Source organism: Peribacillus sp. NPDC097264 (assembly GCF_050277925.1).
GTDB lineage: Bacteria > Bacillota > Bacilli > Bacillales > DSM-1321 > Peribacillus.
The window spans coordinates 57,672-173,014 of sequence record NZ_JBNNSR010000005.1; the positions used below are offsets into that span (position 1 = coordinate 57,672).

Sequence of the window (115,343 nt, forward strand, 5' to 3'; positions counted from 1 at the left end):
CACGAGTGTGGCAATAATGGAACAATTCAGGAAGTTGAATGAAGAGGGAGTCACAATTGTTGTGGTAACACATGAAGCCGAAATTGCCGAATACTCTTCTAGGACCATATTTGTACGCGACGGTGAAATTCTTCCTGCTACCCTCATAGAAAGAGGGGAGGATTAATGAGTGTATTCGAAAATGTCACGATGGCTTTGAGTTCTCTAAAAGCTCATAAATTGCGTTCTATGTTAACGATGTTGGGCATCATAATTGGAGTAGCCGCTGTCATTATCGTAGTTGCAATAGGGCAAGGTGGGGAAGCGATGCTGAAATCGGAAATTGTAGGTCCGGGTAATACGGTTGAATTATTTTATCAGCCCTCAGAGGAAGAAATGCAGTCGAATCCGAATATTATCTATGAAGCTGCTTTTAATCAGGAAGATATCCGAATACTTGAAAATCTTAACGGTGTTAAACGGGTGGCTGCTTCAAGTTCAGAGTTTACAAAAGTTAGCCACAAACAAGAATCCATCGATAGTTCTGTGGTAGGCATAAATGATGCCTTTCTGGATTTAAATAGACTTAATGTGGCCAGTGGAAGAAATTTCACTTCTGCTGACTTTTTGGGTGGAGCGCGAGTTGCCATTGCAAGCCATACGATGCAAGAGGATTTATTTGATGGAAAATCACCAATTGGACAAGTCATTCGGATTGGAACGCAACCCGTTGAAATTATTGGAGTAATGGAAAAATCAACAGGGCTCCTTGCTTTTGATACAGTGCAATTGTATATGCCATCTAATGCATGGAAAACGGTCTTCAGTAAAAATGATGTGACCTCTATTCTGTTGCAGGCAGAAAATACTGATCAATTGAACACTATCGGTAAAAAAGCCTCTGCCAAACTTAATTCTATTCACAATGCAGGGGAATCATATCAAGTTATAAATATGGAAGAAATCGCTTCGGCAATTGGTCAAATTACCAGGATCATGACTTTGATAATCGGTTCTGTTGCAGGCATTTCGCTTGTCGTGGGGGGGATTGGTGTAATGAATATCATGCTTGTATCCGTTACGGAACGGACTAAAGAGATTGGCATTCGTTTGGCGCTAGGAGCCACAAGGAGACAGATACTAACTCAATTTTTAATTGAATCGATCATCTTAACACTGATTGGTGGATTGTTGGGCATCGTTTTAGGGTGGATCGTTGTCACACTAATTTCTCTTTTTGCGGGGCTTCCCTCTCTTATTTCTTGGCAGGTTGTCCTTGGCGGTGTAGCCTTTTCCATGACAATAGGCATTGTTTTCGGAATTTTACCGGCGAATAAGGCTTCCAAAATGAATCCGATTGAATCCTTGCGATATGAATAAGCATCTCGAAACTTGTACGTACTTGAGTACAGGTTTTTTTTCTTCTTTTCTCCTATCATGCTATTATTATGGTATACAATTATACCGGTAGGCTAACCTCCGTGTTGCACATGAATTGAAAAAACAACAAAACGTTTGTAATTGAAGGTAGTAACATAGTTTTTAGTTCTATTTTCTTTGCAGTAGATAAAACGTAATAAATCGAAAAAATATTTTTAAGATTTTGGGGGCGATTGTGTGATGAAGACTATACGACAACTAGATAACCTTAATGAAATAGATAGTATTCTTAAGCAAATGGTTCGAAATTCTTATGAAGAGGCAAGGGAAGAAGGAGAATTGTTATGTATGGAATGTGGAGACGTAGATTTATATATTGCAGCTTCGAACCATGCACGGCTACAGGATGCGATTAATATGAATTTTCGAATTGATGAGTCCGGTGAAATCATCGAACACGAAGAATATCAGCAACTTATGGATGAGCTTTCTGAGTACTTTCTGGAATTACATAAGGATAGTGAATTATTTGATTTCTTTCCTGCGGGTTCTTATGAAGTCAAAGGTGATGAGCGAGAGTCTGAAACAGATATGCTAGGTCCAAAGGGTTTATTTTCAGCACCATTTGAGGATTCTATTATAAAGGAATAAATGGTGAGAACAAGGAATCTGAAGGGGTATAAAAAGGAGAGGCAGAAACGATTTATTATTTCTGCCTCTTCTTTTTCCATTACTTTACTAGAAAAAGATCTATTTAGAGCAGCACTCCTTCATTTAGTCTAAAAACGTGTTGTTCTGTACGAAATATGATAAAATTCGACTTTATTAAAAATGAATAAGGTAGAAAAAATAACAAATATAAGTTTTTATGGAAATTATATGAAGAATTGGATATAATAAAAAGTGTTATAGTAAATGAATTTTTTTAGAATTAATAGTTTGATATAACTTTCAGAAGAGTTCTCTCTTAAGAAAATTATACATAGGTATAGAATGAAGTAAACTAAGATGGCCGGTATCAAAATTATTGCATTTTTCGCATTTTAATTCAGATTATTTGGACTATTTTTGTTTTTTGAAAAATGTTGCAGGCTAGGGAGGATTAGTTATGATAGTTTTTGATCAGGTTAATAAGTATTTTGGTGATTTTCATGTATTGAAAGATATTAATCTAACAATTAATAAGGGAGAAGTGGTCGTAGTAATCGGTCCATCTGGATCAGGAAAAAGTACGCTTCTTCGTTGTATTAATCGCTTAGAAACGATATCGGAAGGTTCACTGTCCATCAATGAGATGAATGTTGCGGATAAAAAAACAGACATTAATAAGTTGCGCCAAAACATCGGTATGGTTTTCCAACATTTTCATCTTTACCCTCATAAAACCGTATTGGAAAATATTATGTTGGCACCTAAGAAGGTTTTAGGACAAACGAATGCGCAAGCGGAAAAAATTGCCCAAAAGTATTTGGAAAAAGTCGGGATCTCGGATAAGGCGAATTCTTATCCTTCACAGCTTTCCGGTGGACAGCAGCAACGTGTTGCCATTGCCAGAGGACTGGCAATGGGACCGGAAATCATGTTGTTTGATGAACCTACCTCAGCCTTGGATCCAGAAATGATTGGCGAGGTACTTGATGTGATGAAAAAGCTTGCTCTAGAAGGAATGACGATGGTCGTGGTCACACACGAAATGGGATTTGCCCGTGAAGTGGCGGACCGAATCGTATTCATGGATGAGGGCAGGATTTTGGAGGAGGCAATACCGGCTGATTTTTACGAAAACCCTCACGAAGAGAGGGCGCGTCTATTTCTCAGCCGTATATTAAATCATTAAATAAAAAATAGGGGGGATTTACATGTTGAAGAAAAAGAGATGGTTACAATTATCATTGCTTTCAGTACTAGCTGTCATACTATTAGCAGGTTGTGGCGGGGAAAAGGATTCTGATGAAGGTAAAGATGGTGGAAGCGGGAACAAAGATAAAGATATTCTAACTCAAATTAAGGATAACGATAAAATCGTATTCGGGGTAAAGAATGATACGCGTCTGTTTGGATTGAAAAACCCAAATACAAAAGAGGTAGAAGGATTTGACATCGACATTGCGAAAGCACTTGCAGCGGAGATCCTTGGTGATGAAGAAAAAGTATTATTCAAAGAAGTAACGTCTAAAACAAGAATGCCTTTATTGAACAATGGGGATATCGATGCGATTGTTGCGACTATGACCATTACGGAAGAACGTAAAAAAGAAGTTGACTTCACTGATGTCTATTTCGATGCTGGACAATCATTACTTGTTAAAAAAGGAAGTGACATCAAAGGTATTGATAATTTAAAAGGTAAAAAGGTATTGGCTGTAAAAGGCTCTACCTCAGCCATAAATATCCGCGAAAAAGCTCCCGAAGCAAATGTTTTGGAATTCGAAAATTATTCGGAAGCATTCGCAGCACTTAAATCAGGTCAAGGTGATGCATTGACGACAGATGATTCCATACTTTATGGTATGGCTGATGAAGATCCAAATTACGAACTTGTTGGCGGCACATTTACGGATGAGCCATATGGAATTGCAGTTAAAAAAGGAAATGAAAAATTTGTAGATGAATTGAACAAAGCTCTTAAATCAATTAAAGACTCCGGGAAATATGATGAAATTCATGATAAGTGGATTAAGCAATAACGTATTCATTTACATGTGGTAAGAAGAAATAGGATTTTTACTTACCTACTAAAAGAATAATATTTGGATCTGTCAGGATGAGCAATTTGCTCATCCTGATTAGTTAGAGGAGAGTGGATGTCTTGCTTGATTTCTCCATTTTGACAGAGAATTTAGATATGTATTTAATGGGTTTTAAAAATACAATCATATCTAGTTTAATTGCTTTAGTATCAAGCTTAATCCTTGGTGTGCTTATTGCTATCATGAGAATTGCTCCGATTAAGCCTCTGAATTGGTTTGGGACCGCATATGTGGAGTTCATACGGAATATACCCTTATTGATCATCACATTTTTCTTTTTCCTCGGCCTGAAATTAAGTGGGTTATATGCAGGTACGTTAGCCTTGACTATATACACATCATCATTTATTGCGGAAGCCATTAGAGCCGGCATTCTTTCGGTATCGAAAGGACAAATGGAAGCAGCCCGTTCTTCAGGACTGACATATGGACAGGCGATGAGATTCATCATCTTGCCACAAGCCGTGAAAATTGTCATTCCCCCTCTTGGGAACCAATTCATCAATCTCGTTAAAAATTCTTCCATTTTAGCAGTCGTTGCTGGATTAGATCTTATGTATCACGGTGATTTAATATCCTCAAGAACCTTTGTAGTGTTCGATGTTTACATTTTCGTAGCAGCGTTTTATTTAATTCTTACCATTCCTTTAAGCCTTGGCGTTGGTTATTTAGAAAAACGTCTGGCTAAGAGTAATTGAGGGAGGTATAAGACATGGATTTTTTAGGAGCATACACACCAGATCATTTAAAGTTTTTATTAGAAGGTTTTTGGGTAACGATTCAGGTGGCTTTTGTATCTATCATTTTAAGTTTTATCATCGGGGGACTAGTCGGCATTTTACGTTATGCAAAGATACCAGTTGTATCACAAATTTTAGCTGTCGGCGTTGAAACCATTCGTAATTTACCATTGTTGTTAATCATTCTTTTTACATATTTAGCGTTGCCTGAAGTAGGAATTAAGTTGGAAATTATTCCAGCTGCGATTGTTGCTTTGACCGTTTTTGAATCAGCCATGATATCCGAAGTAATACGAAGTGGGTTGAAATCAGTTGATAAAGGACAAATGGAGGCAGCTCGTTCATCTGGTTTAAGTTATGTGCAAGCCTTGATACATATCATACTTCCGCAGGCACTACGCCGAATGGTCCCACCTCTAGTGAGCCAATTCATCTCTCTATTGAAAGACACCTCATTAGCGGTAGTGATTTCATTGCCAGAATTGACCCATCAAGGGCAAATCATCTATGGGCAAGGTCAAAATTTCTTGATTCCAATTTTAATTTTAGTAGCCCTAATGTATTTTGCCGTTAATTTTAGCTTATCTTTAGTGGCCAGGAGACTAGAATTAAAACGTACTTAAATCCCCCGACTCATATTTGAGTCGGAGTTTTTATCATATCTCAGCTATTTTTTCTTTCTATTCCATAGGAGGGGACTCGTAATGAGCGATAATGTGAATCATATGCATTTCAAAATCGTATACATATGAAGAGGAAAGAAGGTGAAAAAGCTGTCTGAAATTAAGCGTACCAATAGCAAAGCACTAGCCTCTTTAATCCTAGGAATTCTATCCCTTCTCATTCCCTTTATCGGAGTTATATTAGGGATATTAGGTCTGATTTTTGCTTCAAATGGTACAAAAGAAATTGTACATTCGGGAGAGACTGGTATCAATTTGGCGACAGCAGGAAAAGTATGCAGTATTATTGGGATCATTTTTAATATGATCATAGTCCTTATTATCCTCTTATTTTCTATTCCGTCATAAAATAGCGATAATTCTACTTATCTAATTTGAAAATATGAAGATAAAGGAAATACTTCATTAGGATTATTTTGGGAAAATATGTTATGATTGACATGAACTAAATATTAAGGGGGGGATGTTGTTTTTGTCCAATCAGATATTTAAGTATCCTGCTGTTTTTTATTATGAAAAGCACCCTTTAATCATGGATTCATTTTCAATTCAAGTGTGTTTTCCTGATTTTAAGAGAAAGGGTTTCACATCTTCCGTTAGCGGAAGAGATAGGGGCGACGCTCTAGCTTGTGCTCAAGAACTATTGTGTTCGATGGTCGAACATTTTATCCATTCAAAGAAACTAATCCCTGATGCAACTAAAATGGAAAAAGTGAATGTAGATCGAGGAATTAATATTTGCGAGGCTGACCCATTTCGCATTGAAATTGAACATATTACTTATGAAAAAGAAAGACAAAGTCTTACCCTACGGAGAGGATAAGGCTTTTTTTCTGTGTGAAAAAGGGATTTCTGTATTTAATCTACGGTTATGGAAAGTATAATGACAATTCATTTTGAATGGCAGAGGTTCTTTTTGAACGTACCTCCGAAAGGATAGTAGAGCTTCGCACTTTAACGGTTTCAAATGGCGAGCATTTAGGAATAAGATGTATGAGGGGTTATTTAAATAGGCTATCATGCCTGTCTTTCTTCGAATTTATTGAAAAATGGTAATTACTTCGTTTAATCATTCTTAGGTAGAAAAGTATTCATATCCACTGGGAGACCAAGAAATTATAGCTTAGTTTTGTCATATTAACTTGATGCATCAATGGTGTTATTGATACTAGCCGATTTATATAGAGAATAGAAACAATTATTTTTATTTTTGAAAGGATATTGAGTTCTTTATAACGAATATGTATAGTGTAGATAATATAGGTAAAAAGTATCAATAATATGGAGGTGTATTAGTGAAGTATTATATAGCATCGGATGAAAAAAATATAAAGCAAGTTAAATCATTAATAAAGAAATTGAATGCAAAGGGGTTCTCATGTGTAAATGAGTGGAATCTTTTTGACAAGAATGGTAATAAAGAAACCACTAATAGTTTAGGGGATTATGAAAAGGAAGGAATAGATGAAGCGGATTTTATGTTAATCTTTCTTACTGCGGGAAAGGGAAACCTTTATGAACTAGGACATGCCCTTTCTTCAAATAAAAAAATAGTTGTGTATTCGCCTGAAAAAGAGAATTATCATATTAACAAAAAATCAATATTCCATAATATCCCTGGTGCCATCATCTGCAGCGGGACTTTATATAAGTTGGTGAAATTAATTCAATCACTTGCCCCAGCAGAACAAGATGATCCAAGTCCTATGAATTCTTAATAATGTCTTTTGTATAAACAGTTGAATATACCCCCAAAAAAATAAAAATCAAAACGTAATGTTTAGTATATAAAAATATCGGGTATAGGTTACTAAAAAAGGGAGGAAGTTTATTTGGCTACTATAGACATTGATAAGTTATTACTAGCTACTGAAGAAATGGCCGAAGAATCAATTCCAGTTCATCTCTATACATTTGACATTGATAAGTTATTAGATAAGACGGATAATTGGTAAAGAAAAGCATGCCGCAATGGATATGCTTTTTTCTTTTGTAAATAAGTTTAACCTGATTACCAATATTACAAGAGTAAGTAATCAGGCATGTGAGAATAGAATGAATAGTAGTGGAAATTAAAAAACGCGGCCCTTTACAAATCCTAAAATAACAAACATGGAAATAGTTCCGACAACAAAAACTGATTCAATAATCGTTAAGAGAAGTCCATCATACATCTGTATTTCCTCCTTATATGTAGTGTGTGATCATGCTTAAATCAACATCTGTTTATTTGTAAATTATAACATGAAATTCATAAATTTAGTTGGGGAAAAATGTCTAAATGTATAAAATTGTATCATTCTACTTGTCATTGGATTTTTAGTTTATCACTGCTAAGAGTTTTTATCCCTCACAGTTTTTTGTTCTTAAAGTTCTACATAGTACTAACGCCTCTTTAAGAATGGAGGTTAAATTTCATGTTTTTTATACATACTTATTTAGAAGCATACAGGAAATTGGGCACCATAAGAGGGAAAATGACATATAATGAAGAAGGAATGTAGGAGGTGAAAAATACTTGTCTCGCAAAGTGGAGGATTACCTTGAACAAGGAATTTATGGAACAAAAGAAATCAAGCCGGGTGAACGTAGGGAGTTTCTTGGGACGTTACGGGAAAGAGTCATTATCGTATTAACAAAATCACAAGTCTTTGAAAACAATCTATATCCAGAAATAGAAAATAGGATGAAACAATATCCACGGGCTAATTTACTTCTGAATGGTCAAATGGATTATCAGTACTTAGGGAAATACATTAAATTATCTAATCAATATAAGATTCCGTACAAGGTTGTTTTAAATCAGGAATACAATTCCGATTTAGGTCTGGTATTGGCCGAAAAAAATGCTATTGATAAAGGGAATATTTATATTGAGAAAGAGAAAGAAAAGAGTAAACCTAAAACTGTTAAGAAGAATAGTTTAAAAGCAAGGATTAAGAGATATGTAAAAAAAGTACTAAAGAAACCACGATAAGAGCAATCTAGCGAAGGTATGGGAATAGTCTATGGAAAAAAACCTCAGAAAGAGGGACCAATAATGGGCCCTCACTTCTTAGAACATATATATTTATGTTCGTTTCTTTCTCAATCTATAAAACTTCCTAAAGTTACCGATGGTGGTTTTTAGGACTGAGTAAACAGGAATTGCAATTAACATACCGATGAATCCATATATTGAACTGGCAACGAGGAGCAGCAAGATAATCGTTAATGGGTGAATGTTAAGTCTCTTTCCCATAATGTTTGGAGTAATCAGGTGACCTTCGATTTGCTGAACCACTATAAAGACAACGGTGACTTTTATCGCCAAACCAACATCTGTTTGCAAAGCGATGAAAATAGCTGGAAGTACACTTATCAGTGGGCCTAGGAAGGGTACAATCGTAAATACCATAGCTATAAGGGCAAATACTAATGCATAATCGAGTCCAATGATGAGGTATCCGATACATAATAAGACCCCAATTACGATTGATACGATGAATTGGCCGATAATATAGGTCGATAGAGTCTTATCGACGTCTTTTAATATAGTGTTTCCCTCTGCCTCCACTTCTTTTGGAATAAACTTTAATAAGAACGGCCTTAATTTTTCGCCATCTTTCAGAAAATAAAATAAAATGAACGGGGTTATGACTATAACAGTTAGAACACTTGTTACTGTAGTGAAAATGGTGTTGATATTTACCATGATCTTATCTGAAAAATTCTTAAAATAGGTTACGGAGTTCTCTTTAAGGGTTTTTATATTTACCATGCCAAAATCATTTTTCTCTATCACATGTTCGACATCTTCGGATTGTTCAGAAAGTTCCTTGACTTTACCTGGGAATTGATCCGATAATTTTTGGAATTGATCAACGAGAACTGGGCTTCCAAAGTAACTGCCATAACCAATTGCACTAAATATTATCAGAAAAACTAAGGAAATACTCAAAGTTTTAGGAATGAACTTGCTTAGAAATTGAACAACCGGCCTTAATATGTAATATAACAATCCAGCTAATAGGATGGGGAAAAATACGGCCGCAATGATATTTTGAATGGGTCTAAAAACATATTCTATCTTACCAAGTAATACAATGATAAGTATGGTTAAAATAATCCCTGTTGCATATTTAAAAAAAGGTTTGTTTATCCACACAATTGAATTCCCCCTTCTACATCTACTTTTACTATCACTATTTCCCTTGAATGACGCTATACTAAACTTTTATGCCATTTTCAGTGGTTTTCGATAGAGTAGAAATGAATGGACAAATTCTTGAATATTTTATATAAAGGTTCTGTTAAAGGTCTGATATTCACTTTAAAGGAACGAATGTTCTATGATGGAATTATCAAATATGAATGGGAGACAACTATGAGAGCAACTGAAATCCTTAAATTCATCCAAAAACGTAATCCAGCAGAAAAGCATCGGTTGTGCCTACCACCGCAGCCTTAAAGGATGGATACAGCGATTTAACGGTGTAGCAACCAAATGTCTAAATAATTACCTCGCTTGGTTACACCTATTAGAAAGTATCCATCCTCAAAGAAGAAGTCACAATGAAAGATATACTAGTTAAGGGGAATTTAATTCCAAATAAAGAAATATATATAGTGCAATTGGGTTATCTGAGTTCGAGATATAAACTATATATTTAACCAAATGGAGTTATATCTGGAATAAGTAAAATATTTTTTGCTCGGGGGAAAACACTTGAGAAAAATCACCTTATCTAATGGAGGAACGGTAGAAGTTGAGTGTCTTAGTTGTGCATTAACAAGTGGAGTAGTTGAACCAGATGGCGGCGTGATCATTGAAACAGAGCTCTTTCACGCCCATCAAGATGTCGCATATCCAATTAGAGGGCTAATAATTTTAGCTTCTAAAAGACACATCAAATGTCTAGATGATTTAACCGAGTCTGAAAGATTAGACTATATAAAAATTTTAGCAAGGATAAGAAAAGCACAAAGAGACGTTTTAGGAATTGAATATGTCTATTATTTTTACAATGAGGACACCACCCATCATTTTCATACTTGGATGGTTCCAAGATATGAATGGATGTATATTCGGGCGTTCAGTTGAGTCAGTTCGACCAGTATTACTTCACGCTAGAAATGAAATGAATGACAAGGAAAATGTTGAAGAAGTTATGGAAGCCATCAACATTCTTACCGAAGAACTAAATAAATAATTTAATAGAACTTCCGTTTTTAAGAAGTTCTACTTTTTTAAAATCAAAATTTAACTTAAACTATAACAAAGCCTATATAAAAAAAAGACCTCCATGTAAAATGGAGATCTAATCCGAACCTTATGATGACTTTTTCAAACTTTGTACTTCTTTTGCGGGTTGTTTTTCAGAACGTCCAAAAGCACCGTAGTAAAGACATCCTACCAATATTCCCCCACCGACAGCGTTACCTAGAAATACGGGAATGAAATTCATGATATAATCTCCCCAAGTAAGTGCACCTGCGAAAATACCAGCTGGAATGATGAACATATTGGCTACAACGTGTTGGAATCCAATAGCGATGAAGGCTGTAATTGGTAAGAACAAACCAACAATTTTACCAGTAGTGTCTTCTGCGCTATAGCTCATCCAAATAGCCAATGCTACAAGCCAGTTACATCCTATTGCAGAGATGAAAGATTCAATAAAACTTGCATCAACCTTTGAGCTAGCAGCTGCAATGGTTTTATCCAGGAAAACCCCTGTTTCGGTCAAACCAAGAAGGTGTCCGAATACGTATGCTACAAAGACGGAGCCTATTAGGTTTGTAACGGCAATTAAAATCCAGTTAATCGTCAATTGTTTAACAGTGACCTTTTTAGCTAGTGCTGCCATTGAGACTGCCATCATGTTTCCTGTTAGCAATTCTGCGCCTGCAACGACCGTAAGGATTAATCCTAGCGGGAAAACTAATCCGCCTATAAGATTATTCAGTGTACCCCATTCTGGCGGTAATCCGGCCGTAACGCGGATGTAAAATAGAAAACCTAAGGCAATAAACGCGCCTCCAAGGAATCCTAAAATTAAAATGCTTCTTAGTGGCAACGTGGCTTTCTTTTTCCCTGCATTGATTGCAATTTGCGCCATTTGTTGCGGGTTGTTATAACTCATTTTGCTCCCCCTTGAAAAATACTTTCTCTATTTTTTATTTTTTAGTAGTTAAGAGGCAAGGACTTACTTACCATATAAACAATACCATCAGTTATTATACACTTCTATTTAGATTTTTCTATAACAAAATAACATTTTTTTATTTTTTTTTAAAAAAAAATAGATTTTAATGGGGTTTTTGGGGTTTTGAGAAAAATTAATAAATATATTGAAAAAATAAAATAATGAAAAAATAACCAGATGCATAGTGTGCCTTGGTAAAGGATGTAATCCTCAGGCAGCTAAAAAGGCATTATCAAAAGCATGTTGCCCAAAGGGCCTGCTTCGATAATGCCTTTTTTAGCTTATTCAGTTGATGAATCAAGGCTCATGTCAGGAGATTTTTTCCACTGGAGCCTTGAATCCTTGTTGTTCCTGTGCGTTTCTCATTTTCTTGATATCTAAACGAAGCCATATGGAGATGACGAATGCAATCGTGATCAAGACTGCGAAAACGTAAAACACAGGAATGTAGCTATTTGTACTTTCTCTGATATAAGTTACCAACATAGGTCCACAAACTCCACCAAGAGACCAAGTTGTTAATAGGTAACCATGGATTGCACCGATTTCTTTCGTTCCGAATAAATCACCGGCAAATGCAGGGAGGTTAGAGAACCCTCCTCCATAACAACTAACAACGAGTAAAATCAGACCTTGGAATAATAAGGAGTTGGTAGTGGTCGGAAGTAATAGGAATGCCGCAATTTGGATGATGAAGAAAATGACGAAAACATTAGGACGACCGATATAATCGGAAGCGGCTGCCCAGCCAAGTCTTCCACCACCATTGAAAATCCCCATGATACCAACTAGGGTAGCCGCCCCAGCAACTGAAAGCCCGACTACATCCTGAGCCATGGGAGAAGCTACTGATATCATCATGATTCCTGCACTAGTGTTGATCAATTTCATGAACCATAACATCCAAAAGTGTTTTGTTCTAACCGCTTCCTTCGCGGTAGATTGTCTTAAATCTTTTTTCAATTCCTTTTTTCCTGATTCGATGTCTTGTTTCATGCCTTCTGGAATCCAACCTGCTTTGGGCGGTGCAATATAAGAAGCACCTAAAAACATTAGGATGAAGTATCCAGCGCCTAAAATATAATAGGTAGTAGATATTCCTACAGACTGCATAAGGCTAGCTGCAACAGGCGCCGTAATAAGTGCACCTGCACCGAAACCGAGCACTGCCATCCCAGTTGCAAGTCCTCTTCTGTCAGGGAACCATTTAACAAGGGTCGAAACTGGTGATATGTAACCGATACCCATTCCTAGTCCGCTTAAAAACCCATAGGTAAGGAGGTAAAGTGGAAGCGAATCAATCATAATCGCCACGCCAGATCCGGCTTGACCTAAACCAAATAGTACCGCGGCAACCATGGCTGACTTCCTTGGCCCATTTTTTTCTACGAACTTTCCAAAGAAAGCTGCAGAGGTCCCTGCAAGTGCCATCATTATAGTAAACGCTAAAGTAACTTCAGTCTCTGACCAGCCCATTGCTTCTACTATGGGCTTTTTGTAAACACTATAAGCATATGCCCCTCCTATAGAAAGGTGGATAGCGATAGCTGATAAAGCGATTAACCATCTGTTTTTTGTCATGTTGGTACCCCTTTTCACAGTTATGAGAAAGATTCATGCGTTTTATCTATGGTTCGTTAAGTTATATGCATTTTATCTATCTCGTTGCCTTAGTATATAAGATTATTATTTACTAGTAAACTACTAAATTAAATTTTTTTAATAAAAATGAGATTAAATGACAGTAAGCCTTAATTAAGGGAGTGTTTTTGTAAAAGAGTTTATAGAAGAAACATACACACCATTAAATTTTGAGAGAAAAGAATTTTTTTAATTAATATGTAGGGATAGGAGATAATAATCAATTAAACTGGATAATTTGCTAGCTGAAAACATATAAATATTCAATAAACGATAGCATGGGAGGGAATGATATGACCAAATAACTTACATAATAGAATGGATTTTCCTCTAAATGACGAAAAAATTAGATGAAAACGAAATTTTATTTAAAAAATTCGGAAAATTTAGTTATAAGGGCTTGAACTATGAAACCTTATAGGAGTAAACTAATTAAGATAGGTTTTATGGAAGTGAAATCTTGTAAAAATATTCAACAAGGGGTTTTGGTAATGAAGGAACAAGACATGCAAATCACGCTTAGTACAACGAAGAAAGAAAAGCCAAAGGCTGAACAGCTGGAGTTCGGTAAAACATTTACCGATCATATGTTTATTATGGACTATACACAAGGGCAAGGGTGGCATGATCCAAGAATTGTTCCTTATCAACCGCTCGAATTAGAGCCTTCATCAATGATATTTCATTATGGACAATCTGTATTCGAAGGATTAAAAGCATATGTAACAGATGAAGACGAAGTTATCTTATTCCGTCCGGAAAAGAATTTCCAACGCTTAAATAATTCAAATGATCGTTTATGTATCCCTCATGTAGATGTCGACTATGCATTGAAGGCGTTAAAAACGTTAATTAGTATTGATAACGACTGGATTCCTAGAGCAGAGGGTACATCATTATATATACGTCCTTTCATTATTGCGACGGAACCTTATTTAGGAGTTTCTCCATCAGACCGTTACAAATTCATCATCATTATGTCGCCGGTAGGTTCTTATTATAAAGAAGGTATTCACCCAGTGAAAATAGCGGTTGAGTCATCCTTTACGCGTGCAGTGAATGGAGGTACTGGAGAAGCTAAAACCGGAGGAAACTATGCTTCGAGCCTTAAAGCTCAGGAGGTTTCCGAAAAGCTTGGTTATTCGCAAGTTCTATGGCTTGATGGAGTGGAGAAGAAATATATCGAAGAAGTGGGAAGCATGAATGTTTTCTTTAAAATCAATGGAGAAATTATTACTCCAGCTTTAAATGGTAGCATTCTTCCGGGCATCACTCGCGATTCCATCATTGAATTGTTAAAACATTGGAACCTTCCAGTGAGTGAAAAGCGAATTTCCATGCAGGATGTCTATGATGCCTATAAATCAGGTCAATTAGAAGAAGCATTCGGTACTGGAACTGCAGCCGTCATTTCTCCTATAGGTGAATTCCTATGGAATGGTGAAGAAATGGTCGTTCAAAATGGTGAAACGGGTGAACTATCCAAAAAACTATATGAAACGCTAACTGGAATTCAAACAGGTAAAATTCAAGATGAATTGGGTTGGACTACGAAAGTTGAAGAAAAAGTTACTCTCTAAGATTTTGAAGTTATACAGAAATGAGTCGGAATGTTAGGAAAAAACATTTTGCCTTCATCAAAAGGGGTCTGGAATGATTTATTTCCAGACCCCTTTTTAAAATTTTGGAATAACAGGATACCATGTTCAATATAGTTTAGTTAAGAATGGGGAAGATATGTTTATTCTGGAATGAGGAGCCACACTTTATATAACATTACTTTTGGACTTTTAGGTTTTCTTTGGCCATTTCAACAAGTGACTTAACCATATTACCTCCCAAATGACCGCCAATTTTACCAGCTTGCTTTGCTGTCATTTGGCCATTATACCCTTTTTTTAAAGGAATGCCGACTTCATTGGCAGCTTCAAATTTCGCCTCCTCATGGGTTCTTGATCCAGCAACTTTGGCTTTTAGTTGATTAAGGTCTGCTCGGGCTTCTTCTACTAGGATTTTATTTCTTCTTGACACCGATTATCACCCCTTTATTTTAGGCTGTCCAAAAGGTAAAAAAACATCATATGCTCATGCTAGTGATCGATTGAAAAATTTTCATATGAACTCTTCTATTTGTCATTTCAAATAACGAACAAAAGGAAAGGTAAAGGGAAATTTTAACGTGGAATGTCAATAATTGCAGTCACCTCGGACGTTTTACTTTTTAGGCAACGGGTACATAAATATAAATAATATTTGTGAGGAGTAGTGAAATGCTGACTGCGAATTCTTGTTTATTAACGAAAGAAGACATGACGAACCCAAAAAGAGTACCACAATGGGTGATTAAAGAATATCAAACTTTCCATGATACGGTAACAGACAAGACTTTTCCTTGTTATTTTGGCATGAAGGCAGAAAATAAAGGTGAACTGCGTTATGCATATATCACTCAGGAAGATTGGTCCAATCTCCCAAAGGCTGTAGAAAAATTTCTGCAATTATTTCAGGAGCCTCCATATATTAGGCATGGTCTTTTTGTTTTTATGGAGCCGGAAAAAGAAGAACGTGACTTGGAATTATATCGCAAGCGATTCTGGGATATCCTTCAATATTTACATGCCCATGATCATACACCTTGGCCGATAGAGAAGCCAAAGGATCCTGAACATTATCTGTGGGACTTTCATTTTGCAGGGGAGCCCATCTTTATTTTTGGAAATGCACCGGCATATAAACAGCGTAAAACGCGTGATTTAGGTAATAGCCTCGTCCTAGGATTTCAACCTCGAATGATATTTGAAGGGTTAGAAGGAACGGAAAAGGGAGGAATCATGTCACGTGAAAAGGTAAGGGAACGAGTCGAAAAGTGGGATAACCTGCCCACGCATCCAGACATCAGTCATTATGGAGATGTCAACCACAATGAATGGAAACAATTCTTCATAGGTGATGATAGCGAACCAATCCTTGGGAAATGTCCGTTTCATCATAAAGATTCCAAGTAAACGAGGGCAAGATGCTCTCGTTTTTTCATTATCTGCTTCTTGAAATGGATAGTAAGATTTAATCCAATTAACAATAAAAAAATAAAAATCCTCAACCATGCATTTCTGTGCAGGTTTTCCGGAAAGTCGCTTATAATAAGAGGATAAGGGATATGAAAGGGAGTGTTATCATGAAAACATTCAAGACACGTGAAGAAGTAAAACAGGAAGAAACGTGGAATCTTACTGATATTTATAAAAACCAAGATGATTGGGAGAAGGATTTTCAAGAAGTCCTTACTGTAACTGATACATTAAAGGCTTTTGACGGTCATATTCATACAGCTCAAGAGTTGTTTGATTACTTACATTTAAGTGAAGAAATCGGATATACCTATAATAAACTCTATGTGTTTGCCATGCTCCAAGCGGATTTGGATACCCGTGTCACCTCATCTCAGGCACTACTTGACCGAGCAGGTCAGTTAGGCAGAAAGATTAGCAGTGCATCTGCCTTCTTTATGCCATTCTTACTAGGCTTAGATGAAAAAACACTTAAAAGATACATAGCAGAAGTAGAGGGGTTAAAATACTTTGAGGAAGATTTACTTGATTCATACCGTTATAAAGCCCATGTGTTATCGAAGGAACAGGAAGAAGTACTTTCCCAAATAGGTGATGCATTTTCAGCTCCGCAAAAAACTTTCGGGATGATTAACAATGCGGATATTAAATTCGGTGAAGTGACAGATGAAAAAGGTCAAAAAGTAGAGTTGACCCGCGGAATGTATTCAAAATTAATAGAAGATGATGACAGGGAAAAGCGGAAAGAGGCCTATTTGGCTTATTACCAACCTTATCTACAATTAAAAAATACAATAGCTTCCACTCTTTCAACGGCAATAAGAAATAATGTCAACTTATCGAAGCTTCGGAACTATCCATCCGCTTTAGAGAAATCCCTATTCGGGGACAAAGTGCCAAAAGAAGTGTACGATAATCTCATCACGTCCACAAAAGAAAATATCGAACCTATGCATAAATATATCGCTTTGCGCAAAAAGGTATTGGGTGTGGATGAATTGCGTGCATATGACTTAAGCGTGCCACTTGTTGAAGGCGCTAAAGAAGACATTACCTATGATGATGGATTTGCATTAATGATCGATGCGTTGAAGCCATTAGGTGAGGAATATGTAGAAATCCTAAAAAGCTTTAAGGAAAACCGCTATTATGATGTAAGGGAAACACCGGGAAAACGGTCTGGAGCCTATAACTTGGGACTTTACGGTGTGCATCCATTCATATTGCTGAATCACCGTGACGATCTTGACAGTGTGTTTACACTAGCTCATGAGTCCGGTCATGGCATGCATTCGTACTTCAGCTCAAAATATCAACCAAAAATCACAGCTGGTTATTCCATTTTTGTTGCGGAGGTAGCTTCAACCGTAAATGAGATTTTACTGATACGTCATTTACTTAAAACGACCGAGGACCTTCAAAAGAAGAAGCATTTGCTCAATCATTTTATTGATAGCTTTAAAGGAACCTTCTTCACGCAAGTCATGTTTGCTGAATTTGAAAAGATTGTCCATGAAAAGGCGGAAAATGATGAACCTCTTAATGTAGAGGTTTTGAATACAGCTTATGAAGAGATTTTTCGCACGTATAATGGTCCGGAGATCATCTTCAATGAGGAAGTGAAATATGGTTGGTCACGCATCCCTCATTTCTATCGTCCATTTTACGTCTACAAGTATGCTACGGGCTATGTATCTGCCATCACCATTGCGGATAAAATCCTTTCTGGAGACAAAGAGACCCTTGAAAGCTATTTAACGTTCTTGAAAAGCGGCAGCTCGGATTTTCCTTTAGAATTGCTTAAGAAAACCGGAGTGGATTTAACCAAACCGGAACCGATTGAAAATGCGATGAAAATTTTCAGTGATTTGGTTGAACAATTTGCCGAGCTGAACGAGGGCTAATGTACCCATTTCTTCCAAAACAGCCCATGGTACGATGAATGAAAAGATGCTATAGTAAGATTATTGGCAAAAGAGAGGCCCAATCTTCATTGATTGGGTCTTATTCCGTATGTTGAGAGAGTATACACTTTTTTGTGGCCGAATTTTACAAACAAAAGTATTTTAGTATAGCTTTCTTTTTCATTCATTAGCATAAATTGTGAGGGAACGTGAACAATGAATTCAACGGTAAATTATATAAAAGAATGGCAACAGGCCCTTCAACTTGAAATTCTGCATCTAAAGAAATACGGAAGTACAAAATATTTAGTTTCAAATGGCCATCTCCTTTCAAGTGATGGCTCATTCACCTATTTCTTCGAAACGGGCTCTTCAGTGAAAATTCCGGTCGGGTCGATTGTACGGCTGGAATGGGGAGGAATCAAACAGGATGGGAGAGTTTTATCGTCAGAAGGAAAAAGCATCATCCTTTCCTTTGAACGGTCATTGGGTGATTTAATAGGGGAAGCATTTCTATACCACGATCCTTGGGAACTTTTAGAGCAACTAATCACAAGGTTAGATGAAGTTAAGAGAAGTAAGAAAAAGAGGCTGAGGATTAAGCGTCTTATGGATCCTTCCATGCCACAAAAACATCCTTCCAGCGAGAAACAAAGTAGTGTGAGGGAATTGTATGCACGCTCAAAGTTCAATCCAGTCACATTTGTCTGGGGCCCACCCGGGACTGGAAAGACCTATACATTGGCTCGTACGGCTGCCAACCATTATTTTCAAGGTAAAAAGATACTCGTCCTGTCTCATAGTAATCAAGCTGTTGATGTTTTGATGGCCGAAATTTCTTCATTCATAAAAAGGAAAGAACGTTTTCACGAAGGGGACGTCCTTCGATATGGGTCACAAATCGGTGAATCCTTAGCAATTCATGAAGATATTGTAACGGGGCAATTACTAGGGAAGCATGAACCGGACTTATTAGCGGATAAAGAGAAACTTGTAGGAGAAAAACGTTTATTGAAACAGGATTTAGCAGGTTCATTCAGTAAAAGGGACACCGACGAATTGCTTGAATTAGAAAAGAAATTGGCGCGGGTTTTGGAGAAAATCCGTCAAAAAGAGATAGAATTCCTAAAAGAAGCTAAAATAATCGGGACGACCCTGGCAAAAGCCGCTAAAGATGAAACGTTATACACTAGGGAGTATGACTTGATCATTTTGGATGAAGCCAGCATGGCATACGTACCGCAAGTAGCATTTGCTGCGGCTTTATCTAAACACATTTTAGTTTCAGGTGATTTCAAACAGCTTCCACCGATCGCAGCAGCCCGTGATTCCTTAGTGAAACTTTGGTTGAAAGAGGATATATTCCATAGGGCTGGAGTGGCGCAATCAGTTGAAGAAGGGACGCTTCATCCACATTTATTCCTTTTAAAAGAACAGCGCCGTATGCATCCAGAGATTTCGGCCTTTACAAACCGTGTTGTCTACAACAATTTTGTGGGAGATCATGAAAGTGTTTCGATGAGCAGAGAAAGTATCAGGGCTGCGGAACCGTTTGCCAACAAGGCTTCTGTTCTTCTTGATACGAGCTGTTCTGGTGAATATTGCATGGCGGAGCGTACTTCCCACTCAAGGATGAATCTTTGGCAATTATTATTATCATTTCAGCTGATTCATGAAGCATATGTTGATGGTGCTAAATCGATTGGTTATGTGGCACCATATCGGGCACAGGCTGAATGGATGGAAAAGCTATTGGATGATCTGTACCGGAACGAACGGCAAACCACTGATATTATTGCCGCAACTGTCCATCGTTTTCAGGGCAGTGAACGTGATGTAATGGTTTTTGATACGGTAGATAGCTATCCACAGGATCGAGCTGGGATGTTATTGACAGGAAGAGAAAGTGAACGGCTCATTAATGTGGCAATAACGCGGACAAAAGGTAAATTTCTGCATGTGTGCGATACTTCTTTTATAAATAAACATGTATATCGTAGTAAAACGCTTCGACAACTTGTGGACCATCAAACGCATAACGGTCAGGTGATTCCAAGGAAAGACATTGGGAAATGGGTGAAACACCAACATTCCAGATTGCAGTGGATGCATGCACGAAAACTGGAAAAAGTCTTGGAGGATCTGGGTAATACCAACCATGAGATGATTATGGCAATCCCTGATGCAAACTTGCTGTCAGATGATTGGAAGCAGATTTTGTTGAAAAGAAACCCCAAGGTGAAGTTGACAATCATATCCGGAAAGAGAAATTCGGATATCCCTTTACATTCCTTTATAAGTTTGCCGGTTTCCTTCTCGTTTATCATCTTCGATAAACGCTTTGTCTGGCTGGGAGTCCCTATTGAGACAAATAATCGAATTCAGCCACCGTTTATATCCGCTCGACTGGATTCGTCAATCATCGCCATGGAACTTTCCTCTCAATTTAAAAGAAATGAATAATTTGACGAAAAGACCCTGATTGGGTCTTTTTTTGTGAATATTTTATAGTTCAACTCGTTAAAATATATGAATAAGTAATTATTTTTGACCAAAAATCATTCATTATCCAATAGATAACCTCGCTAGAATATCGTTATCACACTTTCATCCTGAAATTTGTTCCAATCCTTATCGTCTTAGTTAAGGAATTCAACGTATAAGCCAATTAGGCGACAATTTTCTACCAATGATTTACGATGAAGTATAAAGAGAACATGAAAGGAAGGAAGAAATGAAGCTTAGTATTTTAGATCAATCGCCCATTTCATCTGGCCAAACGGCACAACAAGCTTTACATGATTCACTACTTCTAGCGCAGGAAGGTGATAGACTGGGATACAACAGAATTTGGTTGACGGAACATCACGATTTACCAGGTTTGGCCTGTGCTACACCCGAGGTGATGCTTAGTTACATTGGTACTCAAACGAAGAACATTAGAATTGGGGCAGGTGCTGTTTTACTGCCACATTATAAGCCATATCGAGTGGCTGAAACATTCAACATGCTGGCCACACTTTTTCCAGGTCGGGTCGATCTTGGGATTGGACGTGCCCCAGGTGGTTCTGCAGAAGCAACGATGGCACTGTCAGATAATTATTTGCAAAATGTCTACAAAATGCCAGAGCTAGTACAGGAATTGCTACATTTTCTGAGAGGGGATTTTCCGGAGAATCACCAGTTTTCTAATGTTGCGGCTGCACCTGTCCCAGAGACTTTACCGGAACCATGGATTCTTGGCACAAGTGAAAAAAGTGCGAAGCTTGCTGCGGAGAATGGTGTTGCGTACGCATTCGGCGAGTTCATGAGCCAAAATGATGGTGTGAAAAGTTTACAGCATTATCGCAGCCACTTTCAACCAAAAGGGAACCTTTTGTCCCCGAAAACAATCTTAACGGTATCTGTAATTTGTGCAGAAGATGAACAAAAAGCAAAAGAAATTGCATTGAGCAATACTTTATGGAGAATTCAAAGCGATAAAGGGGAAAGAAGTATGGTTCCTAGTATAGAAGAGGCTAGCGAATATGTATGGACGGATAGGGAAAAAGAATGGAAGAGGAAAATAGATGAAAAGATGATTGTTGGTTCTCCATCACAAGTCAAGCGTCGCCTTTTGGACCTAAAGGAGCAATATCAAGCGGATGAAATCATGATTATCACGATCACACATCTATTGGAAGACCGCTTGAACTCGTTCCGTTTGATTGCCAAGGAGCTTTTTGGAAAGTAAGTATAAGCAATTCATGTGCAATTTCCCTGCATTTTCTATATGATGGCTTTGCGACCATTCATTTTAAAAAGAGAAAGAAGTTGAATATATGAATTATGACACATCAACAAAAAAACTGAGTGATATTTCTTTTTCCGTATTGGACTTAGCCTCCATTATTGAAGGCGGTACAGTATCTGCAGCATTTCATAATACCGTAAACTTAGCCCAGCACGCAGAAGAATGGGGATATCGCCGCTTCTGGGTGGCTGAGCATCATAGCATGCCCGGCATCGCAAGCTCTGCGACTTCCGTGCTAATCGGCCATGTCGCTGGCAAGACGGAGAGAATCCGGGTCGGTTCAGGGGGGATCATGCTTCCGAACCATGCTCCTCTTGTTATTGCGGAACAGTTTGGTACACTTGAGGCGATGTATCCGGGCAGAATAGATTTGGGTCTAGGAAGAGCTCCAGGAAGCGATCAGTATACTGCTATGGCTCTTCGCGGTGATGTCCGTAATAATGGACAGGATTTTCCGGAACAGTTGGAACAGCTTCGCAGCTATCTAAGTGCCGATTCCAAACATAATCGGGTCCGGGCTATACCTGGGGAAGGACAGGATATCCCTATTTGGTTACTCGGTTCAAGCGGATTCAGTGCAGCGCTATCGGCAAAACTTGGTCTGCCTTTCTCATTTGCCAGTCACTTTTCACCCGAAAACACTAAACCGGCATTAGCGCGATATCGGAATAATTTCCAACCTTCCGATGTACTTGATAAACCACATGCGATGGTAGGCATCAATGTATTTGCGGCAGACACTACTGAAGAAGCACACAAAATTGCGACCTCTTATCAACAACAATTCTTAAATTTAATTCGGAATACCCCTGGCCAAATGGCGCCGCCGGTCGATTCGATGGAGGGGCTCTGGACCGAATACGAAAAAGCGATCGTCATGAAGCAATTGAACGCATCGATCATCGGGAATCCGGAACAAGTCAAGGAACAATTACAGGCTTTCCTTGATGAAACACAGGCGGATGAAATGATTATAAACTCGGCGATTTATGATCACGGAGCTCGACTTCGTTCTTATGAAATCGTTGCCGAGGTCACTGGAATGAAATGAGGGTTAAAAGAGCTTGCAGAAACACTGCAAGCTCTTTTTTAAAACTGGAAACGAGATATCTTTATTCACTAAAACTGAAGGAGCAAAACATGACCCAGGAAGTTCCAATATCATTATTGTTTCATTTTACAGATAAATATGGACATAAAAAGCCCATGTATTTTAATAAGCCGAAAAAGATTCTGATTGCCCATTCGATTGAAGAAGTGTTAATCAAATTCGATGAAGTACAGAAAGCGATTGATGAAGGATATTATGTAGCAGGTTATGTTTCTTATGAAGCCGCCCCAGCCTTTAATAACTGTTTGAAAGTAAAAGAGGGTGGAAACATGCCTTTATTATGGTTTGGGATTTTTGAAAGTCCGGGAGAATTCATAGAAGAAACGTTGGGTGCCTTTCATATGGCCGATTGGGATTCCGAAACCGATTCTAAATCCTATCATGCTGGATTTCAAAGGATTAAAGAAGAGATAGAGAGAGGTAACAGCTATCAGGTGAATTACACAATGCGGTTACGATCGAAGTTTGAAGGGGATGACTATGCATTTTATAATCGCCTTGTAAGAGCTCAACGTTCCAACTATAGTGCTTATTTAAATCTGGGAACATATCGGATTCTTTCCGCTTCTCCAGAGTTATTCTTTCGATGGGAAGATGGACAATTAATCACCCGTCCCATGAAGGGGACAGTAAAGCGGGCTGGAAATAGAGAGAGAGATTTGGAGAATGCCAAATGGTTAGCCAATTCCGAAAAAAATCAAGCCGAAAATTTAATGATTGTCGATTTGCTTAGAAATGACATGGGGATGGTATCGGAAAAAGGGACTGTTAAGGTATCTAAGCTTAAGGAAATCGAAAAATATCCGACAGTTTGGCAAATGACATCGACAATCACTGCAAGTACGAAGCCGGAAACGACTATTATTGATTTATTCAAGGCACTTTTCCCATGTGGATCGATAACGGGTGCACCGAAAATTAAAACAATGGAAATCATCGCTGAACTTGAGAATTCACCGCGTGAAATATATTGTGGCGCCATTGGCTACATCAATCCTAATCGGGAAGCAGTTTTCAATGTACCGATACGGACAGTAGTAATTGATAAGGAAACTGGTCAGGCTGCATATGGAGTCGGAGGGGGAATCACTTGGGACTCGGCTTCTTTGGAAGAATACGAGGAAGCCTTCTTGAAAGCAAAACTATTGACGGAAGAGCACCCTGCTTACCAGCTTTTAGAGTCAATCAGGCTTGAGAATGGCGAATATTCTTTATTGGAGGAACATATTGAAAGAGTGATGCAATCTGCAGATTATTTTGGCTTCAGGCTCCCTGAAAAGACGCTTAGAAATCAACTGATAGAATACGCCTCCATACATACCGACACGTTAGAAAAGATTCGTGTGCTAGTTTCGGAAAATGGGGAAATTAGTGTCTCTGGGCAAATAATTGATGGGGTAAATCCGGAAATATCAGTTATCGTAGCCGAAAGTCCGATTCATAGTGAAAATCCTTTTCTTCATCATAAAACTACGAATCGAGGCGTTTATGATGAATTTAAAAGAAGGTATCCTGACTTTCATGACGTATTGCTCTGGAATGAAAAAGGGGATGTCACGGAGTTCACGAACGGAAACATTGTCGTGAAAATCAATGGGGAACTCATCACTCCCCCTTTGGAATCAGGCTTGCTTGCAGGAACTTTTCGTCGAGAACTATTAAAGAGGAAAGAAATCCAGGAAAGGGTCATAAAAAAGGAAGAATTGGTTACTGCTGAGGAAATTTGGTTTATTAATAGTGTAAGAGGAAGGATTAAGGTTCAGCTTACCAATCAATAAAAACTCTATAACATTCATTATTTGGAGGGGTGTCATGAAAGAACATACAGTTGCGGGACTGATAAAAAAAGAATGGAAGGAAAATCCATTACTTAAACAACTAATGGACACTGAAGAAACTTTCTGGTTAAATCCGAACTACACAAGCATGTTTGATCATCCAATTGTTCAAGCAGCAAAGGTGAAAGAGGCAGAAGAAAGATTGAATAGGTTTGCTCCGTATATTGCCATAGCCTTTCCGGAAACAAAACCCATGAATGGAATCATTGAATCTCCATTAGTCGAAATAGCTTCCATGAAGAGTCGAATGGAAAAAATCTATGAAATTGCCATCCCAGGTAAACTACTGCTTAAGTGTGACAGTCATTTACCGATCTCCGGTTCCATCAAGGCTCGAGGTGGCATATATGAGGTATTAAAACGGGCGGAAGAAATAGCGATGAAAGATGGGGGGTTTAAAGAAACCGATAACTATGAATTATTGGCCAGTGATGAATATAAAGAGTTATTTTCACACTATTCCATTGCTGTCGGGTCGACAGGGAATCTAGGTTTAAGCATTGGGATAATAAGTGCCCACCTTGGGTTTAAGGTAACCGTTCATATGTCAGCTGATGCCAAGCGGTGGAAAAAGGATAAACTCAGGTCGCTCGGTGTCATCGTAAAGGAATATGAAGAGGACTACAGTAAAGCCGTTGAGGAGGGGCGCAGACAGGCCTCTCTCGATCCCAGTTGTCATTTTATTGATGATGAAAATTCAGTCGATTTACTTTTTGGTTATGCAACGGCCGCAACACGGCTAAAAGAGCAATTGAATGAAAAGTCGATTATAGTTGACGAAGAACATCCTCTGTTCGTGTACTTACCTTGTGGTGTGGGTGGAGGCCCAGGAGGGATAACGTATGGGCTTAAACTGGCCTTTCAAAAAAATGTTCATTGCTTTTTCGCAGAGCCAACCCATTCACCATGTATGACGCTCGGGTTGGCAACAGGACTTCATGAAAAAGTTTCCGTGCAGGATTTTGGGGTGGATAATAAAACGGAAGCAGATGGCCTGGCAGTCGGTAGACCCTCCAAGTTGGTTTCGAATATGATGGACTCTATGTTGAGTGGAAGTTTCACGATTGGGGACGAAAGATTATTTGACTTCCTTCGAATGATGGCTAAAACGGAAGCTTATTATTTAGAGCCATCAGCCCTGGCAGGAGCATATGGACCGGTTCAAATATTCAGTAGGGAAGAAGGAGAAAAGTATATCATTAAGGAAGGATTGACAGGAAGGTTAAATCAGTCCACGCACATCATATGGGCTACAGGGGGAAGTATGGTCCCGAAAGAAATGATGGAAAGATACTTAACAAGAATGTAACAAAAAAAGAAGTTCAGTAACCATTCTGAACTTCTTTTTTTGTGTCGAATCCCCATGAAACCAGCAATAGTTGAATGGCTTTTTCCAGTTCCTTCTCAGGAATTCCTGCAAAACCAAGAATGATTTTGGGTGGACTTTCTTTCTTATGTTGAATGCTATAGGAAGATAGTCCGTAAATCTTAATATTAGCATTTGAAGCTCTTAGGATAAGATCCTCTTCATTCATACCATTTTTAACGATGAGGACGATGTGAAGTCCTGATCGCTCGCCAATTATCGTTATCTGCTGATGATGGGGTTTAAATAGTTCCAAAACCTTTTCCAACTTTCTACGATAAACTTTTCTCATTCGGTTTAAATGTTTCTCGAAATCTCCTTCTCTCATAAACTGTGTCAAAATATGTTGATCGATTCGGGAGACAGTTGAATGGTAAAAAGATAATTCCTCTTTATGTTTTTCTAGTAAAGCGAGAGGCAAAACCATATAGCTGACCCTAATAGAAGGAATCAATGATTTAGAAAATGATCCTAAATAAATCACTTTATCACCAGCATCCAAACTTTGTAGAGAGGGAATCGTTTTTCCACTATAACGAAATTCACTATCATAATCGTCTTCAATGATATAGCGGTTTTCCGTCTCTTGAGCCCAGTTCAACAAGCGACTACGTCGGTTAACGGACAAAACCGTTCCATAGGGAAAGTGATGAGAAGGGGTTATATAAAGGACGTCAATATTGGATTGATCGATTCTATCCACCTTCACGCCTTCTTCATCCACTTCTAGTGGATACACATCATTTGGATAGCCTTTCAGAAGCCGCAAAATTAAATGGTATCCGGGGTCTTCGACACCATATACTGTTTTTTTATCAAACAGTAGTATCAGCTGTTGCAGTATAATCTCCAGCCCTGCACCGATAATGATTTGCTCGGGCACACACCGGACTCCGCGAGAATGGTACAGGTAATGGGCAATTTCACAACGTAACTCATATTCGCCTTGAGGGTCTCCTAGTAAAAGGAGTTCTTGATTTGATATGTCTATAGTGTTTTTTGTATATTTACGCCATTTTTCAAAAGGAAAGTTTTCTGTATCTATCTGGCTGGGGTGAAAATGAAACAGGAAATCATTCTTGTTATTGACCGTCTTTTCGACTGGGGCATTCACAGGTTGTGTGTATTCCAAATCCTCGGAAGTTTGAATGTAATACCCTTTTCGTGGGATGACTTCAACATAGCCTTCAGCACATAATTGCTCATATGCTGTCTCGACAGTATTTTGACTGATGTGGAGAAATTCGGCTAGTTTCCGTTTTGAAGGCAACTTTGTACCAAAAGGGAGCCGCCCATTTACAATTTCCGTTTTTATGTGTGAATATAACTGTTCATATAATGGCACTTCATCCATACGGTTTAAATTACATGCTAGCATATCCATTTTTTTACCGCCCTTTTCGTGGTTTCTATCTGACCCTATCATTTTCATTAAAACTGACACTTTCAATGTGGTCAACTATTTCTTATACTAATGAACAAATCTTAATTATGCAAATATTAGGGGGAAGAAGAATGGAAAAGCTTGTAGGAACCGATACAGTTAAAAGAGGAATGGCGCAGATGCAAAAGGGTGGCGTAATCATGGATGTCATAAATGCAGAGCAAGCAAGAATTGCTGAAGCGGCGGGGGCGGTGGCTGTCATGGCTCTTGAGAGGGTACCATCAGATATTCGTGCTGCAGGCGGTGTGGCAAGGATGGCCGACCCAAGGATCGTGGAGGAAGTGATGAAAGCTGTTTCGATCCCAGTGATGGCTAAAGCAAGGATCGGTCATATTGTGGAAGCGAGAATCTTGGAATCCATGGGAGTGGATTACATTGATGAAAGTGAAGTACTGACTCCGGCCGATGAAGAATATCATATTTTGAAAAGCGATTATATAGTACCTTTTGTATGTGGTTGCCGGGATTTAGGGGAAGCCTCCCGACGTATCGGCGAAGGGGCCTCGATGCTTCGGACGAAGGGAGAACCTGGGACAGGGAACATTGTGGAAGCTGTACGGCATATGAGAAAAGTTCAATCTCAAATTCGTAAAGTATGCATGCTGAGCGAGGATGAATTAATGACTGAAGCAAAAAGTATTGGTGCTTCTTATGAAGTTCTGAAGGAAATCCGGCGCACAGGGAAATTACCTGTAGTAAACTTTGCAGCAGGTGGAATTGCGACTCCTGCAGATGCCGCCCTGATGATGGAACTTGGGGCAGACGGTGTATTTGTGGGCTCAGGAATCTTCAAATCGGAAAATCCCGATAAATTCGCTGCTGCCATCGTACAAGCAACTACATACTTCACCGATTATGATTTAATAGGCAAGTTGTCTAAAGAATTGGGAAGCGCGATGAAAGGAATTGATATTTCTAAGTTGGCCCCAGCTGAGAGAATGCAGGAGCGTGGATGGTAAACATGGTAACCATAGGTGTTTTAGGTTTGCAGGGTGCTGTAGATGAACATATGAACCAAATCAAGGAAGCCGGTGAGCATGCGATATTAGTTAAGAACCCAGAACAGTTAAAGGATATCGATGGCCTAATCATTCCGGGTGGAGAAAGCACCACTATGAGAAAACTAATGGACCATTATGGTTTCATGGAGCCGATTACGGCATTTTTCGAACAAAAAAAACCGATTTTCGGTACTTGCGCAGGGATGGTATTAGTGGCAAAGGAAATGGTTAGTTTGGAACATCCCCATCTTGGTTTTATCAATATTACAGTGAATAGAAATGGTTTTGGTCGTCAGAGGGAAAGTTTTCAAGCACCCCTTATAGTTAAAGGAATGGAAGAACCTTTCATGGGTGTCTTTATCAGAGCACCTTTTGCCGTTGGCGTAGGTGAAGATGTGGAGATATTAGCAAATTATGACGGGAAAGTAGTGGCGGCTAGACAAGAACAGGTTCTTGTCAGTTCGTTTCATCCAGAACTGACCGGTGATCAACGATTTATACAACTTTTTTTAAAAATGGTGAAAGACTCAATCAATAGAGTTGAAAAGCTCTAAAAATCCTGCCCTAACGGGGCAGGATTTTTAGTCAATGGCATAATACGATTCTTATTAGTGTTTCAAAAATATAAATTCCAATTAAGTTACTTGACTTTTATTTTTCTGATAATTAAGATAATTAATTGAAGTTGCTTAACTGGAAAGGACCCAGATCCTTTGCAGATTTTACATACAGGAGGAATAGATATGAGCGAAATTATAATTTTATCAGGCAGCCCTGCTATACCATCAAGAACAGATATTTCATTAAAATATATCCAAACGTTGGTGGAAAAAGAAGGATTTACAACGAACTATCATTCTATTACCGAGTTTTCTGCAAACGACTTATTCCAAGGTCGTTATGATAGCGAGGATATTCTAAGACTTTCAGAAAAGATTAAGCAAGCTAATGGTATCATTATTGGTTCACCTGTCTATAAGGCATCTTATACAGGAGTGTTGAAAGCTCTAATTGATTTATTACCCGAGGGCGCGTTTAAGGATAAGCCAGTTTTGCCCATAATGGTTGGGGGAAGCAACAGGCATTTATTGGCTATAGATTATGCGCTGAAACCTCTTATATCAATATTAAAAGGGGAACCGATGCAGGGGTTATACTTTGTGGATAAAGAAATCGATAAGCAGAATCCAAAACATCCGATTAAGGAAGTGGAATTACTTGATCGTACAAAGAGTCAAGTAAAGGAATTTGTAGAAGCCATACAAAAAAGAAGAAATTGATGATTTCTTCTTTTTATCTTGACCCTTCCCATCAACGAGTTAAGTTATAGGCTACTTTAAAGGTTTATTCAAGCTTGTTCAGGATGAATGAACCTTTTTTACTGGCTTAACAAATCACTGTAACAAACTTGAACTATTTGTGTATAATAATTGAAGTTAAACCAAAATATTAAACCAAGTTAATTTATATGAAAACTCCATTGACAATGATTTGATATGTGTTAATATTTAAAATAATAAAACTTATCAAGAGCGACGGAGGGATTTGGCCCTTTGAAGTCCAGCAACCTGCATCATGAATGCAAGGTGCTACATCCAACAAAATGTCATCATTTTGGAAGATAAGGTAAATAAGATTACCTTATCAATCTTTCCATCTTGGCATGGAAGGATTTTTCTGATTGATTTTATTAATTTGGGGGAATTCATTTACAAGCTGATCATCTTACGACAAGCTAGTCGACGAGTTTTCTTAAAGGAGGAATAGCCTTGGAAAAGGAAAATCAGCTGGGGGAAATATTTGAAAGGCTGCAAGAAATGCTAAAAACTATGAAATATGGATCCATAACCCTTATCGTTCAGGACGGTAAGGTTATACAAATGGAAAGAAACGAAAAATTGAGAATTAAATAAATGGACTGCTGACTAGAAAACTAGAGGTGGATTTAGCTGATATAAATAGGAAACTATTGGTTAAAGCCGCCTTTTTCATTATAAGAAATGGTGTTTCAAAGGCTTTCAAAGATATCTGCTGTACCATAGGGTGATTCTTAAAAGGGGGTATAGAGTTGGCAGAGCTAGTGGACTATGAAAATATTGATACAGCGACATTACCTTCGTTCCCGGAAGATAGCGATACAAAAGGCGCGTTAGAAGTATTGGAATGGGCAAATTCAGAGTACGGAGATAAACTCATTTATGCCTGTAGTTTTGGGATTGAAGGAATTGTACTGACAGATTTGCTGGCAAAGGTTAATCCTTCCGCCAAAATCGTATTCTTGGATACGGATGTTCATTTCGCTGAGACTTACCAATTAATCGAACAAGTGAAAAATCGTTACCCACGGCTTTCCATTGTAATGAAGAAACCGGAAATGACATTGGAAGAACAAGCCGCTGAATTTGGTGATGAATTATGGCTTCATGACTCAAATCAATGCTGTAACATCCGCAAAATTACGCCGCTCACTGAAGTATTATCAACAGCGACGGCTTGGCTCTCGGGACTGCGCAGGGAGCAATCGGAAACCCGTGCATTGACTGAATATATAAACAAGGACAACAAATTCAAATCTATCAAAATTTGTCCGCTCATTCATTGGACATGGAAAGATGTATGGCGTTATGCGCATAAAAATGGCTTACCATATAATGTGCTTCATGATAATGGATATCCAAGTATTGGCTGTAAAACATGTACAGCACCTGCCATTAATGCTGATGATCTTCGTTCAGGACGATGGCAAGGTGCCCAAAAAACAGAATGCGGATTACATTTATCATAATTATAAAAAATTCAGGGGGAAATCAGCATGACCATTAGCTTGCCGCACGGAGGAACATTAATCAATCGCTTTGAACCAGACTATGATTTAACTAAAATAGAACAATCCGTTGAAATTGATGAAATCTCATTAAGCGACTTGGAACTTATAGGGACTGGAGCATACAGCCCCATTGAGGGATTCTTTTCAAAAGAAGACTATCAAACAGTAGTAAAGGATATGAGGCTTAGCAGCGGGCATGTCTGGAGTATTCCTATTACATTACCACTTTCCGCTGATGTGGCAAACGCTCTTACAATCGGAGAAGAAGTAAAGTTAACTCATGAGGGCCAAACTTATGGAGTCCTTGCCGTTTCCGATATATTTACACCTGATAAGCAAGTGGAGGCAACTTTAGTTTATCAAACGGATGATGAGAATCACCCAGGTGTAAAAAATCTATATAATCGTGGCGATGTATATGTAGGTGGTAAAATCAAGCTTATTAAACGGATCGAGCGTCCATTATTCGAGGATCATTATTTAGACCCAGTTGATACCCGAAAAACATTTGAAGAAAAAGGGTGGAAAACGGTTGTCGGTTTCCAAACAAGAAACCCCGTTCACCGTGCCCATGAATATATTCAAAAAACAGCATTGGAGATAGTGGATGGATTATTCTTAAACCCATTAGTTGGTGCCACGAAGTCCGATGACATTCCTGCTGACGTTCGGATGGAAAGCTATAAAGTATTACTTGAAAAGTATTATCCAAAGGACCGTGTCTCACTTGCGGTATTCCCAGCAGCCATGCGATATGCAGGACCTAGAGAAGCGATTTTTCATGCAATGGTTCGTAAAAACTACGGATGTACTCACTTCATTGTCGGACGCGACCATGCAGGTGTGGGCGATTATTACGGTACGTATGACGCACAAAAGATCTTCGGGAACTTCACTTCTGATGAGTTAGGGATAACATTATTATTCTTTGAACATAGCTTCTATTGTAAAACATGTGGGAATATGGCTTCTGCAAAAACATGTCCGCATGGTAAAGAAGATCACGTCATCCTTTCTGGGACGAAGGTTAGGGAAATGTTACGGAATGGGGAAATTCCACCAGCCACTTTCAGCCGCAAAGAAGTAATCGAAGTATTGATAGAAGGGCTTAAGAAGAACGAGGTATATAACTAATTATTGTAAGTTTTAGAAGGAGGATCCTCATGAGTAAAAGTACTAATGTAACTTGGCATGATGCATCGGTAACGAAGGAACTTAGACGGAAGCAAAACGGTCATGAGAGCACGGTGATATGGTTTACCGGGCTTTCAGGTTCTGGGAAATCAACGATCGCCAATGCTGTTGCAAAAGAGTTGTATAATCGGAATATCCGAAATTATGTTTTGGATGGGGATAATATCCGTCATGGACTTAACAAGGATTTAGGCTTCTCAGAAAAAGATCGCACAGAAAATATTAGACGGATTGGAGAGGTATCCAAGCTCTTCGTGGACAGTGGTCAATTCGTATTAACGGCATTTATATCACCTTTTCGTGCAGATCGTCAAATTGTTCGGGACCTGCTTGGAGAAGGCGAGTTTATTGAAGTGTACATAAAATGTCCACTTGAAGAATGTGAAGTCCGTGATCCAAAAGGTCTTTACGACAAGGCGCGTAAAGGTATCATTAAAAATTTCACTGGAATCGATTCTCCATATGAAGAACCGGAACATCCGGAAATCGTATTGGAATCCAGTCAGTTTAGTGTAGAAGAGTGCGTCGAACAGGTTATAGACTATTTGACAACAAAGAGAGCGATTTAACCTAGGGGGAAAAGAAATGGTGTACGAGAAGATTTGGGCGGACAATCCAGCGCTTGCCAAAAACAAAATGGAAATTCGGAAACTGGAAAAAGATGCTTTGAAGATTTTTGACGATATTCCTCATTACGCGGCAAATGGATTCGACTCCATCCCTAAAGAAGAATGGGATGTGTTCAAATGGGCAGGTCTTTACTTACAACGTCCTAAAGAAGCTGGTTATTGGATGATGCGTGTTGTGATTCCAGGAGGGATTCTCACATACGACCAACAGATCACCCTTGCAAATATTGCTAAGGATTATGGCCACGATGTCTATGACATCACTACACGGCAAGCTATACAATTTCATTGGTTGACGATAGAGCAAGTCCCTGATATATTAAATCGTCTAGATCAGGTAGGATTGACAACAGCGGGTGCTTGCGGAGACATAACACGGAATATTATCGGCAACGCTCTAGCTGGAATCGATCCAGATGAGTTATTCGATACGCGGGAAGTCCTTACGGATGTATTTGAATACTTCAGAATGAATGAAGACTTTTCGAACCTTCCACGTAAATATAAAATGTCAGTCAGTGCTAATATACATAATGCTTCAAACTCCGAAATCAATTGCGTTTCCTTTAATCCGGCAACAAAGGTCATAGATGGGAAAGAAGAAGTCGGCTTTCATGTGAAAGTTGGTGGGGGTCTATCCTCAGTCCCTATGCTGGCACAAGAACTGGATTTATTCGTTTTACCTGAGAAAACGGTAGAAGTGGCTGTAGCGATCACAACGATTTTTCGTGATTTCGGATACCGGGAAAAACGCCACCGTTCACGTTTGAAGTTTCTTGTTGCTGATTGGGGCCCTGAACAATTCACGGAAAAAGTACTGGAATACACTGGGCCGCTACCTGACAAGGGAGAAAGTGCGTTGAAGGAATGGAATGCTGGTTATTTTTACGGCATACATAAACAAAAACAGGAAGGCCTCAACTATGTGGGTGTCAATATTCCAGTTGGTCGACTAACGCCCGAAGAGGTTATCGAGTTCGCCGAAATAGCTAAAAGATATGGAAATGGGGAAATCAGGAATTGTAATTCACAAAACCTGATTATTCCGAATGTATCGGATGGAAATCTGGAAGCCTTAAAACAGGAAACAATCTTTGAAAGATTTCCATACGAGCCCAAGAAATTTCTCGGTTACTCCGTTTCCTGCACAGGTATAGAATATTGTAACCTAGCACTTGTTGAAACGAAAAACAGGATGAAAACCATTGCCGAAACATTGGATAAGGAAATTGATTTAGATGTTCCGGTAAGGCTGCATATGGTTGGCTGCCCTAATAACTGTGGCCAGCGAGCGATTGCTGATATAGGATTACAAGGGATAAAAATGAAAAACCAAGATAAAAAGATGGTTGAGGCTTTCGAAATATACGTGGGCGGAACATTAAATGCTGGCGGAAAATTCAATGAAAAACTAAAAGGAAAAGTGGAAGCGGAACAACTTTATCATGTCTTGAAAGAGCTAATTCTTTATTTTAAAGACAAAAAACTTCCCTCGGAAAGTTTTCTTGAATTTGTTGAACGGGTTGGAACGTCGGAATTACAGAATAAACTGGATAATGTCTTAGCGAGCATGATTGCTGTTTAAAAAGAGGTAAAAAAATGATGAATCTTTATCGCTTTGAAGTTACAATTAAGAATGAATTATGTCATGTCGTCATTGCCGCAGATTCAGATGAAATGGCTTTCCAGCTTGTCGATATCGAGCTGGAAAAACGGTTTTTGAAAATGCCGATGGTTAATGACGTATCATTATATGAAAAGAAACAAATTAAAAATGGAGCAGGTTTCGTTTTAACGAATTTCGAAACAGTACTCTGAGGAAAGGCGGATTGCAAAATGGGGAAAGTATATCTAGTAGGAGCCGGTCCCGGAGATCCAGATTTAATTACAGTAAAAGGGTTAAGATGTATTCAGGAAGCTGATGTTATTTTATATGACCGCCTTGTAAACAAAGAGTTGTTGACTCATGCCAAAGATGGCGTAGAATTGATTAATTGTGGAAAACTGCCGGATTACCATCTCTTGCAACAAGAAACAATCAATCGTTTTCTCGTCAAATATGCAAAAAAGGGTAAGGTGGTCACCCGATTAAAGGGCGGAGATCCCTTTGTGTTCGGTAGAGGCGGAGAGGAAGCGGAGGCTCTTGTCGAAAATGGAATACGCTTTGAAATAGTACCGGGCATTACAGCTGGCATAGCCGCATCGGCCTATGCAGGTATTCCGGTTACCCATAGAGACCATGCATCATCATTTGCCATTGTAACCGGTCATCGTAAAAAGGGTGAAGACGATAACATCAAATGGGAATCGCTTGCTAAAGGCATCGATACATTGGCGATATACATGGGTATTAAGAACCTTCCGTATATTCAAGGAAAACTCTTGGAACATGGGAAAAGCCCAGAGACACCTGTAGCATTAATCCATTGGGGGACATTGGATACACAAAAGACGGCTATCGGTACATTAGGCACTATACTAAAAACTGTCCAAAACGAAGGAATCTCAAATCCCTGTATGATCGTCGTTGGAGAAGTAGTTAACTTAAGTGGGAAAATTAATTGGTTCGAACCAAGGGAAGTCGAAAAGTTATTGGCTAACGAGGCCTTTTAATGGAAGCGATTCTTTACATATGTCATGGTAGTCGCGTTAAAGAGGCTTCCGCGCAAGCTATCGATTTTATTCGAATTTGTATGAAACGACACCCCAATGTTATTCAAGAGTATTGCTTTCTGGAATTGGAAAGCCCGACCATAGAAGAAGCATATGCAGCTTGTGTATACAGGGGAGCAACAAAAATTAAAGCGATCCCGATTCTCTTATTAACTGCTGCGCACGCTAAACATGATATTCCACAGGTTTTACGTAAAATGAAAAACCAATTTCCTGATGTGGAAATGAAATATGGTAGGCCAATAGGGGTCAGTGACAGAATGGTGGATATCTTAGAGGAACGTTTGGTAGAAACAAAAGAAAAGATAACGGAAAATTCACTTGTTTTATTGGTTGGGCGGGGAAGCAGTGATCCTGATGTAAAAAGAGACTTAGGCCATATAGCCAATTCACTTCAAAACAGGATACCAAACACTAGAGTGAAGGACTGTTATTTGACAGCGGCGTCACCAAGCTTTGGAGAAGCACTGTTAAAAGCGAATTCGACTCCTGTAAACCAAATTTTCGTAATCCCTTATCTATTGTTTACTGGTCTTTTAATGCAATCGATGGAAAGGGCAATATCGGAAGTCCAGAGAAACAGCGACAAGAAATTTGTCCTTTGTCCTTATCTTGGCTATCATCCTAAGATTGAACAAGCAATATCAGATAGAATTCAGGAATTATCTGGGGAGAGTGCTTATGTATCCGATTACGCTTAATCTCGAAAATAAAAAGTGCGTCATTATCGGCGGCGGTAAAATAGCCTTTTTTAAGGCTAACCCTTTAATAAAAGCAGGAGCTATTGTCACTGTGATAAGTCCTGAGATTTGTGAAGGGTTCCAGCAACTTCAAGAACAAGGGGCCGTTCATGTTGTTCGTAAAGAGGTGGAAGCATCGGATTATCAAGAAGCCTTTTTAATCATTGCCGCAACCAACTCATCCAAGGTTAATGAAGAAATCTACAAAAATGCTCATGAAAATCAACTCGTCAATGTCATCAGTAATCACGAGATGGCAAACTTCCACATTCCGGCAACTTTACATAGAGGAAAGCTTTCAATCAGTGTTTCCACAAATGGGGCAAGCCCTCAGCTAGCTAAACAGATCCGTAATGATTTACAGGAAGTATATGATGAATCGTATGAGGATTATCTCGAATTCCTATTCGAAGCAAGACAGCATATAAAAAGCAGTTCATTTTCAAAAACAGAAAAATCCATGTTGTTAAAAAATTCAATCGACGTGTTGTATAAGCATTCCGTTAAGGAAAGATATCGATTTTTAGTGAGTCTTATGCCGGTTGAAATTGATTAATAGATTGCGCTCATCAGAGAAAAGGAAGGCACCTTGCAATGATAATTTATCATTGCAAGGTGCCTCTTTTGACTATACATGAATGGTGTATATAAGGTCAGTGTATTAATGGGGAGGAAGTCATGGGAAAGTTCATCGTGTTAGCTTTCATCAGTTTTTCAAGAATGAATAGATGGTTCACTTGGAACAGTCATGGGAAAGTTCATCTTCACTCCAATTGATGTTTTGAACTACTCCAGCAGTTGCTTCAGTTTAGCATGTTATCCGTCCCTTATCAGAATTGGAACCACCGCTGTTTCAGTGGCCTCGTCTATCAACCTTGGTATTGTAGACAAGAATATAGTCTATCGCATGGTTTCCAGGGGAAATGGAATACATGTCTTTTTAGGCTGTCTCGGAATCTACCATAGAGTCACAAAACTGTCTTTAGCAAAAAAGCTAGGAACATATTCAGCCTAAGCGAATTGACTCTTAAACAACCCTTGTGGTTGTTTTTTGCATTCCATGGAAACCTCATTCTAAAATTTAATCAGTTCATTTATACGAGGAATTTAGTTTCTTCCCTTTTAAGAAGTTTTCTTACTATAATAAGTCCAATCGAATGAGACAAGGTATCCATATACTATTGTTGAGGCTAAATAAGAAAGGGGTACATCAATGTCCATTTTTTCAAAAGACTCAACAGGCTCAAGGCTAGGCAAAGTTCTAGCACGGTTTCGGGCTGGCGATTCATTTTCATTAGAGATCGTTCCCGGGTATATCTTCACAGTCAATAACAAGTTCAACGCTACACTCAAGAAAAAAAAGGAGAAAGAGTGTAAGCAAGATGAGACGTGTCAGGAACGAAAAAACAAACACGACAATAAAGAAAATGATTAAACCATTCCATGATTTATGTGTCAAGATTGACCAGTAATCTTCTTAAAGAATCAGTCATCTGAATGGATGGCTGTTTTTTTATAGGTCGATCTATAAAGAGTTTTGCCTTTTTAAGTCATCATGGATTTATTATCGAGATAAAAACATCTGAAAAGGTAGTTAAATATTTTACAGTTTTGTACAATAATATAAAAGAGATAACTTAACGTTATAAAAGGAGTTTTAAAATGTACAGCATACCCGATCACCTAGCGAAAAATTTGGATATCCTGTTTGTTGGCTTCAATCCTAGTATCCGTTCAGGACAGACAGGACATCATTATGCCAATCCAAATAATCGCTTCTGGAAGATTCTCTTCGAAGCTGGATTAACCGAAAGAAAATACGATCCTTCTGAAGACTTCGCTTTATTAGGGTTGGGTTTTGGATTTACTAATATTGTTTCTAGACCGACAAAAGGGGCTGCCGATATCACTAAAGAAGAATACAAAGAGGGAAGAAAACAACTACTTGCAAAGATAAAGCTTTTCAAGCCTAGGATTGTTTGTTTCGTCGGTAAGGGAGTATATCAAGAGTATCGGCAGAAACGAGACGTTCCATGGGGCTTACAGAAAGATCCTTTGTCGAAGGAAACGATGGAATTTGTAGCCCCATCTTCAAGCGGTTTGGTTAGGATGAGGATAGAGGATATTATTGAAATCTATCGAGAATTGCCGGAGCTTTTGAAGAAGTGAAAATACATAATAAGGGCGGAGACTTATGAGGCAGGATAGTTTGGGAGAAGAGCGTATCTATACAGATGTCAATGAAGGGCAAAGTTTCTGGGAAGGGGTGAAGGACTGTATCCCAACTTTACTGGGATATCTAAGTATCGGCTTTGCGGCTGGGGTAGTCGAAAAAACATCGGGCTTAAGCATGGTGGAAATTGCCCTTATTTCCCTCTTATTATATGCAGGATCCGGTCAATTTATAGCGTCAGGCATGATTGCGGCAAGTCACCCGATCTCTGCCATTGTTTTTACGATCTTTTTCATCAACAGCCGCCATCTTTTACTAAGTGCGGCATTGGCACCATATTTCCGTCATCAAACAACGAAGCAAAATATACTAACAGGTGCCTTGTTAACAGATGAGACTTTTGGCGTTGCCATTAATCATGCACAGCTAAATAGAGCCATCAATTTTAAATGGATGTTAGGTCTGAATGTTGCCGCCTACTTTAATTGGTTCGTGGCAAACATGGCAGGGGGCTTTTTAGGGCAATGGATTCCCAATCCCGAGAAATATGGCATGGACTTTGCATTGCCTGCAATGTTTATTGGGCTTCTTGTTTTGCAGATTTTAAGACATAAAAAGTATTTTCTTGACTGTTTGGTAGCTCTCGGTGCCATCATAATTGTAGTGGCTTCAAGCTTTGTTTTTTCTGGAAGCACAGGTGTCATCGTGGCAACAATAATAGCATCAACCATAGGGGTGGTGATTGAAAGGTGGAAATAAACGCATATATTTTCTATGTGATTTTAGGGGCCGCCATCGTTACTGTCATCCCTAGAGTCTTACCATTAGTGTTACTTAGCAAAATGCATATTCCTGAGTGGGGCATCAATTGGCTGAAACATGTTCCTGTTGCTGTCATGGCTGCCCTACTTGCTCAGGAACTTCTTTTAGTGGATCAATCGTTTTCTTTAAGGGAAAATTTATTGAGCCTAGCTGCTGCACTGCCTACATTTGCAATAGCCATTTTCACACGAAGCTTACTAATTACCGTACTTGGAGGAGTTCTTTCATTAATGGCATTAAGAATATTCTTTTAAAAAAGTTTAAAAAGTACTAACTTTTTATTGAATGAGTCGATATAACTAGTGAGGTTCGCCTCACTGGTTTTTTTGGTGCGTGATAATTGGGTGGGGATTTATCTTAACTTAAAAGGTTTAGGAAGCTTGATTATCAAAAACGCGCGGGCTTACATATTCTATAATAAAAGAATTCGTATTGTAAGCGCTTTAAAGATTGGATGAATGTTTAATAATTGAATGGCTGTTAATAATGGAAATAAGCAAATTGCTACGGAGGTGTTTAAGTAATGAATATAAATGGAGCCTTAGAAGTCCTTGATCGTATGCGTCTTTCTAATGGGGCATATACAGCAAGTCTTTCTGAAGATTATAATTATGTATGGGTTAGGGATGTAGTTTACACAGTGTTACCTTTTTTAACTGATTCATCCGATCGATATATGAATGCCTATCATGCATTATTTGATATATTTCGTATGTATGAATGGAAAATAGACATTCATACCGAAAAAAAACCTCAATATCTTTTTGAATATATTCATGCTCGGTACTCCACTGATTTAAAAGAACTTCCAGTTGTATGGGGCCATGCCCAGAATGATTCAATTGGTGCTTTTTTATGGGGGGTTGGCGAAGGTTACCGGAATGGGCAAAAGGTCATACGAGATGAACATGACTTGGAAATTGTGCAAAAGTTAGTCGATTATCTTGAGTGTCTTCAATATTGGCAGGCCGGAGATAATGGGATGTGGGAAGAGAATATTGAAATACATGCATCAAGTATTGGAGCTTGTGTAGCCGGTTTAACTTCCGTAAAAATGCTTGTGACCGTTAAGGAAGAATTAATCAAGAAGGGAGAGGAAGCTCTTCGTTTCCTGCTTCCACGAGAAAGCTATACGAAGGAAACCGATCTTGCCCTTTTATCATTAATTTATCCATACCGTCTAGTTGATCGAAATACTGCCCTGAAAATTTTAGAGAATGTTACGAATCGTCTTGAAAGGACTTACGGTTGTATACGTTACGAGAAGGATCTTTATTATAATGAAGGGCAAGAAGCCGAATGGTGCTTCGGGCTCCCTTGGATTGGACTTTGCTACCTTGAACTAGGTATGGTGAACAAGGCGATGGATTATATTGATAAAACAAAAAAAATCATTCCTTTAAATTGGGAGGTGCCCGAATTATATATTGGAGGAAGAGACGTCCCTAACGGAAATACCCCGTTAGCTTGGTCAGTTTCTTTATCATATTTATTTTTGGAGAAAACAAATATGATGCAGAATGAAAAAATTAAATAAGTCATTTAGAGCATGAAAATAAGCTCTTCCCATCAAGGGAAGGGCTTACATTTATTTTGGGGGAAATATTTTATTACATTTATTGGGTATTCTTCCATTAAAATGTTTAAAGGTAGTGCAAAAAGGGCATTTATTACAATATATCGCCTCTGTTTGAAGGATAAATGCCATGTTTAACGAATATATATATTAACTGGTACTTATTGATACGAATATGCTATCGAGTTTATATTGTTCATGTTGATGGAGGCGGATAAATGAAGACAATGATTGGCCAACTAGAAGATAGTTATCCAAGTGACTTTGATTTATATTTATTTCATGAAGGTACGCTTTATGAAAGTTATAAAATGCTTGGGGCGCATATTCTAACATCATCAGGTATAGAAGGTGTAAGATTTGCGGTTTGGGCACCTCATGCCAAGAAAGTTTCAGTAGTGGGAAACTTTAATAATTGGGACGGTACAGATCATTTTATGAAACGTATCGATAATTCCGGTATCTGGGTATTATTTATACCTGGATTAAAAGAAGGTGATTTGTATAAATACGAAATACATTCACCGGGAAATAAGCAATTTCTAAAGGCAGATCCTTATGCTTTTTATTCTGAAAAGAGACCAGATACAGCCTCCATTGTCCATGGTTTGAATAGCTTCGATTGGGCTGACTCGAAATGGCTGAGTGATAGGAAAAAGGGAAATGTTTATCAAAAACCCATGTCCATTTATGAAGTGCACCCTGGTACATGGAGACAGACAGCGATGTCCGAGTTTTATACCTATCGAGAGTTGGCTGATAGCTTAGTAGAGTATGTGGTTGATAATGGATTTACCCATATTGAACTGATGGCCATAATGGAACACCCTTTCGATAAATCATGGGGATATCAGGTGACCGGTTATTATTCAGTAAATAGCCGCTTTGGATCTCCAAATGATTTTAAATACTTGGTGAACCTTTGCCACCAAAAAGGGATAGGTGTCATATTAGACTGGGTTCCCGCACACTTTTGTAAGGATTCCCATGGTCTTAGCTGTTTTGATGGTACTCCACTCTATGAACCAATTGAATTTGATCGAGCTAATCGACCAATATGGGGAACATTTAATTTTGATTTTACGAAACCAGAGGTTATTAGTTTTCTCATATCAAATGTGATGTTCTGGATGGATGTATACCATATTGATGGTGTACGTGTGGATGCCGTTTCTTCCATGATTTATTTGAATCATGATAATCCCTTGCCAGTAAAACTTAAAAACCAATATGGCGGGGAAGAGAACCTAGAAGCGATTCGGTTTTTACAAAAATTGAATGAAGTGATTTTTGATAAGTATCCTAATGCCTTAATGATGGCTGAAGAAGCAACAGATAGACCCCTTATTACTTCTCCAACTGATATAGGAGGTCTAGGCTTTAATTATAAATGGAATATGGGATGGTCAAATGATATCCTCCGATATATGCAATTGGAAACAAGTGATAGACCCAGTCATCATAACCTCTTAACCTTCTCATTTCATTATGCATTTTCAGAAAATTTCGTCTTGCCTTTCTCTCATGATGATGTGGTTCATGGAAAGAAGTCTTTATTGAATAAGATGCCGGGAGACTATTGGCAGAAGTTTGCTAATTTGCGCTTGCTCCTCGGGTATTTCATGACGCACCCAGGAAAAAAGCTTCTCTTTATGGGCGGGGAATTTGGACAGTTTATTGAATGGAAAGATGATGAACAGTTGGATTGGTTTCTTTTGGAGTATGAGTCCCATACAAAGTTAGCTCTTTATTTTCGAACCCTGCAACAATTTTATCGAGAACATTCATCTTTATGGCGACAGGACCACGTACAGGATGGTTTCGAATGGATAGATCCCAATAATCGTTCCCAGAGCATTCTTACATTTATGAGAAAAGGTAAGCGAAAAGGAGATTATTGTATCGTGGTTTGTAATTTTTCAGAGCAGACACACTATCAGCATAAAATTGGTGTCCCATCTCTAGGGAAGTATATGGAGGTATTTAACAGTGATGACCTTACCTTTGGAGGGTCTGGACAAATCAATCAAGAACCTCTTCATGTAAAAAAAGAACCTTATCATAACCAAAGATACAGTATGAATATTACAGTTCCTCCATTAGGGGTTTCAATTTTTATGAAGCAAACAAAAAAAAGGGCTGGGAGAGTGAACGAATAATGGGAGCAAAAAAGTGGATTGCGATGTTATTGGCAGGAGGTCAAGGCTCAAGGTTAGGTGAATTAACTATTGGATTGGCAAAACCTGCAGTTCCTTTCGGTGGTAAATATAGAATCATAGATTTTCCATTAAGTAACTGCACTCATTCCGGTATCGATACGGTTGGGGTCCTGACTCAATATCAGCCATTGATACTTAATGATTATGTCGGAAACGGAAAAGCATGGGACTTGGATTTAGATGTGGGTGGCGTTTCTGTCCTTCCCCCTTATCAAGGAAAAGAGGGTGGGGAATGGTATAAGGGTACAGCTAATGCTGTTTATCAAAATATTCAGTATATCGATAACTATGATCCTGAGCATGTGTTAATCCTCTCAGGCGACCATATTTATAAAATGGACTATAGCAAAATGCTGGACTATCATATCGAAAAATCTGCTGAGGCAACTATAGCAGTGATTCAAGTACCTTGGCAGGAAGCAAGCCGCTTCGGCATTATGAATACGAATGAAGGTGATAGGGTCACTCAATTTGATGAAAAGCCAAAATACCCGAAGAGTAATCTGGCGTCAATGGGTGTATACCTTTTCAACTGGAAAACATTAAGAAAATATCTTATAAATGATGAAAAAGATGTGAATTCTTCCAATGATTTTGGCAGCAATATCATTCCAAAGATGCTGGAAGATAGAAAGAAATTGTATGCTTATCGATTTAATGAATATTGGAAGGATGTTGGAACGGTTGAGAGCCTATGGCAAGCCCATATGGACTTATTGGAAGAAAACCCTAATTTCCAGTTAGATGACCCGCAATGGAAAATTTTCGCCCGAAATGCTAATCATCCGCCACAATATATTTCGAGAGAAGCGGAAGTCACACAATCGCTCGTGAATGAAGGCTGCATGATTTATGGGAACATTGACCATTCCGTCTTATCCTATAATGTCAAGGTTGGATTTGGCTCAACCATAAAAGACTCGGTCATAATGCCGAATGTCACCATTGGCAATAATGTCCACATTGAAAGAAGTATCATAGCAAGTAATTGCGTGATTGAAGACGGAGCAGTGGTAGGTAATTCAACCGTGACTTCTGACATTACCTTAATTGGAGAAAATCAGACCATTACTGATTCAAATAAAAAAAAGATAACTCTTAATTGATCAAGGGGGAGCTGCAATGGAAAATGTGTTAGGAATCATCAATTTAATTAATGAAAAACAACATTTAAAAGAATTGACTGCTCACCGTAATGTGGCATCTGTGCCATTTGGCGGACGATACCGTCTAATCGACTTCACAATGTCGAACTTTATTCATGCGGATGTTTCAAAGGTCGCTGTCTTTCCAAAGGAAAAATACCTCTCTGTTATGGACCACTTAGGATCAGGGAAAGAATGGAACTTAGACCGGCGTTCAGGTGGATTATTCATTTTGCCACCTATACATCCTGATGAAACGGTCACTGGAGACATGAAACAATTTTATGACCATCTCAGCTTTTTTGAGCGGGCAGATGCCGACACCGTCATCATATCTCCTGGATGCCATGTTTGTAAATTGGACTTTAACGAAGTGCTTTCTTACCATAAAAAAGAGAAAGCGGATATCACTGTCGTCTATAAAGATTATGTGGGAGAGTCCATTGAAAAACCCATCTACCACAAATGTTCAGTGAATTCGGATGGCGCCATCACCGACATTAGCTTTTTTACCATACCTCAACCGGGAGACCATGTTTGTCTAGAAACCTTCATTATCAGTAAAAGCCTTTTGGTCAATTTGATTAAGAGCTGTGTTGCCAATGGGGAATACGATTTCTTGAAAGATGCGGTTAAAGCCAATCTTCATCGTTTTACGGTTAAAGGCTATCATTTCACTGGAGAAATGCCGTTCATACATTCTATTGAAAGTTTTCATTCGAGTAATATGGATTTCTTGAATCCTGCCGTCATTCGGACTTTCTTTGGGGATACATGGGATGTCTATACCAAAATTAAAAACGAGGCTCCGGCTAAATACACACAATCCTCCAAGGTTACTAATTCATTGATTGCCAATGGGTGTAATATTGAAGGTACAGTTGAAAACAGTATTCTATTCAGAGGAGTCAAGGTGAAAAAAGGGGCAGTCGTAAAGAACAGCATCATCATGCAAAAAGGTGAGATAGAAGAAGGGGCAGTCGTAGAAAATATTATAACGGATAAAGAAGTTAGAATTACACGGGATAAAGAAGTAATTGGCCTACAACAACCAACTGTAATAAAGAAAGCAGAAGTTATTTAATGGAGGTACAGCTATGAATGTTCTATTTGCCGCTTCAGAATGCGCTCCTTTCATAAAAACCGGAGGACTTGGAGACGTGATAGGCGCACTTCCAAAAGCACTTAAAAAACAGGGGGTCAATGTAAGTGTAATTCTTCCAAAGTTTAAAGACCTTCCTTTTCATATCAAACAGGAAATGACGCACGTGACCAGTATCGAGGTCCCTGTAGGCTGGCGCCAACAATTTTGTGGAATTGAAAAGTTGGTTGCCAATGGGATTACATATTATTTTCTTGATAATGAATATTATTTTAAAAGACACGGAAGTTATGGATATTTTGATGACGGTGAAAGGTTTGCATTTTTTTCCCGTGCCATATTAGAATCCATACCTTTTTTAGACGATCACCCAGAAATCATCCACTGTCATGATTGGCAAACAGGTCTTGTGAGTGTCTTGTTGAAAGCACATTATCAAAAACATCCATTATATGAAAATATTAAAACGGTATTCACCATACATAATTTACTCTATCAAGGTGTCTACCCTAAAACTGTCCTAGCGGAATTGTTGGATTTAAGTGAATTGTATTTCAATATGGATGGTCTTGAATTTCACGGTAATGTGAGTTATCTTAAAGCGGGTCTGGCCTTCTCTAACTATATTACAACCGTAAGTCCAAGTTATGCAGAAGAGATACAGACTCCATATTATGGAGAGCAACTGGATGGCTATCTGCGTAAACGGAACGGGGATCTTAAAGGCATCATAAATGGGATCGATAATGAATCCTATAATCCTGCTTCAGATGAATATCTACCCGTGCCTTTTTCCACATATGAAGGGAAAATGAAAAACAAGCGCGAATTACAGGAAATATTGAATTTGCCAGTCAATGATGAGGTTCCAGTTATATCAATGGTGACACGATTGGTTGACCAAAAAGGGATAGACCTTATCCTGCATGTCTTCCATGAAATGATGGGTCAAGGCATTCAATTCATATTACTAGGAACGGGCGAGGAAAAATATGAATGGGCTTTCCGTAATTTGGCTGAGCAATATCCTAATCAAGTATCAACCAACACATATTTTGATGAAGGAATGGCCAGGAGGATTTATGCGGGCTCTGATATTTTCTTGATGCCGTCACAATTCGAACCATGTGGAATCGGTCAGCTCATAGCAATGCGCTATGGTGCTTTACCGCTGGTGAGAGAGACTGGTGGCCTTCGTGATACGGTCATCCCTTACAATCAATTTACAGGCGAAGGTAATGGTTTTAGTTTTACGAACTATAATGCTCATGATATGCTTCATACTATTGAACAAGCGGTAGGAATGTATAAATTCCAACCAAAAAGATGGAAGCAGTTGACTGAAAATGCCATGAATGAAGATTTCAGTTGGGATTCCTCATCTTCCGAATATATAGATTTATATGAAAACTTATTAACAATCAAAAAATAAGACAGTATAAAACACTTACGATTAATTTTCGTAAGTGTTTTTGTTTCTTTTATCATACTTCATGGGTATGTATAGATATAAATTATTTATAGGAGAATGAAAAATGAAAAGTAGAAGAAGAATGGAAATTGTGTTTTTATTTATTTTAATCGCATCTGTTTATATGGTTTTATTTAGCTCTGCTAGCTTCAATGTGAAGCTATTTTTTATGGGATTATATATCTTGGTTATGCTTATTACGATGATCTCACTTATGCTAGAAAATAGATTTGCCCATGATACACTTTTATGGATGTATGTTCTTTTTTGTTTTCCTGTTTTCGGATTTATTTTCTATTTGTTTTCAGGTCAACTTTATCTAAAAGGATATTTATTTCAATCTAAAAGAAGAAAAGATAGAGAAGAATGGAAGAACCTTGTCAATGACATATCAGCTCCTGATTTATCGTTTCTGAATAATCATCAGCAATCTTTTGCGGATTTTGCAAAGAATGCTTCAGAAACAACCATCAGTACATCTTCAGAAACGAAAGTATTGAAAAATGGGAATGAAACATTTACAGAAATCATTCAACAGTTAAAAAAGGCGGAAAAGTTTATACATATAGAATATTATATTTTTCGTTCTGACAGGCTTGGTAAGGAAATCATCGATATCCTCATTGAAAAAGCAAAGGAAGGGGTAGAGGTATTATTTATCTTTGATGCAGCAGGAAGCTTAAGTCTAGCAAATAAAGAAATCAATAGAATGAAAGAGGCAGGTGTGAAGATATTTCCATTTTCGCCGTTAAAGCACGGATTTTTTAATCAAAAATTCAATTTTAGAAATCACCGGAAAATAATTATCATAGATGGAGAGATTGGTTTTGTTGGCGGACTGAATGTAGGGGAAGAATATCTTGGAAAAAATAAAAACATTGGATTTTGGCGTGATACACATATGGTTCTTAAAGGGGAAGCTGTTTATATGCTTCATACCGTATTCCTAATGGATTGGGAATATGTAAGTGGAGAAGATGTCTTAGAAGAACGACCAAAAATGAATAAATTTGAAAAGGGAGATGGAGCTGTCCAAGTTGTTGCGAGTGGACCCGATACCCAGCAGGGAATCATGAGCGATTATTATTTTTCCCTCATAACGACTGCAACCAAATCAGTTTGGATAGCAAGTCCATACTTTGTCCCCAATCAAGCAATTAAAGCTGCGATGAAGAATGCTGCTTTAAAAGGGATACAAGTTCGTCTTATGGTTCCTGCTGTAAATGACGGGTTCTTAACCCAGTATGGGAGCCGCTCCTATTTTGGTGAGCTTCTACAATTTGGCGTAGAAATATACTCCTATAAAAAAGGTTTCCTACACCAAAAAATAATCATTGTGGATGGAGACATGGCTTCGATAGGTACGGCAAATATGGACATGCGAAGCTTTCATTTAAACTTTGAGGTAAATGTCTTCTTGATGGGCAATAGTTCTATTGCTGATTTAGCCACTCATTTTCAAGAAGATATAAAAGATTGTGAAAGGATTGATCCATTAACCTATAAAAATAGGACACTATTGGAACGTTCAAAAGAATCATTTGCCCGACTATTTTCCAATATTCTATGATGGGCATGCATTAAGAAATCATAGTATAGTAGGATTGGAAGTCAAAACAGATAGATATAAGGAGAATAGAATAAAAAATGAAATTGGTATCTTGGAACGTAAATGGCATAAGAGCGTGTGTGAAAAAGGGATTTTTAGATTACTTTAAAGATGTGGATGCCGATATTTTTTGTCTGCAGGAAACAAAGCTTCAAGAAGGGCAAATCACACTTGATTTAGAAGGCTATTATCAATATTGGAATTATGCTTTGAAAAAAGGGTATTCAGGAACAGCGATATTCACGAAGGAAAAACCTATTTCGGTTAAATATGGAGTTGGTGACCGAGATGAAGAGCCTGAAGGAAGAATAATAACTCTTGAATTTGAAAAATTTTATATGGTAAACGTGTATACGCCTAATGCCAAACGAGATTTAACGAGACTGGACTATCGTTTGGAATGGGAAGATGAAATGATCGAATATCTAAAAGCCTTGGATATGAATAAACCAGTCATTTATTGTGGGGACCTTAATGTAGCATACTCCGAGATAGACTTAAGAAACCCCAAAACGAATGTTGGAAACTCCGGCTTCACCCTGGAGGAAAGAGGTAAAATGACTAACTTGTTAGAATCGGGTTTCATTGATACTTTTCGTCATTTTTATCCAAACAAAGAAGGTTCATACTCTTGGTGGTCTTATATGAGCAAGGTAAGAGAAAGAAATATTGGCTGGCGGATTGATTATTTTATTGTTTCGGAGCGGTTGGCTGTAGATTTAAAAGATGCTAGCATTCATTCAAATATAATGGGTAGCGATCATTGTCCAATTGTCTTGGAAACGGCCTTTTAAGTAGGATAAATCTGATGGTATGGGAATATACTATCCGTTATCCAGCTTAACGGGGGGTGACGTGATGAGAACGTTTATTGCAAGCTTCCATCAAGAAAATCATATAGATAGCATGCAAGTACAAAAGCTTACAGCCAGTGAATTTATTGAAGCAGGGGCAAGTGGTTTCCGAAGGTTATTCGAACTTGAAAAAAATGTAGGTAGTTTTGTCTTTTTTGACCAAAAATGGAGACGGACTCCTTTCCCATCTCATCCCTCTATATCCTGAAGAAAACAATGATCCTAGTGATTGTTATTCATTTTCAAGAAATGATTGTTATGAATTCATGGTTCTTTATTTGCAAGGGATGGAGGAAGAAGAGCAAGAGTATGGTCCAATTCATCACATGGAACATTTGATGTTTCATAATGTAGAAGAAGGTAAAAATATTAAAACCATGAATGGATGAGGTAGAGCCATGCAAGGGACGTGTGAATTATGTTCTCGAAGTGAGGTAGAACTGACTGTGCACCATTTAACGCCCAGGGAGGAAGGAGGCAGTCAGTTACCAACCGCTTTTCTTTGTAAATCGTGCCACAAGCAAATTCATGCCTTATATTCAAACCGGGAGTTAGCCATAAGATTATATACCGTTATATTGTTAAAAGATGATGAAGCTTTGAAAAAATATATAAAATGGATCAAGAAGCAACCTGCTAGCAAATCTGTAAAAACAAGAAAGTCCAAAATTAAATAATACGAAGGCCCATCTTGAATTAGATGGGCCTTCGTATTATTTATCTATTCATGCTTCCCCTATTCTTTAAACGATCCAGTAAAAATCCACCTTTAAAATACCTCGGTTCATAAGAAATGATGAAAGCTTTAGGTTCGAATTTTTCAATTGTAGCAATTAATTCTTGTTCTCGGTTACGTTTTGTTAATATTTCCATCCGATAACGGTTACTATCCCTTCCTTCGCCTGTATAGAGAGTAACACCAAAGCCGTTGTTCCTTAATGTGTCCATCAATTGGGTGTTTTTCGTCTGTGTATTAACGGTAACATTGATAAAACCAATAGCAAGTTTTTGCTCAATTTTCGTCCCGAATATGATACCTATTCCAAAACCAACTGCATATACAACCATGGCCAATATGCTTTGGTCTCCACCAAATACGAGGGATAGTCCAAATACATAAACTAACATCTCGGCTATGCCTAAAATAGAGGCCAAAGAGGTTAAGTTTTTGACTAAGAATATGGTACGTAATGTATAGATGGGAACATAAATAAGTTGCAATAATAAGATTAATAATATTTCCTTCAATTGGGCACCTCTCCATTATAATTAAGTCCATTAACTATTCTATATGAAACATCTTCCATAATCTAAACATATGGCACACAATAAAGCTATGGAAATATTATGCATGAACATGGGCATGCACATCCTATCGCTTTTTTAGTTAGTAGTTCTAGGTACTAAATCAATCTTAAATTTGGTATTATTGTTCTAACTATTTATCACATGTGAAGAAGAGGGTGTCTTCTGCTTTCACTTGTTGGTCCAATTCATGTTAAATTGCCTAGTATTAAGGATTTTCATGTTCACCTGCAAAAGCATGCAAAGGAAATTTAAAACTGTGAAAAGTTCACCACTCTAAAACGAAAGGGTTGAAGGTTATTACAACGATTTGTATAGTACGCCATGGAGAAACAGATTGGAATGCAGAAGGAAGGTTACAGGGGCAAACAGACATACCACTTAATGAAAATGGAAAGAGGCAGGCCAGGAAGTGTGGAGAGTTTTTATTCAAAGACGAGTGGGATGTAATTTTTACTAGTCCTCTAAAAAGAGCAAGGGATACAGCCAATATTATAGGTGAAATGATCGATTCCCCAATTATTATTAAAGAGGAATTCATTGAAAAGAATTTTGGGGACGCTGAAGGAATGACAGCTGATGAGAGGGAATCCACATTTTTTAATAAAGAATACCCTAATCAGGAAGACCAGGAAAGTTTACGAGAACGCCTTATGAAAGGCCTACAGGATATTGAAGCAGAATATCCTGATAAGAAAGTAATTTTAGTTGCACATGGGGCGGTCATTCATATGATTTTACGTATGATGTCGAATGAAAAGATTGTATCAACTGAAACCAGATTATCAAATGCTTGCCTGAGTACAATCAAGTTTGAACTGAATTCATGGGTTATAGCCGATTATAATCAAGTGAATCACTTGTCCTAATCCTTTCTAATTTAACAGTTCGGTTGCTATTGGGCAGCCTATACGAGAAAGAAGGAAATCATGACTAAAAAAACTGCGTTAGTTTTAGGTGCAACTGGGGTTGTAGGCACCCAACTATTGAAAAGGTTATGTACTAGTAAGGATTATCAAACCATACATCTATTTACGAGAAGAGAACTAGAATATAAAGATTCTGTCTGTAAAGTGCATATTGTCGATTTTGATAATATGAAAGAATTTGCAGATTTGTTTCATGTCAATGATGTGTTCATATGTTTAGGCACTACCATTAAAAAAGCGAAATCTAAAGAAGCTTTTCGGAAAGTTGATTATGATTACGTTGTGGAGGCGGGAAAATTGGCAAAAGCGGCAAATGTAGAGAATGTGTTAGTTATAAGTGCTATCGGTGCTGACTCTAAATCAAGTTTCTTTTACAGTCGAGTAAAGGGAGATATGGAAGAAATACTAAAACAATTAAAATTGAATTCTTTACATATTTTCAGACCTTCGTTACTAATCGGAGAACGAAAAGAACTCCGTATCGGTGAAAAGATATCCGGTAAACTAAGTTCGATTTTTGAATTTTTGTTAGTGGGACCTCTTCGCCCATATCGCGCCATACATGTAGAAACGGTGGCTACTGCCATGAGTATTGCGGCAAAATCCGTTACTTCAGGAAACCATGTGTACCAGTCCAATGAAATAGAGGAACTTGCTAATGAGAGAGAACTATATTAGGAGTTTGATTGATAAGATAAAAAAACGAAAGCGGGCCAATTATATGAGGCTCGTTTTTATTTTTATGAATTTCGATATACAAGTTCCTTATTTTTCAATATAATAGGTATAAAGTCTTAGGGAGATAGGTGATTTTTTTGTTTTGTTCAACATGTGGTAAGAAACTATCAAGCGATGGTCGCTATTGTCCTAGTTGTGGAAATAAGAAAAAGAAATCTAAATTAATACCATTCTTAGTTATATTAAGTATTTTAAGCACATTAACTTTTGTGTTTACCATCAAATATTATTGGGGTGAAGTGGACAATAAAAAAACAGCCACTATACCTACTGTAGTAGAAACCAAAAAAGATAAAAATGAAACGGGGAAAAAGAAAGAAGTAACAAGGGTGGTTGCATCAAAGCCAGTTGAGAAGATGAAAGAAGGTACAAAACAAAGTGTCACGCAGATCATCGAGGAATCTCAGAAAAAAGTGTATACCATTTTTGCCGGGGACAGCCAAGGTTCTGGATTTTTAATTAATGACAAAGGTGATGTCTTGACAAATGCACATGTTGTGGAAGGGTATCTTGAAGCAAGTATTAAAGATAAAGGTGGCACAGAGTATAATGGAAAGGTTATCGGTTATTCCACCGATACAGATGTAGCCATTATTAGAGTTCCCAAATTAGCCGGGATAAAGCCAATTGATGTTGAAAAAACAGGAGTGGCCAAGATTGGTCAGGAAGTAGTCGCACTTGGCAGTCCATTGGGCCTTGAGAATACAGCAACGCTTGGGACCATAACTGGAGTGGATCGCAGTTTCTTTATTGGAGAGCGTTCATATGATAATATTTATCAAATGTCAGCTCATATTGCTCCAGGTAGTAGCGGTGGACCTCTTGTTTCCATGGAAACAGGAAAGGCTGTGGCCATTAATTCAGCAAGGTTAATAACGGATGAATCCGTAGGGTTCAGCATACCAATAAAGGATATATTCCTGTTAATCGAAGGCTGGATCGCTCAACCACTCTCAGAACAGGAAATTAGCGATTTGTTTTACAATGAATCCGGCAGTTATTATTACGAAGACGAATCAGATGGTGAGTGGTATTTCGAGGGGGGCGATTATAATGATGAAGAAGACAGTTATTATGATATCCCAGATGAATGGTCAGAATCAGAGGAAGACTTTGAAGACTATGAAGAGGAAATTATAGACGAAGATGATAGTGAAGATATGGATGAAGATTATTATTCGGACTATGAAGACGAAGACTTGGCTGAGGATGGCGAAGATTATTCGGACGAAGATGGTTATGAAGACGAAAATGAAGAATATGACTATGAAGATGAGGATGAAGACTACGAGAATTATGAGGATAACGAAGGTAATGAAGATGGCAATGAAGATGATAGTGACTATTAAATGACGGGCTTTGAAACTTATACCTGTAAAGAATCCATTCCGATTAAACAGGGATGGATTTTTTTGAAGACACTATTTTCCAGAAAAAATTAATAAAACCACCTTTTTTATAGAATATTAAAATATCTTAAATATTTATTCCAAAAATAACCTCGCTAGAATATATCAATTTTAAATCTAAATAGTTATTAAGATATAAACAACAATCAAAAAATACATTTAATTCCAATTACCTATTTTAGTTTAATTTAGAAGTTATATATAGGTAAACTCCTCTACGATAATTAAAAGTTTTTATTCTCAAATAATGGGTAACTATAAATATGGTTGGTAAAAAAATTAAGGGGAATCGTTCATGAAAATTACACCTGAGCAAAGAATTGAACTTCATGGCTTCAACAATCTTACTAAATCATTAAGTTTTAATATGTATGATATTTGTTATACGAAAACAAAAGAGGAACGTGAAGCATACTTAGAATATATTGATGAACAATACAATGCGGAAAGACTCTCTAGCATATTGAAGAATGTATCGGATTTAATTGGAGCTCATGTTTTAAATACAGCGAAACAGGATTACATACCACAGGGAGCAAGCGTAACTATGCTTATTTCTGAAGGGCCCGTCGTAGAAGTACCTAACGATACCTATAAGGAAACGCCTGGACCTTTGCCGAACAATGTTGTCATGCAATTGGATAAAAGCCACATTACGGTTCATACATACCCTGAGTTTCATCCAAATGAGGGAATCAGCACATTCAGAGCTGATATTGACGTATCTACGTGTGGAGAAATTTCTCCATTAAAAGCACTTAATTACCTAATACATTCTTTTGACACCGATATCATCACGATCGATTACCGAGTTCGAGGATTTACCAGAGATACAAATGGTCGAAAATTGTTCATTGATCATGATATTAATTCCATCCAAAATTATATCCCTGATGAAGTAAAGGGATTATACGATATGATCGATGTGAATGTGTACCAAGAAAATATCTTTCATACTAAATGTAAACTGAAAAGATTCGAACTAAACAATTATCTATTTGGTTATTCAGAAGAAAAACTGAAACCAGCTGAACGTGATGAAATTATCGAAAGGCTGCAAACGGAAATGGATGAAATTTTTTACGGGGCAAATGTTCCGGTACCCAAGTAAGACTAGCACCTTGGGTAGGAATAACTTGTTAGCTTTAAAATAGTAATTGAAGCCAAAACGGCTGCAGGCAAAAGTCAGATTTCAAGGACTTTTGCGGCAGCCGTTTTCTTTTTCGCATATTCAATGGCAAATGCGATGAATGGAGGGATAAAACTGACAAGAGTAATGCCGAGCAATGAGAGGAATAAATGACTACCTACCCATGTAAGGTTGCCGAGTAGGTATCCCGCACATACCCAAGTGATCGTCCAGACCATCGCTCCGACCATATTGTGTCCGATAAATCGTTTGAACGAATAGCGTGTGAACCCACTAATGAAAGGTAAGGTTGTGCTAAGCAAAGGAACGAATCGGGAGAACATAATCGCGTATTTTCCATAACTGGTTAAAAATCTATGGGTCTTTTCAATGGATTTATTGGGGATGTACTTAAAAACTGAGAATTTCTTTTCATTCTTTGTGGATTTCCCAATCAGGTTCCCGATAAAATAGTTCTGGGCGTCCCCCGCAACAGTTGCAAGGAAGAAAAGGAACAAAAGTGTAGGGAAACTCAAGTGTCCAATCGCAGCAATGGTACCGCTGGCAAACAAAGTCGCATCCCCAGGCAGGAAAGTCAGAACAATATAAGCCGTCTTCGCGAAAATGATGATGAATAAAATGACATAAATTTGTTTACCGTAAACAGTTATATATTGAGTCATATCCGTATCGATTGATTGAGTAAAATGTAAAAGGTTATGCAAATTAATGCACCCTCCTTTATGAGAATAAAAAAAATCTAGAATGTAGTTTGGTAAAAATAAGCCCAGAGACGGAATAAAGATTAAAGGAAAAGGCGCACATTTATACCCTTAGTAATATTACATATTATATTATGCCAAGTAAATGGTTTATAACTGGGAATATGAGGGGGACGAAGTAATAAAATGTAATGAAGGGCGAAAAGTGTTTGTATTGGAGTATAGGACTTCAAGGATGGTCCCACATAGTTGAGATGTTCTGTGATTGTTAGCAAAATCTTAGGTGTGAAGGTTAAAATTTAATATAACTTGTTCAAGTTCAAGAGGAATTTATCTCTGTTAGATTACATATTAAATATTTTGTATACATGATAAATAAAGTAAATGTCGAAATAGAAGGAAAAATTTAATTATTGCACAAATCGATTTACAAGTTATTGACATTTAATAGAGAGAGATGTTACTTTGTACATATAGAAGTTCTTTATAAAGAACGAAAAAGGAATCTTACAACTTTTTTTATGATAGATAGTTAATAAAGGACTTTAATAAGCTTTTTTAATCATCGCTGGGAGGAAGAGAACATGAGTGCAATCGCGGGACTCTATCATTTAAATCAAGAACCAATCGATCTCCAGCATGGAGAACTATTAATGAATTCACTTCGTAAGTTCCCGGCCGAGAGCATTCAAGTTTGGAATGATGAAAAAATCTTCCTTGGCTGCCATAATCAATGGATTACTCCTGAATCGGTGAATGAAACTCTGCCATTCTATGATTATGCTAGACAACTTGCGATAACAGCTGATGCGATCATTGATAATCGAGATGAATTGTTCAATCGCTTACAGGTAGAGAAATCGGATCGACCATATATGACCGATAGCCAGTTAATCCTGCTAGCCTACCATAAATGGGGAGATGAAACACCAAAGTATTTAGTAGGTGATTTCGCTTTTATGATTTGGGATCAAAAACAACGCAAGCTTTTCGGAGCAAGGGACTTTTCAGGAAGTCGGACTCTATATTATTTCAAAAATCAAGATAAATTAGCATTTTCAACAACAATAGAACCACTACTTGCATTACCTTATGTCGAAACGAACTTGAATGAGGAATGGTTGGCTGAGTATTTGGTGATATCTGGTATGATTGATGCTGTAGATTCTTCTATTACTCCTTATTTAACTATTAACCAAGTACCTCCTTCTCATACCATTTCAATAGAAAACAATAAAATAACTTTTAAAAGGTATTCGTATTTAACAGATGTTGAATTACTTAAATTAAAATCAAATGAAGAGTATATCGAGGCATTTCAAAGTATCTTTCAAGAGGCGGTTACATCACGGTTAAGGACACATAAGAAAGTAGGTTCTCAACTAAGTGGTGGTCTCGATTCAGGAGCCGTTGTTAGTTTTGCTGCTCAACCATTAAGAAAACAGAACAAAGAACTACATACCTTTAGTTACATTCCTCCAGATGATTTTGAAGATTTCACTCCACGATATTATGTAGCAGATGAGAGACCATATATTAAATCAACTGTAGAGTTTGTAGGAGGAATTAAAGACCATTATTATAACTTTCAAGGAAAAGATTCATTTTCTGAAATTGACGATTTTCTTGAAATAATGGAAATGCCTTATAAATTTTTCGAAAATTCCTTTTGGTTAAAAGGCATGTTTGAAAAAGCCAATGAGGAAGGAGTGGGTGTATTACTAAATGGTGATAGAGGGAATTTTACTATTTCCTGGGGTTCGGCTTTAGATTATTACTCCATTCTATTAAAAAAGGTTAAATGGGTCCGGCTTTTTCAAGAACTAAACCAATATAGCAAAAAAGCAGGTGGAGCTAGATTAAGAAATTTACCTCTAATCGCAAGAATAGGTTTTCCTATAATTGATCGTATACTTCCAGATAAAAGCTCGAATAGTTTTAGTAACCCTCAACTTATTAATCCTGAATTTGCGGAGAATACTGGAATTTATAAAAAATTCAGTGAACTAGGGATCAATCAAAGAGGACAGATGTCTTCTTCAGATAATATATATCGGATGAGAAAAAGACATTTTGATGATGTCTTTAACTGGAATGCTGGAAATACACTTTCTACGAAACTATCATTACGTTATTCATTATGGAAGAGGGACCCCTCTAATGATATACGTATAGTTCGGTTTTGTTTGTCTCTACCAGAGCATCAATATGTTCAAGATGGATTAGATAGGGCTCTAATTCGGAGATCAACTGTAAACTACTTACCAGATAATGTGAGACTAAACCAAACGAATCGCGGTGTACAAGGGGTAGATTGGATGCATCGAATGATTCCTCAGTGGGAAACGTATAAAACTGAACTCGAACAATTGAATACAGATAAAAGGCTTTTAAAATATGTCGATGCTCAAGTGATTCAAGATGGATTATCAAACGTTCAGTCAGGGGTTAAACCTGAACAAGCTATTGAACCAAATCTTAAGCTTTTAATGCGTAGTTTAATTATTAAGCGATTTCTAAATAAAATACCTGAGGGGGGGTGAAAATATGAAAAAAGAATGGAAAAAACCAAAATTAGAATTACTTGATGTCAATATGACTATGTTAGGCAAAGATGGTGAATTTACAGACGCAACTTTTCCTGCGGATACACCAAAAGGCAAACTAACATTCAGTTAATGATGAAGTGAAACTTAGTTATTTAAAAGGTGTTATATCTAAATTGGACTCCTTATATATTGTAAATATATAAGGGTCTCCATAAATCGGCTGGTAATTCAAAAATCTACCAAGAACTACATACTGGATAGTCTATAAGACTAGTTCGTTATCCCCTATATATAAAATTATATAGGGGTCTCCTTATATCATAATAAAGTTACTTTAACTAATGGGGGAACATTTACATGCAAGATATGAATATATATGAGGCATTCGGATTTACTTTTTCTAGTAAGATTTCATTTCCAGAATTAAATAAAAGTGAACAATTGAATCCGAAAATTGATATTGTAATTGAAAAAGATGAGTTATATAGTCTTTGGTCTGAACAAGAAGATTTAATTAACGACGGATTTATCATTCAAAGAAATTCCGTCATGTTTTTTGTTCCAGGTACGGGAATCTTTTTAATTCAAGGTGGGAATAAGATTATTATTTCACCTCTAGATCCTATTAAAGAAGATGAAATTCGATTATATACTCTTGGTACTTGTATGGGTGCAATATTATTGCAAAGAAAAATTCTCCCTTTGCATGGGAGTGCTGTTGTAATAGCTGGAAAAGCTTATGCGATTATAGGTGATTCTGGAGCTGGAAAGTCAACCCTTGCATCTGCCTTTATAAGAAGAGGATATCAATTACTTACGGATGACGTGGTTCCAGTCAGCTTAAATAGTGAAAATATTCCTGTTGTAACACCTGCTTATCCTCAACAGAAATTATGGAAAGAAAGCTTAGATTATTTTGGAATGGAATCGGATAATTTTCAGCCAATTATTCAAAGGGAAACAAAATTCACTGTTCCTGTCAAATCTCATTTCGCTTCAGAATCTATTCCACTTGCAGGAGTCATTGAATTGGTCAAAATAGAAACTGATGAAATAAAGTTACATTCATTACAAGGAAATTTACAGAAACTCAATACATTGTTAACACATACATATCGTAACTTTTTTCTTGCAGACTTGGATTTAATAGAATGGCATTTTAGTATTACGGCTAAAATTATCGATAAGATACATTTGTATCAATTAGGTAGACCATCTTCTCATTTTACTGTAGAGGATATAACAGATTTATTATTAGAAACATTGAATAGGGAGGAAAAAGTATATGATTAATAGTGCAACTGTTAAGGAAGAATATATAATACACCAAGTCCCTGGTAATCTAGTGAGTGACATGGCTGGAGAAAAGGTAATGCTGAGTATTGAAAATGGAAAGTATTATAATCTAGGAGAAGTTGGAGGGGAAATTTGGGAGTTGTTGAGCGAACCTATTACCATTCAAAAACTAATTTTAACCCTTCAATCTCAATATGAAATAGATCAATCTGAATGTGAGCAACAAGTAACCATTTTTTTAAATCAATTATTAAAAGAAGGATTAGTTCAGGTGGAAGCTCCATAGATTTATGATGTAGAGTCATAGGAGGGAAATATGATTTTATTCAATAAATTCAGAACGTTCTTTAAGTTAGGTGGTCAAATGCAAGTTATGCTTATAGAGGCTTACTGTTACTTAGCGTGGGGAAGATATTTAAAAATGTTGAATTTTTCAAGAGTTGCTCCTACTCTAGGAAAAAGTATGTCTGAAACATCGTGTTCGACTAAGACATCTGATAAACAAACTTTACAAAATGTATCAGCAGCGATTCATCTTATGAGTAGGTATACATTTTGGGAAAGTGAATGTCTTGTAAAAGCAATTGCTGGAATGAAAATGCTTGAAAAAAGAAGGATTGAAAGTACTCTGTATTTAGGGACAGCTAAAGAAAAAACAGGGAATTTAGTTGCTCATGCATGGTTGCGTAGTGGTCCATATTATATATCAGGATCGGAAACGATGAATAAATTTACGGTTGTAGCTTCTTTTGCAAAGGAAAACAGGAATAAAAAGGCTGAAGGTGAATAAAATGGGTAATGCTCTTAATGTAGCCAATATACCTGAAGAATTAAGATTGTTACTGGAACTTGTGAAAATAGAAAATAATAAAGACATTTTAAAAAGGTTTAATAAAAAAGAGATTGATTGGGATCTTTTTTTAGATCTTACATGGCATCATCGCCTTTTTCCTGTACTATATCCTAAGTTGAAAAAGATAGAAGAACAAGTTCCACCATTCGTTTTAAAAACCTTACAGGCAAAATATCAAGAAAATACTATTCATATGTTGCAATTAACTGCCACCATGATAAATATAAGTCATGCTTTAAGGAACAATCAGATTCGCACTCTCTTTTTAAAGGGACCACTGTTAGGTTTAGAGCTATATGGTGATATTTCGTTACGGACATCAAGTGATTTAGATTTTCTAGTTTCGCTTGAAGACCTTGGTAAAGTAGAGAAGTTACTTATTAGCATGGGATATGTAAAAGATGACTATTTTCAATCTGTATTAGGTGACTGGAAATGGAGACATCATCATATAGCCTTTTTTCATCAAGAAACTAATACGAAAATTGAAGTACATTGGAGATTAAATCCAGGACCAGGAATGGAACCATGTTTTAATGAATTATGGGAAAGGAAAAGGACTAACCTAATCACAAGCTCTCCAATTAATTTGTTAGGGAAAGAGGACTTATGCTTTTTTTTGATAACACATGGAGCACGTCATGGCTGGTCACGACTTCGTTGGTTATTAGATATTAAACACTTGTTAAACCAAGAATTAAAATGGTCAGTTTTATCAAAATTACTTAAAAAATATCATTACCTACACTTAGGTGGTCAAGCAATCATTCTATCCTCTCAACTGTTGGGTGTATCAATAAACAAAGAAATGGAATCTATGAAAAGAGGGACGCGGGCACAAACATTAGCTCAAGAATCTATATTCTATCTGGAAAGAATGGTAAACCTACATACAGAACCCTTACCCGATGATATTGCACGTTTCCATAAAAAACACTTATATTCTCTGCAGTCCTTTCAACAAAAAACATTGTATATCTTAAGTACAATGTATCCTTACCCGACTGATTTAGAAACATTGCCATTGCCAAAAACCCTTCATTTTTTATATTTTCCTTTACGTCCTTTCTTAACAGTATGGAGGATAAGAAAGAAAAGTGCCTATTCTAGGGGGGCAAAGGAATGAAAGAACTCCTATATTTCGCAAAACAGATACATTCTTATTCAGGTAAAATCCTATATGTCAATATGATGGCCATGCTTTTAATCAGTATTTTTGAAGGGATTGGTATTTTTTTATTAGTACCTTTACTTGGTCTTATTGGTGTTGTAGAACTAGGAGAAAATACAAGATTATCATGGGCTTCTAATTTATTCGATAATATTCCTGAAATGATAAGCTTACTTATTATCTTAAGTATTTTTATTATTTTAATAATTGGCCAAGGTTACTTTCAACGCCAACAATTAATTTTAAATGTGAGGATTCAACAGAGTTTTACAAGGTATTTAAGAGAGGAAACTTATAGGAACCTAATTCAGGCCAATTGGTTCTTCTATCTAAATAAGCGAAAATCGGATCTTATCAATTTGATGACTACTGAAGTGTTTCGTGTGAGTGGAGGCATTAGCTTATTTTTTCAGTTTATTTCTTCGTTAATATTTACGATGATTCAAATTGGTTTAGCCTTTTGGTTATCCTATCAACTGACTAGTTTAATTCTCCTATTTGGATTTGTACTGATGGTTTTCTCAAGAACCTTTTTGAAGAAGTCCCAAACCTTAGGAGAAGAGACCCTTCAAATTTCTCAAAATTACTTAGGGACAATAACTGATCATTTTAATGGGATCAAAGATATAAAAAGCAATACAATGGAACAATCTCAATTAACTAGTTTTCTTACTTTAAGTAAAAAAATGGAGAAGAATTATGTCAATTTCACCAAACTAAACACTCTATCAAGTTTGGTTTATAAATTGGTATCAGCTTTCCTCATAGCATTTTTAGTTTTCTTTTCTTTTAGTTACTTCGAATCCCAACCTGCACAAATGTTAATGATTTTAGTCATCTTTTCAAGATTATGGCCTAGAATCACTGGTATTCAATCTAATATGGAGTATTTAGTAAGTGTGATTCCCTCATTTAAAGCACTAATAAAACTTAAAAACCAAAGTTCCGAGGCCAGAGAAATAAATACGAGTAATTATCAAAGTATAAAACCATTAAAAATCGAAAAGGGTTTGGAATTTTCTCATGTATCATATCGTTATAATTCAAAAGAAGATTTATATGCGCTCAAAGATATTAATCTATTTATTCCCTCTAATCAAATGACTGCTGTTGTAGGTAGGTCTGGTGCGGGGAAAAGTACATTGATTGATATGATATTAGGTTTAAACCGTCCTGAAAAAGGAGAAATCCTTATAGATCATGCAGTTCTTACTTCCGACAATTTATTATCCTTAAGAAAATCTATTAGTTATATTTCACAAGACCCATTTTTGTTTAATGCTACAATCAAGGAAAACCTATTATTGATGAAACCTGAAGCAACGGATGAAGAAATCTGGGAGGCATTACACTTTTCTGCAGCAGCGGATTTTGTAGAACAACTTCCGAAAGGAATGGATACCGAGATTGGAGATAGAGGAATACGGCTCTCAGGCGGTGAACGGCAAAGAATTGTCCTTGCTAGGGCAATTTTACGTAAACCAGCAATTCTTATATTAGATGAAGCTACAAGCGCATTAGATACCGAGAATGAAACTAAAATTCAAAAAGCACTAGAAAGCTTAAAAGGCCATATGACTATTGTTGTGATTGCACATCGTCTATCCACCATTTCAAACGCCGATCAAGTACTTGTTTTAGATCAAGGTAAAATTATTCAACAAGGACGATTCAATGAACTTGCCCAAAGTAGGGGACTATTTAACCAACTATTAGGGGGTCAATTAGAAGTTATCTCTTGAAATAATTTAGTTGAATGTCAAAAAAAGTTTTTTTTGTAACGTTTTGTTGACATGTTCTTTATAACGAACTAAAATGGTAGTATAGTCCTTACAAAATATTGAAAAAGGTGGTTCTATGTCAAACCCATACAATACAAACTATGAGAAACAAAAATCAGCAAAAGAGATAAATATAAAACAATTATTTGAAATCATTGGTAGGCGGTTATGGATTGTTATTATCGTAGCACTATTATTCACTCTTGCAGGCTATCTTAAAACCTTATCAACTACACCTCTATATCAGTCATCCACTAGAATTATCATAGAAGCTAATCAAGATAAAATGAAAACACTTCAAGTAATCATAAAAGATACAACCGTTTTACAAAAGGTTGTTAACGAAATGGAATTACCAATGTCTCCAGAGGCTTTAGCTGGAGCAATAACCGTTACAAGTGTAGAAGATTCTGAAGTAGTAAGTATCAGTGTAACATCATCTGATCCTTATATGGCTGCCGAGATAGCCGATAAGACGGCTCAAGTATTTAAAGAGGAAGCGCCTAATATCGTGAACTTTAAAAAAATAAGAGACTTGTCACCAGCTAAAGTAAACTTATCGCCAATTAATGGGGACAGGAATGGGACAATTATTAAGAGTAGCATTGTTGGATTAGTTATTGGCATTGGTTTAGCATTCTTATTGAATTCCCTAGATTATACAGTCCGTAGCGAGCAAGAAATAGAGGATATTATAGGATTTCCAGTTATAGGACGTGTTTCCAAGATGAATAAAAAGAATTCAAATGTTAATAAAAAGAATATACAAAAATTCAAGGAAACTCAGCAAGCTAAACAAACAAAAAACGCAAGGGTAGAATTGTGAGGCGGAATAAATGTCGATAATTCAACAAAAATCAGGTCATAAACTAAAAAAAAGAAATTTGATAGCTTATTCAAGTCCAGATTCACTAATCTCCGAACAATATAGAACGATTCGAACAAATATTAAATTTTCTTCTATTTCAATAAAAAGGAATATCATTATGGTTACTTCCCCAAATTCTGGAGAAGGTAAATCAACGGCTGCAGCAAATCTAGCAGTTTCCATGGCACAAAATAAAGAGAAGGTTCTGCTAATAGATGCTAATTTTAGAAATCCTACTATTCACTCGATTTTTAAGATTCCAAATAATGTAGGATTGACTAATATTTTATCTGATTCAATTCACTCATCAGTTGAAAAGACGGTGTACAAAACAGGAATGGGGGATCTAGATGTGTTAACTAGCGGTCCTATTCCCTTCAATCCTGGTGAAATTATAGGTTTGACAGTTATGCAAGACTTTTTAACTCAATGTGAAAAGGTTTATGATGTGATTCTTATAGATTCTCCATCCATACTGGAATTTACGGACGCGAAAATATTGGCGAATTATTGCAATGGAATCGTCCTCGTATTTAATAATGGAAAAACGCAGTTAAAAAACGCTTTAGCAACAAAGAGAATTCTTGAATTTGTTGAAGATAAAATGGTTGGGGTCATTTTAAATACAAATCCACAAAACTGGCTTACTAAAATATTCAAGAGAATCATTTAACTAGCCAAAAAAAATTTACTCAGAAGTTCTTTATTAAGAACAAACAAAACTTTACAAGTCAATAGTATTTGGTGATGTCTCCTTGCCATTATAAATGGAGGCACTCGTTCATGCTGTGGGTTGTAAAACCTTAGACGCCAGTCGTCAAGAGTGTGGGGTGAGGAGGGGTTAAATGCCCTATATTCTATTAAAGTACTAATGCATACAGTTTTACTTAAAACTGTATGCATTAGTACTTTATCGACAAAAAGATAAAAAGAAAAAGTGAGGTGAATTGGTTTGACGTATAAGCAAAGACTATCACTATTTATATTAATAGACTCGTGTATTGTCATATCAGCTATTTTCTTAGGTCGTTTTTTAGTAAATGCTAGTATTTATGTTTTTACGATTCCAATAGTGCTCAGCTCTATTACACTCCTACTCAGCCATCATTTATTTGCCATTTCTTTTCACTTATACAAAAAGGCTTGGGAGTATGCAAGTATAGGGGAATTAGTCATTATTTTCAAGACGGTTACGGCATCAATTTTTATAACAGGACTTGTGCAGGCACTTCTTTTTCAAGACGTTTTTTACCGTTTATTAGCAGTAACTTGGCTACTTCATATGTTGTTGATTGGTGGTTCTAGATTTTTCTGGAGAATGTATAGAGATCAATATTTACTAAAAAATGAAAATAAAAAAAGAACGTTAATTGTAGGAGCAGGATCAGCTGGAACGATGGTTGCAAGGCAATTACTAAAAAATAACGAGGTGGATTTATTACCTGTAGCATTTATTGATGATAACTATCGTAAACAAAAGCTCGATATTTTAGGGCTTCCAGTAGTTGGAGGAGTAAGCAAAATTGCAAGAAAAGTTGAAGCCTTACATATTGAACATATTATTATTGCCATTCCTTCGTTAAATAAACAGGAAATGAATCGAATATTTCAAGAATGTGCAAAAACCAATGCGAAAACTCAAATCCTCCCTATGTTAGAAGACTTGCTGACAGGAAAAGTATCTGTTAACAAATTTAGAGATGTGCAGGTACAGGATCTTCTTGGAAGAGAGCCGGTGGAGCTAGATATCGACGGAATTTCAGAATATGTAACCGAAAAGGTCATCTTAGTCACGGGGGCTGGCGGTTCTATTGGTTCAGAAATTTGTCGGCAAATTTCAAATTTTAACCCCTCAAAACTAATTTTACTTGGTCATGGAGAAAACAGCATCTATACAATAGAAATGGAATTAAAGGAGACCTATCAAAACTCTAAAATAGAGTTTATAACAGAAATTGCTGACCTTCAGGATCATAAAAAGATGCTATCAGTCATGGCTACATATCAACCAGATGTCGTCTATCATGCAGCTGCACATAAACATGTGCCACTAATGGAACGGAATCCGGAAGAAGCGGTCAAAAATAATCTGATTGGGACGATGAATGCAGCCAATGCAGCTAGTTGGATTGGAGTTAAAACCTTTGTGATGATTTCAAGTGATAAAGCCGTTAATCCTACAAGTGTAATGGGATCTACCAAAAGACTTGCGGAAATGACGATTCAGCAAATGAATCAGGATAGTGAAACTAAATTTGTTGCAGTTCGTTTTGGGAATGTATTGGGCAGTCGTGGAAGTGTCATCCCCTTATTCACCAAGCAAATTGAAAAAGGTGGACCCATTACTGTTACACATCCTGATATGATTCGTTATTTCATGACCATTCCAGAAGCTTCTAGGCTTGTCATCCAAGCGGGGGCCCTTGCTAAAGGAGGCGAAATTTTCGTGCTAGATATGGGGCATCCTGTAAAGATAGTCGACTTGGCTAAAAACTTGATCAAACTTTCAGGACATTCGGAAGAAGATATATCCATAGAATTTACTGGAATGCGACCGGGAGAGAAGCTATTTGAAGAATTGTTAAATAAAGAAGAAATTCACGAACAGCAAATCTATCCCAATATATACGTAGGCAAGACAGGCAAACTTTATTCTAAAGAAATTGAGGATATCATAAATAGTTATTCAGATATGGATAAAGAATCATTACGAAAAATACTTGTTGATTTGGCCAATGAGCGTCTCACCACACCTTCGCTAGTGCCACTCTCAAACTAAGGAGGAATCACCTTGAAAATTAGAAAAGCCATCATACCGGCTGCAGGATTAGGAACTAGATTTCTTCCGGCAACAAAGGCTATGCCGAAGGAAATGTTACCAATTGTTGATAAACCTACCATTCAATATATCGTAGAAGAAGCAATTGAATCAGGCATTGAAGATATTATTATTGTGACTGGGAAGGGGAAACGAGCAATAGAAGATCATTTCGATCATTCCTTTGAATTGGAACAAAACCTTTTCGAAAAGGGAAAGTTTGAATTATTAAAGGAAGTTCAGAAATCTTCTAAGTTAGTTGATATACATTATATTAGACAAAAAGAACCTAAAGGATTAGGACATGCTGTCTGGTGTGCGCGTAAGTTTATAGGTGACGAACCATTTGCGGTCTTGCTGGGTGACGATATTGTAGATGCCAAAAAACCTTGTCTACAACAGATGATTGAACAGTATGAAATGTCTAAAGCTTCAATTCTTGGAGTACAAAAAGTTCCTAATGAGGAAGTATCCAGATATGGAATTATTGAAGCCAATGAGATTGGAAACCGTTTATACAATGTTACAAGTCTAGTTGAAAAGCCAAAACAAGAAGATGCACCTTCAAACTTAGCTATTATGGGAAGATATATTTTAAATCCTGGAATTTTCAAAATTCTTGGAGACCAACCTCCTGGTGCAGGTGATGAAATTCAATTAACAGATGCAATCAGCCGCTTGAATGAATATGAGAGTGTGTATGCGTATGATTTTGAAGGCATCAGGTATGATGTCGGAGAAAAGATCGGCTTTATCCAAACAACTATTGAAATGGCTCTCCAACGTGGTGACTTAAGAGAAAATATATTGAATTACTTAACAAATGTATTGAATCGAGAATTAATAAAATAAATAACTTGAAAAGGAAAAGGAGCGGATGGTGACTCATGGAGAAGAAAGTCCTATTTTGTGCAACAAAGGATTATCATTTTGAAGCGTTTCACCTACCTTACTTTAAATGGTTTAAAGAGCAAGGATATGAAGTTCATACAGCTGCACATGGTGATTTAGTTCTTCCTTTTGTTGATAAAAAGCATATTATACCCATTCAAAGGTCTCCGATCAAAATTGATAACCTTAAAGCCTACAAAGATCTAGAAAAGCTCATTGAAAGTAACAACTTTCAACTTGTTCATTGTCACACTCCTATGGGAGGAGTTCTTGCTAGGCTCGCTGGACGGAAAGCAAGAGAAAAAGGAACAAAGATGATCTATACGGCACACGGATTCCATTTTTGTAAAGGTTCTCCTTTAATAAACTGGCTGCTCTATTACCCTATTGAAAAATACTTAGCAAAACTTACAGATTGTTTGATAACGATTAATGAAGAGGATTTTCGACTTGCAAGGAAAAGAAACTTCAAAGCACAAGTGATTAAACATGTTCATGGTGTTGGAGTGGATACAGAGCGTTTTCATCCAGTTTCTCCTTTTAACAGATCTGTACTTAGATTAGAGAAGGGGTATCATGATGATGATTTTCTTATGTTCTACGCGGCTGAATTTAATAAAAATAAAAACCAACAATTACTATTGCGATCTTTTTCCTTAATAAAGGGTGATATACCCAATGCCCGGCTACTACTAGCTGGAGAAGGTCCTTTATTAGATGACTGCCGGAAACTGGCGGAGACTCTAGGCATAAGTGAAAATGTCGACTTTCTAGGTTTTCGGAATGATATTGATGTGTTACTCAAGATAAGTGACCTTGCTGTAGCATCAAGTTTGAGAGAAGGATTACCGGTTAATATTATGGAAGCAATGGCATGTGGGCTACCTGTTATTGCGGTTAAAAATAGAGGACACTCTGAATTAGTAAAGAATAACCAAAACGGGTGGCTAATTGAGAGAAATGACGAACCTAATTTTAAAGAAAAAATCTTAAAGGTTTTTGGTGATAGTGAACTGAGAATAAAATACGGGAAAAACGGTCGGAAAATAATTGAAAATAAATATAGTACAAAAAAAATTCTAGAAGTGAAAAGCGAAATTTATAAATTATATATGATAGATAAGGAGGATATTATGTGGGCAGTCCACTAAGAATCTTACATGTTGTCGTTAATATGAATAGGGGAGGAGCAGAAACCCTTATCATGAACTTATATCGTAATATTGACCGCTCGAAAATTCAATTTGATTTTCTTACATCCAAAGAGGGTGTATTTGATACTGAAATCTTAAATCTTGGTGGTAAAATTCATAGAATTCCATATCTTACCGATGTCGGACATTTTAAATATAAAAAACAATTAGAAGAATTTTTCAAGGAGAATAATACCTATAAAGTTGTTCATGCCCACATGGATAAAATGAGCGGGCTCGTTCTTCAATCAGCTAAAAAGGCTGGAATACCAAAAAGAATTTCACATAGTCATAATACACAAAGTGAAGGAAGCTTGGCTGCAAGAATTTACAAATGGTATGCAGGAACATTAATCATGCCCAATGCAACTAATTTTTTAGCTTGTTCGAGACAGGCAGCAAAATGGTTATTTAAAGAAAAAAATAATGCCAATATTTTAAAAAATGGGATTGATTACAATCTTTTTTCTTTCTCATCTGAAATAAGATATAAAGTGAGAAAAGAATTAAATATTGCAAATGATGCATTTATTTTAGGTCATGTCGGAAGATTTGCTCATCAAAAAAATCATAAGCATTTGATTGATATCTTTGCAAATTTTAATAAACAAAAAAAGAATTCTATCTTAATTTTAGTAGGTGATGGTCCTTTAAAACAAGAAATCTTAGCTAAAGTTAAGTCTCTTAATCTGGAAAGTAAAGTAAAATTTATAGGGGTCCGTAGTGACATTAATCGAATACTACAAGCATTCGATGTTTTTGTCTTTCCTTCTCTACATGAGGGTTTGCCAGTTTCACTTATAGAAGCTCAAGCAGCGGGGCTGCCATGTCTGATATCCGATCGAATTTCAAAAGAGGTAGATTTGGGTATCAATCTTATTGAATTTCTCCCTATTGATAATTGTTTAGCATGGGCAGCTAAATTATTAGAAATAACATGTCGCAACACGACAAGAACTATTAAATCGGATTCCTTATCTAAACAAGGGTATTCCATATATGAAACAGCCGATAAAATAAAAGATTACTATTTATCGATGACAGGGTGAATCAAAAATGAAAACTTTAACAGTGTTTACACCAACCTATAATAGAGCTTATTGTCTCGGGAAATGTTATGAAAGCTTAGTTCGTCAAAATAATAAAAATTTTATTTGGTTAATCATTGATGATGGATCAACAGATCATACAAAAGAGTTAGTAGCTAGTTGGATAAATGAAAATAAAATTGATATTAAGTATTGTTGGCAAGAAAATCAAGGAATGCATGGAGCGCATAACACAGCCTACAACCAAATAGAAACTGAATTAAATGTATGTATAGATTCTGATGACTATATGGCAGATGGGGCAATTGAAAACATCCTATCATTTTGGCGAAAGCATGGCAGTGCAAAGGTCAGTGGAATCGCAGCTCTAGACGCAACAAGTAATCATCAAATCATCGGTTCAAAGTTACCTGAGAACCTTTTTTCTGCTACTTTATTTGATCTTTATAACAAATATGGTGTTACAGGAGATAAAAAACTTGTTTACCGTACTGATTTAACGAAGCTATATCCTTATCCCATTTTTAAAAACGAGAAATATGTTGGATTAGCTTATAAATACTATATGCTGGATAAACAATATGAATTGTTACTTATGAATGAAGTAGTTTGTCATGTTGAGTACCTTCCTGATGGATCTTCTCTCAATATGTATAATCAATACCTCAAAAATCCTATGGGCTTTTCGTTTTATCGGAAAGAACTAATGAAGTTACCCTTTGGAGGTAATCTTTTTAAATATAAACAAGCGATTCATTATGTTTCTAGCAATCTTCTTATGAAAAACCGGAAACTATTCCTAGAGACACCTAAGAAAGTTTCAACTATATTTGCCTTTCCTTTTGGCTTCTTATTATATGTACTCATTATAAGTAAAACTAGGTCTTAAGTTATTGAAGGGAATTATTTAAATGACTATACTTTGGATTAATCTCGCCATTGTATTAATTTTTTCATACCTAGCAAGGTACTTTTCTACTTATCCATTTATTACACCAACTGGCTTTCAAATTTACAAGCCTAATAAAATATGGGTTTTTGGAGTTGTTTTGTGTCTGGTTTTTATTTCAGGCTTAAGAACGAATATTGGTGATACCTTCAACTACAAAAATATTTATAGAGAAAATGACTTTACATGGGAGTATATCACTTCACAAAAAGATATGGGCTTTGGAATCTTACAGATGATTTTAAAGTATTTTTCGGAAGATCCACAGATCATGATCTTTACTACTGCTTTAATAACAAATGTATTAATTATTTTAGTTCTATATAAATATTCACGACTTTTTGAACTAAGTACCTTTGTATATATTACAGGTGGACTACATTTAGTATCGATGAATGGAATACGTCAAGTACTGGCAGCAGCCATTTTTTTCACTGCAACCAAATATTTAATAAATGGGAATTTTATAAAGTATGCTGTAATAGTTCTTATTGCATCTACCTTTCATCAAAGTGCACTCATACTCTTACCTATTTATTTTTTAGTAAGAACAAAGGCTTGGACTAAGTCGACTCTAGCTTGGTTAACTTTTTCGGTAATTATCGTCCTAGGATTTGGTCGATTTACATCTTTATTATTTACAGCTTTAGAGGATACTCAATATAGTGATTACTCAAGTTTCAATGAAGGTGGCGCCAGTGTAATAAGAGTAGCAGTAAGTGCTGCACCATTATTAATTGCATACTTAGGCAAAGATAAACTTCGAGTTATATTTCCGAAAAGTGACTATATAGTAAATATGGCTTTATTAGGCTTGGTCTTTATGATCATTTCAACACAACAATGGATATTTGCAAGGATCTCTATTTACTTTAATTTATACCAACTGATTTTAATATCGTGGCTTATTGAGCTTTTTAGTAAAAAGGATCAAAAACTAATATATTATTTAATTCTTGTCTTATTTTTTATTTTTTATTTTTATGAAAATGTCATCAGTTTAAATATTTTATATAAAAGTGATGTTATTGAAACCTTATTTTGAGGGAGGTGGTGGATATATTGGATGGGTTAAATTCTCCAAAGAGAATATTACATATTGTAAGTGCAATGGATCGTGGCGGTGCCGAAACGATTATTATGAATATATATAGACATGTAGATAGAAAGAAAATTCAATTTGATTTTATTACCCATTCAAATAAGAAACAAGATTTTGAAGATGAAATTATCAGTTTAGGCGGAAAATTATACAAAACTCCAAGTTTAGGTAAATCTGGACCTATAGTATATCTTAAAAGGTTAGCTAAAATTATGTCCTCTTATCCATATCAAGCCGTTCATGCTCATACTGATTATCAAGCTGGCTTTCCCGCTTTAGCAGCAAAGATGGTTGGAATTAAAATAAGGATTTGTCATTCCCACAGTAATAATTGGACTAAAGGAAACCATATAAAGGGAAAATTAACTCATAAAGCTTTGCAAACTATGATGAAAATTTCAGCAAATAGATATTGTGGATGTAGTCCTGAAGCTACACGTTTCATGTTTGGTAAACAGATAGTTAAAAATAAAAAGGTTTTAATATTAAAGAATGGAATTAATCTTACTGAATTTACAGAAACAAATAATAATAGCAAGACAAGCGTCATAAGAGAATTTGATTTAAGAAAAGATGTAAAAATTATTGGACACGTTGGACGTTTTTCAGATTCGAAGAACCATATCTTCATTTTACATTTTTTGGAAACATTATTAAAGAAAGATAGAAGATTTATAGCACTTTTAATTGGAGATGGACCCTTGAAATCAGAAATAGAGCAAAAAGCAGAAGCTTTAGGAATAAAAGATCATATAAGATTTTTAGGGGTGAGAACGGATATACCTAGATTAATGAAAGCCTTTGATGTTTTTTTATTTCCATCTTTATTCGAGGGGTTTGGAATTGCAGCCTTAGAAGCACAAGGAGCTGGTACACCTTGTATTATTTCAGATACCCTACCAAAAAGTACTGATATGGAACTAGGACTAGCATCCTTTATTAGTTTAGACGAACCTCTTGATATTTGGTGTGAAGAAACAATAAATTCCTTATTAATTACTACACCGGACATTGAAACAATAAAAAAATTCATATCAACTAAAGGCTATGATATTAAAAGTAATGTTAAAGATTGGCTAAAACTATATGAAGTATCCTGAAAAAGAGGTTTTAATAATGAAGAAAAAGATCTTGATTACTTCTTTTGATTTGGCAATAGGCGGAGTTGAAAGAAGTCTCATAGGGTTGTTAAATCAAATCGATTACAATAAATACGACGTCGATTTATTATTATTTAAACATGAAGGAGAATTTCTTTCTTTTATTCCAGACGGACCCATTTTATTGCCGGAAGAACCATCTTATACAACATTTAGAAAATCTATTCATCAAATAATGAAAGACGGTTTTTATCCAATTGCTATTTCTAGAATTATTGCAAAATATACAGGTCTTTTTCATGGAAAAGTAAAAAAGGTTGAAGAGCCAGGTTATTTATCCATTCAATATGGCTGGGAGTTCTCTAATCGTTTGCTGCCAAAACAAAATAAAGAATATGATGTGGCCATAGGTTTTCTATGGCCACATCATTTTATCGGAGATAAGGTACAAGCCAAGAAAAAAATTGGTTGGATTCATACCGATTATTCAAATATATACGTCAACAAGAGAATAGAGAAAAAAATGTGGCGGAAATTAGATGAAATTGTGGTAGTTTCAGAAGAATGTTCTCAAACATTTTTAAATGTTTTTCCTGATTTTAAAGATAAAACAACAGTAATTGAAAACATACTATCTCCTGAATTTATTAAGGAACAAGCACAGTTAGAAAATCCTAAAGAGATTACTAAAGTTCTAGGGAAAACGATATTATTAACTGTCGGTCGCTTAACACATGCAAAAGGTTTAGATGAAGCTGTAAAGGCTTGTAAAAAACTAGTAGACGATGGATTTGACATTGAATGGTACGTTGTTGGTTATGGCCCGCTAGAAAATGAATTAAGAACCTTGATAAAGTATTTAGGAGTGGAAAAACAATTTATTTTATTAGGGAAGAAAACTAATCCATATCCATATATCAAGGCATGTGATATCTACGTTCAACCATCCCGATATGAAGGAAAAGCAGTTACAATTCGAGAAGCACAAGTTCTAGGTAAACCTGTTGTGCTAACGAATTTTCCTACAGCGAAGAGTCAAGCGGTCAATGGTTTTGATGCCTTAATTACAGAGTGTGGTCGGGATGGAATTGTTAGAGGACTTCGTGAAATTATTAAAAATGATGCTTTTAGAAAGAAATTGGTTTCAAATGTTCTTTCTAAAGATTATGGTAATGAAAATGAAATTAATAAAATCTATGAATTAATGGATGCTTGATTTTATACGAAGGCGAGGTACTCCTAAAATGGAAATACTAGTTACCGGCGGAGCTGGATTTATAGGAAGCCATACATGTGTAGAGCTCTTGAATGAGGGCTATGATATTATTGTGGTTGATAATTTTTCTAATAGTAAACCCGAATCCTTAAAGCGTGTTTGTGAAATAACAGGGAAAACAATAAAGATTTATCAGGCCGACCTTTTAAATCGAGATCTTTTCGAAAAGGTGTTTATAGAAAATAAAATAGATGCCGTTATCCACTTCGCTGGACTTAAAGCAGTAGGAGAATCAGTCGATCATCCTCTCAAATATTTTAAAAACAATATTACGTCTACCATTATTCTTTGTGAACTCATGCAAAAATACAAAGTAAAAAAACTTGTATTTAGTTCTTCTGCTACTGTTTATGGGTTGCCAGAGTGTGTACCTATTTCAGAAGATTTTCCTTTACAAGCATTGAACCCATATGGAAGAACCAAGTTAATGATTGAAGAAATACTTCAGGATTTATATATTTCAGATGCTGCATGGAGCATTTCAATTCTAAGGTACTTCAATCCGATTGGTGCTCATGAAAGTGGAGAGATAGGTGAAGATCCTAGTGGAATTCCTAATAATCTGATGCCTTATATCACTAAAGTAGCCGTAGGAGAATTAAAAGAACTTCAAGTTTTTGGGGAAGATTATCCAACTATCGATGGTACGGGTGTCAGAGACTATATACATGTAGTCGATCTTGCACAAGGACATGTTTTTGCACTTGATAAAACTATAAAAGCTTCTGGAGTAAACATCTATAACCTTGGTACTGGAAAAGGTTACAGCGTCTTAGAAGTCTTATCAGCATTTGAATCGACAACTGGAGTTAACATTCCATTTAAAATTACACTCCCTAGACCAGGAGATGCTGCAGTTTGCTATGCTGATCCTACAAAAGCAGAAAAAGAGTTGAAATGGACTGCAAAGAGAAACATCAGTGATATGTGTCGAGATTCTTGGAGATGGCAATCTCGAAATCCTAATGGGTACAAAAAGAACAAAGATACGGAAAATCCTCGCTTCGAACAAAGTGAGGATTTTTTAATGCAAAATTAATAGAAATATGGTGAAAAGAATGGAACAAGAAGAACTAAATAAGGAGAAGTTCAAAAATCTATTATTACATGCATACAAATTGGGTACGGAATCAGAAAACATGAAGGTTTCTAATTTATTAGAAGAAATCAAACAACAATTAGTTGTTTCGTATCGTAAATAAATCCGCTGGAAGTGAAAATATGAAGAGAATGTTTGATTTATTCATATCAATCATTTTATTACTATGCTTAAGCCCACTAATCTTAATTATTGGTGTCTTAATAAAGATTAGACTTGGATCACCTATTCTTTTTAAACAGATGAGACCAGGTCTAAACGGAACTCCATTTTATCTTTATAAGTTTCGTTCCATGAATAATCAAAAGGATGATCAAGGAAAACTTCTTCCGGATCACTTGAGATTAACTTCATTTGGTAACACTCTAAGAAAGTTCAGCCTAGATGAATTGCCTCAGCTAGTTCATGTTGTTAAAGGAGATCTAAGTTTAGTAGGGCCACGGCCGCTTTTAATGGAATACCTTCCGTTATATACAGAAGATCAAGCTAAACGTCATCATGTTCGCCCTGGTATTACTGGATGGGCACAGATAAATGGACGAAATGCAATAACATGGGAAGAAAAATTCAAATTGGATGTTTGGTATGTAGATCATAATACTTTTTGTTTAGACATTAAAATTCTTTTAATCACTATAAAAAAAGTATTAATGTCTGAAGGAATAAATCAAGATGTTAATGTTACTATGCCAATTTTCAAGGGAGAAATCAAAAGTGAAATCAAAAAAAATTAATATTCTGTTTACAAGTAGTGGAAGAAGGGTTTCTTTAATTGAGCATTTTAAAAAAGAGCTTAAAGAACTAAATAATGCTGGGAAGATAATAACATGTGATGTTAAAAGTACATCTCCCGCTGCATTTGTTTCTCATCATCATGAAATTGTTCCGCCTGTCTATGATAAAAGTTATATTTTTAAACTAAAAGAAATCTGTATTAAAAACGAAGTAAATCTATTAATCCCATTAATAGATTCAGAACTTTGTATAATTTCTAAACATAAAAAGGAATTTGAGAAATTAGGAGTTACAATATTAGCGTCATCTCTTAAAGTAAACGAAATTTGTTTTGATAAGAGTAAAACAACTCAATTTTTTAAAGAAAATAATATTGAATGCCCTAAAGAATACAATATTGAAGATGTCCTATTAGACGAAAATTCAGTATTTCCGTACTTAATTAAACCTGCAAAAGGCAGTTCCAGTATAGGAGTATATAAAATTAATAATCGAAAAGAACTAATTTTTTTTAAGGACTATATATCTCAGCCAATTTTACAAGAATTTTTATCTGGAAATGAATATACAATAGATGTTTTTGTTGATTTTAATGGGGATTATCTAACGGCTGTACCTAGACTTAGGATAGAGACTCGTGCTGGTGAAGTCAGTAAAGGGCTAACTGTAAAAAATAAGCTCCTAATGAATGCTGCAAAGGATGTTATAAATAAATTACCTGGAGTAATTGGATGTATTACGTTGCAATGTTTCTATACAAATCATGGAGATATAAAGTTTATAGAAATAAACCCTCGCTTCGGTGGAGGGTCACCATTATCAATTGCTGCTGGTGCTAATTTTCCTAAATATATTATTGAAACATTAACTAATACGGATTCTACTATTAATATGAATAGTTGGAATGACGGTCTTTTAATGTTGAGATATGATGATGCTATTTTTCTAAATAGGGATGAAATTAAATGATAGGTGCAGTTATATTTGATATGGATGATACGTTGTACTCAGAATATGATTTTGTGAAGAGTGGACTTAAAGCAGTTGATCATCATTTAAGTTTTAATAATATAAAAGGTTTTTATGAGATAGCGATCGTACTTTTTAATAAAGGAATAAGAAATAATCTATTTAATAAAACTCTAGAATTTCTTAATGTTGGTTATAGTGAACTTGATATTAAAAACTTAGTTTTTGTATACCGGAATCATACTCCAAATATTTCACTTTCAGATGAAACAATAAATATTATTAAATGGTTAAGTAGTAAATATAAAATGGGCTTACTTACTGATGGCTTTTTAACTACTCAAGAAAAAAAAGTAAAGGCATTAGAATTGGATAAATATTTTGATGTTTTAATTTATAGTGATCAGTATGGCCGTAAGAATTGGAAACCAAGTAACGTTCCATATTTAAAAGTAATGGAGTATTTTAAATTAGATGGTCCTCACTTGCTATATGTTGGCGATAATGCATCCAAGGATTTTATTTCAGCAAAAAAACTTGGTTGGTTGACAATACAATTACAAACAGAACAAGGAATTTATAAAAATATAAGTGTAGATTCTGAATATGAAGCTCATTATAAAATTACTTCTATATCTCAATTAAGAGAATTATTATGTGGGAAAATTTGTAGTTATACGGAGGTGAAGTAATGAATGAGAAAAAAATCCTTTTATCGTCGCCCCATATGAGCGGCAATGAAGAAAAGTATATTAAAGATGCTTTTGAAACAAATTGGATTGCGCCATCAGGACCAAATATTGATGCTTTTGAAAAAGAGTTAGCAGAATATGTAGGAGTCGAAGAAGCTGTTGCAGTCAGTTCAGGAACTGCAGCGATTCATTTGGCTCTTTCTTTATTAGGTGTCCAAAAGGGCGATAAAGTTTTTTGTTCAAGTCTTACATTTGTGGCAACGGCAAACCCAATTCTCTATCAAAATGCGGAACCTATTTTCATTGATTCAGAACCTGAAACATGGAATATGTCACCTACCGCTTTAGAAAGGGCATTTAAAGAGGCAATTAATGACGGTAAACTCCCTAAAGCTGTTATCATTGTGAATCTATATGGTCAACCCGCTAAAATGGATGAACTTTTAACCATTTGTAATCAATATGAAGTTCCAATTATTGAAGATTCAGCTGAGTCACTGGGTGCCACATATAAAGGTAAATACAGTGGAACATTTGGGGGATTTGGAATCTACTCATTTAATGGAAATAAAATCATCACAACTTCAGGTGGAGGAGCGCTTATCTCTAACGATACGAAAGCCTTAAAACAGGCTCGATTTTTAGCTACTCAAGCAAAAGATGCTGCTCCACATTATCAGCATAGTGAGATTGGTTACAATTATCGAATAAGTAATATTCTTGCTGGAATTGGCAGAGGTCAACTAGAAGTATTAGAGGATAGAGTACAAGCCAGGAGGGCAATTTATGATTTATATTATCACGAATTGGGCTATATACCAGGATTAAAATTTATGCCCGAATTAGAGAATACCCAATCAAACCGTTGGCTGACAACCTTGACAATGGATCAAGAAGAAATAGAAACTACCATACCCAATTTACTAAATACTCTTGAAGAGGAAAATATCGAGGCACGACATATTTGGAAACCACTTCACTTGCAGCCTCTTTTTCGGACTTACAATTATTATCCTCATACTAGAGATACTGATGTATCTAAACATCTATTCGAAACGGGAATCTGTCTGCCATCTGGGTCCAATATGACTCGTAACGATCAAATGAGAGTAATTCATTCAATAAAAAGAGCATTAACATAAAGATTGATTACATTCCTTTAAACACATTGACTCAAAAATGGAAAAAACAGTGAAGAGGTAAACCTATGATTGGAAAAAACATTGCAGAGTTAAGAAAGAAGAGAGGGTATACCTTATCGGAACTTGCTGAACAGGCAAAAATTTCGAAGTCTTATCTAAGTAATATAGAACGTAACATTAATAAAAATCCCTCCTTGCAAGTAATGGAGAAAATTGCGAACGTATTAAATGTTGATTTCATAACACTACTAAAACAAGAAACTACCAAGGTTAATCCATGCTACTTAGAAAAAGAATGGATAGATTTTGTAGAAGAACTTAAAAAAAATGGTCTTAAAAAAGACCAAATAAAAGAGTTCAAACCCTTAATTGAGTTTATTAAATGGCAAAATAAAAGGGATTAACTTATATATCTAAAATACAAGGATTTTGATCAAAGACTATGTCTAAGTAAAAACTATCAAAGAAATAATTATAATAACAAAAATGAATTTGAAAATTATATGAAATCATAACGGTGGAAATTAATAAATAACACAAGACTATATAATAATACCTATACCAATTCTTCTTACTTAAAGAAGTCAAACGCAAACTATCTAGACTAACAAATAGTTTAATTTTAGTACTTTATTACTAATAATTAGATATAAATAAAGGTTCTAAAGTTTGAAAAATAATCAAAGTGAGGATTTTCAATATGGATAATGTACTATTACTAGACACATCGGTAGGATCTCTTAATAAAGGTGATGACATAATTATGAAATGTATTAGACATCAATTATTAGAAATAACAAATAATAAATTCACCTTAACACTTCCTACGCATGTGTCACCTTTTCATTGGTATCAAGTGGTAAGACGCTCTAACAGAGTGCAAATTTACAGTGATGCAAAATATAAATTTGTTGGGGGTTCTAATTTATTAACTATGAATATGCTTACACATTTTCCACAATGGAATATAAATTTATTTAATTATCAACCATTAAAAGGAAGTGTTTTGGTGGGGGTTGGAGCAGGAAAAGGGAGTAAAGTGAATACTTATACAAAAATATTATATTCAAAAGTACTATCGCATAGATTTATTCATAGTGTGAGAGATGAAAGAACTAAAGACATTTTAGAGGATATGGGGTTTAAGGCTATAAATACAGGATGTGCCTCATTATGGCTACTCACCCCAGAATTTTGTAAAGATATTCCAACAAAAAAAGCTGATAAGGTAATTTTCACTCTAACACATCACGCTAAAAACTTTGAAAAAGATCAATTTTTAATTAATCTATTAAATAAAAATTATAAAAATATTTATTTTTGGGTTCAAGATGCAAAGGATTTAGATTACTTTAAGGAATTTGAAAATATAGAAGAAATACAAGTTGTACCTCCTTCAGTTGAGAAATATGAAGAAATACTAGATAAAGAAATTGATTATATAGGAACGCGTTTACATGGTGGGATTTTTGCAATGAGAAATAAGAAGAGATCTATTATTATTTCTATTGATGAGAGAGCACAAGGAATGGCCGAAACTTATAATATTAATACTATTCATAGAGATAACTTTAATCAATTAGAGAAAATGATAAACTCAGAAATTATTACAAATGTTAATGTTAATTATGAGATGGTAAATAAATGGTTAAATCAATTTGAAATATGAAAAAGGAAGAAGAGTGACATTTATGAAGAGTATTGTTTTAGATGAAATCAAAGTTAATAATAATCGCGTAGATTACTATTTTACTCCTACAAAAAAATTACAAAAATACTTTAAAGCCAATAATAATCTATTTATAGAATATAACCATGAACTTTGTGATATTCCAGAAAGCATACTTACCATTCCTTTTTTATCAAATGTAATCCCCCTTATATGGATTACTAATTCTAAAATCCAGGTAAATGAATTAGATAAATCATTTTATGATTGTTTAGCTAGTTTAAAAAAGTCTTATCAAATTATGTTTCCGAATATGGATTTTCAAGGGGAAATTATAGTGGGGAAAGTTGTGGAAAACTCATATGAACCTATTCATGAGGTCGCTTCTTTATTCAGCGGTGGATTAGATGCTATAACAACATTTATTAGAGTGAAAGACAAAAAACCAATATTAATTACAGAGTTTGGATGGCATGAAAGTGAAATAAAGAATAGTGACGTATGGGACGCTGATAAAGAAAATGCGGTTGAATTTGCAAAGAATTACGGATTAGATAACATATTGCTTCAATCAAATTATGGTAACTTTATAAATCCAAGAAATATCGACAAAGATTTCTCTAAAAGGTTGGGTGACACCTGGTGGCATGGATTACACCATAGCTTAGCAATAATATCAGCTGCAATACCTTTAGCTTTCAAGCTCAAGGTAGAGTGTATCTATATCGCAAGTTCACACTCTATTGGTTTAGAAATCCCTTGTGCATCTGATCCTACTACAGATAATAAAATAAGATTTGCTTCAGGAAGGGTTTTTCATGATGGTTTTGAACTCACAAGGCAAGCTAAAACTAAAGTGGTTGTGGATTACTTTTCTACTATTAAAGAAACCACTAAAATTAGAGTGTGTTTTAAAAACGAAGAGAATTGTTGTAATTGCGAAAAGTGCTTAAGAACCATCTTAGGGATTGTGGCGGAAGGGAAAAATCCAAAAGATTTTGGATTTAATATTCCAGATGACTTTTCAGCTCATATTGAAAACTTTCTATTCAATAATATAAAGTTCTTTACAAAAACAAATATTATGTTTTGGAATATTATTAAACAACGTTTCAAAGAGAATAAAAATAATATACCTTCGAAGTTTATGTTAGAGTGGTTTTTAATTTACGATTTTGCAACCGAGCGGAAATATTCATTGATAAAATATAGAGTAATAAAATTCTTCCCAATTTTAAAAAGAAAAATCAGTGCCAAAATATTTAGAAATTTTGAAAGTGGTTACTAAGATACTAATATTATGAGAACAATAAACTCTTTTAAGAATATACTTTTTGGTTTATCAGGCCAATTCATTAGTGTTTTTATGGGATTTGCTGTTAGGACTGTATTTATATATTCATTAGGTATTGAATATATGGGCATTGATGGATTATTTTCAAGCATTTTAATTATGCTTTCTTTAGCCAATTTAGGATTTGACACAGCTATTATTTATAGTTTGTATAAGCCATTAGCAGAAAATGATATTCAGAAAATAAAAGCTTTAATGAATTTATACCAAAAAGCATATAGAATCATTGGATTAATTATATTTCTACTAGGTATGATTTTATTTCCGTTTATACCATTTTTAATAAAGGACGGAAAAATAATAAATCATCTCAATATAATTTATTTTTTATTTCTAGTTAATTCTGTATTATCTTATTACTTTGTCTATAAACAGGCAATAATCATTGCTGATCAAAAGACCTATATCATTTCTAAAATTCATAATTATTTTATTGTTTTTTCTAATATTATACAAATTCTAATCTTATTGATGACAAAAAATTATATCTTACTATTATCTTTTCAAGTATTGATAAGGATTATCGAAAATGTATATATAGTGGGAAAGGTCCATAAATTATATCCTTTCTTGAAAGGAAAAAATAATGTTCAATTAAATAAAAACGATAAAAAAGAATTTTTCAAAAATTTATATTCATTATTTTTATATAAGGTTAGTGGAGTTGTTATTAACGGAACAGACAATATTATCATTGCTAGGTATGTCGGAATAATTCAAGTTGGAATGTATTCGAATTATTTATTAATAATTTCAACTCTTAGTACTTTTATAAGTCATGTATTTTATTCTTTAAATTCAAGTGTTGGAAATTTAGTAGTTACAGAAGAAAAAGAAAAAAAGTATTTTATATTTCGTGTAATTCATTTTGCTAACTTTTGGGTTTATGGATTAACCACTTTATTAATATGGAATTTGATAAACCCATTTATAATAATTTGGTTAGGAAAAGAGTTCGTATTTAATAAATTAATTTTGTTCTCTATCTTATTGAATTTTTTAACAGCTGGAATGCAAAGTGCCTCAACAACATATAGGCAAACTACTGGGTTATTTAATAAAGGGAAATATAGACCTATTATCGCTGCTGTTATCAATATTGTCTTATCGTTAATTCTTGTTCGAATTATTGGGATCACAGGTGTATTTATAGGAACAGTTGTAAGTAGACTATGTACGTATTTTTGGTATGACCCATTTATTATTTATAAATATATTTTTGGAAAACCAGTTAAACGGTATTTCTTAAGATATGCCATTTATTTCACATTAATTGTACTATCAATATTTATTACTGAAACCATTTTCTTATTTTCATTTTCAAATCTTATATTCCGTACTTTTTCTAGTCTTATTATTCCCAATGCTTTGTTTTATATAGTATTTAGAAAAACAAAGGAATTTATATATTTGAAAAGCGTAGTCAATAATGTTTTAGGAATTGGGAAAAGAAAGATATTAAAAAAGAAATCGACCAGTCTATAATATTAATTATTTTATTGCTATGGCTTAAGTATTCAATAATAAAATACTATAAGAGAGTTTTATCAAATATTTTATTTTATAAGAATAGATTTTATATAAATATTTGAGCGAAGACAACAACTATTACTTTCTGTATGAAAAAGGAGAAAATATAATGAGTAAGGTTAGTGTAATAGTTCCAATATATAATGCTGAAAAGCAACTTAATAAATGTATAAAATCTATACTAAATCAATCTTTTACGGATTTTGAATTAATTTTGGTAAATGATGGATCCACGGATAAGAGTTTGGAAATATGCAATAAATATAAAGAACGGAATGAAAATAGAATAGTGGTAATCGATAAAAAAAATGAAGGAAGCATTCCTACAAGGCGAATAGGACTAGAAAAAGCTAGTTCTAATTATATAATGTATGTGGATGCTGATGATTGGATTGAAAAAAGAACTATTGAAATTCTTTATAATGAGTCTACTATAAATAACTTAGATATTGCAGTATGTAACAAATATAATGTTCTTGGAAAAATAAGTGTTTTTAAAAAAAAGAGTGAAAAAAAATATTTTATTGGAAACAAACTTTACATGGAAAAAGATATAAAAAAGGATATAGTGCCAGCATACTTTTATGGTCATCCTTTTCCAGCTTCACTTTATGCAAAAATGTATAAAAGAGATATCCTTTTATATAGCGGAAAATATTTAAATAGAAATATTTTTTTTGGAGATGACCTATTTTATAATTTAGAAATTTTTTTAAGAGCGCAACGAGTAAAGATGATAAATAAACCACTATATTATTATAGAGTGGGCGGCTTTACAAGTAAATATATGCCTTATTTGTTTGATGATATGGTAAATGGTTATGAAATTTTCAAAGAGGTAATTAATGAATATTACCTTGAAACCAAACAACAACAATATAATGGTATTAGTATAATGTTATTAAATACCTTGAAAACGTGTTTATATAATTTAGTTAATAGTAATTTAACTGAATTAGAAATTAAAAATTCAATCAATAATTATATTAACAATAAATCAATACTAGAAGCTATTAATAATCCGGGAGTAATAAATTATTTTCCAGCTGAATATTTAATATCTATAAAAGAACATGATATTGATTACTTGTACAATATAGGTATGGAAATTTATAAAGATAGAAAACTCAAAAATAAGTTAATAATTATTTTAAGAAAAGTGTCTTTATTATAACTTAGAATTCGCCGCTCATAATAATGAAACAAGAAGTGTGGATAAGTATTGAATTTTAACCAAAAGTCTTTTAGAAAATTTTGATGTTAGTATAGTTTCATAATCACATCTTGGTTAAATACTAAACATGATACTTGTGAGAAGGTCAATCTTTGAACGTAAGAATAAAAAATAAAATAATGAAATCAAGAAAACTATTTTAGATTTTTATCACTCCGGTAATTAATTCGATTAAAGAATAAAGCGGCGAAGAGGGCGTATAGAAGTTACTAATTTATAATCGGTCATATAATTTATTCCTATAGGTTTAGGAGAAGACTACATGACTCTATAGGATTTAGCAGCGGTACAGAAAGGTAAAACCAACTGTAAAAGCAATAAGTTTAGTCCCTAGTTGTTTTCTTGAAAAAAGTAACCGAGACCCAAGAATCTATAGAAAGTATTAGTAATCCCAAGAAGCAGTCATATTGGTTTCTTCAACTTGTCGTATCCAAAAGCGAATAGGAAGACAAAGAACTAAGAAAAAAAATTCATCTTATTTAATTGGAAATCAAAGGACTTTATGGTGCTCGCAATACAAGGGTTTTCCCTTAGCCTCAAGCATGTTCAACGCTTGCTTTTGTTAACTATCACTTTCAAAAAAATCCGAAGGGCTTATTTCTTCATGCGGATCATCCCTCACAATAAACGAGTAATGAGTTTACCCAACATACCAGAATCATAATAATAAGCAAACCTTTCGTCAGAAAGGTTGTCCGCATGAAATTCTTGTATTAACCAAGTAGGAGTCAAGCACGTAAAGTATCTAGACTACCAAACAGTAAATTAGCGTTATTTCAATTATTTAAATATTGGTATTAACAGTAGCTTAAGATATAAGACTCCACAAACCATTGAATATCTAAAGATTTAGCTTTTTGTGAACAATTATTGATTAAAATCCATTTGTTAAAAAGGAGTATTCAATTGATGAGTTCTATAAAATAATTATTTAACTGATACTCACATATATTTAAATCAGCCAATAACTTATTCAATATTTGAAACCTATAATTATATAAATGTTAGAGAGTCCAAAGATTGTTAATAGATGTTTTTTCCGTGCATAATTAGAATTGAATTGATCTTATCACATATAATTATATTGCATAATTTTAGGTTTCATTAAATAAGAGAATTTGAGTGATATTGAATGGTAGACATTCCATTAATAGTTTTTGAACCCTTTTGATCTATGGTTGAAATATCTGCATTTGTTGGGAACTTATTGATTGAAAATAATATTATGAACATTAAATTAGCACATTCCCCTTTGTTTAAATCTTAATATAAAGAGTATGAAAGTTTTAATTTGAAATTACCCCATACGTTCTAAACTCAGCCAAAACCCCTACATACTGCCATGTTACTCCTCCGTCATTAGATTTTCCTGTTGTATGGGAAGGTGCTACAGTTCCTGATGTTCCTGCCATGGTTGCTTTATAGACTTTGTTATCTGAATGAACAAAAGTATTAATGACGTATACTTTATGAGCTGTCCATGGATTGGTATTGGCATATCCAGATTTAATACATATCCAACCGAGAAATCCGCCAGCAATAATATTTTTGTTTTCTACTTTTTGACCAACCACAAATACCCCTGTTGCAGGCAGTACTGAACTACTAGATACGTATATTGGTGTATAGAATTCTATGCTTCCATTGGCTGGGGAAGGGAACCCACTAAACCCTTCAAAAGTGGTGTTCTTAATTATTGCAGAGTTGGTATAAATGTTAGGATTTGTGCTGAAAAATAATCGAAGGTTAGAAATGTCGGAGACTCGTATTTTAGAGTCTACTATATTAACGTTTTTATAATTATTAACATCGAAGTTGCTATCTGTGTTGTAATACTTTATTAATGTAGTAACCGACTTTGATTGGTGTATTAATTCGGTGTCGATGATATCTAATTCATATTTTCTTGGGACAATACCTTCTGTATAATTAGTAATTTTTATATTGTCGCTAATTCCCATTAAATAAGCGCCAGTATTGTTTGACGTAAAATTAATTTTACAATTGTTAAAAATTGTCTTTCCGGTAATATCTCCAATGGATGTGTTATTAACATATTGACCACCCGATATTACGTTACTATCTTGGAAAAGGCAATTATTGAATAATATGCTGTGTGAAAGAGTTGCATCTTCGATTTGTGCAGTAACCGAACAGTTATAAAACTCGGAATTATGGAATTCAATGTCATTTGTTAGATTATTTGAATTGAAAGAAACGGATCTAAACACATTATCACTTACATAACTTGTAGAATCTTTTGGTTTCATCACTGAAACCCTATAATGTGAGCCATAATCGAAATCTTCAAACGTATTATCTGTACACCTTTTTATATTGTCAATCGTTATATTGGTGTAACCAGTATATGAGGACCCTGTGTAGCTTTTAAGATTATTTCCAATAAACTCAACGTTACCTGATGAACTTAAGGCGTCTATATTTATTATATTATTAATAAGTCTAACCCTAGTTTTAACTCCTGTTGCTTTAACTGTCATTGCTGTCGTGTTGATTGTATTGTTAATGAAAAAAACATCTCTTTCTTGTGTAGCTACAGAATTGGTTATTTGTAATCCACTACTCTCATAGAACACGTTGTTATCTATAATCATGTTAGCGTTATTGTATACAATAACACCACCAATTTCACTTACTATATTACCGACTATTCTGCCGTGATAAACTCCCATTAGTATCCCATTAAACCCTGAGAATATATGGTTATTCTCTATTATTACATAGTTACTGTAGCTGTCTTCAAAGTTAATGGCATATCTAGTCGAATCAGGGAATAATGGGATGTTTAACCCAGAATCCATTCCGTTGTGGTAGATCTTATTATAGGATATATAGGTGAAATCTGCTCCACCACTTATGCCACCTCTATGATTATCGTGCACAGTACATCCGTAAATGGTAACATGATGACCCTGAGGTTTTGTTATAGAATATGAAATCTCAATGTTGGCAAGACCTATTGCTTCATTAATAAATTGTAATCTTATATAAGCAGTATTATGAGGTACTGTTACGGTTTGTAGATAGACCGCTTTCTTTCTAGTTATTACCACATCTTTAGAATTGTAAAAGATGTATTCAAATGTCCTGTTTGCAATAAGGGGTATTCTTGTATAACCACCGCTCGTTCTCATTTGTAGCTGTGTATGTTCTCCTTGTATAATTGGAAATTTATTAGATAGATAGGATCCTGGGAGGGTTTGTACAATTTTACCCGTTGTATCAATATATCCGGGATAGGCTTTAATGTCAGAGGGATTTAGATTCCATTTTCCTGTTTTGGTAGGATAAGATCCTATTATTATTCCATCTCCCATAAACATGGAAACATCCATATGTCTAATAGAGATGAAGTGTGCACCAGAATCAACTTTTATGCCATAGGTTTGTTCCATTCCTTTTTCAGAATTAAAACCATTTCCCCCGTCAGAAAAGCTTCTATTAGGGATATCACCCACTATTATTCCGTTTAACACTTGAGCATATGAAACATTATCGATTCGAATTAATTCTCCACTTAACTTCCATGCTGGCGTCGTTAATGGTGATTTATCATAAGGGTTTTTATTAATTGAGTCGTACATTACCTCAAAGGTAGACCCGTTTAAATCTAGAGTTTGGTTACTAAATAAAATTATGGGGGTGTTTACCATTGAGTAAATTTCAGATGCTCCACTAAGGTTGGTATAACAAAAACTATATGTGCCGATAGGAACAACAATTCTTGTTAAACCATTATCATTCGCATACTTAAGAGCTTGATTAAATCCTAGAATGTTATTATATGCGATTTTCCATTGTTCTGTTGTGTAAGGAGGTTTTCCAAAAGATCCTTCGGTAATTCCCCACCTTAGAAGCTCAATTACGTAAGAGGATTTGTTGATAATCATTGTATCTTCGAAAGGCGTCCAATTTTCACTATGAAATTCTATAATATCACCATCTGAAGGTGTTGTTGATGAGCCAGATGAATTCATTAACTTGTTATTGGTACTTTTAATTAATCTATTTGAGTCATTATTTGCATTGTGATCAACCTCAATTTTATTATTTTCAAAAGTTTTTGATTCCTTAGGGTTATTAAATCCGGTTATAATCAATAATCCATTCAAAGTTTTCGGAACATGTTGTCCGGATAAAATATTTATTAATCCTGACGCAGTTAATATTTCATTTTCTGCACGATTGATATCTATTTCAAACAATAGTTTTCTTAAATCGGTATCCTCAAATATTACAATTCTATTTCCATCACTCTTAATGATATCGTTTGATGACTCATTCTTAAAAGTACCTATGCTACTAACGATATTTATTAATTTATTTCCTGTTTTGGAAGTACCAATGAATAACTCTTTAGTGTCCATACAGTAACCAAACTCACCAACATCTAATGTAGGTAAATCTTCTTTCAAACCTTTCCGTGCTTTGATTTTGTGTGACATTAAAATATTCCTCCATTAATAAAATTGCTGTTACCAATACTTGATTCAAAAATATCAACAATATCGTTATTTGTTTTGGTGATTTCTGTTTGCAGTTTTGCCGTCAACTTGGGGATCCAACAAATACTTTTCAGTGAAATCATAATAACCATTCAAATCTTCTATAAGATTATAATATGTAAAAAGGGACAGGTTGTAAGGGCATAAACCTTTGTAATATGTATCATTTTTCGCATTCGGGTGAGGGGGGCGGTATAAATTAAATCTATATCTATATTAAGAAGAATAATTAAAATACAAAAAAAGGGGGTGTCCCAAAAGTCAGGAAAATGATTTTTAGAGCAACCTTTTTTTATGAAATTTATGCACAAAAAAATCGCCCTTTTTAGTAAAATGAAGTTACCAGACACCATTTACGAAAAGACGATTTTTTATGAGCAATCAAAAGATTACTACAGAAAATTATAACTTGGAACAAACTTTACTACCACACTCCATTCAAGATTACACGCAAAACGTGGTGAGACGGAATGAGATCCTGAATGTCAAAAAAGATTCAGACTATTACAAATGAAGAAGGTCATGAACTGTCTGCTCAAGACAAAACGTCCCTTTTAACGTTAGGAAAAACTAACTCAAATAGAAAAAGCATTAGTGAAAAAAGTTGAAAAGGAAACGAATGGTATCCAGCTTGAAGAAGATGTCCAGGTACGAAAAGAAAAACGAGGGGAACTCATTCCGGTTAAGAAACTATTGAAATTAGTGCGCGAGGACTTAGGTCCACGATTAGTTAAATATAAACAACAAAACGCTCTATTTGGCGATCGAAATAGTTATTCTAAAACCGATACGGATGCGACATTTATGCGAATGAAAGATAATCATATGAATAACGGACAACTAAAACCTGGTTATAATATTCGAATGGCAACGGAAAATCAATTTGTTTTTTTATACGATACATCAACGCCCAATTGATACACGGTGTTTTAATCCCCATATAGAGGCACTGAAGAATACATCGCTACCATTCCCGAAAAACTCATCGCAGATACCGGCTATTGCAGTGAAGAAAACTACTTCTACTCTTTGGAAGAAGAATTTGAAGCTTTAATTCCTTACAATACTTTTTAACGGAACAAAAACGGAGCTTAAAAAAGAACATTAAAATCGCAATGTACAATGGCGACAGAGAATCGTCATGTGTATGTTAATCCAATTTATGAAGAACTAAAAGCCAAAGCAAAAGTGAACCTTTGGTCTGAATCGAATGAACAAATTTACGCTCGACGAAAAATCGAGGTAGAGAGTGTTTTTATCTAGAGCAATAGGTCGTTCCGTCGCTTTTCGCTTCGGGGTTTAACGAAAGTCCAAATGGAGTTTGGCATCGTAGCCATGGCCGATAATTTGCTGAAAGTAGCTGGCTTGCGTCAGCTACTTTTAATGAATAATTATAAAAATAGAAAAACAGGTGGAGAAAAACAAGTTGTTTTTCTCCACCTGTTTTTTTTAGGGACTTATTAGACAGCCCCTTTTTGGGAAATGTCGACCAACGAATCAAGGAACAAAAACCCTCATCCACTCCCCATTAACAAGTTGGAACTCCCAATGTCCAGCAGCAGAGATAGCTGTTTCAAAGGTAACATTTTGATGGTGCAAAACTTTTGGTGCTTCATATTTCATTTTTACTTTGTCTTCCATATTAATTCCTCCTTATTATTTGGAACAAGAGCATGTTCCTTTGTCGAAATCGTATACATTGATTTTTTCTTTATTGCCCGCTTTATCAATGCTGTAGTATTCCAAGGTGTGGGTATTTTCGGCATAGACATCAAATGGATTTGTATAGACTTGCCAAGCACCACCGTTTATACGATATAAGGTTTCTTTTACACCGGATTTATCATCAGTTGCTGTGTAAGTAACGGTTAACGCGATGATATAGGTGTTTTTATCGTTGAAAATAGGAGTCATTTTATTTTTTGTGACTGGCGGTATTGTGTCTGGGTCAATAACCGTTACGATAGCTGTATCCGTGAATCCACCTTCCAATGTCGTGACCGTGATGGTGGCTTGGCCTAGACCGACAGGATGGACGATACCATTTTTCACAGTGACTACACTCGGATCGGAGGTAGACCAAGTAACATTTTGATTAGTGGCATTGGACGGATTTAGCGTTGCCGTTAAGGTTTGGTCCGCATCGCCTAGATTAAAATTCAGAGTTTTAGGATCAAGTGATACGCTTAATACTGGCGCTGTTACAGTAATAGCTGCTGTATCCGTGAATCCTCCATCTTCCGTCGTAACGGTAATAATTGCTTTTCCTGGTCCGACAGGATGGACGATACCATTTTCTACTGTGGCTACATTTGGATCAGAAGTAGACCAAGTGACATTCTTGTTAATGGCATTGGATGGAGCAATCGTAGCTGTTAATGTTTCATCTTTTCCAGCAACAATTAGATTAAGTGTTTCTGGATCAAGCGATACACCAGTAACTGGAACCGTGACGGTAACAGCTGATGTATCGGTGAAACTGCCGTCTTCTGTCGTAACGGTTATTGTAGCTTTACCTGGTCCGACTGGGTGAACGACACCGTTATCGACAGTTGCGACACTTGGGTCGGAGGTAGACCAAGTAACATTTTTATTTGATGCATTGGATGGAGCAATCGTAGTAGTTAGTTTTTCATCTTTTCCGCCTACGATTAGGTCAAGTGATTTAGGGTCAAGTGATATACCGGTTATAGGAACCGTTACAATAACAGTTGCTGTATCGGTAAACCCGCCATCTTCTGTTGTAACGGTAATCGTTGCCTTTCCAGGTCCAATAGGATGGACGATACCATTTTCTACGGTGGCTATACTCGGATCAGAGGTAGACCAAGTGACATTTTTATTTGATGCGTTGGATGGAGCGATCGAAGCAGTTAACTTTGCATCTTTTCCACCTACTGTAAGATTGAGAGAATTAGGATCAACGCTTACTCCTGTCACTGGTACTGTAACACTAACTTTAGCTTTGTCTTGAAGTTTGCCATCTTCTGTTGAAACAGTAATAATAGCTGTGCCAGGACCGACAGCATGAACGATGCCATTTTTCACAGTGGCAATACTAGGGTCAGAAGTAGACCAAACAACGTTTTTGTTAGTCGCGTTATTGGGTGTAATTGTGGCTGTTAATGTTGCATCTTTTCCACCGACATTCATGTCTACATTTTTCGGATTTATTGATAAGCTTTTAATAGGTACTAGTTTACTAGGACAAACGGTTATCAAGGACCAATCGTAATGTCCATTTTTAGTAAATACTTTAACTATGACGACTCCAGGACTTATGGCGTGCACCACTCCATCAGAAGATATGGTAGCTACTTTTGGGTTAAAAGATAACCAAATGAGATCCTGATTTGTCGCATTCGATGGTTTAATTGTTGGTTTTAATGTCACGTCTTCTCCATCAACAGTAAGGGTTACTATTTTCGGATTTAAATGCACAGATGAAACCGCGATAACCGGGTCACAAACGGTCACAGTGACTTTGTCTTTAAAATTCCCGTCCTGAGTTGTAACAGTAATGGTAGCTGTACCCGGTTTGACAGGATGTACAAGCCCGCTACTTGAAACTGTAGCTACACTCGGATTGGATGAAGTCCAGGTGACATTTTTGTTAGTGGCATTGGATGGCTTTATTGTTGCAGTGAGTGGAGCATCTTTATCATTGATGTTTAGCTTTAAGAAATTTGGATTTAAAGAAACTCCTTTTACAGCAATATTAGGATCACTAACTATTACTGTGGTTCTAGCTTTAAAATTCCCATCTTTAGTTGTGACAGTAATCGTAGTGGACCCACCGCTTACAGAATGGACAACCCCGCTTCCAGATACCGTGGCTACCTTAGTATTTGAGGAAGTCCAGGTGGCCTGTTTATTTGTGGCATTAGAAGGTTTAATTGTTTCCGTAAGTCTTTCATCTTTATCTTTAACGTTCATATATAAGGTATCCGGATGTAAGGAAACACCCGTTACGGGGACGGATTTATTGCCTTTTCCACCTCCATTTGTTGCATAAGCTTGCGAGTTACCGTTTAGATAAATAAAGAAAATCGTTAGCATTAAAATAGTGAGCATCTTAAAATACCTTGTAAACAACATAAAATCTTCCCCCAGTAAAGAATGTTTTATAGAAACTAAACTATCTTTGGTATCCTCCCCCTATCAAAATATCTTTATTTATAAAGAATAAGCACGGAGAGAACAGGTTGAAGGTAATGGTATGTATTCCTCGCTCACTCGATATATCTCACGTTATATAGAACTAAATACCCTATATTTTTCAGAATAACATCGTTCTTGATAAAGAACAATACGTTTGAAAAATAATTAATGAATTCATTAATTCATCATTTCGACTTATGAAAATGGCAAGTATGTTTAAATTCATGAGCAATATATTATATATCGCTTGCAATTTGTTCTTTAAAAAGAATAAAAAATCCCTTATAATGACCTCTATAGGATAATATTACTAATAATACTAAGAAAGGAACTAGTTATGAAAATAACCCAAACTAAAATAGGGGAACATTTTATCCAGATAGAAAATGCTCCTGATACTATAGACGGAATGTTTCGTGATTTAGGAAGCTCAAATAAAAATCCTGATCTTACCATAACCGTCCAGATGGATTTTGGAGAGCCTTTTGTAGATTACGAGGTGAATGTTACTAAAACGGCTGATAGAATTTATTTCCGAAGATCGGATTATCTAGTAGAAGTAGATGCAGATTACCAATTTGCCGAAATTTCTGCTTATAATGAGTTGGCTTTAAAGCATGCATTCATAAATTTATATAGTTCATTCATTGTCCATCATGAATGGGGGGTATTACTTCACTCCTCCTGTGTGATTGATGACGGAAAAGCTCACATTTTTGCTGGGCATTCGGGTGCTGGAAAATCAACGGCTGCTAAACTATCATATCCCAGAAATCTTCTATCGGACGAAGCGACCATTTTAAAAGTTACCCCTGATAATGTAGAAGTTTTTAATTCACCTTTTAGAAGTGAACTACGATCAGAGGGAGAAGAGGGACACTTACCATTAGGTAGTATACAAGTTTTACATCAGTCACTTACTAATCGAAGAAGTAAATTATCGAAGTCGGACACGCTTTTAACTTTAATTGATAAAGTGTTTTATTGGTCCGATGAGCCAGTGAATACTAAAGTGATTTTGGGCATGTTAACTAAAGTTGCAAACCAGGTACCAGCATATGATCTTTTTTTTCAAAAAAATAATTCTTTTTGGGAGCTGATCTCGTAATGTTTCAATATATACAAAGTAATCATGTGGAAGCTACACAGCTTGATGATGAGTGGATTATTTTACATACGGATACATTCACAGTTACAAAATTAAACGGAATCGGGGGTTATTGTTGGAATCTTCTAAGCCAGGCTCAAACGGTGGATTCCTTGATTCAGAAAATCACGAATCAATATGACACGACAGAAGATGAATCTAAAATTGATATAGAAAATTACTTAACTGACTTATTACATTTTGGTTTAATTCAGCATGTTGTTTGATAAAGAGACAGTAGACTTATTTAAAACTGTTGTGAAAAAAGAAGGATCTTTTCATCTACCAGCTCAAGGGAACAGTATGTACCCTTTCATAAAAAGCGGTGATATTTGCTATTTTAATGAATGTAAGCTAGTTCAATTGAAAAAGGGAGATATTGTATTGTTTTATAGTGAAACAAAGCGATTGATTGCGCACCGTTATTATAAGGAAATGAAGAATAATCAACAGCGGCAATTCCTTTTCAAAGGAGACACGAATTTGGGCTACGATCAGCCCATACATGGAGAACAGATTGTCGGTAAGCTGCTTTTTGTCCAAAAAAGGAATACTAAACTTTATGTTTCTAGTTTTCTAGCTAAAACATGGGGGAAACTGATTATGTCTGTTCCAATGTTGACGATTGTTTTACAAAGGTATATCAATTTTCAACGAAGGAAAAAGGGAGGGGTTAATTAATGAATCCTACATTGTTGCAAATTCTATATGATTCAAATATAGAGCTGCCCAACGATTCAGCCTATTATTGGGGGCTTCTTGATGATATTGAAAAATCGTATGTTCACGCACAAACATATACTATTATGAAGCAGGGAGGGAGGTTAGAGGCAACTCCGGCGTTCTATCAACAAATATTAAAAGAAAAATTTCAACGTGTCTTATTCCAAAATATCCTTATTAAAAATCAAACGAACCAAATCCTGAATGGTTTTGAAAAAAGCGGCATAGATATCATTCCGTTAAAAGGAACTGCATTTGCTGAACAACATTTTGGTCATCTAGGATCACGACCAACCTCTGATATTGATCTATTAATTAAACCTACTGATATGGATCGTGCCATTGATATAGTTAAAAGCTTGGGATACATAGAAGAGAGGAAACCAATCCCATTCCATTTTCATCGTTCATACAGTAAAGTCCTACCTGGTTCTTCTATTCCCTTAACGGTCGAACTTCATTGGGATATTTTAAAGCAGACTACTGCAAATTTTTGTGTTGAAGAAATTTGGGAGGAAGCATTATCAATAAATGACTCTTTCTATATTAAACAACTTTCTGAGTTTCATCTTTTTTATATGATTTGCCTACACGGATGGCGGCACAATATGGAATCATTAAAGTACTTTATTGATATTATCCAACTGATTTCTACTCTGAATATTGATTATGTAAGATTGCTGGAAGATACAAAACGGCATAAGACGAAAAAAAGAATTATTAGGACTTTATCGATTGTGTACCAACAGTTACCGACTCTTCATTTACTCAACAAATTTCCCAATGAGATTCCGACTTCATATGGTCATCGGAATTCCTCATTAAAAAAGTATGTGGATTTCATTGATTATTCATTCCTTAGTTACGATTCCCCAAAACATAGCATGGTTGAGCTTTATCATTGGCTGCATCCTAAATATTAAATACCAGATAGGATCCACATACACAACTATTTTACTCCTTTGAACTTTCATGTGTTTAACTCTCATGCGTAAAATAATCTGATGACTTCCCTCTTCCAATAAAGAATAAAGCTCTCTAAGATAACGTATAGTTAAATTTCTTCCCTAAATTAAAGAAAATTAATCCAAAATAATGTATAGTTAAAAAGACAAGATTCGAACAAACATTCGTTACTTGTTTGTAAGCTACTTCTTAGAGGAACAGGGGAGAGAAAGTGAACGGAACAGCACATATGGCAATAGGGGCAACAGTAGGATTTCTAACGGCGAACACTCTACAGACCGATCCAACCACTACATTATTTCTAGTCGGTGTAGGTGGAGTTTCAGGATTAATGCCTGACATGGATATTGACGGAAAGTTGAGTAATAAGATTACCTTTTCACACAAATTCATTCGAACTTTGGCTCAAACCATCGGAGTGCTTATGATCATTTATAGTCTTCTAGCAAGTTCTGAAACGGAGAGATGGCTAGGTGTAGGCGCAGGTATTGGTATTATTATCATTTCTTCATTTATAACACAAAGACATATGCTAACTCTTACAGGGCTTGGTATTTTAGGGACTGGGCTGTCTTTAGATATTAGCTGGCTATGGCTTTTAGGAGTTTATATTATACTAGCTTCCTTTACACCGCACCGTAGTTATACCCATTCGATAGCGGGGGTTCTATTCTTTGGAGTGATTGCGTTTCAATTCCAAGAGACATTGGGGACTGAAGGGATTTTCACTACTTGCATTTTAGGGTACATAAGTCATTTGCTGGCTGATATGAAGTTTCTGCCCTTTAATAAACGGGGGGTAAAGTTATTGCTACCATTTTTCTCAAAGGAATTTTAGGAAAAGCCGCAGTGTTTCTTTAATAGAGACATTGCGGCTTCTTTCCTTTTATATAAGGTGATCTTTATTTTAGTATCGTTTATTTCCTAAATCTACTAATGTAATATAATTGTAAAGTCCCTGTGATGCGCATGTTATGACTTTTCTAGTATATTAGGTTTAGCATATTGCATCAGGGGGTAAGTTATATTGTTAAAGAAAATTTTTGTCGGATTGTCGTTAGTTACAATGATTGGATTTGGTTCCTTTACTGGAAACAATGTAGAAGCTGCATCTTATCATACCAAAGCAATTAAAACCGCTAAAAGTGAATTAGGGACGAAATATAAAATGGGTGGTATGTCTTCTTCCGGTTTTGACTGTTCAGGTTTGGTGAAATATTCATATAACAAAGCTGGAAAGACATTACCGCGAACAGCTGCTGACATTTACAAAAAAGGAAAGAAAGTTAAAACCTTGAAAAAAGGGGATCTAATGTTCTTCTCACCGAATAAAGCAAAAAAACCAACGCATGTAGCGATATACATAGGTGACAATAAATTCATACACTCCGCATCTTCCAAGGGAGTTTCCTACGCAAAGACGAATAATAGTTATTGGAAACCACAGTATATTGGGGCAAAACGTATATAATTAGTAAAACTATTCCTTATAGAAACGGAAATTGAGGCTGAATTCAGTCTCTTTTTTTATTTAACAAATTAAATGTGCACTAAAACCAGTCAAGCAAAATTCTTGAAAGTCAAAGAAGGTCAATGTATATTAAAGGCACAAGGTCAAAGTTAGTCAAAGTCAAATGATAACTCGTAATAATAAATAAGGAGGAGTACTCATATGTTATGTGAAAAATGTCATGAAAACCAAGCAAATATTCAGGTTCATCTCAATATGAATGGGCAACAGCATGATGTCAAATTGTGCTCCACTTGTTATAAAGAAGAACGAAATAAACTTGGTGCAGCCATGGGAGGAATGGATACAGGAAAGTTCCAATTTGATGGATTTTCAAATTCATTTAACCCAATTAATAGTAGCAACATGCCTCCATCAAAACCCGGGCAAAAAGATAAAGACGGAGGTTTGCTTGAAGAGTACGGTCACAATCTGAATGATGCTGCAAAAGCAGGACTCATTGATCCGGTCATTGGAAGAAATGAAGAAATCAAAAGAGTCATCGAAGTGTTAAATAGACGAAACAAAAACAATCCAGTTTTGATTGGTGAGCCTGGCGTTGGTAAAACAGCGATTGCAGAAGGATTGGCCTTAGCAATTGTTGAAGGAAGAGTCCCGGAAAAATTGCGTAATAAACTGGTTTTTTCACTCGATATGGCATCCCTTGTAACGAACACAGGCATTCGGGGTCAATTTGAAGAAAGAGTGAAACAATTAATCAGTGAATTACAAGATAGGAAAAATGTCATTCTATTCATTGATGAAATTCACCAAATCGTAGGTGCTGGTTCGGCTGAAGGTTCAATGGATGCAGGGAATATTTTAAAACCCGCCTTAGCTCGCGGTGAACTTCAGCTTGTTGGTGCAACGACCCTTTCTGAATATCGGAAAATTGAAAAAGATGGGGCACTTGAACGACGATTCCAACCCGTACAAGTTGATGAACCGACAACGGAAGAAGCGATAGTCATTTTACAAGGTCTGAAAGATCGTTATGAGTCTTTCCATGGAGTCATATATACTGAGGAAGCGCTGGAAGCAGCTGTCGAACTTTCCCATCGTTACATCCAAGATCGCTTTCTACCAGATAAAGCGATTGACCTAATGGACGAAGCCGGCTCCAAACAAAATTTGACGATTGAATATAGTCAAGAAGATGTAGTAAAACAACGTCTTGAACAAATCTATAAAGAAAAAGAAACGGCTCTAAAAGAAGAAGCCTACGAAAAAGCGGCCGAGCTTCGAGATGAAGAAGAAAAGTTGGAAAAATCCCTACAGGCTGGAGCCAATGTAGCTAAACCGAATGTTACTGTAGAAGATATTCAAAGGATTATAGAACAAAAAACAGGTATTCCGATAGGTAAGCTACAGGAAGATGAACAGAAAAAAATGGTTCATCTACAAGAGGACTTAATGAAAAAAGTCATTGGCCAAGAAGAAGCAGTCAAAAAGGTTGCGAAAGCTGTTCGTCGAAGTCGTGCAGGTTTAAAATCCAAAAACCGTCCGACCGGCTCTTTCCTTTTTGTTGGACCGACCGGCGTAGGTAAAACTGAATTGGCTAAAACGCTAGCCGAGGAACTATTTGGCGATAAAGAAGCTATGATTCGCCTTGACATGAGTGAATTCATGGAAAAACATAGTGTTTCTAAATTGATTGGTTCTCCTCCGGGTTATGTTGGTCATGAGGAGGCAGGACAATTAACTGAAAAAGTTCGCCGTAAACCATACAGCATTATTTTATTGGACGAAATTGAAAAAGCTCATCCTGATGTGATGCATATGTTCTTACAGATTCTTGAGGATGGTCGTCTGACGGATAGTCAGGGAAGGACTGTGACATTTAAAGATACTGTCATCATCATGACAAGTAATGCTGGAGTCGGTGAAAAGCAAAAAGTTATGGGATTCGGTACGAGCACTGCTGTTGAAGAAGCTTCAATCCTACAATCATTGGGTAGTTTCTTTAAACCAGAATTCCTAAACCGATTTGACAGTATTATTGAGTTCTCCACACTGAAGAAAGAAGATTTATTACAAATCGTTGATATCATGATTCATGAACTTGAAGAAACCCTGACTGCTCAAGGCTTATCACTTGTCGTGACAGATGAAGCTAGGCACAAATTGATTGAGATGGGTTATCATCCACAATTCGGTGCAAGACCCCTTCGCCGTGTTCTTCAGGAACAACTTGAAGATGGCATAACAGACTATATTTTTGAACAGCCTGAAGTGAAAAACTTCAAAGCTATCGTTAAAGATGACCAATTGAAAATTATCAATTCATAATGATTAGTACTAGAAATGCCTCCAAGACAGTATGACTGTAATGGGGGCATTTTTTAAAACGTTCTATAATGACCGCTCGTTTAGTTTAATAATTAGAATTCTTTTAATGAAGTCTTAGTTTGAAATAGTTTTTTTCATAAGGATATCAATTACTTGAAGGAACTGCAATCAAAAAATTGTTAGGTATAAACAAGGACTTATTTCTTTTTGCAGAGAGCATAGTATATAATATTGTTTAACAATGGGAGAAATGGTATATGTTTGATGATGAAACAGTTGTGGAATTAAAAGAAAGTGTATTCACTTTTATGGATTGGGCCATTCAAATGAAATCAAAATAGTATATAAAAAACGAATTCCTATTTCATAAGGGGAATTTCATTGGAGGAGTGACCTATGAAAGATTCACTTTCTTATTTCGAAGAGGAAAATACCAATCAAGCACCTAAGGAAAAAGAAATCGAAAAAATTCTGGACTCCTTGCCGGTTGCAGAAATTGACCCAATGAGCCCGCAAGAAATGGATAACCTTTATTATTATGATGGCAATGATTTAGGGAATGACTTTCACCCAAATCGAACAGCTTTTCGTCTCTGGGCACCTACTTCAAGTGAAGCTAAGCTTGTTACGTATAAAAGTTGGGATGATCCTGTTGGTACCGAGTTTGATATGAAGCGCTCGGAGAAGGGAACGTGGACGGCTGAACTTCCAGGTGATCAAGATGGCTTGATTTATACATACAAAGTGAAAGTCGGTAATGTATGGAATGAAGCTGTGGATCCATACGTCCGTGCCGTCACGGTTAACGGGAATAGAGGGGTAGTCATTAATTTAAATGATACTAATCCCCAAAAATGGAGTACTGATAAGCCACCATTAACTAAACCGGAGGATGCGATTATATATGAACTTCATATCAGGGATTTATCAATTCATCCCGACAGTGGAATTCAACAAAAAGGTAAATATTTAGGTGTGACTGAAACAAATACTATAAGCCCTTATGGTACGAAAACAGGAATCAATCATATTAAGGACTTAGGTGTAACTCATGTTCAATTCATCCCCATATTTGATTTTGCTACAGTAGATGAAACGAGATTGACTGAGCCTCAATATAACTGGGGATACGACCCAAAAAATTTTAATGCACCGGAAGGATCCTACTCATTGGACCCTTATCAGCCGAAACTTAGAATTAGAGAGTTAAAGCAGATGATTCAAACGCTGCATGATCAAGGATTACGTGTCATCATGGATGTAGTTTTCAATCACGTATATACAGTGGATGACTCAAATTTTAATAAACTCGTACCCAATTACTTTTTCCGCTATAACGAAGACGGAACACTGTCTAATGGGACGGGTGTAGGGAATGACACCGCTTCCGAACATAAAATGATGCGTAAGTTCATTGTCGACTCTGTGGTTTATTGGGCAAAAGAGTATCACCTCGATGGCTTCCGGTTCGATCTTATGGGGGTTCATGATGTGGAAACGATGAATGAGGTGAAAAAAGCTGTTCATGAACTTGATCCGTCTATCATTCTGTTAGGTGAAGGATGGGATATGAATACACCACTGGATGCTTCCCTGAAGGCAAACCAGAAAAACGCGTATAAAATGCCGGGTATTGCTCATTTTAATGACGCCATTCGAGATGGCTTGAAAGGTTTTGTAATGGATAAATACGATAGGGGCTTTGTCAACGGCAAACAAGGCATGGAAGATATCGTAAAAAGAGGAATTGCTGGAGGATTGAAATACGATGATCATTTAGCTACGTACCAGACCCCATCCCAGGTCATAAATTATGTAGAGGCTCATGATAATTATACTTTATGGGATAAGCTTGTCATCACCCAACCTGACGTGTCAGATGAAGAACGTAAACAGATGCATAAATTGGCAACTGCTGTCGTATTGTTATCTCAGGGAATCCCCATGATACATGCCGGTCAAGAATTCATGCGAACAAAAGATGGAGATGAAAATAGCTATCAATCCCCAGATTGGATCAATCGACTGAATTGGAAACGAAGAGCGGAATTCGACCATGAAGTAGAGTATGTAAAAGGATTAATTGCTTTGCGAAAAAAACATCCTGTATTTAGACTTACTTCGGCTGAAGAGATTGAACGGTACTTGATGTTCCTCGATGCTCCTGCAAATGTAATAGCTTATTCATTAATGACAGAAAATTCAAATCTAGTTGTCGTTCATAATGCAAACTGGCATTCAATCGACATTACCTTGCCTCATCTAAAAAAGTGGTCACTTTTAGTTAATGGACAGAAAGCGGGTCTAGAAACAATAGAAGTAATTCATGGTAGTCATATTAACGTATCACCCTTAAGTTCATTTGTGATAAAAAGTGCTGCCGATTAATATCTCATGAGAACCGAAAAGGAAGAACGGTAAATTGCGTTCTTTCTTTTTTTCGTGAAAAAAGATAAGATGAATCGTTCTAATGGCAAGTTTGAATCTAAAATGCTATCAAAAGTACCGGAAGAATCCAGGACAGATGTGCTTATCCATTATTTTTACAAGTTTAAGGCGTTTTTAAGCAGGGTAAATTAGATTTATAGATTGACCACTTGTATTAGGAGGAGTTTATTTTGCGAGAAAAAGTACATATAAAAATTAATGGAGCGGAGACAGTTCTGGATGGCAATCAAACAGTGCTACAAATGCTTAATGATAGTTCAATAGAGGTTCCTAGTGTTTGTTATCATCCAAGCTTAGGGCCGATTGAAACTTGCGATACGTGTCTCGTTAGTGTAAATGGTGAACTTGTGAGATCTTGTTCAACTGAAATCAAAGACGGAGATGTGATTGATACATTAGCACCTGATGTGAAAGAAGCACAGGTAATGGCAATGGATAAGATCTTATATAACCATGAATTGTATTGTACGGTTTGTGATTATAATAACGGCGGTTGTGAAATCCACAATACGGTGAAAGAAATGAAAGTGAACCACCAAAGTGTTCCGTTTGATCAAAAACCTTATGAAGTGGATCAATCCAATCCATTTTACCGATATGACCCTGATCAATGCATCCTTTGTGGTCGGTGTGTAGAAGCCTGTCAAGATGTTCAAGTAACAGAAACATTATCGATTGATTGGGAAGCCAAAAGACCACGGGTCATTTGGGATAATAATGTTCCTATAAATGAATCATCATGTGTATCATGCGGCCATTGTTCAACTGTTTGCCCATGTAACGCGATGATGGAAAAAGGAATGGAAGGGGAAGCGGGCTTTTTGACAGGCATTGCTAAACAAACCCTTAGACCAATGATTGAAATTACCAAAAATGTCGAAACTGGATATGGATCTATTTTAGCCATTTCTGATATGGAATCTGCCATGCGTGATGCAAAAATCAAAAAGACAAAGACCGTTTGTACATATTGCGGTGTAGGCTGCAGCTTTGACGTGTGGACAAAAGATAGAAAAATATTAAAAGTAGAACCACAAGCAGAAGCACCGGCAAATGGTATTTCTACTTGTGTAAAGGGTAAATTCGGTTGGGATTTCGTGAATAGTGAAGAAAGGCTAACTAAGCCATTGATAAGGGAAGGCGATGCTTTCCGCGAGGCCGAATGGGAAGAGGCTCTGAATTTAATTACTAGGAGATTCAAGGAAATCAAAAAAGAGAACGGACCTGATTCTTTAGCCTTCATTACTTCCTCTAAGTGTACAAATGAGGAATCTTACTTGATGCAAAAATTGGCTAGAAGCGTTATTGGAACCAATAATGTCGATAACTGTTCTAGATATTGCCAAAACCCAGCGACCGTTGGTTTGTTCAGGACCGTCGGTTATGGTGGGGATACAGGGGGAATTAAGGATATAGAAAAATCTGAACTTGTTTTGATCATTGGATCGAATACTTCAGAATCTCATCCAGTTTTATCGACCAGGGTTAAACGTTCACATAAACTTGGAAAGCAAAAATTAATCGTTGCTGATATCAGAAGACATGAAATGGCTGAACGCTCTGATTTATTCATTCAACCAGCTCCAGGGTCAGATATCGTTTGGTTATCAGCCGTGTCTAAATATATCATCGATAAAGGCTGGGCGGACAAAAAGTTCATCAAAGATCGTGTGAATGGCATGGATGAATACATCAGAAGCCTGGAACCTTTTACAATGGACTATGCAGAAAAGCACACGGGAGTAAGCAAAAAAGACTTAATCGCCATTGCAGAAGCACTTCATGAAGCTAACAGTGCTGTTTCCCTTTGGGCTATGGGTGTAACACAACATATAGGTGGAAGTGATACAAGTACCGCCATTTCCAATCTCATGCTTATTACTGGTAACTATGGGAAACCAGGAACAGGAACCTATCCTTTACGAGGCCATAATAATGTTCAAGGAGCCAGCGACTTTGGTAGTACGCCGGACAAACTTCCTGGATATGAAATGGTGACAGATAAAAAAGTCCGGGATAAATATGAAAAAATATGGGGCACACCAGTACCTTCAAAGCCTGGACTGAACAATCATGAAATGGTCGAGGGCATCCATGAAGGCACCTTAAAGGCCATGTATTTAAAAGGGGAAGATATGGGATTAGTCGATTCCAATATCAACTATGTACATGATGCGTTTGAAAAGCTGGACTTTTTCGTAGTACAAGATATCTTTTTATCCAAAACTGCTGAATTTGCGGATGTCGTTCTTCCTGCTAGCCCAAGTTTTGAAAAAGAGGGTACGTTTACAAATACGGAACGCCGTATTCAAAGATTGTACCAAGTGTTTGAACCCCTTGGTGACTCTAAACCTGATTGGCAAATCATTATGCAAGTGGCAAATAGGTTAGGTGCCGGATGGAATTATGCTCACCCAGGTGAAATCATGGATGAAGCCGCTCGCTTATCACCAATTTATGCAGGTGTAAGCTATGAGCGGTTAGAAGGATACAATAGCCTTCAATGGCCCGTTGCCGCAGATGGTCAGGATACACCACTTCTATTTACAGAAGAATTCCCATTCCCGGATGGGAAAGCACGGCTATTCCCGGTTGAATGGTCAAAACCAAGCGATTTTGGAGAAGAATACGATATCCATGTGAATAATGGAAGATTATTAGAACATTTCCATGAAGGAAATCTAACATATAAATCGAAAGGAATCACTTCCAAGACTCCAAATGCATTTCTTGAGATTTCACCTGAATTGGCTGAAGAAAGAGGCCTAGAGGATGGTACGCTAGTCCGCCTTTCTTCTCCATACGGAAATGTAAAAATACAGTGTCTCATTACCGATCGAGTGAAAGGTAAAGAGGTCTACTTGCCAATGAATGATTCGGGAGATGGCGCCATCAACTTTTTGACCAGCAGCTATGCTGATAAAGACACGGATACTCCAGCCTATAAAGAAGTACAGGCAAAAATGGAAGTATTGAAGGCGAAAGGAGAAAATCCATTACCTCGCATCAACCATCGTAATGGTAATCCTCAACCTCAAATCGGGGTACAAGTACAGAAAAAATGGGCCCGTGAAGATTATATTTTCCCTGGTGACCTCTTAAAAATAAAAAAGGAGTCGAGGAACCGTGGCTAAAGCGACAAAAGTAATCAATCGCATAGAACTCAGTGAAGAGGAATTGCGAAAAATTGAATTCGAAGATATTGAAAGAACTCTTCTCGAAAATAAAGAGGTCATTAAAGAAACGTTCGAAGTCATGAAAGGCATGCAGGACCGTGGGATACTTTCCATGGTCAACAGCCTGCTGAAGGAAGGAGATAAAGTCCTGAATATTCTAGTCAAAACAGCGGATACTCCTGAAACAGCCAATACTCTAAAAAACCTTCTTCTCATGCTTGGAACATTAGGAACGCTAAATGTTAAACAGCTTGAGCCACTTATCCTGAAGGTGAATTCAGGTATAGCCAGAGTCGCTGAAATTGATAAGTCAGGTGAGAAACCAAGCTATCTTTCCTTGGCACGATCCTTAAACGATAAAGAGGTAAAACAAGCGATGACGTTATTAATGACCTTCTTAAAAGGAATGGGAGAAGACACAAGCGATTTAGAAAGAACAACTCAATTACCAGAAAATCAACAAGTTCATAAAGAAAATGAACATGCAACCATTCAAAGACCGACTTCAAAGAAAGATTTCGGTTCAAGTATGCCCAGTAAAAGCGGAAGAGAATCAAGAAAAAGCAGTAATTGGCTTTGGATTGCAGCAGGGGTTTCCCTCATGACACTTCCGCTTCTATCAAAGAGGCAAAAGAACGAACAAAATAAGATTGAATAGTAACGAGAGAAGGATCCTTATACTGAGGGTCCTTTTTTAAGGTTTCATTTAAACAATCCACTTGTAGTTTAAAACTTTTACACATAAAATAAGGGTAACCAAAATTTTCAAGGAGTGTAAAAATGAAACTTAAATACACAGCGTTAACTCTCGGTATGTGTTCGTCTTTATTACTTTCAGCATGTACTGAAGAGAAGAGTGAGGTAAAAAAAGAAACCAGTCATGAAAGCCATGACCATACCGTTTCAGGGGATGTTCAGGAAGAAACTAGTGGCAAAGCTACAGCACCTGAGTTTCTTTCTGGAAAACCTGAAGACATGAAAACCATCTATTTAGCCGTTGCCCAAAACCAGGCGTTATTGGAAAAAATACCGTGTTACTGTGGATGTGGAGAGGAAGCTGGCCACAAAAACAATTACGATTGTTTTATCCATGAAAATAAAAAAAATGGAGCAGTAGTTTGGGATGATCATGGGACCAAATGTGGAGTATGCCTAGAGATAGCAGCACAATCCATCCTTGATTTAAATGATGGAATGACGATAAAGGATATTCGGGACAAAGTAGATAAAGCCTATAAAAAAGGGTATGCTAAACCAACTCCGACTCCTGAAGTGTAAGTAAGAGTTAAGGTACTAAAAAGGAATGAAAAAGAAATCCAAAATAAAGAAACAGGTGCACTTATGTATCTGTTTCTTTATTTTATCCCATTTTCATTGTAGGCATTGATTCCAATCTTGCAATCAGAAATCCTAAGCTCAAGATGTAATAATAATAGGAGCTATGGGGATACTTCCTCATATAAGACATTCAAGGGAGTTTTCATATTGACTTTAATCCGCCTTGGTTATGTAGCTATGAGCAATCAAGTACCACATTGTTCGCCTTCTCAAACGATGACTTTTGCACAATTCTCTAAAATTAAAGATAAAGAAGCTGCAATACGAAAGTTAGAAAGGATTTCCGCTTCAAATCTCCAAAATTGCTGGCGTCTTCTCATACATAATGCAGCATATGATATCCAGTTTTTTCGTCTTTCTTCTAAACTTATACCTCTAGTAAACCATCCAGAAATACCAAAATGGGACTATCTTGAACCACTGGCTGATGAACTGAACAAGATAAAAGATTTCCTTCTATCTCATCCAGAAGTACGGATAGACTTTCATCCAGATCATTTTGTCATCTTGAATAGTAGCAATATTGATATACTAAAAACTTCAATGAAAACACTGAAAATGCATTTTTTATTATTGAAGAAACTAGGCATTGATCCTGAGCATCGGTGTGTTCTCCATGTAGGTGGCGGGTATGGCGAAAACGAGAAGGCTTTGGAACAGTTCATACTAAACTGGGGGAGCATCCCAGAATCTCTTCAAAGGATGATTATCCTTGAGAATGACGATACGACTTTCACTTTATCAGAGACACTCTACTTATGTGAAAAACTGGGCGTACCTCTTGTATTTGATTATCATCACTATCTAGCTCACCATTCTAAGGATGAAAATTGGAGCGAGCATTGGGGTCGTATCCTCAATACATGGCACTATTCGAAATTACCACCCAAAATGCACATTTCTAGTCCTAGGAATGAAAAAGAATTTAGAGCACATGCAGATTTTGTGGATGTTAATATGTTTATCGATTTTTTACGGGAAATCAAGGGGAGTTTACCACAGTTGGATTGTATGATTGAAGCAAAACAAAAGGATGGAGCTCTATTCCAGTTAATGGACCAAATAAAAGATTTTCCCGAAATTGAAATCATTGATGGAGGGAGCTTTTTTATACACTGATGAAATATAATAATTTTTAAATCCTTGGTGAATTAATAGTTGACTTTTATTAATTTATCAGGTATTTATTTTTAGTTTACATAATAACATTATGGTAATCAAATAGAGAAACAAAAATGAAAAAGAAGAAGTATGGTGATGACTGGCGTAATTTCAAGTTATGATTAATCTTTGAAACTATACAGAAAATATGAAGATTCTCAAAAAAGCGAGGCTCATATTTCGGTTTTAAGGCACCTATTTTATTTTACTAGAGTAATAGGTATCGAAATGATTTAAACCTACACAAGGTGCCATATAATTGATTTTAGAGCATTGATGCTCTGTTTGCCATTATTGGAAGAAGAAAATTCTCATATAGAACGAATTTAGAATCAAAACTATGAAAATATTATTTTCAGTAAGAAAATGGAATGCCTTCGTGAACCAGCATGATGTTTCGAAATGATTAACACCAATATAGTGTGAAATTCATTAAAATCGACATAGCGTTCTCAAAGATGAATCAAAAACGGCTTCCATATTCTCATTTTAAGGTGCTTATAATTTAAAAATAGAGTAATAGGTATCTTAGAATCTAAATGAGCTGTATTGATCCAATAAGATCGTTTAATGAGATTCTATGTTTTTTAATAATATTCCGTCGCAATATAACGAAATATTCCGAATGTAACAAAGGACCTGTTTTGATACATTCGAAATCCCTTTAAATCAACGTTTATAAGCCTTATGAAAATCAAAAAACTTGGCTTTTTTTTGCGTCTTAACGTACAATATAAAGAGGGAAAAGGGGAGATGAATGACAGATGCAAAGGACCTCACAACGAATAAAAAATGTCCAGCCGATACGCCGGCTAGATCATATAGATAAGATGAAAAAGTCTCTATTAAAATATTGCAGCTACCGTGATTACATGATGTTCTCTATTGGAATCAACATCGGTCTACGGATTGGTGATCTCTTAAAATTACGCGTCCGGGATATATTGGAAGGTACGCATATTGTCATTGTTGAGCAAAAAACTGAAAAAATTAAACGTTTCATAGTCAACCCACAACTTCGTAAAGAAGTAAGAAAGTATGTAAAAAAAATGAAATTAAAAAATGATGACTATTTATTTCCTAGTCGCAAAGGCAATGGTCCCATAAGCAGGGTTCAAGCCTATCGTGTTTTGAATAAGGCCGCTGAAATGGCTGACATTCCAGACGTGGGGACACATACACTCCGAAAAACTTTCGGTTATCTCCATTATCAGAAGTTTAAGGATATCGCTTTGCTCCAACAAATCCTTAATCACTCTAATCCGAAAGACACCATGATATACATAGGACTCACTCAAGATTTGATGGATGAAACATTGATGGATTTTTATTTTTGATAAAAGGGACCAGAAATGGTCTTTTTTTATATTGCCCATAATAACATTATGTAAACAAGGTAAAATAGTGATAGAAAAATAGAGAGCAGTGATTCGACGTTATTTATTGGAAAGAGTAGAAATTTTTGTTTTTAAACCACATTATGTAGGCAAACTCACTTTAGAATGTACTGAATTTAAAACACATTTTATTCAATAAATTAAATAGGAATCTTCCCAAACCGCCAAGTAAACGACAGTTTGGGACAGTGGTTCCCTTACTTATTAATATATATAGAACGAACAATGGTGCGATTCACCATTTGACCAGTCATATTTTTTTCTTTTACATCGATCGTTAGATTATAGGTCCCCGATTTTGGGACGTCCGGAAGATTACCAAAATAGGTACCTGAATTCACTTTATTAAGAGAACCCTTATTTTTAATTTCAACACCTTCTTCGTCTGTTAGGTGAACATCAAATGTTAATGGGTTGGTTAAGAGGTTGCTTTTCACAGGAGATTTAAGTACAAACTGTGCATCATTCTGCTTTACTTTCCCTGGCATTTCAAGAACAAGCGGCTCTTTGTCATCAACTTTTGCGGTAAGTAAATACGCATCTTGCTGGGCCTTTGTCTTCATTCTAATTATCCAATTTCCAGGTTCCATATTCGTTTGTTTTAAAGTGTGAATATGGGCACTTGCAAGAAAAGACGTTTCTTCTTTAGAAACCTGTGAAACTTGGGAGCTTGGATAAACCACTCCTGATGGAGAGATTAATTCTATATCAACATCTGCAGTGGCTGTATAAATGGTTACTTCACCATCTTTAGTTGTTTCATTCAAAGTGATAGGCTGTTCTATCCAATTATTTGATTGTAAAGAACCACCGTGGATAATTTGATTGTGTGTAGTCGAAATATTTTCTTCTTTGGCAGGCTGTTCACTTAAACTAGCAATCCCTGCAGTAGAGGAACTGCGTAAATAGGGTTCGATTCTTGAAAAAACAGCGGATCCCGTACGGATATTATCATGATCGTATTTGCTATCAGTAAAGAGATGGGTACCATAGGGTAATTTTGAACTCCACTCATTGACGAGTCCATCATTACTGCCATAGGAAGATAAATACAGCCCTCCAATCGATAATGCAGACAATGCTGGTCCCTGATTGGTACCGGTAAGCGTGTAGTATTTATTTTTTCTTGAATTTACATGGTTATCGATGACAGAACGGAATTCAGCCATCTGTCCAATTTGTAACGAAGCCGTTCCTTCATCATTTGCTCCAAGAAGAGAAGCTAGCCATCCAGCATACCAGCTGTTAGCCAAATCAGCCAAGTTGGAACCGTGATGAGGGGAGGCAAGGGTTATAACTCGACCCACATATGGATGTGCCCCATAAGTGACTAGAGCAGCTTGTGTATCTGGTCCCCCTTTACTATGAGCGATAATATTCACTTTTTTTCCACCAAAGTGTGCACTGATTTGAGCAAGCTTAGTAGCTAATAGCCTCCCATTCTTATATTGACTGGAAGATCCATTTCCTGCTGCATCATAAAGCTGAACAAAAACCGTTTGATACCCCGCTTCGTATGCTTTTGTATACATATCATTGATTCCATGATATTCCGTTTCACCGTACCAACTGGTTGAAGATCCGTTCTTCCCCTGAACAAAAACGATGGGCGGCTTACTTGAGTTATAATTAGGAGGGGTGCTCCCTAGAAACCAATCACCAGGTGTAAAACTTTCACTGGGGGGCTTTAGCTTGCCATAGGGCTCGATTTCTGCAGCTGAAGTTTTAGATGGAGAATTCATAAACAAGAATAATGAAAATAGAAAAGTAACAAGAATGATTTGATACCATATTCTTTTCATACACTTCCTCCTAGTGCTTTATAATTTCCAAACTAACTTGATTCTTAAGTTTAAATTCAGTCGTCAGCTATGTTATTCCTTCAATTTTTAATAAAATGAGTGAATAAGGCTAACTCATACCATCGAAGAATGAAGAAAAACAGGATAAAGTAACTGATATGAGTGAAAAAAATGGTCCAAGAGGTATATAGGGATTTTCCCAGCATAAAATGTTGTTCGCGATGGATGTAAAGAAAGGAAGTTTTACTTAGTTTACATAATAAAATTATGATTGATTACTAACAAAGCAAAGCAAAAAGACCAAGGAATAGATCAATGCCTTGGGTCTTTTTGTCATTCTACTTAAGTCGAATTGAAGATTTACAGTATTGCGCCCTTTACGTCATAGTTTGCTAAATCAATGTCTAATTCCCTGTCAAGAGCAAGGTTCGCCAGTTGAGAGCCAATATAAGGTCCCATTGTTAAACCAGAAGCACCAAGTCCATTGGCTACGATGATGCCATCCCAATCAGTAAGGGGGCCAATAACCGGAAGGAAGCCTGGGGTAAAGGGACGGAAGCCGACCCTTGCTTCAGTAAATGTACTCTCGGCCAAACCTGGCGCAGTATGTAAAGCTTTATCAAAAACCTCCTGCAAACCTCCTGCCGTCATTCGGTAATCAAATTCCTCCATATTTTCATGAGTGGCTCCCGCTACAATTCTATTTTCATTGAAAGCTAATATGTATTGATCGCTAGGGGGCATAACAACAGGCCAGTTATTCGTGTTGCTATTTGGTAATGCTAGATGGATAATCTGCGCCTTTTGGAAGCTAACTTGAAAATTCACTCCTAATGGTTCAAGTAAATGAGACGCCCATGCACCTGCACAGACAATTACTTTATCTGCAACCATGCTATTGCCTTCCACCGTTACACCGGTTACAGAATTTCCTTCGAAGTTCAGTGAAGCGTCGCCATGAATCAATGTCGCTCCATTTTTTTGTGCCGCCCGCAATAAACTATCTCGTAACGCGCGACCATCAACTCGTGCCGCACCACTTATATGAACCGCAGCATACTCATCCGAAAGTGGTGGGAAGAGAGCACGTGTTTCTTCCACACTGAGCATAGTGATATCACCAATTTCAGGAGCGTCTTCCTTACGCTTTGTCGCTCTTTTTTGCATGCCCATCAGTTTTTCTTCATCAGTATGTAAGCTGATGGCCCCTACTTTAGCGTAGCCTGTCTCTGTTTCCCCATCATTTTCAAGCTCTTTAATTAAACTTGGATAAAAGCGGGCCCCGTTTTTAGCAAGATGATACCATGCTTTGTTACGTCTCTGCGATATCCAAGGACAAACGATACCTGCCGCAGCAGCGGTGGCTTGCCCATTATCTTGACGATCTATAATGACTACTTCAGCGCCTTTTTTCACAAGCTGGTAGGCAGTGGATGCTCCTAAAATCCCCGCCCCTACTATAATGATTTTTTGCATATAAACATCCCATTTCTTTCATATGTGTAAACGTTCTTCTATAACTATAGCGAAGTCACTATCCGATTGCTACATCTTGAATAGTATTTGATTATTCACACAGTTATTTTATCTCTATAAGTTATGCTATGATTAAGAGGAAAAGGCTTGAAAAGATATTAGGAGGACGAATACCGATGTTAAGAAAACAAATGGAAACATACATATCGAAGACTTTGAATGGAGATACGATTGAGTTATATACAGAAGAAAAGGCATATGTAAAAAAGCATCAGTTACTCGCTGATGATATAACTATAGTAGATATCGATAGCACAGCCCGCTTTACTGATGCGTATATCGAACTCAGTGATAAAGAAACCGAAGAATTGATTAAGGAAGAAACCACTGCATTTCTAACTCAGCCTCTTGAATACTTAAAAACGAATAAAAATGAATTCCTTTACTTTGAATCATCTTGGTTTGATTTAATTGGAGTTGAGGCACTTTCTTTGGAAGTAGATGATGTATTCGGCACTTATAATGCCATGTTCGGGTTGAAATTCCAGAAAAAAATGGGAGACGCGCTTAAAGCATATTTCAATCAAGAACTTCAAGGAGATATTGGGACATTCAGCATGATATTTAACCAAGGTGACGGGCTATGGGACGTTAATTTTGCCTTGAATGCTGTACAAGGATTTAAGGATGAGATGACGTTAGGCGAGGCGTTCCAACTAACTTACCATTTTCTCTTTAACCTCAATGAAACAATCGAAGAAGAACAATAAAATAGGTGAATGACCCCCATCAAACAATGATGGGGGTCATTCATGTGCATCCTTTTCTTTTTGTTTGTCATAACCAAATTAAAGGAACTATTGAAAAAGTGCCGAATTAGTAAATAACATTGAAATTTTATTTAGTACTCTTTTTATTTAATATAAAAAATCCGGAATTAGAAGGAGCGTAATTATATTTGCTGAATGAATTGGGAGTTACACAAGTGACGATTCCATTGCCTTTTAGGTTAGATCACGTGCATTGTTTTTTAGCCGAAGGAGCGAATGGGTGGACAATTATCGATGCAGGATTAAACAACCAAACAGCACGTGATATATGGAAACCGATAATCGAAAAACATGAAATAGGGGATATTATCCTTACTCATTATCATCCCGACCACTTTGGGTATGCAGGTCATTTACAACGGTTAACAGGTGCTGATGTGTGGATGACGGAAGTGGATGAAAAAGCAGGCACTACCTATTGGGAACCTGAAACACTCGATTTCCTGAAATCTAATTATGAATCATGCGGTATGGAAGAGGATTTAGCCCAAGCCTTATCTAGTGATGAAAGCAGCTTTATTCCAAAGGTAAAGCCCTATCCCACGGTTAACCATCATCTTGAGGAAGGAATGAAGATTTTATTTGGCAAGCTAGAGTATGAGGTGATTTTTACACCAGGACATTCAGACGGGTTAATTACTTTATACAATAAGGAAAACAGCATTCTTTTTTCTACTGACCATATATTGCCGAGAATCTCTCCAAACATATCTTATTGGTTTCAAGGAATCAGCAATCCGTTGGAGGCTTTTTTTACTTCTTTAAAGAAAATTCAGAAGTTACATGTAGACTATGTGATTCCTTCACATGGAAAGCCATTCAAAGACGCAAATAAAAGAATTACGGAATTATTAGATCATCACCAAGAACGGTTACATGTAGCCTATGAAAATATGAAAGAACCGACAACTATACAAGCTG

General features: G+C 36.2%; 102 protein-coding genes, 6 pseudogenes and 1 riboswitch (2 of these 109 cut by a window edge). Of the genes and pseudogenes, 95 read left to right on the forward strand and 13 right to left on the reverse strand.

Annotated elements, in window-relative coordinates; translation table 11 throughout:
- From ACQKL0_RS09105 to ACQKL0_RS09160, 12 genes are all read left to right on the forward strand, one after another.
- A protein-coding gene (locus ACQKL0_RS09105; RefSeq protein WP_427687079.1) for an ABC transporter ATP-binding protein crosses the window boundary here: on the forward strand, positions 1 to 166 show its final stretch. 524 nt of this gene lie to the left of the window's left edge; the window shows 166 of its 690 coding nt (coding positions 525-690); the start codon falls outside the window, past its left edge; the stop codon is at positions 164 to 166.
- Complete coding sequence (locus ACQKL0_RS09110) at positions 166 to 1,359, forward strand: ABC transporter permease (RefSeq protein WP_427687081.1); 1,194 nt, start codon at positions 166 to 168, stop codon at positions 1,357 to 1,359. Before ACQKL0_RS09105 ends, ACQKL0_RS09110 begins: the two co-directional genes overlap by 1 nt.
- A 240-nt stretch (positions 1,360 to 1,599) precedes the next feature.
- The gene (locus ACQKL0_RS09115) at positions 1,600 to 2,010 is read left to right on the forward strand and encodes a hypothetical protein (protein ID WP_402869851.1); all 411 of its coding nucleotides are present in this window, start codon (positions 1,600 to 1,602) and stop codon (positions 2,008 to 2,010) included.
- Positions 2,011 to 2,467: 457 nt separating this feature from the next.
- Positions 2,468 to 3,196 (forward strand): amino acid ABC transporter ATP-binding protein, encoded by a 729-nt coding sequence (locus ACQKL0_RS09120; protein WP_402868643.1) that lies wholly within the window; start codon positions 2,468 to 2,470, stop codon positions 3,194 to 3,196.
- 22 nt (positions 3,197 to 3,218) lie between these two features.
- On the forward strand, positions 3,219 to 4,046 hold the full coding sequence (locus ACQKL0_RS09125; RefSeq protein ID WP_402868641.1) for a transporter substrate-binding domain-containing protein: 828 nt from the start codon (positions 3,219 to 3,221) through the stop codon (positions 4,044 to 4,046).
- A 122-nt stretch (positions 4,047 to 4,168) separates the two neighbouring features.
- Positions 4,169 to 4,807, forward strand: coding sequence for an amino acid ABC transporter permease (locus ACQKL0_RS09130; protein WP_427687083.1), 639 nt, complete (start codon positions 4,169 to 4,171; stop codon positions 4,805 to 4,807).
- Positions 4,808 to 4,821: 14 nt separating this feature from the next.
- The gene (locus tag ACQKL0_RS09135) at positions 4,822 to 5,472 is read left to right on the forward strand and encodes an amino acid ABC transporter permease (RefSeq protein WP_402868637.1); all 651 of its coding nucleotides are present in this window, start codon (positions 4,822 to 4,824) and stop codon (positions 5,470 to 5,472) included.
- A gap of 141 nt (positions 5,473 to 5,613) precedes the next feature.
- On the forward strand, positions 5,614 to 5,880 hold the full coding sequence (locus tag ACQKL0_RS09140) for a DUF4190 domain-containing protein (RefSeq protein WP_427687085.1): 267 nt from the start codon (positions 5,614 to 5,616) through the stop codon (positions 5,878 to 5,880).
- 124 nt (positions 5,881 to 6,004) lie between these two features.
- Positions 6,005 to 6,355, forward strand: a complete 351-nt coding sequence (locus ACQKL0_RS09145; protein WP_402988520.1) for a hypothetical protein — start codon at positions 6,005 to 6,007, stop codon at positions 6,353 to 6,355.
- Between the two features lie 472 nt (positions 6,356 to 6,827).
- Positions 6,828 to 7,250 (forward strand): nucleoside 2-deoxyribosyltransferase, encoded by a 423-nt coding sequence (locus ACQKL0_RS09150; protein WP_402988525.1) that lies wholly within the window; start codon positions 6,828 to 6,830, stop codon positions 7,248 to 7,250.
- A gap of 114 nt (positions 7,251 to 7,364) precedes the next feature.
- Positions 7,365 to 7,487, forward strand: coding sequence for a hypothetical protein (locus tag ACQKL0_RS09155; RefSeq protein ID WP_402868629.1), 123 nt, complete (start codon positions 7,365 to 7,367; stop codon positions 7,485 to 7,487).
- Positions 7,488 to 8,050: 563 nt separating this feature from the next.
- Positions 8,051 to 8,509: a YueI family protein gene (locus ACQKL0_RS09160; RefSeq protein ID WP_402988534.1), complete on the forward strand. Its 459-nt coding sequence runs from the start codon at positions 8,051 to 8,053 to the stop codon at positions 8,507 to 8,509.
- A gap of 93 nt (positions 8,510 to 8,602) precedes the next feature.
- Here the strand turns inward: ACQKL0_RS09160 and ACQKL0_RS09165 are convergent, their stop codons facing one another.
- The gene (locus ACQKL0_RS09165; protein WP_427687087.1) at positions 8,603 to 9,679 is read right to left on the reverse strand and encodes an AI-2E family transporter; all 1,077 of its coding nucleotides are present in this window, start codon (positions 9,677 to 9,679) and stop codon (positions 8,603 to 8,605) included.
- Between the two features lie 286 nt (positions 9,680 to 9,965).
- Between ACQKL0_RS09165 and ACQKL0_RS09170 the strand changes: the two are divergent.
- Together ACQKL0_RS09170 and ACQKL0_RS09175 are read left to right on the forward strand one after the other, a co-directional pair.
- Positions 9,966 to 10,185: pseudogene (locus tag ACQKL0_RS09170) on the forward strand (IS1595 family transposase); the annotation flags it as partial.
- Positions 10,186 to 10,240: 55 nt separating this feature from the next.
- Positions 10,241 to 10,724: pseudogene (locus tag ACQKL0_RS09175) on the forward strand (HIT family protein).
- 120 nt (positions 10,725 to 10,844) lie between these two features.
- On the opposite strand, the gene ACQKL0_RS09180 reads toward ACQKL0_RS09175, so the two are convergent.
- Together ACQKL0_RS09180 and ACQKL0_RS09185 are read right to left on the reverse strand one after the other, a co-directional pair.
- Complete coding sequence (locus ACQKL0_RS09180; protein WP_427687089.1) at positions 10,845 to 11,657, reverse strand: formate/nitrite transporter family protein; 813 nt, start codon at positions 11,655 to 11,657, stop codon at positions 10,845 to 10,847.
- Positions 11,658 to 12,029: 372 nt separating this feature from the next.
- Positions 12,030 to 13,301: an L-lactate MFS transporter gene (locus ACQKL0_RS09185; RefSeq protein WP_427687091.1), complete on the reverse strand. Its 1,272-nt coding sequence runs from the start codon at positions 13,299 to 13,301 to the stop codon at positions 12,030 to 12,032.
- A gap of 551 nt (positions 13,302 to 13,852) precedes the next feature.
- Here ACQKL0_RS09185 and ACQKL0_RS09190 point away from each other — a divergent pair.
- Positions 13,853 to 14,941 (forward strand): branched-chain amino acid aminotransferase, encoded by a 1,089-nt coding sequence (locus ACQKL0_RS09190; RefSeq protein WP_402868619.1) that lies wholly within the window; start codon positions 13,853 to 13,855, stop codon positions 14,939 to 14,941.
- Positions 14,942 to 15,137: 196 nt separating this feature from the next.
- On the opposite strand, the gene ACQKL0_RS09195 is transcribed toward ACQKL0_RS09190, so the two are convergent.
- Positions 15,138 to 15,392 carry a small, acid-soluble spore protein, alpha/beta type gene (locus ACQKL0_RS09195; protein ID WP_402868617.1) on the reverse strand — a complete coding sequence of 85 codons (255 nt, stop codon included), beginning with the start codon at positions 15,390 to 15,392 and terminating at the stop codon, positions 15,138 to 15,140.
- Between the two features lie 239 nt (positions 15,393 to 15,631).
- Between ACQKL0_RS09195 and ACQKL0_RS09200 the strand changes: the two genes are divergently transcribed.
- From ACQKL0_RS09200 to ACQKL0_RS09230, 7 genes are all read left to right on the forward strand, one after another.
- Positions 15,632 to 16,366, forward strand: coding sequence for a YqcI/YcgG family protein (locus ACQKL0_RS09200; RefSeq protein ID WP_427687093.1), 735 nt, complete (start codon positions 15,632 to 15,634; stop codon positions 16,364 to 16,366).
- A 170-nt stretch (positions 16,367 to 16,536) separates the two neighbouring features.
- Positions 16,537 to 18,333 (forward strand): oligoendopeptidase F, encoded by a 1,797-nt coding sequence (pepF, locus tag ACQKL0_RS09205; protein ID WP_407406899.1) that lies wholly within the window; start codon positions 16,537 to 16,539, stop codon positions 18,331 to 18,333.
- Between the two features lie 216 nt (positions 18,334 to 18,549).
- Positions 18,550 to 20,796, forward strand: coding sequence for an AAA domain-containing protein (locus tag ACQKL0_RS09210; RefSeq protein ID WP_427687094.1), 2,247 nt, complete (start codon positions 18,550 to 18,552; stop codon positions 20,794 to 20,796).
- 271 nt (positions 20,797 to 21,067) lie between these two features.
- A complete protein-coding gene (locus ACQKL0_RS09215; RefSeq protein WP_427687096.1) occupies positions 21,068 to 22,066 on the forward strand; it encodes an LLM class flavin-dependent oxidoreductase in 999 nt (332 codons plus the stop codon).
- Between the two features lie 88 nt (positions 22,067 to 22,154).
- Positions 22,155 to 23,177: an LLM class flavin-dependent oxidoreductase gene (locus tag ACQKL0_RS09220; RefSeq protein ID WP_427687098.1), complete on the forward strand. Its 1,023-nt coding sequence runs from the start codon at positions 22,155 to 22,157 to the stop codon at positions 23,175 to 23,177.
- Between the two features lie 89 nt (positions 23,178 to 23,266).
- Positions 23,267 to 25,015 (forward strand): aminodeoxychorismate synthase component I, encoded by a 1,749-nt coding sequence (gene pabB / locus ACQKL0_RS09225; RefSeq protein WP_427687100.1) that lies wholly within the window; start codon positions 23,267 to 23,269, stop codon positions 25,013 to 25,015.
- A gap of 34 nt (positions 25,016 to 25,049) precedes the next feature.
- Positions 25,050 to 26,384 carry a D-serine ammonia-lyase gene (locus ACQKL0_RS09230; RefSeq protein WP_427687102.1) on the forward strand — a complete coding sequence of 445 codons (1,335 nt, stop codon included), beginning with the start codon at positions 25,050 to 25,052 and terminating at the stop codon, positions 26,382 to 26,384.
- A 13-nt stretch (positions 26,385 to 26,397) separates the two neighbouring features.
- Here ACQKL0_RS09230 and ACQKL0_RS09235 read toward each other — a convergent pair whose 3' ends face one another.
- Positions 26,398 to 27,825 carry a PLP-dependent aminotransferase family protein gene (locus tag ACQKL0_RS09235; protein WP_427687104.1) on the reverse strand — a complete coding sequence of 476 codons (1,428 nt, stop codon included), beginning with the start codon at positions 27,823 to 27,825 and terminating at the stop codon, positions 26,398 to 26,400.
- A 131-nt stretch (positions 27,826 to 27,956) separates the two neighbouring features.
- On the opposite strand from ACQKL0_RS09235, the gene pdxS reads away from it, so the two are divergent.
- The 25 genes from pdxS to ACQKL0_RS09360 all read left to right on the forward strand — a co-directional run bounded on the left by pdxS (position 27,957) and on the right by ACQKL0_RS09360 (position 50,597).
- Positions 27,957 to 28,844 (forward strand): pyridoxal 5'-phosphate synthase subunit PdxS, encoded by an 888-nt coding sequence (gene pdxS / locus ACQKL0_RS09240; RefSeq protein WP_427687106.1) that lies wholly within the window; start codon positions 27,957 to 27,959, stop codon positions 28,842 to 28,844.
- A gap of 2 nt (positions 28,845 to 28,846) precedes the next feature.
- Positions 28,847 to 29,440, forward strand: a complete 594-nt coding sequence (gene pdxT / locus ACQKL0_RS09245; RefSeq protein ID WP_427687108.1) for a pyridoxal 5'-phosphate synthase glutaminase subunit PdxT — start codon at positions 28,847 to 28,849, stop codon at positions 29,438 to 29,440.
- A 189-nt stretch (positions 29,441 to 29,629) separates the two neighbouring features.
- Entirely contained in the window at positions 29,630 to 30,166 is a 537-nt protein-coding gene (gene ssuE, locus ACQKL0_RS09250; protein ID WP_427687110.1) for an NADPH-dependent FMN reductase, read from the forward strand.
- 240 nt (positions 30,167 to 30,406) lie between these two features.
- Positions 30,407 to 30,514, forward strand: a riboswitch (SAM riboswitch).
- Positions 30,515 to 30,682: 168 nt separating this feature from the next.
- Complete coding sequence (locus tag ACQKL0_RS09255; protein ID WP_402873240.1) at positions 30,683 to 30,799, forward strand: YezD family protein; 117 nt, start codon at positions 30,683 to 30,685, stop codon at positions 30,797 to 30,799.
- Positions 30,800 to 30,966: 167 nt separating this feature from the next.
- Positions 30,967 to 31,671 carry a phosphoadenylyl-sulfate reductase gene (locus tag ACQKL0_RS09260; RefSeq protein ID WP_402873237.1) on the forward strand — a complete coding sequence of 235 codons (705 nt, stop codon included), beginning with the start codon at positions 30,967 to 30,969 and terminating at the stop codon, positions 31,669 to 31,671.
- Positions 31,672 to 31,698: 27 nt separating this feature from the next.
- Complete coding sequence (gene sat, locus ACQKL0_RS09265) at positions 31,699 to 32,847, forward strand: sulfate adenylyltransferase (protein ID WP_402873151.1); 1,149 nt, start codon at positions 31,699 to 31,701, stop codon at positions 32,845 to 32,847.
- Between the two features lie 29 nt (positions 32,848 to 32,876).
- A complete protein-coding gene (gene cysC, locus ACQKL0_RS09270) occupies positions 32,877 to 33,476 on the forward strand; it encodes an adenylyl-sulfate kinase (protein WP_402958809.1) in 600 nt (199 codons plus the stop codon).
- 16 nt (positions 33,477 to 33,492) lie between these two features.
- Positions 33,493 to 35,121 (forward strand): nitrite/sulfite reductase, encoded by a 1,629-nt coding sequence (locus tag ACQKL0_RS09275; RefSeq protein WP_427687112.1) that lies wholly within the window; start codon positions 33,493 to 33,495, stop codon positions 35,119 to 35,121.
- 14 nt (positions 35,122 to 35,135) lie between these two features.
- Positions 35,136 to 35,354 carry a DUF3906 family protein gene (locus ACQKL0_RS09280; RefSeq protein WP_402988589.1) on the forward strand — a complete coding sequence of 73 codons (219 nt, stop codon included), beginning with the start codon at positions 35,136 to 35,138 and terminating at the stop codon, positions 35,352 to 35,354.
- Positions 35,355 to 35,372: 18 nt separating this feature from the next.
- Positions 35,373 to 36,149: a uroporphyrinogen-III C-methyltransferase gene (gene cobA / locus ACQKL0_RS09285; protein ID WP_427687114.1), complete on the forward strand. Its 777-nt coding sequence runs from the start codon at positions 35,373 to 35,375 to the stop codon at positions 36,147 to 36,149.
- Positions 36,149 to 36,910, forward strand: a complete 762-nt coding sequence (locus tag ACQKL0_RS09290; protein WP_427687116.1) for a sirohydrochlorin chelatase — start codon at positions 36,149 to 36,151, stop codon at positions 36,908 to 36,910. Before cobA ends, ACQKL0_RS09290 begins: the two co-directional genes overlap by 1 nt.
- Entirely contained in the window at positions 36,891 to 37,505 is a 615-nt protein-coding gene (locus ACQKL0_RS09295; protein ID WP_427687118.1) for an NAD(P)-binding protein, read from the forward strand. The genes ACQKL0_RS09290 and ACQKL0_RS09295 overlap by 20 nt, the downstream gene beginning before the upstream one ends.
- A 657-nt stretch (positions 37,506 to 38,162) precedes the next feature.
- Entirely contained in the window at positions 38,163 to 38,384 is a 222-nt protein-coding gene (locus ACQKL0_RS09300) for a hypothetical protein (RefSeq protein WP_427687120.1), read from the forward strand.
- 227 nt (positions 38,385 to 38,611) lie between these two features.
- Positions 38,612 to 39,118 carry a mismatch-specific DNA-glycosylase gene (locus ACQKL0_RS09305; RefSeq protein ID WP_402873129.1) on the forward strand — a complete coding sequence of 169 codons (507 nt, stop codon included), beginning with the start codon at positions 38,612 to 38,614 and terminating at the stop codon, positions 39,116 to 39,118.
- Between the two features lie 25 nt (positions 39,119 to 39,143).
- Entirely contained in the window at positions 39,144 to 39,881 is a 738-nt protein-coding gene (locus tag ACQKL0_RS09310) for an AzlC family ABC transporter permease (protein ID WP_427687122.1), read from the forward strand.
- Positions 39,872 to 40,198 (forward strand): AzlD domain-containing protein, encoded by a 327-nt coding sequence (locus ACQKL0_RS09315; RefSeq protein ID WP_402958824.1) that lies wholly within the window; start codon positions 39,872 to 39,874, stop codon positions 40,196 to 40,198. The genes ACQKL0_RS09310 and ACQKL0_RS09315 overlap by 10 nt, the downstream gene beginning before the upstream one ends.
- Before the next feature lie 269 nt (positions 40,199 to 40,467).
- The gene (locus ACQKL0_RS09320) at positions 40,468 to 41,481 is read left to right on the forward strand and encodes a glycoside hydrolase family 15 protein (protein WP_427687125.1); all 1,014 of its coding nucleotides are present in this window, start codon (positions 40,468 to 40,470) and stop codon (positions 41,479 to 41,481) included.
- Between the two features lie 257 nt (positions 41,482 to 41,738).
- On the forward strand, positions 41,739 to 43,679 hold the full coding sequence (glgB, locus tag ACQKL0_RS09325; RefSeq protein ID WP_402988607.1) for a 1,4-alpha-glucan branching protein GlgB: 1,941 nt from the start codon (positions 41,739 to 41,741) through the stop codon (positions 43,677 to 43,679).
- Positions 43,679 to 44,845, forward strand: a complete 1,167-nt coding sequence (locus ACQKL0_RS09330; RefSeq protein WP_402873115.1) for a glucose-1-phosphate adenylyltransferase — start codon at positions 43,679 to 43,681, stop codon at positions 44,843 to 44,845. The genes glgB and ACQKL0_RS09330 overlap by 1 nt, the downstream gene beginning before the upstream one ends.
- Before the next feature lie 16 nt (positions 44,846 to 44,861).
- The gene (gene glgD, locus ACQKL0_RS09335; protein WP_427687127.1) at positions 44,862 to 45,968 is read left to right on the forward strand and encodes a glucose-1-phosphate adenylyltransferase subunit GlgD; all 1,107 of its coding nucleotides are present in this window, start codon (positions 44,862 to 44,864) and stop codon (positions 45,966 to 45,968) included.
- A gap of 13 nt (positions 45,969 to 45,981) precedes the next feature.
- On the forward strand, positions 45,982 to 47,418 hold the full coding sequence (gene glgA, locus ACQKL0_RS09340) for a glycogen synthase GlgA (RefSeq protein WP_427687128.1): 1,437 nt from the start codon (positions 45,982 to 45,984) through the stop codon (positions 47,416 to 47,418).
- A gap of 103 nt (positions 47,419 to 47,521) precedes the next feature.
- Positions 47,522 to 49,027, forward strand: coding sequence for a cardiolipin synthase (gene cls, locus ACQKL0_RS09345; protein WP_427687130.1), 1,506 nt, complete (start codon positions 47,522 to 47,524; stop codon positions 49,025 to 49,027).
- Between the two features lie 77 nt (positions 49,028 to 49,104).
- A complete protein-coding gene (locus tag ACQKL0_RS09350; RefSeq protein ID WP_402873103.1) occupies positions 49,105 to 49,860 on the forward strand; it encodes an exodeoxyribonuclease III in 756 nt (251 codons plus the stop codon).
- Positions 49,861 to 49,924: 64 nt separating this feature from the next.
- Positions 49,925 to 50,128 (forward strand): hypothetical protein, encoded by a 204-nt coding sequence (locus ACQKL0_RS09355; RefSeq protein ID WP_427687132.1) that lies wholly within the window; start codon positions 49,925 to 49,927, stop codon positions 50,126 to 50,128.
- Between the two features lie 190 nt (positions 50,129 to 50,318).
- Positions 50,319 to 50,597, forward strand: a complete 279-nt coding sequence (locus tag ACQKL0_RS09360) for an HNH endonuclease (RefSeq protein WP_427687134.1) — start codon at positions 50,319 to 50,321, stop codon at positions 50,595 to 50,597.
- Between the two features lie 40 nt (positions 50,598 to 50,637).
- Here ACQKL0_RS09360 and ACQKL0_RS09365 read toward each other — a convergent pair whose 3' ends face one another.
- Positions 50,638 to 51,168: a DUF2179 domain-containing protein gene (locus tag ACQKL0_RS09365; protein ID WP_402958845.1), complete on the reverse strand. Its 531-nt coding sequence runs from the start codon at positions 51,166 to 51,168 to the stop codon at positions 50,638 to 50,640.
- A 347-nt stretch (positions 51,169 to 51,515) separates the two neighbouring features.
- Here ACQKL0_RS09365 and ACQKL0_RS09370 point away from each other — a divergent pair, with 347 nt between their 5' ends.
- The 4 genes from ACQKL0_RS09370 (at position 51,516) to speD (ending at position 55,412) form a co-directional block, all read left to right on the forward strand.
- Complete coding sequence (locus ACQKL0_RS09370) at positions 51,516 to 52,094, forward strand: histidine phosphatase family protein (protein WP_427687135.1); 579 nt, start codon at positions 51,516 to 51,518, stop codon at positions 52,092 to 52,094.
- Between the two features lie 60 nt (positions 52,095 to 52,154).
- Entirely contained in the window at positions 52,155 to 52,832 is a 678-nt protein-coding gene (locus ACQKL0_RS09375; RefSeq protein ID WP_427687136.1) for an oxidoreductase, read from the forward strand.
- 299 nt (positions 52,833 to 53,131) lie between these two features.
- Positions 53,132 to 54,241 carry a S1C family serine protease gene (locus ACQKL0_RS09380; protein ID WP_427687138.1) on the forward strand — a complete coding sequence of 370 codons (1,110 nt, stop codon included), beginning with the start codon at positions 53,132 to 53,134 and terminating at the stop codon, positions 54,239 to 54,241.
- 355 nt (positions 54,242 to 54,596) lie between these two features.
- Complete coding sequence (speD, locus tag ACQKL0_RS09385; RefSeq protein ID WP_427687140.1) at positions 54,597 to 55,412, forward strand: adenosylmethionine decarboxylase; 816 nt, start codon at positions 54,597 to 54,599, stop codon at positions 55,410 to 55,412.
- Between the two features lie 74 nt (positions 55,413 to 55,486).
- Here the strand turns inward: speD and ACQKL0_RS09390 are convergent, their stop codons facing one another.
- On the reverse strand, positions 55,487 to 56,155 hold the full coding sequence (locus ACQKL0_RS09390; protein ID WP_427687142.1) for a VTT domain-containing protein: 669 nt from the start codon (positions 56,153 to 56,155) through the stop codon (positions 55,487 to 55,489).
- Positions 56,156 to 56,736: 581 nt separating this feature from the next.
- On the opposite strand from ACQKL0_RS09390, the gene ACQKL0_RS09395 reads away from it, so the two are divergent.
- The 27 genes from ACQKL0_RS09395 to ACQKL0_RS09525 all read left to right on the forward strand — a co-directional run bounded on the left by ACQKL0_RS09395 (position 56,737) and on the right by ACQKL0_RS09525 (position 85,412).
- On the forward strand, positions 56,737 to 58,695 hold the full coding sequence (locus ACQKL0_RS09395) for a lasso peptide isopeptide bond-forming cyclase (RefSeq protein WP_427687144.1): 1,959 nt from the start codon (positions 56,737 to 56,739) through the stop codon (positions 58,693 to 58,695).
- Between the two features lie 4 nt (positions 58,696 to 58,699).
- Positions 58,700 to 58,831: a paeninodin family lasso peptide gene (locus ACQKL0_RS09400; RefSeq protein WP_427687145.1), complete on the forward strand. Its 132-nt coding sequence runs from the start codon at positions 58,700 to 58,702 to the stop codon at positions 58,829 to 58,831.
- Between the two features lie 227 nt (positions 58,832 to 59,058).
- A complete protein-coding gene (locus ACQKL0_RS09405; protein ID WP_427687147.1) occupies positions 59,059 to 59,994 on the forward strand; it encodes an HPr kinase/phosphorylase in 936 nt (311 codons plus the stop codon).
- Positions 59,987 to 60,283, forward strand: a complete 297-nt coding sequence (locus ACQKL0_RS09410) for a lasso peptide biosynthesis PqqD family chaperone (RefSeq protein ID WP_427687149.1) — start codon at positions 59,987 to 59,989, stop codon at positions 60,281 to 60,283. Before ACQKL0_RS09405 ends, ACQKL0_RS09410 begins: the two co-directional genes overlap by 8 nt.
- A 30-nt stretch (positions 60,284 to 60,313) precedes the next feature.
- Complete coding sequence (locus tag ACQKL0_RS09415; RefSeq protein ID WP_427651712.1) at positions 60,314 to 60,787, forward strand: lasso peptide biosynthesis B2 protein; 474 nt, start codon at positions 60,314 to 60,316, stop codon at positions 60,785 to 60,787.
- Between the two features lies 1 nt (position 60,788).
- Positions 60,789 to 61,976 (forward strand): nucleotidyltransferase domain-containing protein, encoded by a 1,188-nt coding sequence (locus ACQKL0_RS09420; RefSeq protein ID WP_427687151.1) that lies wholly within the window; start codon positions 60,789 to 60,791, stop codon positions 61,974 to 61,976.
- A complete protein-coding gene (locus ACQKL0_RS09425) occupies positions 61,973 to 63,763 on the forward strand; it encodes an ABC transporter ATP-binding protein (RefSeq protein WP_427687153.1) in 1,791 nt (596 codons plus the stop codon). Before ACQKL0_RS09420 ends, ACQKL0_RS09425 begins: the two co-directional genes overlap by 4 nt.
- Positions 63,764 to 63,878: 115 nt before the next feature.
- A complete protein-coding gene (locus ACQKL0_RS09430; RefSeq protein ID WP_427687155.1) occupies positions 63,879 to 64,628 on the forward strand; it encodes a YveK family protein in 750 nt (249 codons plus the stop codon).
- A 10-nt stretch (positions 64,629 to 64,638) separates the two neighbouring features.
- Positions 64,639 to 65,343, forward strand: a complete 705-nt coding sequence (locus ACQKL0_RS09435; protein WP_427687157.1) for a CpsD/CapB family tyrosine-protein kinase — start codon at positions 64,639 to 64,641, stop codon at positions 65,341 to 65,343.
- Between the two features lie 279 nt (positions 65,344 to 65,622).
- Positions 65,623 to 67,449 (forward strand): polysaccharide biosynthesis protein, encoded by a 1,827-nt coding sequence (locus tag ACQKL0_RS09440; RefSeq protein WP_427687159.1) that lies wholly within the window; start codon positions 65,623 to 65,625, stop codon positions 67,447 to 67,449.
- A 12-nt stretch (positions 67,450 to 67,461) separates the two neighbouring features.
- The gene (galU, locus tag ACQKL0_RS09445) at positions 67,462 to 68,340 is read left to right on the forward strand and encodes a UTP--glucose-1-phosphate uridylyltransferase GalU (RefSeq protein WP_427687161.1); all 879 of its coding nucleotides are present in this window, start codon (positions 67,462 to 67,464) and stop codon (positions 68,338 to 68,340) included.
- Between the two features lie 35 nt (positions 68,341 to 68,375).
- On the forward strand, positions 68,376 to 69,530 hold the full coding sequence (locus tag ACQKL0_RS09450; protein ID WP_427687163.1) for a glycosyltransferase family 4 protein: 1,155 nt from the start codon (positions 68,376 to 68,378) through the stop codon (positions 69,528 to 69,530).
- Complete coding sequence (locus ACQKL0_RS09455) at positions 69,515 to 70,621, forward strand: glycosyltransferase family 1 protein (protein ID WP_427687165.1); 1,107 nt, start codon at positions 69,515 to 69,517, stop codon at positions 70,619 to 70,621. Before ACQKL0_RS09450 ends, ACQKL0_RS09455 begins: the two co-directional genes overlap by 16 nt.
- A 7-nt stretch (positions 70,622 to 70,628) precedes the next feature.
- Entirely contained in the window at positions 70,629 to 71,510 is an 882-nt protein-coding gene (locus ACQKL0_RS09460) for a glycosyltransferase family 2 protein (protein WP_427651705.1), read from the forward strand.
- 22 nt (positions 71,511 to 71,532) lie between these two features.
- Positions 71,533 to 72,615, forward strand: a complete 1,083-nt coding sequence (locus ACQKL0_RS09465; RefSeq protein ID WP_427687167.1) for an EpsG family protein — start codon at positions 71,533 to 71,535, stop codon at positions 72,613 to 72,615.
- A 65-nt stretch (positions 72,616 to 72,680) separates the two neighbouring features.
- Positions 72,681 to 73,772 carry a glycosyltransferase family 1 protein gene (locus tag ACQKL0_RS09470; protein ID WP_427687389.1) on the forward strand — a complete coding sequence of 364 codons (1,092 nt, stop codon included), beginning with the start codon at positions 72,681 to 72,683 and terminating at the stop codon, positions 73,770 to 73,772.
- Positions 73,773 to 73,785: 13 nt separating this feature from the next.
- Positions 73,786 to 74,988 (forward strand): glycosyltransferase, encoded by a 1,203-nt coding sequence (locus ACQKL0_RS09475; RefSeq protein ID WP_427687391.1) that lies wholly within the window; start codon positions 73,786 to 73,788, stop codon positions 74,986 to 74,988.
- 28 nt (positions 74,989 to 75,016) lie between these two features.
- A complete protein-coding gene (galE, locus tag ACQKL0_RS09480) occupies positions 75,017 to 76,087 on the forward strand; it encodes a UDP-glucose 4-epimerase GalE (RefSeq protein ID WP_427687169.1) in 1,071 nt (356 codons plus the stop codon).
- 182 nt (positions 76,088 to 76,269) lie between these two features.
- Positions 76,270 to 76,881, forward strand: a complete 612-nt coding sequence (locus ACQKL0_RS09485; RefSeq protein WP_427687171.1) for a sugar transferase — start codon at positions 76,270 to 76,272, stop codon at positions 76,879 to 76,881.
- Positions 76,862 to 77,851 carry an ATP-grasp domain-containing protein gene (locus ACQKL0_RS09490; RefSeq protein WP_427687173.1) on the forward strand — a complete coding sequence of 330 codons (990 nt, stop codon included), beginning with the start codon at positions 76,862 to 76,864 and terminating at the stop codon, positions 77,849 to 77,851. The genes ACQKL0_RS09485 and ACQKL0_RS09490 overlap by 20 nt, the downstream gene beginning before the upstream one ends.
- The gene (locus tag ACQKL0_RS09495; RefSeq protein WP_427687175.1) at positions 77,848 to 78,543 is read left to right on the forward strand and encodes an HAD family hydrolase; all 696 of its coding nucleotides are present in this window, start codon (positions 77,848 to 77,850) and stop codon (positions 78,541 to 78,543) included. Before ACQKL0_RS09490 ends, ACQKL0_RS09495 begins: the two co-directional genes overlap by 4 nt.
- Positions 78,543 to 79,685, forward strand: coding sequence for an aminotransferase class I/II-fold pyridoxal phosphate-dependent enzyme (locus ACQKL0_RS09500; protein WP_427687177.1), 1,143 nt, complete (start codon positions 78,543 to 78,545; stop codon positions 79,683 to 79,685). Before ACQKL0_RS09495 ends, ACQKL0_RS09500 begins: the two co-directional genes overlap by 1 nt.
- A gap of 65 nt (positions 79,686 to 79,750) precedes the next feature.
- Entirely contained in the window at positions 79,751 to 80,089 is a 339-nt protein-coding gene (locus tag ACQKL0_RS09505) for a helix-turn-helix domain-containing protein (RefSeq protein ID WP_427687179.1), read from the forward strand.
- Between the two features lie 296 nt (positions 80,090 to 80,385).
- Complete coding sequence (locus ACQKL0_RS09510) at positions 80,386 to 81,354, forward strand: polysaccharide pyruvyl transferase family protein (protein ID WP_427687181.1); 969 nt, start codon at positions 80,386 to 80,388, stop codon at positions 81,352 to 81,354.
- 22 nt (positions 81,355 to 81,376) lie between these two features.
- On the forward strand, positions 81,377 to 82,642 hold the full coding sequence (locus ACQKL0_RS09515) for a peptidase (protein WP_427687183.1): 1,266 nt from the start codon (positions 81,377 to 81,379) through the stop codon (positions 82,640 to 82,642).
- Positions 82,643 to 82,654: 12 nt separating this feature from the next.
- The gene (locus ACQKL0_RS09520) at positions 82,655 to 84,193 is read left to right on the forward strand and encodes a lipopolysaccharide biosynthesis protein (protein ID WP_427687185.1); all 1,539 of its coding nucleotides are present in this window, start codon (positions 82,655 to 82,657) and stop codon (positions 84,191 to 84,193) included.
- Positions 84,194 to 84,347: 154 nt separating this feature from the next.
- Positions 84,348 to 85,412 (forward strand): glycosyltransferase, encoded by a 1,065-nt coding sequence (locus tag ACQKL0_RS09525; protein WP_427687187.1) that lies wholly within the window; start codon positions 84,348 to 84,350, stop codon positions 85,410 to 85,412.
- A 1,346-nt stretch (positions 85,413 to 86,758) separates the two neighbouring features.
- Here the strand turns inward: ACQKL0_RS09525 and ACQKL0_RS09530 are convergent.
- Positions 86,759 to 89,938 (reverse strand): hypothetical protein, encoded by a 3,180-nt coding sequence (locus ACQKL0_RS09530; RefSeq protein WP_427687189.1) that lies wholly within the window; start codon positions 89,936 to 89,938, stop codon positions 86,759 to 86,761.
- A 654-nt stretch (positions 89,939 to 90,592) separates the two neighbouring features.
- On the opposite strand from ACQKL0_RS09530, the gene ACQKL0_RS09535 reads away from it, so the two are divergent.
- Together ACQKL0_RS09535 and ACQKL0_RS09540 are read left to right on the forward strand one after the other, a co-directional pair.
- Entirely contained in the window at positions 90,593 to 90,916 is a 324-nt protein-coding gene (locus ACQKL0_RS09535; protein WP_427687191.1) for a hypothetical protein, read from the forward strand.
- Between the two features lie 198 nt (positions 90,917 to 91,114).
- Positions 91,115 to 91,261 (forward strand): annotated as a pseudogene (locus ACQKL0_RS09540) (transposase); the annotation flags it as partial.
- A 234-nt stretch (positions 91,262 to 91,495) separates the two neighbouring features.
- Here ACQKL0_RS09540 and ACQKL0_RS09545 read toward each other — a convergent pair.
- From ACQKL0_RS09545 to ACQKL0_RS09555, 3 genes and pseudogenes are all read right to left on the reverse strand, one after another.
- A complete protein-coding gene (locus ACQKL0_RS09545) occupies positions 91,496 to 91,639 on the reverse strand; it encodes a hypothetical protein (RefSeq protein WP_427687193.1) in 144 nt (47 codons plus the stop codon).
- Positions 91,640 to 91,654: 15 nt separating this feature from the next.
- Positions 91,655 to 93,475, reverse strand: a complete 1,821-nt coding sequence (locus ACQKL0_RS09550; protein ID WP_427687393.1) for an Ig-like domain-containing protein — start codon at positions 93,473 to 93,475, stop codon at positions 91,655 to 91,657.
- A 51-nt stretch (positions 93,476 to 93,526) separates the two neighbouring features.
- Positions 93,527 to 94,096 (reverse strand): annotated as a pseudogene (locus tag ACQKL0_RS09555) (Ig-like domain-containing protein); the annotation flags it as partial.
- Between the two features lie 400 nt (positions 94,097 to 94,496).
- Between ACQKL0_RS09555 and ACQKL0_RS09560 the strand changes: the two are divergent.
- The 13 genes and pseudogenes from ACQKL0_RS09560 (at position 94,497) to ACQKL0_RS09620 (ending at position 110,254) form a co-directional block, all read left to right on the forward strand.
- Positions 94,497 to 95,267, forward strand: a complete 771-nt coding sequence (locus tag ACQKL0_RS09560) for a hypothetical protein (RefSeq protein ID WP_427687195.1) — start codon at positions 94,497 to 94,499, stop codon at positions 95,265 to 95,267.
- Complete coding sequence (locus ACQKL0_RS09565) at positions 95,267 to 95,533, forward strand: PqqD family protein (protein ID WP_427687197.1); 267 nt, start codon at positions 95,267 to 95,269, stop codon at positions 95,531 to 95,533. Before ACQKL0_RS09560 ends, ACQKL0_RS09565 begins: the two co-directional genes overlap by 1 nt.
- Positions 95,523 to 95,987, forward strand: a complete 465-nt coding sequence (locus ACQKL0_RS09570; protein ID WP_427687199.1) for a signal peptidase I — start codon at positions 95,523 to 95,525, stop codon at positions 95,985 to 95,987. The genes ACQKL0_RS09565 and ACQKL0_RS09570 overlap by 11 nt, the downstream gene beginning before the upstream one ends.
- A complete protein-coding gene (locus tag ACQKL0_RS09575; protein WP_427687201.1) occupies positions 95,987 to 96,952 on the forward strand; it encodes a nucleotidyltransferase family protein in 966 nt (321 codons plus the stop codon). Before ACQKL0_RS09570 ends, ACQKL0_RS09575 begins: the two co-directional genes overlap by 1 nt.
- Positions 96,953 to 97,206: 254 nt before the next feature.
- Positions 97,207 to 97,833, forward strand: a complete 627-nt coding sequence (locus ACQKL0_RS09580) for a metal-dependent hydrolase (protein ID WP_427687203.1) — start codon at positions 97,207 to 97,209, stop codon at positions 97,831 to 97,833.
- Between the two features lie 228 nt (positions 97,834 to 98,061).
- Positions 98,062 to 98,466: a C40 family peptidase gene (locus tag ACQKL0_RS09585; RefSeq protein ID WP_402873229.1), complete on the forward strand. Its 405-nt coding sequence runs from the start codon at positions 98,062 to 98,064 to the stop codon at positions 98,464 to 98,466.
- Between the two features lie 201 nt (positions 98,467 to 98,667).
- Positions 98,668 to 100,794: an AAA family ATPase gene (locus ACQKL0_RS09590; RefSeq protein ID WP_427687206.1), complete on the forward strand. Its 2,127-nt coding sequence runs from the start codon at positions 98,668 to 98,670 to the stop codon at positions 100,792 to 100,794.
- A 435-nt stretch (positions 100,795 to 101,229) separates the two neighbouring features.
- A pseudogene (gene pulA / locus ACQKL0_RS09595) lies at positions 101,230 to 103,182 on the forward strand (type I pullulanase); the annotation flags it as partial.
- Between the two features lie 230 nt (positions 103,183 to 103,412).
- Positions 103,413 to 106,376 carry a formate dehydrogenase subunit alpha gene (fdhF, locus tag ACQKL0_RS09600; protein ID WP_427687208.1) on the forward strand — a complete coding sequence of 988 codons (2,964 nt, stop codon included), beginning with the start codon at positions 103,413 to 103,415 and terminating at the stop codon, positions 106,374 to 106,376.
- Positions 106,369 to 106,935: pseudogene (locus tag ACQKL0_RS09605) on the forward strand (DUF1641 domain-containing protein); the annotation flags it as partial. The gene fdhF and the pseudogene ACQKL0_RS09605, both read left to right, overlap by 8 nt.
- 263 nt (positions 106,936 to 107,198) lie before the next feature.
- Positions 107,199 to 107,696 carry a PCYCGC motif-containing (lipo)protein gene (locus tag ACQKL0_RS09610; protein ID WP_402959394.1) on the forward strand — a complete coding sequence of 166 codons (498 nt, stop codon included), beginning with the start codon at positions 107,199 to 107,201 and terminating at the stop codon, positions 107,694 to 107,696.
- A gap of 207 nt (positions 107,697 to 107,903) precedes the next feature.
- Positions 107,904 to 108,875 carry a UV DNA damage repair endonuclease UvsE gene (gene uvsE / locus ACQKL0_RS09615; protein ID WP_402988791.1) on the forward strand — a complete coding sequence of 324 codons (972 nt, stop codon included), beginning with the start codon at positions 107,904 to 107,906 and terminating at the stop codon, positions 108,873 to 108,875.
- A gap of 806 nt (positions 108,876 to 109,681) precedes the next feature.
- Positions 109,682 to 110,254 (forward strand): tyrosine-type recombinase/integrase, encoded by a 573-nt coding sequence (locus ACQKL0_RS09620; RefSeq protein WP_402873024.1) that lies wholly within the window; start codon positions 109,682 to 109,684, stop codon positions 110,252 to 110,254.
- Between the two features lie 257 nt (positions 110,255 to 110,511).
- On the opposite strand, the gene ACQKL0_RS09625 is transcribed toward ACQKL0_RS09620, so the two are convergent.
- Together ACQKL0_RS09625 and ACQKL0_RS09630 are read right to left on the reverse strand one after the other, a co-directional pair.
- Positions 110,512 to 112,116: an esterase/lipase family protein gene (locus ACQKL0_RS09625; protein ID WP_427687210.1), complete on the reverse strand. Its 1,605-nt coding sequence runs from the start codon at positions 112,114 to 112,116 to the stop codon at positions 110,512 to 110,514.
- A 360-nt stretch (positions 112,117 to 112,476) separates the two neighbouring features.
- A complete protein-coding gene (locus ACQKL0_RS09630; protein WP_427687212.1) occupies positions 112,477 to 113,592 on the reverse strand; it encodes an NAD(P)/FAD-dependent oxidoreductase in 1,116 nt (371 codons plus the stop codon).
- Positions 113,593 to 113,768: 176 nt separating this feature from the next.
- Between ACQKL0_RS09630 and ACQKL0_RS09635 the strand changes: the two genes are divergently transcribed.
- Together ACQKL0_RS09635 and ACQKL0_RS09640 are read left to right on the forward strand one after the other, a co-directional pair.
- A complete protein-coding gene (locus ACQKL0_RS09635) occupies positions 113,769 to 114,362 on the forward strand; it encodes a branched-chain amino acid aminotransferase (protein ID WP_427687214.1) in 594 nt (197 codons plus the stop codon).
- 188 nt (positions 114,363 to 114,550) lie between these two features.
- On the forward strand, positions 114,551 to 115,343 hold the 5' portion of the coding sequence (locus ACQKL0_RS09640; protein ID WP_402873018.1) for an MBL fold metallo-hydrolase. It continues 146 nt past the right edge of the window; only the first 793 of its 939 coding nucleotides appear in the window; it begins with the start codon at positions 114,551 to 114,553; its stop codon lies off the right edge, out of view.

What these genes read in the sequence shown, in the direction of transcription:
- ACQKL0_RS09435 (WP_427687157.1), top strand. Translation starts at nt 64,639, where the DNA reads ATGTCGATAATTCAACAAAAATCAGGTCATAAACTAAAAAAAAGAAAT.
- ACQKL0_RS09635 (WP_427687214.1), top strand. Translation starts at nt 113,769, where the DNA reads ATGTTAAGAAAACAAATGGAAACATACATATCGAAGACTTTGAATGGA.
- ssuE (WP_427687110.1), top strand. Translation starts at nt 29,630, where the DNA reads ATGAGCGAAATTATAATTTTATCAGGCAGCCCTGCTATACCATCAAGA.
- ACQKL0_RS09585 (WP_402873229.1), top strand. Translation starts at nt 98,062, where the DNA reads ATGATTGGATTTGGTTCCTTTACTGGAAACAATGTAGAAGCTGCATCT.
- ACQKL0_RS09300 (WP_427687120.1), top strand. Translation starts at nt 38,163, where the DNA reads ATGTCCATTTTTTCAAAAGACTCAACAGGCTCAAGGCTAGGCAAAGTT.
- ACQKL0_RS09450 (WP_427687163.1), top strand. Translation starts at nt 68,376, where the DNA reads ATGGAGAAGAAAGTCCTATTTTGTGCAACAAAGGATTATCATTTTGAA.
- ACQKL0_RS09405 (WP_427687147.1), top strand. Translation starts at nt 59,059, where the DNA reads ATGCAAGATATGAATATATATGAGGCATTCGGATTTACTTTTTCTAGT.
- ACQKL0_RS09235 (WP_427687104.1), bottom strand. Translation starts at nt 27,825, where the DNA reads ATGGATATGCTAGCATGTAATTTAAACCGTATGGATGAAGTGCCATTA.
- ACQKL0_RS09230 (WP_427687102.1), top strand. Translation starts at nt 25,050, where the DNA reads ATGAAAGAACATACAGTTGCGGGACTGATAAAAAAAGAATGGAAGGAA.
- ACQKL0_RS09395 (WP_427687144.1), top strand. Translation starts at nt 56,737, where the DNA reads ATGAGTGCAATCGCGGGACTCTATCATTTAAATCAAGAACCAATCGAT.
- ACQKL0_RS09420 (WP_427687151.1), top strand. Translation starts at nt 60,789, where the DNA reads ATGGGTAATGCTCTTAATGTAGCCAATATACCTGAAGAATTAAGATTG.
- ACQKL0_RS09545 (WP_427687193.1), bottom strand. Translation starts at nt 91,639, where the DNA reads ATGGAAGACAAAGTAAAAATGAAATATGAAGCACCAAAAGTTTTGCAC.
- cobA (WP_427687114.1), top strand. Translation starts at nt 35,373, where the DNA reads ATGGGGAAAGTATATCTAGTAGGAGCCGGTCCCGGAGATCCAGATTTA.
- ACQKL0_RS09495 (WP_427687175.1), top strand. Translation starts at nt 77,848, where the DNA reads ATGATAGGTGCAGTTATATTTGATATGGATGATACGTTGTACTCAGAA.
- ACQKL0_RS09115 (WP_402869851.1), top strand. Translation starts at nt 1,600, where the DNA reads ATGAAGACTATACGACAACTAGATAACCTTAATGAAATAGATAGTATT.
- ACQKL0_RS09310 (WP_427687122.1), top strand. Translation starts at nt 39,144, where the DNA reads ATGAGGCAGGATAGTTTGGGAGAAGAGCGTATCTATACAGATGTCAAT.
- ACQKL0_RS09510 (WP_427687181.1), top strand. Translation starts at nt 80,386, where the DNA reads ATGGATAATGTACTATTACTAGACACATCGGTAGGATCTCTTAATAAA.
- ACQKL0_RS09470 (WP_427687389.1), top strand. Translation starts at nt 72,681, where the DNA reads ATGGATCGTGGCGGTGCCGAAACGATTATTATGAATATATATAGACAT.
- ACQKL0_RS09410 (WP_427687149.1), top strand. Translation starts at nt 59,987, where the DNA reads ATGATTAATAGTGCAACTGTTAAGGAAGAATATATAATACACCAAGTC.
- ACQKL0_RS09400 (WP_427687145.1), top strand. Translation starts at nt 58,700, where the DNA reads ATGAAAAAAGAATGGAAAAAACCAAAATTAGAATTACTTGATGTCAAT.
- ACQKL0_RS09125 (WP_402868641.1), top strand. Translation starts at nt 3,219, where the DNA reads ATGTTGAAGAAAAAGAGATGGTTACAATTATCATTGCTTTCAGTACTA.
- ACQKL0_RS09120 (WP_402868643.1), top strand. Translation starts at nt 2,468, where the DNA reads ATGATAGTTTTTGATCAGGTTAATAAGTATTTTGGTGATTTTCATGTA.
- ACQKL0_RS09625 (WP_427687210.1), bottom strand. Translation starts at nt 112,116, where the DNA reads ATGAAAAGAATATGGTATCAAATCATTCTTGTTACTTTTCTATTTTCA.
- ACQKL0_RS09620 (WP_402873024.1), top strand. Translation starts at nt 109,682, where the DNA reads ATGCAAAGGACCTCACAACGAATAAAAAATGTCCAGCCGATACGCCGG.
- ACQKL0_RS09515 (WP_427687183.1), top strand. Translation starts at nt 81,377, where the DNA reads ATGAAGAGTATTGTTTTAGATGAAATCAAAGTTAATAATAATCGCGTA.
- ACQKL0_RS09530 (WP_427687189.1), bottom strand. Translation starts at nt 89,938, where the DNA reads ATGTCACACAAAATCAAAGCACGGAAAGGTTTGAAAGAAGATTTACCT.
- ACQKL0_RS09430 (WP_427687155.1), top strand. Translation starts at nt 63,879, where the DNA reads ATGTCAAACCCATACAATACAAACTATGAGAAACAAAAATCAGCAAAA.
- ACQKL0_RS09200 (WP_427687093.1), top strand. Translation starts at nt 15,632, where the DNA reads ATGCTGACTGCGAATTCTTGTTTATTAACGAAAGAAGACATGACGAAC.
- ACQKL0_RS09210 (WP_427687094.1), top strand. Translation starts at nt 18,550, where the DNA reads ATGAATTCAACGGTAAATTATATAAAAGAATGGCAACAGGCCCTTCAA.
- ACQKL0_RS09460 (WP_427651705.1), top strand. Translation starts at nt 70,629, where the DNA reads ATGAAAACTTTAACAGTGTTTACACCAACCTATAATAGAGCTTATTGT.
- ACQKL0_RS09110 (WP_427687081.1), top strand. Translation starts at nt 166, where the DNA reads ATGAGTGTATTCGAAAATGTCACGATGGCTTTGAGTTCTCTAAAAGCT.
- ACQKL0_RS09220 (WP_427687098.1), top strand. Translation starts at nt 22,155, where the DNA reads ATGAATTATGACACATCAACAAAAAAACTGAGTGATATTTCTTTTTCC.
- ACQKL0_RS09520 (WP_427687185.1), top strand. Translation starts at nt 82,655, where the DNA reads ATGAGAACAATAAACTCTTTTAAGAATATACTTTTTGGTTTATCAGGC.
- ACQKL0_RS09180 (WP_427687089.1), bottom strand. Translation starts at nt 11,657, where the DNA reads ATGAGTTATAACAACCCGCAACAAATGGCGCAAATTGCAATCAATGCA.
- ACQKL0_RS09485 (WP_427687171.1), top strand. Translation starts at nt 76,270, where the DNA reads ATGAAGAGAATGTTTGATTTATTCATATCAATCATTTTATTACTATGC.
- ACQKL0_RS09465 (WP_427687167.1), top strand. Translation starts at nt 71,533, where the DNA reads ATGACTATACTTTGGATTAATCTCGCCATTGTATTAATTTTTTCATAC.
- ACQKL0_RS09185 (WP_427687091.1), bottom strand. Translation starts at nt 13,301, where the DNA reads ATGACAAAAAACAGATGGTTAATCGCTTTATCAGCTATCGCTATCCAC.
- ACQKL0_RS09275 (WP_427687112.1), top strand. Translation starts at nt 33,493, where the DNA reads ATGGTGTACGAGAAGATTTGGGCGGACAATCCAGCGCTTGCCAAAAAC.
- galE (WP_427687169.1), top strand. Translation starts at nt 75,017, where the DNA reads ATGGAAATACTAGTTACCGGCGGAGCTGGATTTATAGGAAGCCATACA.
- pabB (WP_427687100.1), top strand. Translation starts at nt 23,267, where the DNA reads ATGACCCAGGAAGTTCCAATATCATTATTGTTTCATTTTACAGATAAA.
- ACQKL0_RS09215 (WP_427687096.1), top strand. Translation starts at nt 21,068, where the DNA reads ATGAAGCTTAGTATTTTAGATCAATCGCCCATTTCATCTGGCCAAACG.
- ACQKL0_RS09575 (WP_427687201.1), top strand. Translation starts at nt 95,987, where the DNA reads ATGAATCCTACATTGTTGCAAATTCTATATGATTCAAATATAGAGCTG.
- pdxS (WP_427687106.1), top strand. Translation starts at nt 27,957, where the DNA reads ATGGAAAAGCTTGTAGGAACCGATACAGTTAAAAGAGGAATGGCGCAG.
- ACQKL0_RS09630 (WP_427687212.1), bottom strand. Translation starts at nt 113,592, where the DNA reads ATGCAAAAAATCATTATAGTAGGGGCGGGGATTTTAGGAGCATCCACT.
- ACQKL0_RS09355 (WP_427687132.1), top strand. Translation starts at nt 49,925, where the DNA reads ATGAGAACGTTTATTGCAAGCTTCCATCAAGAAAATCATATAGATAGC.
- ACQKL0_RS09610 (WP_402959394.1), top strand. Translation starts at nt 107,199, where the DNA reads ATGAAACTTAAATACACAGCGTTAACTCTCGGTATGTGTTCGTCTTTA.
- ACQKL0_RS09330 (WP_402873115.1), top strand. Translation starts at nt 43,679, where the DNA reads ATGGGAGCAAAAAAGTGGATTGCGATGTTATTGGCAGGAGGTCAAGGC.
- ACQKL0_RS09525 (WP_427687187.1), top strand. Translation starts at nt 84,348, where the DNA reads ATGAGTAAGGTTAGTGTAATAGTTCCAATATATAATGCTGAAAAGCAA.
- ACQKL0_RS09320 (WP_427687125.1), top strand. Translation starts at nt 40,468, where the DNA reads ATGAATATAAATGGAGCCTTAGAAGTCCTTGATCGTATGCGTCTTTCT.
- glgA (WP_427687128.1), top strand. Translation starts at nt 45,982, where the DNA reads ATGAATGTTCTATTTGCCGCTTCAGAATGCGCTCCTTTCATAAAAACC.
- ACQKL0_RS09305 (WP_402873129.1), top strand. Translation starts at nt 38,612, where the DNA reads ATGTACAGCATACCCGATCACCTAGCGAAAAATTTGGATATCCTGTTT.
- sat (WP_402873151.1), top strand. Translation starts at nt 31,699, where the DNA reads ATGACCATTAGCTTGCCGCACGGAGGAACATTAATCAATCGCTTTGAA.
- pdxT (WP_427687108.1), top strand. Translation starts at nt 28,847, where the DNA reads ATGGTAACCATAGGTGTTTTAGGTTTGCAGGGTGCTGTAGATGAACAT.
- ACQKL0_RS09375 (WP_427687136.1), top strand. Translation starts at nt 52,155, where the DNA reads ATGACTAAAAAAACTGCGTTAGTTTTAGGTGCAACTGGGGTTGTAGGC.
- glgD (WP_427687127.1), top strand. Translation starts at nt 44,862, where the DNA reads ATGGAAAATGTGTTAGGAATCATCAATTTAATTAATGAAAAACAACAT.
- cls (WP_427687130.1), top strand. Translation starts at nt 47,522, where the DNA reads ATGAAAAGTAGAAGAAGAATGGAAATTGTGTTTTTATTTATTTTAATC.
- ACQKL0_RS09505 (WP_427687179.1), top strand. Translation starts at nt 79,751, where the DNA reads ATGATTGGAAAAAACATTGCAGAGTTAAGAAAGAAGAGAGGGTATACC.
- speD (WP_427687140.1), top strand. Translation starts at nt 54,597, where the DNA reads ATGAAAATTACACCTGAGCAAAGAATTGAACTTCATGGCTTCAACAAT.
- ACQKL0_RS09565 (WP_427687197.1), top strand. Translation starts at nt 95,267, where the DNA reads ATGTTTCAATATATACAAAGTAATCATGTGGAAGCTACACAGCTTGAT.
- glgB (WP_402988607.1), top strand. Translation starts at nt 41,739, where the DNA reads ATGAAGACAATGATTGGCCAACTAGAAGATAGTTATCCAAGTGACTTT.
- ACQKL0_RS09290 (WP_427687116.1), top strand. Translation starts at nt 36,149, where the DNA reads ATGGAAGCGATTCTTTACATATGTCATGGTAGTCGCGTTAAAGAGGCT.
- ACQKL0_RS09415 (WP_427651712.1), top strand. Translation starts at nt 60,314, where the DNA reads ATGATTTTATTCAATAAATTCAGAACGTTCTTTAAGTTAGGTGGTCAA.
- ACQKL0_RS09350 (WP_402873103.1), top strand. Translation starts at nt 49,105, where the DNA reads ATGAAATTGGTATCTTGGAACGTAAATGGCATAAGAGCGTGTGTGAAA.
- ACQKL0_RS09135 (WP_402868637.1), top strand. Translation starts at nt 4,822, where the DNA reads ATGGATTTTTTAGGAGCATACACACCAGATCATTTAAAGTTTTTATTA.
- ACQKL0_RS09590 (WP_427687206.1), top strand. Translation starts at nt 98,668, where the DNA reads ATGTTATGTGAAAAATGTCATGAAAACCAAGCAAATATTCAGGTTCAT.
- ACQKL0_RS09190 (WP_402868619.1), top strand. Translation starts at nt 13,853, where the DNA reads ATGAAGGAACAAGACATGCAAATCACGCTTAGTACAACGAAGAAAGAA.
- pepF (WP_407406899.1), top strand. Translation starts at nt 16,537, where the DNA reads ATGAAAACATTCAAGACACGTGAAGAAGTAAAACAGGAAGAAACGTGG.
- ACQKL0_RS09295 (WP_427687118.1), top strand. Translation starts at nt 36,891, where the DNA reads ATGTATCCGATTACGCTTAATCTCGAAAATAAAAAGTGCGTCATTATC.
- ACQKL0_RS09570 (WP_427687199.1), top strand. Translation starts at nt 95,523, where the DNA reads ATGTTGTTTGATAAAGAGACAGTAGACTTATTTAAAACTGTTGTGAAA.
- ACQKL0_RS09425 (WP_427687153.1), top strand. Translation starts at nt 61,973, where the DNA reads ATGAAAGAACTCCTATATTTCGCAAAACAGATACATTCTTATTCAGGT.
- cysC (WP_402958809.1), top strand. Translation starts at nt 32,877, where the DNA reads ATGAGTAAAAGTACTAATGTAACTTGGCATGATGCATCGGTAACGAAG.
- ACQKL0_RS09360 (WP_427687134.1), top strand. Translation starts at nt 50,319, where the DNA reads ATGCAAGGGACGTGTGAATTATGTTCTCGAAGTGAGGTAGAACTGACT.
- ACQKL0_RS09500 (WP_427687177.1), top strand. Translation starts at nt 78,543, where the DNA reads ATGAATGAGAAAAAAATCCTTTTATCGTCGCCCCATATGAGCGGCAAT.
- ACQKL0_RS09560 (WP_427687195.1), top strand. Translation starts at nt 94,497, where the DNA reads ATGAAAATAACCCAAACTAAAATAGGGGAACATTTTATCCAGATAGAA.
- ACQKL0_RS09280 (WP_402988589.1), top strand. Translation starts at nt 35,136, where the DNA reads ATGATGAATCTTTATCGCTTTGAAGTTACAATTAAGAATGAATTATGT.